Genomic DNA, 112,907 nt, shown 5'->3' on the forward strand with positions numbered 1-112,907 from the left:
GTCTGCGCCAGCACCGCGGGGTGCCGGCGGTTGGGGTCGGTGACCCCGATCGCGAGCCGGACCGGCCCGGCCTGCGGCGCGAAATTGCCGAGCACGGTGGCGAAGTCGAGACATCGGTCAGGTGTCGGCATGCCTGCCGCCATGTACGTGAAGTCGCTGTCCCACACCTGCCGGGGGAAGACGTTCATCAGGTGGTCGAAGACCAGGAAGGTGTCCAGGCCGGCGGCGCGCGCCACCTCCAGCAGCCCACGCCCGGCCTCGATCTCACCCACCGCGTCCCAGACCAGACCGACCTTGACGCTCATACCCCGCTCCTCACTGACCGTGCCTGTGCGATGAACTCGTCGGTGTTCTCCGGGCGGCAGATGCTGTGCCACATGTCATCCGGGCGATCGAGGTTGGCGATGAAGGCGTCCGCCACGCGCTGGTCGGCCGCCGCGGCGGCCAGCAGGGCGCCCATTTGCGGCGGGGGTTCACCGATGAACATGTTCGTCCAGTCGACGACGGGCCGGGCGGTCGCCCACATCCGCTCCGAGACCACACGGCAGAACTGCTCGCCGTACGCCCCGCCCCTGGCGCGCAGGGCGTCCGCGAGCTGAAAGGCCACCTTCGATCCGAGGTTGGCCCCTTGGGCGGTCAAGGGATCGTTGGCTATCCAGGCATCGCCGATGGCCAGCGCGAAGGTGCCGTCGGACAGCTCGGCCCAGCCGCTGCGCACCACCGGCAGGACGGCGCCCTGCAGCATGTCCACGGGCCGGGCGAGGGCGAACTCCCGCTCGTCCACCCGTTCCCGCAGTGCCGGCGCGTGCCGGGTGATCAGCGCGAGGACGTCCTTCGCGAACCGGTCGCTGTCCCCCCGGTAGTCGCCGCCGGTCACCGCGCTGAACGGGCCGTCCGGCAATGCCTCGATCAGGACGGCGGACAGCCGGCCGCCGAAGGAGTGATAGGCCGGTGCGTGGATCTCCCCCGCCCCAGGGACCATGTGCATGGTCATCCCCGGGGGGTCGGAGGGCCGCACACCGTGGAACAGGCCCCCCGCGAGCTGCCGCGGCGCCGAGACGTACGGCGAGCGGGCCGGGACGCGCGGGAATGTTTCCACCAGCGCGCCCCGGCCGGCCGCTACGACCAGGAGGGAGTGCCCGGCGCCCAGTTCGGTGAGCTGGGTCCGGTCGGCGACGGCACGATGCACCACTTTTCCGCCACGTTTTCCGTACTCCTCCAGCAGCGACGCGAGGTACATCCGGAAGTCCACCGAACTCGCCGGTCGCGGCAGCCTTCCGCCGAACGACAGGCCGCCAGGTCCTTCGATATGCATCTGCATCGATGCGTTGTCGTAGGCGCTGGATGCCCATTCGGTGATGCCGAGGGCTTTTTCCCGTTCCCTGGTGGAGTCGAAACGAGTGACAAAATTCAACGGCGGCCCCTGACGGATGCCGTCCGGCTCCTGAGCCGTGTACAGCGTGGCTTCGATCCCGAACTGTTGCAGCCGAAGCGCAAGGTGCAGACCGGAGATCCCGGTGCCCACAATGCCAATGCTCATCTTCTCGCTCCACCTGTGCTGGGAATGGCCCCTCCCGGGATTGACGGACGGTCAGATCACTTCGACCCGCTGCAGATGCCGGGTCGTCGGACCGGTGAACGCGTTACGGCCGTGCACCAGCGCGAAGTTGTCGGCGATCACCAGGTCGCCCGGCTGCCAGTCGTGCGCGTAGCAGTACTCGGGCCGGTGCAGCCGCTCGGCCATGGCGGTGAGGAAGTCCTCGACCTCGGATTCCTCGACACCGTCGACGGTGACGTGCACCGGGTTCTTGTAGACGGCCGGGTCCAGCGGCTCGGCGAACCGGAGAACGGGCACTCCGGTGCTGGGGTGCCGGGAGATGAGCCGCTCGGTGACCTGCCCGCCGTAGTGGGCGAGTTTCTCCGTCGAGTAGGTCACGCTGATGCGCTCCCACTCCTTGCGGAGTTCGGTGCCGGCATCCCGGTAGACCGCGGTGGTGTCGGAGAAGACAGTCTCTCCGCCGGAGTCCGGCGTGGCGTCCAGGCACTGGAAGAAGAAGAACCGCGGATCGGCCTCGACGAATGCCCCGTCCCAGTGGAACGGCACATCTCCGCTGGCGAACAGGTAGTTCCGCGGATTGTCCTCGACTATCAGGTCTATGACTTCCCCGGGCTCCCACTTGAGGACTTCTCCCCAGAGTCGACAGTAATCGGCGAACTCCTGCTTCTCCAGAGTGGAGAAACCGCGCAGCACCAGAACCCGTGACTCCTCGGTCCAGCGCGCGAGCACGTCCACCGGAATGTCGGTGATCTTGCTTCCGCCGGGCGCCTCGACGATACGGCCGAACGGCTGCAGCGGCACATGGTTCATCGAATCGATCGTCGTCGTCGAATTCGTCATCTCGGACACACCCTTCTAGGAATTGACGGCAAGATGCGGAGCGACGAAGTGACTGGGCCGGCCGTCCCGCCAGACGATGGAGGCCTGCAGTTTCTCGGCCTCCCACCGCTTGACCAGGGAACGGTTGACGCCGTCATCCAGCACCACCCCGTGCCACGGGGTCAGCCAGCCGTCCCTTGTCCGCATGAGCTGCAACCCGAACTTCTCCGAATGCGGGGCCTGCGGATGAATCGAGAGACGTATCGCCTCGGGGAACATCTCGGCGACCACCCGGCTCCACGCATTGCTGCGGAGAATGGTCTGATACGCCGTGTCCTTCGAGTCGTTCCGCAGCTTCGTCCTGGAGGACTCGCCGCCGCCCCGGGCCACCGCGTCCTCGAACATGAAGCGGTGTATTCCGTTGAACAGGGCGCGGGTGCTCTCGTTGCTGCGGACGTCCTCCTTCAGCTCCTGAAGAGTCGAGGAGTAGTCCTCCTCCAGCTTCTGCCGCATCTTCGGGTAGGCCATGCTGCCGAAGGCGTCGTCCAGCCCGACCATGTCCAGCGACGACAGGTGCGACGCGCTGATCATGCCCATCAGGGATTCCCGGTAGTCGGTCGCCGCGGTGTCGCTCACCCCGACCACATCGCCGAACACATGGCCGTCCGAGCAGATCGTGACCCGGGCTCCGGGGCTGTAGAAGTGGGCGACGTAGTCACACATCGACTGCAGGAAGCCCAGTGCCACCTGCTCCCCGAGATCCGGCAGCGCGCCGAGCACCTTGCTCTGGTTCGGCGACTTCGCGGGAAATGCCGGCACCACGAAGTGCAGCGGCTCTTCGCGTTCGATGAAACGCTCGATCCGTGCCTGATGTACTTCCGAACACGCCGGACAGTGTGCGCTCCCCGGTGTGTCATCGCCTTCGGTCTCACCGGCCTTGTCGGCCGCCAACGCCTCGTCCACCCGCTGATACCTGTAGAGCAGCTCAAGAACTCTGTGAGATACCTGCGTGGCGGTGGATTCCCCCGTCATTATGCCCATCAACGTTCCTCCATGATGCATGAATGTTTCCTGTATAACCAGGTCTTTCTTGCCCATGCGGGGCCGACTTGGACGGCATTTCAGGCGCGCCTGTGCAGGCGCCACCGAAACCGCGCCCGCCCGGTTCACGGGCAGCGCGCAGCCGTGCACGAGGGCCTTCCAAGTGGTTTTGCGATCGGTTACTGCCCGGTTGGCCCTATGCCGCAGTCGTGGCGATCGGGGGAAGCGGCCAATACCGCACCATCGTCCCTGGGTTGCTGCTGCAACATTTCCCCCTGCACTTGACTCCGGCAGCCACTTCCGGCTGATCGTGTTGGAGAGCGCTTCCGCATGGCGGGAGGGGCGGGACAGAGTTTATGTGGCGACAGATCAATTTCAGCCACCACCGTCGCTCAGCGTCAGAGCCCCCGCAAGCACGCCGAAGTGATGTCACCCTCTCCTGTGCATAATGGTCCGCGCAATAATGCATCGATAGATATGCGTGATGGATGACGGGCACGATCGATTGATCGATGGGAGGCACCGGCGATGGTTGGTGTTGATGATCCAACGGTTCATCAACTGCGCTCACTCCTGACGTTGGCCGAAGAGTTGCACTTCGGCCGTGCCGCGGCGCGGCTCTACCTCACCCAACCCGCGCTCAGCCAGCAGATCCGCAACCTCGAACACCGGCTGGGCGTCAAGCTGTTCACGCGGACGAGCCGCCGGGTGGAGGTGACGCCCATGGGCCACGCACTGCTGCCTCTGGTGAAGAACGCGGTGGGCGCGACGGACGAGCTGCGTGACGCGGCGCGTTCCTCCTTCGCCGGCAAGGACGGGCAGACGCTCCGGCTGGGCCTGACCGACTGCGCCGCCGCGCTGGCGTCGACGCGACGGGTGATCGCCGCCCTGACGACCCTGTACCCGGGCCTCGAACTGGACTTCCGGGTGGTGGACCTCGTCGAGCAGGCAACCGCCCTGGCGGCGGGGCAGATCGACGCCGCTTTCGTCTATCTGCCCGTTCCCGAAGGGTTCCACGTCCAGCCGCTGACCACGGAGCCACGCGTGGTGTGCATCTCCGCCTCGGACCCGCTCGCCCAGCGGTCCTCGGTGCAGCTCGCGGAGCTCGCCGATCATGCCGTGGCCGGACTGACGCCGGAGGTCTCCCTCGCCGGGCGCGAGTTCTGGGCCATCGACCCCCGGCCCGACGGGTCCCCCGTCCGCTACACGGACCACCACGTCAGCCGGGTCGAATCACTGCTGTCCGCCGTCTCGTTCGACGGGGCGATCGCCTTCCTCCCCGCCGCCGCCGCGGAGCTCTACCCCCGCCCGGATGTGCGCTACCTCCCCGTGGACGACCTCGCGCCGTGCACGTTCGGCGTCGTCTGGCCGGTGTCGGACCACGGAAATCCCTCCATCGTCGCCCTGGAGGACGTCTGCCGCCGCCTGCGCGACCAGAGCCCCCCGACGGACGCCGCCCCTGGCCCGGAACACCCCCCGGCCACCACGAGAACCGTCACGTAGCTCCCCGGGACACCGGACGCACACCCCGCCCCTGACGAGCCCCTGACGGCCCGTGACGGAACCCGCAGACGCCCCGGCCGACGGCAGCCCTTCCACCGCCGGCCGTGGGCCCGTTGGCACGCGGGCCCCCTGCGGGGGGGGGGACGGCTACCGCACCCCGGCCCCGCCTCTCCTCCTCTTTCTCCTTCTCCTCCTCTTTCTCCTGCTCCTTCTCTTTCTACTTCTCGCCGTCCGCTGCGGCCGTCGCGCTCCAGATGACCGGCTGGGAGCTGCCCTTGCCCTGGAAGACGACGGAGGCGGGCCGGTCGCCCTTGGCGATCATGTGGATGGAGCAGGAGGTGACCTTGGCGCCCGGCTTCAGCATGTCGTTCGGGACGGCGTCGGGGCACTGGCTGACCCCGGGGCCACCGATGTTGAGGAGGATCATCCGCTTCGACTCCTGCCCGCCGGCGGTCCGCACGAGCACGTTCTCGTTCAGGTCGGGGAGCAGGTCGTACTTGCCGGTGTTCCGGTACTCCATCGTCACGTAGTACGGGGTCAGCTTCTTCTCGTCCGCGTCCAGGTCGAAGTGGCTCAGGTCCGCCACGGAACCGGGCCGCACGCTCTTCGGCGTGATGTGCACCGTGACGGCATGGCTGGTGCTGTCCCGGGTGGGGGCGTCGGCGGCCTTGTCCGCGGGCAGCACCCCGGTGCCGCCGGCCTTGGCCCCGTCGACCTGCCAGATGAGCGTGTCACTGCCGTCGTCCCTGTACGAGACGGTCGCCGGCTGCTGGCCCTTCGGCAGCATGAAGATCTGGCAGATCGCCGTCGTGTCCCCGGCGGCAAGCTTGGCCTTGCCGGCTTCGCGGCACTCGGCCGGCAGCCCCGAGCCGGTGGCCAGCGGGTTGCTCTGGAACAGCGAGACCCCGTGGCCGGCCTGGCCGTCCACCGTGTTGACCGAGAGGTTCCGCGTCGGATCCGCGTCGCTCATCGTCTCCTTGCCGGTGTTGGTGAAGGAGAAGGTGAGGTAGTACGGCACCATTCCCTTGAGGTCGTCGTCCAGCTGGATGTGCGCCATGTCCGACTCCGCGCCACGGGCCAGCCGCGTGGGTGCGATCCGCAGCTGGTGCTTGGCTTCGCCGGTGTCGGTCCAGACGGCGGACTTGGGCGTGGACACCATCGACAGCGGCTTGGCGAGCGCGGCGGGCGCGGGCTTGTCCGCGGTCGTCGCCTTCTCGTTGGCGAATGTACCGCTGCATCCTGTGGCCAGCAGTACGAGCGCACTCGCACTCACGGCAGCGGCCAGGCGTCTCTGTACGCGCATGATTTCCCCGTTGTTTTCGTTGACCCGGGCGCGCGGAGCCCCCTGCCCGGGTGCCCCGCGTGCCCGAGCGCACCGAGCGCCCCGAGTGCTGGGGCACTCGGGCGCTCAGACGCGCGGACGTCGCAACCCGCGTACTGGGTGCGGGGTACGGAGAACGGGAGACGGGATACGGGGTGTCCTGCCACTGGTCGAGGCTTCCGGTCGGGCCTCGTGGCCGAACCGGTGCGACAGAGTAACCGGCCCCGCCGGGGCGGGCGGCACCACCCCGGGCTCCGGCGGGAAGCCGCCAACGGCCGTTGATCGCCGGCTGTGGGTGAGGGCCCGGCGCGCGGTCACCGGCCGGGCCGGGTCGCCTTCAGCGAGTACATGAGGGGGATGCGGGGGCGGTCCTCGGGGAGGCGGTAGTAGCCGTCGTCGTGGAGGCGCAGCGCGGTGAACCGCCGGAACACGGTCATGTCGTGTTCGTGCAGGAAGTCGATGCGCAGCCCGGCGCCGGCGAGGGCGCTGATGACGTCGCTGATCGGGTGCTGCCATTCGACGCTGCGGTTGTTGACGGTCGGTGCCGCGAAGTCCGTGTAGGTGCCGGGGGTTTCCTCCACCCAGGCCTCGCGGCTGAAGTAATCGTGGGTGACGCGCGAGCCGGTCTCATCGTCCAGCGCGTCGCACAGCGGGTGGAATTCGGCGAGGTAGAGGAAGCCGCCCGGGGTGATGAGCGAGGCGGCTGCCTGCGCCCAGCGGACCAGGTCGGGGAGCCAGTTCAGGGCGCCGATGCCGGTGTAGACGACGTCGTACGAGGTGTCGGGAACGGCCTCTGCGGCGTCGTAGACATCGGCGGCGACGAAGGACGCGCGGTCCGGGCCGTAACCGAGTTCGGCGGCCAGATCGCGTGCGGCCTCGACAGCCGGCGCGGAGAAGTCCAGGCCGACGACCCGGGACGCACCGCGATGCAGCCAGGAGAGGGTGTCCTGCCCGAAGTGGCACTGGAGGTGGAGGAGGGTCCGGCCGGTGACATCGCCGACCTCCGCGGTCTCGAAGTCGCGGATGGCGTCCTTGCCGCGGCGGAATCCGTCCTGGTCGTAATAGTCGCTCGTGGTGTGGATGGCGACGCGTTCGTCCCACCTCAGACGGTTGGCCTCACGCCAATCGGCGGGGCCGGTGTGAGCTCGCATACGACGAAGTTATCCACAGGCTGACGGCCTCGCCAACGTAATTTTCCGGCCGGGCGCAGAATGGGCCCATGACTGACGAGACCACAGCCGCCGACCGCCCCGCCGACCCGAATCACCCGCCCCGCTCCGCCGACCCCGCCGCCGGTGCCGCGGCCCCGTCCGGCCGGACCGGCGAGACGGGCGGGAGCGCGCCCAGCGGCCCGGCGGCGGGTCCGGGCGGCTCCGGGGCGGACATGCCGGACTGGGAGAAGCGGTTCCGCGCGCCGCGGATCGGGCTGCCGGAATGGGCCGAGGACGCCCCGGACCACTCCCTGTTCGTCTCGAACGCCACCGGCACCTTCGAGCTGTACGCCTGGGACCGCGCGACGGGCGGGCAGCGGCAGGCGACGGACCGGCCGAACGGCACGACGGACGGGACGCTGTCGCCGGACGGCGAGTGGATCTGGTGGTTCTCGGACACCGACGGGGACGAGTTCGGTGTGTGGATGCGGCAGCCCTTCGCGGGCGGCACCGATGAGCCGGCCGCCCCGGGGCTGGCGGCCTCGTATCCGGGCGGGCTGGCGATCGGCAGGGACGGGAGCGCCGTCATCGGGCGCTCCACGGACGACGAGGGCTCGACCGTGCACGTCATCCGGCCCGGGGAGGCGCCGGCCGAGATCTACCGGCACCGTGAGTCGGCGGGCGTCGGCGATCTGTCGCACGACGGTTCGCTGATCGCCATCGAGCACACCGAGCACGGTGACGCGATGCACTCCGCCATCCGCGTCGTGCGGGCGGACGGTTCGACGGTCGCCGAGCTGGACGACACCCACGGCGGGACCGAGGAGCTGGGTCTGTCGGTGATGGGCTTCGCGCCGGTGGACGGTGACGCCCGGCTGCTGGTGGGACATCAGCGGCGGGGCCGCTGGGAGCCGATGATCTGGGATCCGCTGGCGGGGACGGAAACGCCCCTGGCGATCGACCTGCCGGGCGATGTGGGCGCGGACTGGTATCCGGACGGCTCGGCGCTGCTGGTGGAGCACGAGTACCAGGCCCGGAGCGAGCTGTGGCGCTATGACCTCAGCGAGCCGGGGCAGGACCCCGAGCGACTGACCCGGGTCGACACCCCGGCGGGCTCGGTCTCGGGTGCCACGGCCCGGCCCGACGGGACGGTGGAATTCCTCTGGTCGTCGGCGGCACAGCCGCCGGAGGTGCGCTCGACGAGCGGCAAGGTCGTGCTGGACCCGCCGGGGATGAAGGCGCCCGGTTCGGTGCCGGTCACGGACACCTGGGTGGAGGGCCCCGGCGGCACCGTCCATGCGCTGGTGCAGCAGCCGGCGGGCAAGGGCCCCTTCCCGACGGTCTTCGACATCCACGGCGGCCCGACGTGGCACGACAGCGATGCCTTCGCCTCGTCGCCGGCCGCATGGGTGGACCACGGCTTCGCCGTCGTCCGCGTCAACTACCGCGGTTCGACCGGCTATGGACGCGCCTGGACGGACGCGCTCAAGCACCGTGTCGGGCTGATCGAGCTGGAGGACATCGCCGCGGTACGCGAGTGGGCGGTCTCCTCCGGGCTGGCCGACCCGGAGCGGCTGGTGCTGGCGGGCGGCTCATGGGGCGGCTACCTGACCCTGCTCGGACTCGGCATGCAGCCGGAGGCGTGGGCGGTGGGTCTTGCCGCGGTCCCGGTCGCGGACTATGTCACGGCGTACAACGACGAGATGGAAGCCCTGAAGGCCATGGACCGGACGCTGCTCGGCGGCACACCGGAAGAGGTCCCGGAGCGCTTCGAGGCCTCGTCACCGCTGACGTATGTGGACGCAGTGCGGGCGCCGGTCTACATCTCCGCCGGCGTCAATGACCCGCGCTGCCCGATCCAGCAGGTGGAGAACTACGTCCAGCGCCTGGAACAGCGCAGCCACCCGCACGAGGTCTACCGCTACGACGCCGGACACGGCTCGCTCGTCGTGGAGGAGCGCATCAAGCAGGTCCGCCTGGAACTCGACTTCGCCCAGCGGTACGTGAAGGCAGACGCGAGGGATGACGCGTGAGGGGTGAGGTCTGAGGGGTGAGGTGGGAGGGACAGGTGTGACGGGTGACCGCTGCGGCCTGGGCGTGGACGCGAGGCAGGCCCGAGGGACGGATAGGGCGGGCGACAGCTGCGGCCTAGGTGTGAGCGTGAGGCCCGAGGGACCGATATGGCGGGCGACAGCTGCTGCCTGGGGCTGAGCGTGAGGTATGAGAGGAGTGCCGGGGGGGCGGGCCGCGTCGTCTGAGGGGAGCTGAGGCGCGGCGCTGAGCGAGGCGGCTGGGCCGAGCGCGGGCGGGGCCGGAGCCGTTGGGCGGGGCGGGCCGGGTCCGGGTGCGCGGGTCCGGGTGCGGGGGGTCCGGGTTCGCGGGTCCGGGTTCGCCGGACCGGGTGCGCCGGACCGGGTTCGCGGGTCCAGGTCCGCGGGGGCCGGGTGCGCAGGTCGTGGGTGCGCCGGACCGGGTTCGCCGGTCCAGGTGCGCGGGTCCGGGGGCGCCGGTCCGGGGGCGCCGGTTCACGCTTGCCGGTCCTCGTGGCGGCTTCAGACGTCGTTCGGCGAGATGGGGGTGGGGTGGGGAGGGGGCGGGGGGGGAGCCCACCGGAGCCGCGGATCGGGCCCCGACGCTTCTGAGCCCCTAGGCTTGCTCAGCCGCGCAACGTGGCCCCAGGCCTGCTCAGCCGCGCAACGTGGCCCCAGGCCTGCTCAGCCCCGCGACGTGGCCCCCGGCCGGGCCTCGGCCCCAGCCACATCCCCCTCAGCCGCACCCTCCTCAGCCGCATCCCTCACAGCCGCGTCCCCTTCCACGGCGTCCCCCTCCGCCACCGTCCCTGCGGTCTCCGCCGCGTCCACGGCCTGCACCGCCTCCACCGCCTCCACCGCCTCCGCCGTCCCCAGCGTGTTCGGCGCCCCCAGCGTGTTCGCCGTCCCCAGCGAGTCCAGCGGCTCCAGTCCCAGTGCCGCGTCCTTGGCGGCTTCGGCCTCGCGGCGGAAGAGGCGGAACCACATGAAGACGACGAAGCCGGCGAAGACGAACCATTCGCCGGTGTAGCCGAGGTTCTGGAAGGCCTTCAGGTCCAGCCCGCTGCCTTCGGCGGCTGCCGGGGGGACGGCGCGCAGCGGTGCCTGGGCGTCGGTGAGCGTGATCCAGGCGTCGTGGACCGGGTACGGCACGATGTTCACCAGCGATGCCGCGCTGATCATGCCGAGCTGTCCGCGCGGCAGTCCGCCTTCGGCCTGTACTCCGTTGGTGCCCTGGTTCTCGGAGGCCTGCAGCGCCCCGGTGACCGTTACCTCGCCCTTCGGCGGCGCCGGCACCTTTGCCGCGTCGGCCTTGGTGTCCGCGTCGCCGGGCAGCCAGCCGCGTACGACGGGCAGGGCCTTGCCGTGGTCCGTCCGCAGCAGCGTCAGGACGTAGAAGCCCGGCTGTCCGCCCGGCTTTCCGCCCTGCTCTCCGCCTTGCTCGGCGTTCAACGTGCGGTCCGGTACGAGCAGTTGGTGGCGGGTGTCGTAGTGGCCGCGGGCGGTGGCCTGGCGGCCGGAGGAGACCGTGTCGACGGGCAGCAGGCTGTCCAGGGGGCGGGCGGCCGCGACCTTGGCGTCGGCGGAGCGGTCCTCTTGCTGATGGTGGGTGTCGACGCGGTCCTCGAAGCGGCTCAGTTGCCAACTGCCCATGAAAATGCAGAAGGGAATCGCCAGTACGGCGAACACGTTGATCCCCCACCACCGCGGGGTCAGCAGGAACCGGTACACCCCACCACGGTACGGGGCCCGAACGGCGGGGCCGCACCGCCCCCTCCACGGTGCGGCCCCGGCCGTGGGGACCTGGGCTGTCGCCCTGTACGCGCCGTCCGTGGCACGACACCGCCGGTCGGCCGGACGCGCCCGCACGTCCGCCCGCCCGCACGTCCGCCCGCCCCGCCCGCACGTCCGCCCGCCCCGCCGGCACGGTCGCCCCCCGCACAACGCGCCCGCGCGTCCGACGCGCCTATCCGGCCGACAGCGCCTCGGTGCGGTACACCGTTCCGGCGCACGCATCCGTGATCTTGGTATCCGCGACCGTGGGCTCGCCGGCCTCCGGCGTGTGGCTGAGCACGACGGCACCGGACCCGCCCCCGGATCCCCCACCGCCGTCGCCCGCGCCGCCGTCACCGCCCGCCTGGCCACCGCCGTCACCCGCGCCCGCGCCCGCGTCCGCGGAGTTGGCCGGGTCCTTGGGGGGCTCGGGCGAGGTCGAGGGGCCCGGCTTGACGCATCCCGTGGGGCCGCCGTCGCTGTCGGGGATCCAGGCGAACTTGACCTCGTATGCCTGGCCCGGTTTCAGAACCAGCTGGTCAGGGGTGGTGGCCGGATCGGGCAGGCCGGTGGCCTCATCGCCCGAGGTGTGGTCGACGACATGGATCCGGTCGGCGTGGGTGGTGCCCTGCGCGGTCAGTCCGACGGTGCCGCCGCCCTCGACGGAGCAGGCGGCGGCGGACGTGTTGACCACCCGGAACGCGCCGTAGACCCGCCCCTCGGAGTCCGGCCGGCCGACCGAGCCGACACCTTGCCCGAGCTGTTCGCGCCCGCAGACCGGCGAGGTGACATCCATCGTCGCGTCCGGGCCGGGCGAGCCGGCGCCCGCGTCCTGCCCGGCGCCGTCCTGCCCGCGTGCCTCGCCCTTGCCGGCCGGCGTGTCCTGGCCGGGGTGTGCGCCGTCCTTGCCGGTGGGCTGCGGTCCGGCGCTCTCGGTGCCCTCACCGTGTGTGCCCTGCGTACCGCCGTGGGCTCTCTGGCTGCTGGCGGCGTTGGCGGGCCGGTCGTCACCGCCGTCGTTGAGGTTCGCGACGTGGACCATCGCGGGGATCGACGTGCCGCCGAGCAGCAGCGCGGCGGCCGCGCCCACGACGACATGGCGGCGGCGCCGGCGGCGGGCCGGTACCGCGCGGCGCAGTTGTTCCAGTGCGTCCGGCGCGGGTTCGAGGTCGCTGACGCGGGACTGCAGGAGCTGCCTCAGTTCCGCCTCGCCGCCGAGTTCGCCGATGCCGTCGGGACCGCCCATGCCGGCGGGACCGCCGGGATCACCAGGATCGCCTGTGCCGTGGATACGCCCCAAATCGCCTGCGCCGCGGATCGCCCCGTCGTTGCCCGGGTCGGCGGTGTCGTGCCTGTCGTTCACGCCACCCGGGAGGCGGCCGGACTCCGGCCGCTGTCCGGTCTGCCCGGCGTCCGTCGCCCCGCGCGTCTCGTCACGCGGTGCTCCGCCGGAACCGGTCCCGGGCTCCTGGGCCTCACGCACCAGGTACAGCCCGAACGGCCTGCGGGGACCGGGCCCGCCCGACCCCGACCCGCCCGAACCGTACGACCCGCCGGATCCCTGCGCCTCGTACGCCCCGTGCAACCCGTAGGCCCCATGGGACCGGTGCGATCCGTGCGCCCCGTAAGAACCGAACTCCCCGCCGCTGCCACCACCGCGCCCGGCCCCGCGCCCCACTCCGGCACCGCGCCCGCTTCCGCTCCCGCTCATGCCGGAGCCTCCATCGCGACGCGCAGCGCCGCGATGCCACGCGACCCGTACGCCTTGACCGAGCCCAGCGATATGCCGAGCGTTTCGGCCACCTGCGCCTCGGTCATGTCGGCGAAGTAGCGCAGCACCAGCACTTCGCGCTGCCGGCGCTGCAGTCCGCGCATCGCCTGGATCAGCTGGTCGCGCTCCAGGAGGTCGTACGCGCCCTCCTCGGCGCTCGCCATGTCGGGCATCGGCTTGGAGAGCAGCTTCAGTCCGAGGATGCGGCGGCGCAGCGCGGAGCGCGAGAGGTTGACGACGGTCTGCCGTAGGTAGGCGAGGGTCTTTTCGGGTTCGCGCACCCGTCCGCGCGCGGAGTGCACGCGGATGAACGCCTCCTGGACGACGTCCTCGCAGGAGGCGGTGTCGTCGAGGAGCAGCGCGGCGAGCCCGAGGAGTGAGCGGTAGTGCGCGCGATAGGTCTCGGTCAGATGGTCGACTGTGGTGCCCGCTGCCATCGCGTCGTCAGTGTCCCCACGCTGAGAAGGAATCTGCGCGGGACGCGTCGTGGGCCAGGGGGCGATCACTGGCATGCCGCCTGACGCAAGGGAGCGGTGCGGGCGCACTGTTGCGCCTGCTGCGCCCCCTGGGGCGATGGTGAAACCGAATGCCTCTGCCACGCTTGTTGGACACGCTTCCCCCCATAAGGGTTGTACGCGTAAGGCGCCGTCTTGGACGGCGCATTAAATGCCCTCATGCGTACCAGCTCTTCCCCGATGCCCCATTTATCCCGACGCATTCGCCCCGATACCCGAGGGCCCCCGAGCGGCCCACGGACGTCCCGGGCCGCCAATGAGGGGCGGCCACAAAGACGCTCCCCGCCCAACTGCCGGTTGCAGTGTGGCGGGGAGCGAATGGTCGAACAGATCGTCAGCCCAGATCAAGTGGTTCGGACCAACAATTCGCTCACGGGATCTTCACACGTCCACCAAAGTATCTCCTGAGCGCCGGGGCCCGCGACGGCCAATCCCGCCAACAAGCCACCGCCTCACCGCAGCGGGCCACCCGCCGGGCCACCGCCCAGCTCCCCCGCCACCAACTCGCCGATCTGCGCGGTGTTCAGGGCCGCCCCCTTGCGCAGGTTGTCCCCGCACACGAAGAGCTCCAGCGACCGCGGATCGTCCAGCGACCGCCGGACCCGCCCCACCCAGGTGGGATCCGTCCCCACCACGTCGGACGGCGTGGGGAATTCGCCCTCCTCCGGGTCGTCGGTGAGGACGACCCCGGGCGCGGCGGCCAGGATCTCGTGCGCGCCGGCGACCGTGACCTCGTTCTCGAACCGTGCGTGGACGGCCAGCGAGTGGGTGGTGATCACCGGCACCCGGACGCAGGTGGCGGTGACCCGCAGGTCGGGCAGGCCGAGGATCTTGCGGGATTCGTTGCGTACCTTCAGCTCCTCGGAGGACCAGCCGCCCTCTTCGAGTGAGCCCGCCCAGGGCACCACATTGAGGGCGATGGGCGCCGCGAACGGCCCGAGGGTGTCGCCGACGGCCCGCCGTACGTCGCCCGGCGTCGTGCCCAGCTCCGTACCGGAGACGGCCGACAGCTGCGCGCGCAAGGTGTCGATACCGGCCTTGCCCGCCCCGGACACCGCTTGGTACGAGGAGACGATCAGTTCGCTCAGGCCGTATTCGGCGTGCAGCGCGCCCAGCGCGACGATCATCGAGAGCGTCGTGCAGTTCGGGTTGGCGACGATGCCGCGCGGGCGCAGCCGCGCCGCGTGCGCGTTGACCTCGGGCACGACGAGGGGCACGTCCGGGTCCATCCGGAACGCGCCCGAGTTGTCCACGACCACCGCGCCTTTGGACACCGCGACGGGCGCCCACTGCGCGGAGATCTCGTCCGGTACGTCGAACATCGCGACATCGACGCCCTCGAAGGCGTCCTCGCTCAGTGCGACGACCTCGACCTCCTCGCCCCGTACGGTCAGCTTGCGGCCGGCCGAACGGGGGGAGGCGATCAGCCGGATCTCGCCCCAGATGTCGGCCCGCTCGGACAGGATGCCGAGCAGGACCGTGCCGACGGCGCCGGTGGCACCGACGACGGCGAGATGCGGCTTACGGGCCGTGCGGGCGTCCGCCCCCGCTGTTACCACGTGGGACGGACGGCCCGCCTCGGCCGGAATCATCGTCCGGTGCCGCCATAGACCACGGCCTCGTCGCTCTCGGTGTCGAGACCGAAGGCGGTGTGCACGGCACGCACGGCTTCGTTGACGTCATCGGCGCGGGTGACGACCGAGATGCGGATCTCGGAGGTCGAGATGAGCTCGATGTTCACGCCCGCGTTCGACAGCGCCTCGAAGAACGTCGCGGTGACGCCGGGGTTGGTCTTCATGCCCGCGCCGACCAGCGAGATCTTGGCGATCTGGTCGTCGTAGCGCAGCGAGTCGAAGCCCACTGCCGCACGGGTCTTCTCCAGTGCGGCGACGGCCTTGCGGCCCTCGGCCTTCGGGAGGGTGAAGGAGATGTCCGTCAGTCCGGTCGAGGCGGCCGACACGTTCTGCACGACCATGTCGATGTTGACCTCGGAGTCCGCGATCGCACGGAAGATGCGTGCGGCCTCGCCCGGCTTGTCCGGCACTCCGACGACCGTGACCTTCGCCTCGGAGGTGTCATGTGCGACGCCCGAGATGATTGCCTGCTCCATCGGAAGGTCCCCTTGCGGTTCGTTACTGACCCACGTGCCCTTCAGCCCCGAGAAGGAGGAGCGGACGTGGATCGGGATGTTGTATCGGCGTGCGTACTCGACGCAACGGTGCAGCAGCACCTTGGATCCGGAGCTGGCGAGCTCCAGCATGTCCTCGAAGGAGATCCAGTCGATCTTGGAGGCCTTCTTGACGACCCGGGGGTCGGCGGTGAAGACACCGTCCACGTCGGTGTAGATCTCGCAGACATCGGCGTCCAGGGCAGCCGCCAGCGCGACGGCGGTGGTGTCCGAACCGCCACGCCCCAGCGTGGTGATGTCCTTCTTGTCCTGGGACACACCCTGGAATCCGGCGACGATGGCGATGTTGCCCTCGTCGACGGACGTCTTGATGCGGCCGGGCGTCACATCGATGATCCGTGCCTTGTTGTGCACGGAGTCGGTGATGACACCGGCCTGGCTTCCGGTGAAGGACTGCGCCTCGTGACCGAGGTTTTTGATCGCCATGGCCAGCAGAGCCATGGAGATCCGCTCTCCGGCGGTCAGCAGCATGTCGAACTCGCGCCCCGATGGAATCGGGGACACTTCCTGAGCGAGATCGATCAGCTCGTCCGTCGTGTCGCCCATCGCCGAAACCACTACGACAACCTGGTTGCCGTTCTTCTTGGCTTCGACGACTCGCTTGGCAACGCGCTTGATGCCCTCGGCATCCGCAACGGATGAGCCGCCGTACTTCTGCACGACAAGGCCCACGTGCGCTCCTCGCAACTGTCTCATCGGGAGTTTCCTCCCGGACCCCCGGAAATGGGGGTACTGCGGTCGACTCAGTCTAACGAGCAAGCGGAATCCGCCCCGCTGATATCGCATCGTGAGACACGGAATTCACACTGTGATCGTCGTGATCGCTGTGATCGCTGTGACCATGACGATCACTGTGCTCTCCGGGTCCGGATGCGGATCCGCGCGGCGCCACGTCGCGCCCGCTCGGCGAGCACATGCCCGCTCCCCGGCCGGGCACACAGGAACGTAACCCAGGTCACACACAAACGTCACAAGCGAAGGCGCCTCGCGAGTCCCCACGCGGCGCCCGCAGGACCCGCGCCGACCGCGCCCTCCCGGGCCCCGCGCCGGCTCTCCGCTCAGACTCCGCGCAGCCCCAGCGGCCCGGCGATCTCCGCCGCCATGACCTTGCCGGCCTCCTCGGCGAGCCGCTCCTCGTTGCTGTCGGCGTCGCTGTCGGTGTCCAGGCCGTCCAGCTCGACGAGCGGCTGGTCGAGGCGCACGTGGGCGACCAGCGACTGCAGCGCGCGCAGTGCGGCCGAGGCGGTCGGGCCCCAGTTCGTGAGGTAGGAGAACTGCCACCACCACAGCGCCTCGCTGACCCGGCCGGCGCGGTAGTGCGCCAGGCCGTGCCGCAGATCGGTGACGATGTCCGCGAGGTCGTCGGAGATCCGGCAGGGCACCGGCTCGCTGCGCGGTACGTACGGGTCGAAGACCTCGGAGTAGACGTCCACGGGGTCGAGCAGCACGGCGAAGCGCTCGCGCAGCTCGTCGACGTCCGGCTCCGGGCCGCTGTCCGGCTCGTACCGCTCGTCCGGGACGATGTCCTCGTGGGCGCCGAGCCGGCCGCCCGTGAGCAGCAGCTGGGAGATCTCCAGCAGCAGGAACGGCACCGCACTGTCCGGCTCATCGCCCTTGGCGACCTCCGTGACCGCGACGATGAAGCTCTCGATCGAGTCGGAGATCGATACGGCGAAGTCGTCCGGGTCCTGCGTCGCGTTGTGCAGCGTGGCATCAGACATCGAGAAGTCTCCTCCCTTCGAAGGCCCGCCCGAGCGTGACCTCGTCGGCATACTCCAGATCGCCTCCGACCGGCAGTCCGCTGGCCAGTCGCGTCACTCTCAGCCCCATGGGTTTGATCATGCGGGCCAGGTACGTGGCCGTGGCCTCGCCCTCCAGATTCGGGTCGGTGGCCAGGATCAGCTCGGTGACGGTGCCGTCCGCGAGCCTGGCCAGCAGTTCCCTGATCCGCAGGTCGTCGGGGCCGACGCCCTCGATCGGGCTGATCGCCCCACCGAGGACGTGATAGCGGCCGCGGAATTCCCGCGTCCGCTCGATCGCCACGACGTCCTTGGGCTCCTCCACGACACAGATGACCGCCCGATCGCGCCTGGGGTCCAGGCAGACCCGGCACTGCTCCTCCTGCGCGACATTGCCGCACACGCTGCAGAACCGGACCTTCGCCTTGACCTCCATCAGCGCGTTCGCAAGCCGGCGGACATCGGTCGGCTCGGCCTGAAGAATGTGGAAGGCGATCCGCTGCGCGCTCTTGGGACCGACGCCGGGCAGTCTGCCCAATTCGTCGATCAGTTCCTGAACCACGCCTTCATACACGGAACGTCTTCTTTCTCTTCTGCCGTGCTGCGTACGCTAGTTGGCTACTCCTCAGAAGGGGAGACCGGGGATTGATCAGAAAGGAAGGCCGGGGATTCCGCCGCCGCCCAGACCCTGGGCCAGCGGACCGAGCTTCTGCTGCTGCAGCTGCTGGGCGCTGGCGTTCGCGTCCCGTACGGCCGCGAGGACGAGGTCGGCGATCGTCTCGGCCGTCTCCTCGGGCGAACCGGCCTCCGGGTCGACCGCCTTGGGGTCGATGACCAGGCCCTGCAACTCGCCGGAGCCGGTCACCGTCGCCTTGACCAGACCGCCGCCCGCGGAACCCTCGACGGGCGTCTCGGCCAGCTCCTGCTGGGCGGCCGCGAGGTCCTGCTGCATCTTCTGAGCCTGCTGAAGCAGCTGCTGCATATTGGGCTGACCACCGGGGATCACGACGTGACTCCTGCCATACGACAACGATTGTGCGGTAGCCCGAGCCTACGTGTTTCACGGGCGACGCGCCCTACGCCGTACGAAGGAGCACGGATGTACGCCCGGTGTACGTCAGGCGCGCCTCACACACCCCGCAGTCCACCCGAAACGGCGAAAAACAGCCCGTACGAGACGCCTGCCCCGCGGCCCGCCCGGAGCCCGCCCGCCGGGGCCGCGCCCCGCACACGGGCCGTCCCCGCGGCCTTCCCCTCACTCACCGCTCGCGCCCGTCTCCCCCACCCGTCTCCCGCGCCCGCCCCCTCACTCGTTGTTGTTGAACTCCTCTACCACCGTCGCGCCCAGTTCGCGCATGATCAGGTCGTGTCCGCTGAGCGCGGAGTCGACGAGATCGGGGTCGTCCTCGGCCGGCATGTCGTACTCGATCGACATCGGCGGAGGCTCCGGCGGGGTGTACGAGGGCTCCGCTGCGGAAGCGCCCGAGCCACCCCCCGACGACGCCGACGGGGACACGGCCTCCCGCGCCATCCGCGCGCCCTGCCCGCCGCCGGTGGACCCGCCTCCGCCCTGCCCCTGGCCACCGGGGTCCTCGGGCGCCGGCGGGGCGCTCTGCCGGGGCGGGGGCGCAGGCGCGCCCTGCGGCGGAGCGGCGGGCGCCCCACCGCCGAAGCCACCGCCGCCTCCGGCGCCGTAGCCGCCACCACCGCTACGGGGGGCGCCGCCGGCCGGGGGGTTGGTGCCGCCCGACGGGTCGACGATCGCCTCCACCCGCCACTGCACCTGGAACTTCTCGGCGAGCACATCCTTGAGCACGTCCTCGCTGCCGCCGTTGGCGAAGCTGTCGCGCGCACCGGCGTTGGGGAAGCCGATCTGCAGGGTCGTGCCGTCGAACCCCGACACCTGGGCGTTCTGGCTCAGCAGAATCCAGGTGAACCGGCGGCGGCCCTTCACCGCGTCCAGGATGTCCGGCCACATCTGCCGCACCTGCGCGGCACCCTGCGCATCCCCGGCCTGCTGCGGCTGCGGCGGGGACGGCTGCCGGGTCTGCGGCTGCTGCTGGGTCGGCTGCTGTTGTACGGGCGCGGCGGGCGCCCCGCCGCCCTGCCCCGGCGCCACGGCCGACGGCCAGCCACCGGGCTGACGTCCGCCGCCGGCTCCGGCTCCTGCGCCGCCACCGGCGGCGGTGGGCCACCCGCCGGGCCGGGCAGCAGCACCCTCACCACTTGAAGCCCCGCTCTCGGCACCCGCACCGGCGCCGCCGGCACCACCTGCACCTGCACCGGCACCTGCACCGGCGCCGCCCGCGCTGCCCGGCCACGCGCCGGGCCGGGCAGCGGCACCCCCGCGCTCTCCCCCCGGAGCGCTCCCCTGCGCTCCGGACTGCGGTCCGGCCTGGGGCCCACCAGCCTGCGGCGCCACCGCGCCCTCACCACCGGGGGCACCGGGAACACCGGGAACACCGGCAGACGCCCCTTCGGGCGCCCCGGAAACCTCTTCACGCCCCGCAGTCGGCTGCGCACCCGCCGCGCCCCGCACCGCGGCACGCGCTGCCGCAGGCCCGGACGGGCCCGCCGGAGCCGCCACCGGATGGGCCTCCGGCCCCGGCACGTACCCGGCCGCCGGCCCGCCCCCGGAAGCAACCACCGGGCCACCGGGACCGACACCGCCCCCGGCACCGGCCATCGGTCCCATGGCCCCCGCGCCGCCCTGTCCCGCGCCGCCCGCGCCACGCTCCAGACGCTCGAGCCGCGCCTGGACCGACCGCTCGTCGTCGTACGCCGCGGGCAGCATCACCCGGGCGCAGATCAGCTCCAACTGCAGCCGCGGCGAAGTGGCGCCGCGCATTTCCGTCAGACCGGTGTTGACCAGATCGGCGGCCCGGCTCAGCTCCGCGGCGCCGAAGACGGACGCCTGCGCCGTCATCCGCTCCACGACATCCGCGGGGGCGTCGATCAGCCCCTTCTCCCCGGCATCCGGGACAGCGGCCAGGATCACCAGATCCCGCAGCCGCTCCAGCAGGTCGGCGACGAAGCGCCGCGGGTCGTTTCCGCCTTCGATCACCCGGTCCACGACCTCGAAGGCCGCGGCCCCGTCCCCCGAGGCGAACGCCTCGACGATCGAATCCAGCAGCGACCCGTCCGTGTACCCGAGCAGGGCCGTCGCCATGGCGTATGTCACACCGGCCTCACCGGCACCGGCGAGCAGCTGGTCCATCACGGACATCGAGTCACGCACCGACCCGGCACCGGCCCGCACCACCAGCGGCAGCACCCCGTCCTCGACCGCCGCGGCCTCCCGTCCGCACACCTCCGCGAGGTATTCGCGCAGCGTCCCGGGCGGCACCAGCCGGAAGGGGTAGTGATGCGTACGCGACCGGATCGTCCCGATGACCTTCTCGGGCTCCGTCGTCGCGAAGATGAACTTCAGGTGCTCCGGCGGCTCCTCCACCACCTTCAGCAGGGCGTTGAAGCCCGCCGAGGTGACCATGTGCGCCTCGTCGATGATGTAGATCTTGTAGCGGCTGGACGCCGGCCCGAAGAACGCCTTCTCCCGCAGCTCACGGGCGTCGTCCACGCCACCGTGCGAGGCCGCGTCGATCTCGATGACATCGATGGAGCCCCGGCCGTTGCGGGCCAGGTCGACGCACGACTGGCACTCCCCGCAGGGCGTCGGGGTGGGACCTTGCTCACAGTTCAGGCAGCGCGCCAGGATCCGCGCACTGGTCGTCTTGCCACAGCCACGGGGCCCGCTGAACAAATACGCATGGTTGACGCGGTTGTTCCGCAACGCCTGCTGCAGCGGATCGGTCACGTGCTCTTGCCCGATGACCTCGGCGAAGGTCTCGGGTCGGTAGCGGCGGTACAGCGCAAGGGACGACACGCATACGACGATATCGGCCCTCACTGACAACCGACCCGCCCCGCAAACGCAAGCGCCCCCCACGCACCCGCCAGAGCCAACCTACCCTTGCTGCCTTCCGGCCCTGGGGGAGTTCAGTCAGATAGCGCCACGTGAGGGGCTGCGCACCACAGTAGCGGATCCCCCACCCCGGAAACGACCCCGACCCCCGCCCGACCCCCTCGCCCTCCCCCGGCTCACCCCCGCCCCCGGATCATGTTCGCGAGCACTCCCCAACGTCTTGTATTGTTTGCGGCGGAGGATTCGCCTAGTGGCCTAGGGCGCACGCTTGGAAAGCGTGTTGGGGGCAACCCCTCACGAGTTCGAATCTCGTATCCTCCGCCCAGCCTCACCGGGCTGAACGAAGGCCCCGACCGGGAAACCGGCCGGGGCCTTCGTCGTTGTGTGGCTCTTTTTCCGTCTCAGCCGGCTTCTCCCGTACCGGCAACCGCCGGCGGACGGGGAACTCAGCCCCATCGCCTCGCGAACTCGGCTCCGCCCAGCAGGTCGCCGGGCCGCACGACGGGATCCTCGACCCCCATGGCCTCGATCACGTCCGTGACAGAGGCCACGTACTTTCCCTTCACCTTCGTGACGCGGCAAGGGAATCGGCCGGCTCGCACCAGCCCAGGTGCCTTCGACGCGTCAAGGCCCAGGAGATCTGCCACCTTCCGTAGCGGCATCGGCTCGGAGAGCCACTGCGACAACCGATGTGCGCGAGGGCTCACTCGACTTCCTCCTGAGGTCCGGAGAGTTTGTCGGGCTCGCCCTCGGCCGCCCGCCCCGCATCCGAGGCAAGGAACTCGTCCACGAGTCCAAGATGATGCAAGGTCGCGCCCAAGCGCTCACCGCTGATCCGTTCCCGCAACGAAGCGTCCACCTCGGTGACCACTTGGACGTCCGATTCCTTTCGGATGGGTGAGTAGTCCTCCCCATATCGCCCCTCTCGGTCAACGAGAATGTGCGGATCCGTGGTGCGCTCCGCCGTGTCCGCCCGATCCACTGCCCAACCGGCGGCGTTGGCGGCTCGCACGACCTCGTTGCGTACGTCGTCGTGGTCGGCCACCAGAGCAAGCCCGCACAACGCACCGAACACCATGGCGGACCTCACATCCGCCACGTCGACGCAGAGACTCCTCGATACCTTCGCGGCTGACTTCCGCAGGTAGGGGACGACGAAGTACAACGCGAGCAACTGGCTCTGGCGAGCCAAGTTCGGAACGTCGCTGTGGGCATCGCGCCCCACACACCGCCACAGGGCATTGCGCAGTGCACGGTCAGCAGCATCGCGTGCCGCTGCTTCCCTCGCCTCAGAGAGCGTCAGGTGCTCACTCGCGGAACATCTTTCCCCTGACGCATGCGGACAGATCAGCTGTCCACGAAGGAGCTGCGAAACCTGCAGCTCAATCGACCTCAAGACGTCTGCCGAAGGCAATAAGGACATGTGCTCGCCTCCTGTCGTTCCACCAACGAAGGGAGGCTCACCGCCATGGCGGGCGATATCCACACCAGCCCCTGCATGCGCTGGCAAGGGTGAACGGCACGGGAAGGACGAATGAAGCGGGATCACCCTGCCGTTCTGCCCAGAGAGCCTCGCCAACCGCCCCACGCACGATTGCCGGTCCTGACCAACCCGAACGTTCCTCAGTGCTCGCAGCGGTATCAGCGAGCGCTGTCAACGCCGCGTCAGGCCCGCGGGCCCCGCGCACTCAGGTTGACGGGACAGATGACCTGATAGTGCACCGCGATGAGCCGGACCCCGTGATTGATCCAGACGGCAGCCTGCTCGCCGAAATGGCCACGGCTCGCAGTACGAGCGCCAACCAGGAACGGTCGCCACAAGCCGCCTGCGGGTGTCGGGCTGGTGAACCGGAGGCCGGCGACGCAGCTGCGCGGTGCGGGCGCGGACGGCCTTGGATTCATTGGCCTCATCGCCCGGGAGAATCAGGACGTATCGGCCGTTGTCCCTGTTCAGGCGGTTGGCTATTCGTGGCTGATGATCAATAAGGTGACGACCGGCCCGTACCGCAGGGGCTCGGTGGTGCGGCCTTTGTGTTGTCCGCCGATGAGAGGTATCCCCACATGCGCCGATCGCGCATCCTTCGCACGCTGACCGTGGCCTGCACGGTCGCAGGTGCCACTTTCCTTGCCGCTCCTGCGGCGAACGCCGCGGCCTCGGCCTGCAGTCACAACTGGAGTGGCCCGCAGGTCTGCATCGCGATCTCGGGTCCGGACGGCTCCTCCTACCCTGGCACGATCACCGCCACCTGGACCAACCCGCCCAAGAGCCGTCACAAGGCCACCGCCTACATCAGCACCTACGCAGCCAGCGTCAAGGTCACGGCGAAGCGCTCCGGTGACGCCATCAAGGGCAGCTACAACTCCTACGGGACGAACTTCTCCAACGGGGCTCTCTGCGCCCGCTTCAAGGGATCAAGCGTGAAGGCGTGCGTCGACCTGCACAATCGTTGAGACCGGTCGGCCCCCTGCGTCGGGCACCGGGCACCATGTGAGGCCAGGGCCGGTTCGGGGCAGGCCGGTTGATGTCGACGACCCGCCCCCGCAGGGGGCCTGCCAGGGGGGCGGCGGGCACCGCGGAACTGCTCCCGCCGTCTGCGTATCCGTGGTGCGGGCGCGCTCTCAGGGGCGTGTCCGGGGAGTCACACCTCGTCGCGGAACAGTGGGCGGCCGTCGTCGGACAGGGGGAGGCGTAGTTCTCCGGTGTCCATGGTCGCGTTGTTCTGGGAGCGGTGGAGTCGGGAGTACGCGCCGCCCGCGCGGGACATCAGCGCCTCGTGGCGGCCGGTCTCGACGATGCGGCCGCCGTCCAGGACGAGGATGCGGTCGGCGTCCGGGGCGAGGTTGAGGTCGTGCGTGATCATGATGGTGGTGCGGCCGCGCATCAGTCTGCGCAGGGGTGTGACGATCCGGCGCGCGGCGAGCGCGTCCAGCCCGGTGGTCGGCTCGTCCAGGACGAGGACGGGGGCGTCACGCAGCATGGCGCGGGCGATGGCCAGCCGCTGGAGCTGGCCGCCGGACAGCCGGGACGAGTGGGGGTCGATCTCGGTCCCGTAGCCGTCGGGGAGTGCGCTGATGAACGCGTCCGCGTCGGCGGCCCGCGCGGCCTGGGCGATCTCGTCGTCACTCGCGCCGGGGCGTCCGCAGGCGATGTTCGCGCGGATGGTGTCGTGCAGGATGAGGGTCTCCTGCGGCAGCAGCGTCACCTGCTCCCGCAGTCGGGCCAGCGGGAGGTGCGTCAGGGGCACGCCGTCCAGCGCCACGGTGCCGGTATCCGGGTCGTAGAAGCGCAGCAGCAGTTTGGAGACGGTGGATTTGCCCGCGCCGCTGGGCCCGGTGACGATCAGCAGCTCACCGGGGCGGGCGGTGAACGACATCCGGGACAGGGCCGGCGCGTCGAGGGCTTCGGCGCCGGGGTAGCGGAAACCGACGTCGTGGAACTGCACCGTGCCACGGGGGTTGGGGCGCACAGGGCGCATGGGGCCGGTGAGTACGGACACGGTGGGCGCGGGACCTGGCGGGGCCGGCGGTCGAGTGGTTGACGGGTCGGCCGATGCCGGGGTGGGCGGGGAATTCTGGGGCGGTCCTGGCGGTGGGTCGTCCACCGACGGTCGCGCGTCGAGCAGTTCGATGAGGCGCTCGGCGCCCGCCGTCGCCGTGGTGACCGTCAGGCCGAGCTGGCCCAGGTCCCGGATCGGTGGGTAGAGGTAGCCCAGGAAGGCGGCGAACGCGAGCAGTTGGCCGAGTGTCATCCGGCCGGCGGAGATCTCCCACACGCCCAGTCCGATGACGCTCAGCACGCAGACCGTCTCGATGACCTCGACCAGCCGCTCGTACAACTCGCTCAGCCGGGCTCCGCGGACGGAGGCGGTGAACCAGGCGCGTGCCTCCCGGTCCAGCCGCGCCCGCTCGGCGTCCTCCCGGCCGTATGCCTGGGTCAGGACGATGTTGCCGAGCGATTCCTCGACGACGGAGGTGATCGCGCCGTCGGCCACCCGCTCGTCGCGCGCGACGGATCTGATGCTGCCGGCGAAGTGCTTGGCCGCCAGCCAGAACAGCGGCGCGAGGACGAAGGTGGCCACCGCCAGGTCCCAGCGCAGCCAGAACGCGGCAACGGCGTAGAAGACCGCGCTGAACGCCGACGAGACCGCGCCGATCACACCGGAGACGATCATCTGCTCGATGGCCTCGACATCGCCGGTGAGCCGGGAGAGCAGATCGCCCTGCCGGTGCCGCTGGAAAAAGTGCGGCGGCATGCGCTGCACGTGGTCGAAGACCCGGGCGCGCAGCCGCATCACGAACCGCTCCGAGGCCCCTACGGCAAGGGAGTTGCCGACGTATCCGACGGCCGCGCCGACCACGGCCACGCCCAGCCACTTCGCGGCCGGCCCCCAGAACGCGTCGAGCGAACCGCGCTGCAGTGCGTTGTCGGTGAGGTCGCTGAAGAGCAGGATCGCGGCGGTCTCGGCGAGCGCGGCGATGATGACGCAGAGGCAGACGAGTGCCAGCCGGGCGCGCAGCCCCTTGCTCAGCGGCCAGAAGCGGCGGAAGGCGGTGCGGGCCGGGATGGCGGGGGTGCCGTGGCCGTCGTCCTCCTCGTAGGGAGGTCTGTTGTAGGGAGGTTCGTCGTTGGGGGGCTCGCCGTATGGGGCCTCGTCGTACGGAGCCTCGTCGTATGGGGATTGCTCGTACGGGGGCTCGGCCCTGCCGCCGCGGCGGTGTCGCCCGTGGACGGCCCCGGGCGCGGGGCTCGCCTCGGCCGGGATCCGCCGCAGCCGCATCGTCGCGAAGTCGTTCTCGGGCAGGCCACGTCGGCTCCTTCCGTCACGCGTCAGCTTCGCCGTCACCGGCTTCTCCCTCTTTCCGCCGCGGCCCCGATGAGGAGCGGATCACGAAATGAATGCCGCTGGTGGCCGGCGAATACCGGCCCGGCGAAACCCTTGCGATCGCTAATATCCCGACATCCGACGCCCGACACTCGATATCCGGCATCCGGCATCCGGCATCCGGCATCCGGCATCCGGCATCCGGCATCTCAATTTTGCCGGATTCATATCCCTGGCAAAGGTCACGCATATGGTTTTCACAGGCGGATCATGCAGGCCGTCGCCGGGAATTCCCACAAGCGGACAACCCGTACGCGGACAAAGGAGAGGGCCGACGGCCACACGGCCGTCGGCCCTCACACCGCCCGGTCACCCAGGAGCGGCAGCCCTTACGTCATGCCTGGTCAGCGCTGGCCGTGCGTCAGCAGCGGCTTCTTCGGGGGCTTGGGGCCGTGGCCGTGACCGTGTCCGTGGCCGTGACCCTTCGGGGGCTTCGGGTGCTTCTTCTTGGGCTTGGGAAGCGGAACAATCTTCGTGAAGGACATGAGGCCTCCTCGCTCTGTTTGTGTGCCGCGAATGCCTGACCCGCGCCACCTGACGAGGAAAAAACTACCGGCCGGAAAGCCACGGGAGTGCCGAAACTCCTGAAGGTTCAATGAATACCGTCTGAGGTTTTCTCAGAAAACGGCGAGTAATCGGCACAATTCCCCCGCCGCATATTCCACGCACATTCCACGCACAGCTCACGCATATCCAAGAAACCCCCGGCAGCACGTGCGGCGGGGCCTCCCGGCCGACCACGCACGCACAGGCGCCCGGCCGGGAATCCCCGGCCGGGCGCCTGCATCGACCACTGCTCGCAGCCTGACCCGCACGCACGCACACGCGCATACACGCATACACGCATACACGCACGCACACGACCATGTGGCGGGTGTGACTGCGTCCCTACGCCCCCCGTTCCCTACGCCCCCCGTTCCCTACGTCCCGCGTATCGCCCCGTCCCCTGAGCCCCCGCGCCCCCTCTACGCCTTGCGGAGGCGGTCGATGATGCCGTCGAGGTCACGGGTGAACATCTCGGGGCGGATGAAGTGTCCGCCGGTCTCCTCGTGCGCCTCGTGCGGAATGCCGGCGTCGCTGAGGGCGGCGCGGAACTCCCGCTGTCCGGCGAGCACTTCGGACTCGTTGAGCAGATCGAAGGGGTCGACCGGGTTGGGGCTGGTGCCGGCGACCAGGAAGACCCGCTTGTTCCGGTAGCTCGCGAGGTGTTCCATCGGGTTGTCGGCGCTGACCTTGGCCTCGTCCCACAGCGGCGCGCCGTAGATCGTGCCGCCGGCCAGGTCCAGGGCGGCGGCGGACACATTGGCCCAGTTGGCGACCGCGCCGAAGTCGCGGCGCAGGCTGGGCGGGCCGGAATGGGCGCTCACCGAGGCGAAGCGGTCGTGGTACTTGGCCGCGTACTTCAGCGCGCCGAAGCCGCCCATCGAGAACCCGGCGACGGCCCGGCCGTCGTACTCGGCGTACGTCCGGAAGTTCGCCTCGACCCACGGGAGCAGCTGGGCGATGTGGAAGGTCTCCCAGTTCCGGGGGCCTGTGTGGGAGTTGACGGGGTTGGAGTACCAGCCCGCGTGCCCGCCGTCGGGCATCACGACGATGACCGGCTTGCCGGCGGTCAGGCCGCGGATGCCCGCACGGTCCCAGGTCATGAAGTCCTGGTCGGTACCGCCGCCGTGGAAGAGGTAGAGGACCGGGTAGGTGCGTCCGCTGGTGTGGTAGTCGTCGGGCAGCAGGACGTTGACGGACGGTTCCCAGCCGATCGCGTCGGTCGCGAACCGGTAGTACCACATGCGGGGGTCGTTCTCCTTGCGGTCCACGATGCGCAGCCCGGAGCCGTCGCCGGCCGCATGTGCCGCGGACGCCGTCGCAAGGGTGCCCGCGCCGCCGAGGGCCACCGCCGCGGAGACTCCGCCGAGGGCCTTCAGGACACTTCTGCGGGTGGAGTGGTGCTCGCTCAACATGACCTCCTGGTCGGGAAGTGGTACGAACGGTGCGCCTGCCGCAGCACATCCGGGTACGTCATCGGTGCCTGCTTGTGTCCTGCCACGCCGCGGCAGCGGGCCGCGGACGATCAGGAAAGCTCCCCGGGCGCGGGGCGCAGATCGGCCTCGGCGGGAGGAACGGCGCGACGCCCCGGCGTGCCGGGGGCTGAGGCTGTGCGCAGCGCCCGGTGCCCTCCTCCCGGGCCGTTCCCCGTGCGTCCCAGCGGTCCGCGGTGGTGACATGCCAACCATCGCGGGAGACGCTGAAATGCCGATGAAATCTCGATGAGTGCGCGGGAGCGGGGGGCTTCGGGATGGACGGGGGGTCTTCTTCGCGGCTGCGGATCGCAGTGCTGGGGCCGGTGTCGGCCTGGCGGGACGCGGCGCCGCTGGATCTGGGGCCGGTACGGCGGCAGGCGGTGCCGGCCGCGCTGGTGCTGCGTCCGGGGCCGCCGGTCAGCCATGAGCAGCTGCTCAACGGCGTATGGGGAGGCCAGCCGAGGCACTGCACCGCGCCCGGCGCCGCGCGGACCGGCGCGAAGGGGCGCGGGCGTGGGTGGGGCTGGGGGCCGCCGACCTGAATGCGGGCCGGTCCGGCAGCGCGGTCGTCCGCCTCACCACGGCGCTGGAACAGACCCGGCCGCTCGACGACAACTGGCTCGTCGCGATGGGGCTCGGCCTGCTGGGCCTGGTCCACCACGGCCAGGGACGGCACGACGACGCGCTGGCCTGCTTCACCACCGCCCGTGCCCACGCCGAGACGAACGGCCGGCCCGCGTGATCAGCAGGGCCTTGGTCTGCCTCGCCGACGTCCACCTCGAACTCGGCCGCTACGGCGAGGCGTGCCTTCGGAGGCACTGCTCCGCCCCGCCGCCGAGCTGATGCAGCGCGCCGGGGACGTCTTCCTGCACGCCCTCACCCGCCTGGGCACGGCGGAGCACGGCGAGGGAAACCTCACCGCCGCCACGGCCGTCCACCACCAGGCCCTCTCCCAGCACCGGAAGCTGTCCCCTGTCACCGCACCCCACTACGACCGGCTGGAGATGCACATCCGCTACCGGCTGGGCCGTACCTACTCCGCGGCGTGCCGCGTCGCCGAGGCCCGAGAAGAGTTCCGCACCGCACTCGCCCTCCCCGGAGCCGACGCACACCCCACCGAGCGCGCCCAGGCGCTGGCGGGCCTGGAGGAGTGCGCGGGCGGGTGAGGGGGTGGGGGGTGCGGGGATGTGGCGGGGCGGGGCAGGCCCGGTGACCGAGTTTTCCGTTTCCGCGCGTCCCCCTTCCGGCCCGGTGGCCCAGAGAGGTGCCGGGCCGGAACCCGCGCGTGTTTCGGTGAAGTTACGCCACCTGTGGAGTGCTGGTCGTAGGGCGTGAGCTGGGGGTTTCGGGTGGGCGGGTGAGGTTGCGCCACCTGTGGGCTTCGTGTGCGATTCCCGTATGTCGGAAGGCTTGTTCCGCTTGGTGGGTGGTTCTAGGGTCGGGCCACCCGGCGCGGCTGACCTCGTTCACGGGTGATTCGGGCTCCGCCGCGAGCGCAGCGCATCCGCTGCCGCTCGTGGGCGGAGGTCCACCTCATGACGGGCGCGTTGAGCCGGAGCAGGAAGCGGGCGAGTGACTTGACGGATGAGCGGCGGCAGCAGGGGCCGGAAGAGCGGGACGAGGCGCGGGGGCCGGAAGAGCGGCAGCAGCGGGAAGCGGTGTCCGGGCGAGAGTTGGGGCCTGGGCAGGAGCTGGGGCCTGGGCAGGAGCTGGGGCGGCAGGGAGACGGTGGGTCCGCCGGGGCGGGTGGGGTCGGGCGGCGCGGTTTTCTGGTCGGGGTGGGGGTGGCCGGGGCGGGAGGGCTGCTCGGGGCGTCGTCCGAGGCGCGCGCGAGTGCCAGTACGCGGATGAGTGCCGGTACGAGTGCCGGGACGAGTGTGGGGACGAGTGTGGGGAGTGGGGTTGCGGGGGTGGGTGCGGGGAGTGGCAAGCCGGGCGAGGCGGTGCGGCCGGGGCAGTTCAGCGGGAGCGGGAAGAAGCTGCTCGTGCCGGAGTGGTTGATGTTGCCCAAGGGGCCGGTGCGGGGGCAGGCCGTGCTCGTCGACGGGGGCAAGTTCCGGGAGGTCGGGCCGGCCCGCAAGCTCATCGCCGCGCACCGCGAGCTGGAACCGGTGCGGCTGGACGGGCACTTGATCATGCCGGGATTCGTCGACGCGCATCACCATCTGACGCAGAGCTTCGGGAAGGCCCAGTCGTTCGGGCAGCCGTCGGAGATCTTCAAGACGATATGGGAGCCGCTGGAGCACGCGCTCGACGGGGAGAGCGCCTATCTCTCGGCGAAGCTGGCCGCGCTGGAGGCGCTGCGGGGCGGCTTCACGACCGTCGCGGATGCCGGGACGCGGGCCCCGGTGGATGTGGCGGTGGTGGCGAAAGGGGCCGAGGAGGCCGGTGTTCGCTGCGTGCTCTCCAAGATCGTTTCCCAGGGGAAGGGCGGGGAGGAGCATCTCGGGCGGTGGGAGGCGCATCCGCTGATCCATCCGTCGCTGGCGATCGCCGTCCCCGAGGACGCGACCGGGAAGGTCATCAAGCGGACGGCGGATCTGTGCGGCGAGGCCGGCGCGGTGCTGCAGATCCACGTCAATGAGCATCTCGCGTCCGTGGAACGGTCGTTGAAGAGCGTGGGCCGGCGCCCGGTCGAGTATCTGCACCACCTCGGAGCCCTCGGTCCGCACACCCTGGGCTCACACGCCACACTGCTCACTCCCGGCGAGATGCGGATGCTGGCCGATTCCGGCGCGGCGATCAGCTACAACCCGGTGGCCAGCGCCTGGAAGGGCAATGCCGTCGCGCACGCCACCATGCTGGCCGCGATGGGGGTGCGGTTCGGTACGGGTACCGATGGCACCCGTGGCGACGGATTCCGGCTGGTCGACGCCGCGGAGACCGCGCAGCGGCTGGCGTACGGCATGGCGTCGGGCGACTCCTCGTGCGGCGCGGGCCGGATGTGGCTGGAGCATGCGACGTCGCTCAGTGCCGACGCGTTGGGGCTGGGCAAGGTGACCGGTGAGATCGCGGCCGGCAAGGCCGCCGACTTCCTCGTCGTGGACGTGAACGTCCCGGAGATGACGCCCTCCTGGGACCTGGAGTGGGAACTCGTCCGCCTGGCGAACCGCGATCAGATCACCGCGGTGGTGGTGGACGGCAAGCTCCGGCTGTGGAAGGGCTGGCCGCGGGACTGGGACGGCCCGGCCCTGGTGGCGCGGGCGGCCGAGGTCGGCCCGGAGGTCGTACGCCGGGCAGACCTTCAGCGGGTGGAGCCGACGACGGCCAGGTGACCCGGCCGCGTGCCGACCGCACGCCGACCGGTGGCCCGCCCGGGGGCACTCCCCCGGGCGGGCGCCCCACCGCCCTTGGCCGTCACTGCGGCAACGGGCCCTGGATCAGGGCGACGGCGAACAGGACACGCGCGGACGGCGTGGGCCCCGGGGCGGACGCGCACCCCGGGGCCCACCTCACCGCCCCGCCGGGATCCACCGCGCGACGGCCACCGCGACCAGGGCGATGGCGGCGGCCAGTGCGAGCGTCGCGGTGTGCAGGCCCGCGGTGAAGGCATCGATGACCGCGGCGTGCAGTTCCGCGTCGGTCGTCCGGGCCCAGGCCGCCGCGACCGTCGTCGGGTGGCCGGGCCCCGCCAGCGGTGCGGGCAGCCGGGCGGTGAAGACCGCGGTGGTGAGGGTGCCGGTCACGGCGATGCCGAGGGCGCTGCCCACCTCCCTCGCCAGGCTCTGGAGTCCGGATCCGGTGCCCGCCCGGTCCGGTGGCAGCGCGGCCATCATGGTGTGCGAGAGCAGCGGGGTGGCGATGCCGCAGCCGAGGGCGGTCAGCCCGGCGCCGAGGGCGTAGAGGGCGTACGGGGTGCGGGCGTCGGCGGCGGAGACCGTGCACAGTCCGCCGGCGAGGACCAGCATCCCGACGACGACCGTGCCCCGCCGGCCGCAGACCCGCTCCAGCAGCAGGCCGCAGCGTGGCCCGGCCAGCAGCGCGACGGCCATCGGCAGCAGCCGCACCCCGGCGCCGAACGGCCCGTATCCCTTGGCGTATTGGAGGTACTGGCCGTTGAGGTAGAAGAGCCCGAACATGCCCGTGAACAGGGCGGCCATGCCCAGCGCGCCCGCCCGTACGGCGGGCCGGGCGAAGAGCCGGGGGTCCAGCAAGGGGTGGGCGGCGCGCAGTTCGTGCCGGGCCCAGGCGGTCAGCAGCAGCGCCGCGGCGGCGAGCGGGCCGAGGACCGCGGGATCCGACCAGCCCGACTGCGGCGCGGAGACGATGCCGTACAGCAGGGCCAGGAATCCGGCGGTCAGCAGCAGGCTGCCGAGCGGCGCGGCGGGCCGCGGATGGCGGGCGGTGGCCGGGGCCGCGGCGGCCACCAGCAGCAGCGCGGCCAGCGCGAGCGGGATCAGGCAGAGGAACAGGGTGCGCCAGGTGCCGAATTGGAGGGCCGCGCCGCCCCCGACGTTCCCGAGGACGGCGGCGAGGCCGGTCATGGACGCCCAGACGGCGATGGCCCGGCGCCGCGGCCGGTCGCTCAGGCCGTCGACGAGCAGGGCGAGCGTGGTGGGCAGTACGGCGGCCGCGCCGATGCCGCTGATCATGCGTCCGGCGATCAGTACGGAGACGTGCGGGGCGGCGGCGCAGATCACGGCGCCGAGCGTGAAGACTCCCATGCCGCACATCAGTGTGCCCTTGCGGCCCCGCCGGTCGGCGAGCGCACCGGCGGGCACGAGCAGGCAGGCGAAGAGGACGACATAGCCGTCCACGACCCACACCACCGCTTCGGCGGACGGGTGCAGTTCGCCCGCCGACAGGTCGGGGATGGCCAGGTTCACGGCGGAGACCATGCCGACCACCAGGGTGACGCACAGGCACATGGCCAGCGTGGTGAGGAGCGGTGGACGGCCGTGGGCGGACGTGGTCACGGGAGGGGCGGATGGTGTGCCCGATGCGGATGCCGCGGCTGATGAGGGTGACGCTGCGGACCGTTCGGGGTCCGGGACAGGGGCGGGGACACGAACAGGGTCGGAGCGGGCCAAGGGAGAGACCTCCTTCAACGCCCGTGCCGGGGAGAGGAGTCAGGTGCGGCGGGCACGGTCTTCCGCACCCTCGGCGCCGGCCGCGCGCGGCGCTCCCTTGGCCCGGTCGAGCGTGGCGTGCAGGGTCAGACGGTCGCCCCGCAGGTGGATGAATTCCAGGTCGGCGGGGCGGCCGTCGGCGAGTCGGGTGAGGCGTTCGACGGCGAGGACCGCGCCGCCGGAGGGCATGTCGAGCACGGTGCAGGTCGCCGGGTCCGCGACCATGGCCTGTACGGAGATCTCGGCCCTGCCCAGAGGCATACCGGCCGCGGTCTCGATGAGGTCGAAGACGTCGTGGCGCTCCAGGGTGTCGGGAGCTTCCCGTACGAGTGCCAGGAGCGGGTCGCCCACCTCGGGGGTGAGGTAGGTGCAGTCCAGGGACAGGGCCGTGCCGTCGACCCGGCGCAGCCGCTCCAGGTAGACGGCCGGGCTCTTCTCGGGCAGCTCCAGCCGCCGGGCGACCGCGTGCGGTGGCTGCACGGTGCGGGCCGCGCGCACCTCGTTGACGACGGCGCCGTGCCGTTGGAGGACCTCGGCGAGGCCGGACAGCTCCCCGAGCGGATGCTCGTACGCGCGGCCGACGACCACGGTGCCCACGCCCCGGCGGCGCTCGACGAGCCCTTCGTCGCGCAGCAGGCCGAGAGCCTCCCGCACGGTGTTGCGGGTGGTGCCGAATTCGGCGATCAGGGCCCGTTCGTCGGGGAGTACACCCGCGGGGAAGGCGCCGCGCAGGACCTGCCGGCGCAGCACGTTCGCGACCGTACGGGCCCGGTCGGCCCGGGTCAGCGGCTCACCGGCCCCGCCGCCCGGCGTCGGCTCGTCCATGGCCCCTCCTCGCTCACACGGTCACGATCATGGGCACGAACGCACGGGCACAGGTACCCACACGGGTACCGACATCGGATGCGGCCCGGCCACGCGGGCTGTGTGCCCGCCGGACGGATACCGACGCTAGGCGAGCAATGTTGCCGCGACGTTACGCCACCGTCTTTGACCTGCGATGATGCCATGACCTGGAGGTTTGCCGACCGGTCGGCGGGATACGCCACCGGTCGGCCGACGCGGGACACTCCGCGGGGGAATGCTGTTGCTGCCCGTGCGACGAGTCGCGCCGATACCGCATGGCGGGAAGAGACAATCGCGGAACTCGCGCAGGATCAGGCACCGGAGGCGGCACCGGCCCCGGTGCAGGATCAGGCGACCACCCCGGCAACGGAGCAGACGGAGCAGGAGGCCCGCGCCGCATGAGTTACAGGCCCGCACCTTTCGACGACCTGGACCGCAAGATCGTTGCGGCGCTCATCGAGAACGCCCGGACGAGCTTCGCGGAGATCGGTACGGCCATCGGCCTGTCGGCCACCGCGGTCAAGAGGCGGGTGGACCGGATGCGGGAGAACAACGTGATCACGGGGTTCACCGCCACCGTCCAGCCGGCCGCGCTGGGCTGGCTCACCGAGGCGTATGTGGAGGTGTACTGCGACGGCGCGGCACCGCCCCGCCGTATCGCCGAGGTCGTGCGCAACCACCCGGAGATCGCCGCGGCCATGACGGTCACCGGCGGCGCGGACGCCCTGCTGCATGTGCGGGCCACCGACGTCGGGCACTTCGAGGAGGTGCTGGAGCGGATCCGGGCGGAGCCGTTCATCCGCAAGACGATCAGTTACATGGTGCTGTCGCACCTGCTGCCGGAGGCGCCGGAGGCCGGCGCCCGGCACTCCGCGCTGAACGGCGCAGCAAACCACTCCTGAGCAGGCTCTTCACGCAGCATTCCTGCGCCTGAAAGCAGCCTTTCCTCCTTGTCGTCCGCCTCCCTCGCTCCTTACCGTTGAGTGCACCCGAGGTCACTTCCGGTGACCGGCCGCCGCATAACGGCCGGCGTTCACCGGACAACGGTCACCACCCCCGGCCGACCCGGTCCGCGCCACCGACCCGGTCACCCGGTCACCCGTAGGAAGCGAAGGGATCCTTCTGTGCCGACGAATCCCGTACCGGCAGGGCCGGTATCGACGAATCCGGAGCCACCCCGTCCGGACCGCGCGCCGCGCCCCCGGCGCTATCTGGTCTGCGAGCCCCGGTTCTTCGACGTGCAGTACGCCATCAACCCCTGGATGCGCGAGGACGCGCAGGTCGACACGGAACTGGCCACCTCCCAGTGGGAGACCCTGATCCAGGCCTACCGCGCCCACGGCCACACGGTGGAGTCCGTGCCGCCGGCCGCCGGCCTGCCCGACATGGTGTTCGCGGCGAACGCCGCGCTCGTCGTGGAAGGCCGGGTCTTCGGGTCGAATTTCCACGCCCCGCAGCGCCGGCCGGAGTCGACCGAGTACGACACCTGGTTCAAGGCCACGGGGTACGAGGTCTACCGTCCGGAGTCGCTGTGCGAGGGCGAGGGCGATCTCGTCCCGGTCGGCCCGTACATCCTCGCGGGCACCGGCTACCGCACGACGCGCGCGGCGCACGACGAGGTGCAGGAGTTCTTCGGGGTGCCCACGATCGGGCTCCAGCTGATCGACCCGTACTTCTACCACCTGGACACCGCCCTGTTCGTCCTCGCGGACGGGAGTGAGGGCGCTGACGGGACCGGCGGCCGCACCGACGCGAACATCGCCTACTACCCCGAGGCCTTCTCGTACGGCAGTCGCGAGGTACTGCGACGACTGTTCCCCCGGGCGGTGATCGCCACCCGGCAGGACGCGATGGCCTTCGGCCTCAACTCCGTCTCCGACGGCCGCCATGTCTTCGTCGCACCCCGGGCGAGCGGCCTCATCGACCAGCTCACCCGCCGTGGTTACGTCCCCGTCCCCGTCGACCTGTCGGAGTTCCACAAGGCCGGCGGCGGCATCAAGTGCTGCACTCAGGAGATCCGTTCATGACTGCGCCCACCCGCATCAGCGCCCCCGCCACCGACTCCCCCGGTGCCCGCGCCCCGCGCTCGTCCGAGGACCTGATCCGCGCCGAGGGCCCGGTCCTCGCGCACAACTACCACCCGCTGCCCGTCGTGGTCGCCCGCGCCGAGGGCGTCTGGGTGGAGGACGTCGAGGGGCGCCGCTACCTCGACATGCTGGCGGGCTACTCCGCCCTCAACTTCGGCCACCGCCACCCGGCCCTGATCGAGGCCGCGCACCGCCAGCTCGACCAGCTCACCCTCACCTCCCGCGCCTTCCACAACGACAAGCTGGCCGGTTTCGCCGAGGGCCTGGCCGAGCTGACCGGCCTCGACATGGTGCTGCCGATGAACACCGGCGCCGAGGCGGTGGAGAGCGGCATCAAGGTCGCCCGCAAGTGGGCGTACGACGTGAAGGGCGTGCCGGCCGACCGGGCGACGATCGTGGTGGCCGCCGACAACTTCCACGGCCGGACGACCACGATCGTCGGCTTCTCCAACGACGAGACCGCCCGCGCCGGCTTCGGGCCGTTCGCCCCGGGCTTCCGCATCGTCCCCTACAACGACCTGGCCGCCCTCGAAGCGGCCGTGGACGAGACGACGGCCGCCGTCCTGATCGAACCGATCCAGGGCGAGGCGGGCGTCGTCATCCCGGACGACGGCTACCTCACCGGCGTACGCGAACTGACCCGCCGCGCCGGATGCCTCTTCATCGCCGACGAGATCCAGTCCGGCCTGGGCCGCACCGGCAGCACCCTGGCCGTCGACCACGAATCCGTCGTCCCGGACGTCCTGCTGCTCGGCAAGGCGCTCGGCGGCGGCATCGTCCCGGTCTCGGCCGTCGTCGCCCGGCGCGACGTGCTCGCGGTGCTCGGCCCCGGCCAGCACGGGTCGACGTTCGGCGGCAATCCGCTGTCGGCGGCGGTCGGTTCGGCCGTGATCGAGCTGCTCGCCACCGGTGAATTCCAGCGCCGGGCGGCCGAGTTGGGCGAGGTGCTGACGTCCGGGCTGGCGGCGCTGACCGGCAAGGGCGTCACGGGCTTCCGCGCCCGCGGCCTGTGGGCCGGCGTCGACATCGACCCGGCCCTCGGCACCGGCCGGGAGATCAGCGAACGCCTCATGAAGGAAGGCATCCTGGTCAAGGACACCCACGGCTCCACCATCCGGCTGGCCCCGCCCCTCACGATCACCCGCGAGGAGCTGGAGTCGGCACTGGGCGGCCTGGAGCGGGCGCTGGCGTAGCTCCCGGCGGCGGTGGCCGGGGCGGCGGACGACGGCAGGGTCAGCCGACTCCCGCCCCGGCCCTCCCGGCCGGCTCGGACACCGCCACCGGCGCCGCGTCGTTGCGCTGCGCGGCCCAGCCGTCCAGCGCGGTGCGGCAGGCGTGGTCCAGGTGGCGCAGCCGCGTCAGGTCCAGTTCGACGGCCCGGTCGTGCGGCAGCGCCTCCAGCGCGTCCAGGATCCTGGGCAGCCGCAGGAAGGTCGCGTTGCCGCTGAGGGCGACGACGGTACCCCGGCCGTCCGCCGGCTCCCGCACCTCGACCTGCACATGGGACGTCTCCCAGGCGGTCTTCACGACGGCGAGCAGCAGCCCGAGCAGCACACCCTCGAACATGTTGGTGAAGACGATCGCGCCCGCGGTCACCCCGAGGATCACCGCTTCGCCCCGGTGTTCCCGCCACAGCTGCGACACCTGCCGTACAGGCACCAGCTTCGCCCCGGCGTGCACCAGCACGGCCGCGAGCGCGGCCAGCGGGACGATGCCGAGCGCGGTGGGGAGCAGCGCGGCGAACAGCAGCAGCCAGGCGCCGTGCAGGATCCGGGAGAGCTTGGTGCGGGCGCCTGCCTGGACGTTGGCCGCGCTGCGTACGATCACCGCGGTCATCGGCAGCGCGCCGAGCATCCCGCACACGGCGTTGCCCGCGCCCTGTGCCATCAGCTCCTTGTCGTAGTCCGTACGCGCCCCGTCCTTCATCCGGTCGACCGCGGCGGCGCTGAAGAGGCTCTCCGCCGAGGCGATGAGGGCGAAGGCGAGAACCGTTCCGATGACGGACAGCTGCGCGAGCCCGCCGAGTGCGCCCGCGTCGGGCGGCTGGATGGACGCCAGCAGACCGTGCACCTCGACCTTGGCGACCGGCAGCTTGAACACGGCGGTGACGAGGGTGGCGACGGCGATGGCCGCGAGCGGTCCCGGCACCAGACGCACCTTGGCCGGCAGCCGCTTCCACAGGACGAGGAGGGCGAGGGTGCCCACGCCGATGCCGAACGCCGAGACGGCCTCGGGAGTGCTCACGAGGTGCGCGACCAGCCCCGGCAGCCCGGTGATCTTGGCGAGTCCGGTGCTCGGCTGGCTCGCGTCGGCCATCGCGTAGACCTGGCCGAGGACCAGGATCAGGCCGATACCGGCCAGCATTCCCTGGACCACGGCGACGGATATCGCCCGGAACCACCGTCCGCAGCGCAGCGCGCCGAGTGCCAGTTGCAGGACGCCGGCGGCGAGCACGATCGCACCGAGCGCCCCCAGCCCGTACTGCTGCACCGCCTCGTGCACCAGGACGGTCAGCCCGGCCGCCGGGCCGCTGACCTGGAACGAACTGCCCGGCAGGCAGCCGACGACGAGGCCGCCGACGATGCCGGTGAGCAGCCCGAGTTCGGCGGGCACGCCGGAGGCGACGGCGACACCGACGCACAGCGGGACGGCGACGAGGAAGACGACGAGCGAGGCGAGGACGTCACGCCGCACCGTGGTGGGACTCATCCGGGGGAGCCGGAACCTGGACGGCGGTGGGGGCGTGGGCGGGGAGGTGGTGGGGGTGGTGGCTGAGGACGGCATGGGTCTTCGATCCCTCCGGGAGGGGTGAGGAGTGAGGGGAGAGCGAGGGTGGGGGTGACGGTGCGGTGGGGTGGCCGGTGAGGCCGGTGAGGCTCGCGGCGGCTACAGCGGCTGGAAGGTCCCGCTGTCCGGGCGGTGACTGCGGACGGCGCCCGTGTGCACCTCGTAGAACCAGACGTCCAGGGAGAGCCGGCCGGCCTCCATCGCTTCCCGCACACACGGGTAGGCCCGCAGCCGCTCGCCCTGCACGAGCGCGTGCCGCTGAACGGCGTCCGCGAGGTCCGGCCCGGCCACGTCCACCGCTCCGGCGTCCCTGGCCGGCCCGTGCGGCCGCTCCGGGGCGGCGGCCTCCAGCCAGCCCCGGACCGCGGGCGCGCCGCTCAGGTCGTCGCCGCGCACCAGGGCACCGACCGCCCCGCAGTGCGAGTGCCCGCAGACGACGATGTGCCGTACGCCCAGCACCCGCACCGCGTACTCGATGGTCGCGGTTTCGCCCGCGGGGTGCGGATTTCCGTACGCCGGGACGATGTTGCCCGCGGTGCGCAGCTCGAACAGGTCGCCGGGGCCGGCGCCGGTGATCAGCGAGGGCACGACGCGGGAGTCGGAACACGTGATGAACAGGGCCTGCGGGGACTGCCCGGCGCCCAACCGGCGGAATTCCTCGGCGCGATCGGCGCACCGGCGCTCGAAGGTACGGGCGTGCGCGGTGAGTTGCTGCATGGAGTGGCCTGCCTCCTACTCGCCCTCGTGGGCGCGTGGTGTGGTCGGGTCATGACGGCGGTGACCCGGTGTGGTCGTGATGCCGCCGGGGGCGCTCGGTGAGCACCTGCGGCACACCATGGCGCAGTGATCCTGAAGCGGAGCTGAAGGCCGCCGGGAAGCCGGGGCGGAAAGCCGGCCGGAAGGGGGGTGCGCGGGCGGGATCCGGAAGAGGGATCCGTGCGGGGAGGGGGCCCACAATGGCCGTCCCAGCCCACGAGAGGAGCCCGGCATGACGACGCCGTCACGCCCACCGTTTCCGCCGTTCGACGAGGCCGGCGCGCTGCGGAAGGTGCAGGCCGCGGAGGACGCGTGGAACACCCGGGACCCCGAGCGCGTCGCGCTCGCCTATACCGAGGATTCCGTATGGCGTAACCGCGACACCTTCCTCACCGGCCGCGCCGCCATCGTGGCCTTCCTGCGCCAGAAGTGGGACCGCGAACGCGACTACGCGCTGCGCAAGGAGCTCTGGTCGTTCGGCGGCAACCGGATCGCGGTGCGGTTCCAGTACGAGTGCCATGACGCGGCCGGGCAGTGGTGGCGCAGCTACGGCAACGAGCTGTGGGAGTTCTCCGGCGACGGGCTGATGAGCCGCCGCGAGGCCGGTATCCACGACGTCGCGATCACGGAGTCCGAGCGGCGGATCTTCGGCCCGCGACCGGATTCCGAGAAGGGGGCTCCGCTCCCGGTCCGGTGAGCACGCCCGACGCACCGCTCGCCCCTGCCCGGCACGCTCAGCCCGGTCGTCGGACGAGGGCGCCGAGGGTGGCCACGCCCTCGGCGATCTCCGACGGGGAGCGCGCGGCGTAGCCGAGTACGAGGCCGGGGCGGGACGGGCGTTGGCCGCGCCAGGACAGCGGCTGCACCTTCACTCCCCCGGCCAGGGCCGCCGCGGCGACGGCCGCATCGGAGAGAGCGGCGGGGTGGGTGGGGCCGGCCCGGTCGCCGGGGTGGGTGAGGTCGGCCGGGTCTCGTACCAACTCCCTTGGCACGAACCGTGCTTGGCCCTGTCTTGGAATGAGCGTTCCAGGATTTCACCACCGAATGCGGTGACCGGCTCCCGCTCCGGCTCCGGGATCTCGCCCCGCCGCGCTCCCGCCCGGCAGCCGATCCCCCCGAAAAGACGGGTTCTTGCCCACCCGTTTATCCCCCCTTTGCCCTCCCCGCCAACCGGTACTTTTCCCACCGCCGCACGGCTTCCCAACTCGCCCTGTCCCGGCATAGGCCGCCGCTCGCCGGAGCGCTAAGGTCGTTTTTTCAGGGTCGGAACGGGGAGAGGCAGCCTTGATGGCGCAGGACGAAGCCGTGATCGGCTGTACCGGGGAGTTGCTGATCGGCACTCGCGGGGCGGCAGGCCCAGGTGAGGTTCTGGTGCGGATCAGGGGCGGCTCGGAGGCCTTCCTCGCCTGGTCCGCCGAGCCCCTCCCCGCAGGGGCGACCGTGCTCGTGATCGAGTCCCGTGGCAGCCGCCAGGTCGACGTCATCGAGTGGACTGATCCGTTGGACGCGTTGACCGGTGATGCCGGCAACGCAGGTTGAGGAGACGAAGGATGTTCGGTTACCGCGTTCCTGCCCCCGATGAAGCCATGCTGATCTCGGGAGGCAGGCGTGGTCAGGGGGGCGCTCCGTTCCGGGTGGTGACAGGGCACGGCAAGTTCGTGCTGCCGGTCTTCCGCAAGGTCCGCTTCCTGACCCTGTCGATGTGTGAGGCCGAGGTCGCCGAGACCTGCGTGACGAAGCAGGGCATCGCCTTGACGGTCCGCGCGGTGATCGCCTTCAAGGTCGGCAACGACACCGAGAGCGTGGTCAACGCCGGGCAGCGGTTCCTCTCCGACCAGGACCAGATGTCGGTGCTGACCGGCCGGATCTTCGCCGGTCATCTGCGGTCCATCATCGGGTCGATGACGGTCGAGGAGATCGTCACGGAGCGGCAGAAGCTGGCCACCGAGGTCCTGGAAACCTCCAAGACCGAGATGGCGAAGATCGGCCTGATCGTCGACTCGCTCCAGATCCAGTCCATCGACGACGGCGAGACCGGCTACATCGACGCGATGTCCGCCCCGCACAAGGCGGCCATCCAGCGGCAGGCCCAGATCGCCCAGGCCCAGGCCACCCAGGCATCGGTCGAGGCGCAGCAGGAGGCGGCGCGTAACCAGGCCGAGTACTCCCGGCAGACCGCCGTCGTCCAGGCCGAGTACTCCGCCCAGGTCGACCGCGCGCAGGCACAGGCCGCGCAGGCGGGCCCGCTGGCGCAGGCGCACGCCCAGCAGGAGGTGCTCGCCGCGCAGACCGAACTCGCCGAGCGTGCGGCCCGGTTGCGTCAGCAGGAGCTGGTCGCGGAGGTCGTCAAGCCGGCGGAGGCGGAGGCCGAGCGGATCCGGTTGCTGGCGATGGCCGAGGCCGAGCGGATGAAGATCCAGGCCGAGGCCGCCGCTTCGTACGACCGGGTGGCGCTGGACCGGATGATCATCGATCAGCTCCCGCAGATCGTCAAGGAAGCCTCCGCCGGCCTGGCGGGCGCCAATGTCAACGTCCTCAACGGCACGGACGGGCTCGGCGAGATCGCCGCGGGCCTGGTCGGCCAGGGTCTGACGATCCTCGACTCGGTCCGCCGGAATCTCGGTACCCCGGCCCCCGAGGGCGCGTCGGACAGGAACGGCGACGCCGGCCGGCCGAACTCCGGCAAGGCGGGCAACGGCCGCGTCGAGATCGAATAGCGGCACGATCCGGTGGTCAGTCAGCCCGAGGGGGCCGGCAGGAGGATGCCTCCTGCCGGCCCCCTCGGGCTGACCGGGGAGGCTGGGGTCTGTCGTTGGGATCACGCCGGACCCCGCGGGCCCGGCGTGATCCCAACGACAGACCCTAGGCCTGCTCCGGCCCCGCCCCCGCCTGCTCCGGGTCATGGGTGCCGACCGCTCGGGCCTTGTCCACGAGCCGGTTGAGCACGGTGACGGTGGTGGCGATATCGGCGTCGCCGACATCGTCCAGGGCCTGGTGGAGGATGGCCCGCCCGGCCTCTTGCAGGCGTTCGAGCACGGCCTTGCCGCGCGGGGTGATCGCCACCTGCCGGGCCCGGCGGTCCTGCGGGTCCGGGGTGCGCTCCACCAGATCCTGGGCCGCCAACTGGCCGATCTGGCGCGTGACATGCGAGGGCTCGACCATCAGCAGGGCGGCCAGATCGCCCACCCGGCTGCCGCCCCCCTTGCTGTCCAGGGCCATCAGCAAATAGAGGTCGGAGCGCCCCGCCTTGACCCCGGCAAGGGCCGCCTGGCGCTCGTGCGACTGCGACCGCGTGACGAGGTAGGACAGCGTGGCCAGCACTCTTTGCAGCGCGACGATGGGGTCCTGGGCTCTCGCGGGGTCCGGCATGGGGGCACTTTAGCGGCCCTCGCCGACGGGACGGTCACCGTGATCGTCGGTCGGGATTGAGCCAACCTCACGCATGCCCCGGCGGCCCCTTCCCCGCCCGCCGAGACGTGGGTTACCGTGTGAAACAACTTACTTGCTTAAGTTAGGTAATGAATTCTGAAGAGCCTCACCCTCCAGGTGACGGCCCGTCAAAGAGTGGCGTAACCCGCACCGTTCGGCACGGCAGCACCGTGTCCCGATCGTGGAAGGACCAGCCGAATGACGACCGCAGAACGTACCGAACCGAACCGAGCAGCGGCCCCGGGACAGGCCCCGGCCCCCCTCTCCGTCCCCGCCCCCCGAGCCGGCGGCTGCCCCTTCGATCCGGCACCCGCCGTCGAGCAGGCGCGACGGGAGGAGCCGGTCACCCGCGCGACCCTCTGGGACGGCTCGTCCTGCTGGCTGGTCACCCGCCACGAGGACGTACGGGCCGTACTCGGCGACCCGCGCTTCAGCGCCGACGCCACCCGCCCCGGATTCCCCTTCCTCACCGCCGGCCTGCGGGAACTCGTCGGCCGCAGCAGCCCCAGCTTCATCCGCATGGACGACCCGTCGCACGCCCGGCTGCGCCGCATGCTCACCGCCGACTTCATGGTCAAGAAGGTGGAGGCGATGCGCCCGGAGGTACAGCGCATCGCCGACGACCTGCTGGACCGGATGACCGACGGGCGGACCTCGGCCGACCTGGTCCCCGAGTTCGCGCTGCCGCTGCCGTCCCTGGTGATCTGCCTGCTGCTCGGCGTCCCGTACGAGGACCACGCCTTCTTCCAGGAGCGCAGCCGGATCCTGCTCAGCCTCCGCTCGACGGCCGAGGAAGTACGCGTCTCGCAGGACGAGTTGCTCGGCTATCTCGTCCGCCTCGCCGAGTCCAAGCAGCGCGACCCGGACGACGCCATCGTCAGCCGGCTGGTCGCCCGCGGCGAGCTCGACTTCGAGGAAATCGCCTCCATGGGGCGGCTGTTGCTGGTCGCGGGCCATGAGACGACGGCGAACATGACGGCCCTGTCGATCCTCGCGCTGCTGCGCAACCCCGCGCAGCTGACCAAGCTGCGTGACGACCCGACGCTCATCAAGGGCGCCGTCGAGGAGCTGCTGCGTTATCTCTCGATCGTCCACAACGGCGTCTCCCGGGTCGCCACGGAGGACGTCACCGTCGGCGGCCGCACCATCCCCGCCGGTGAGGGCGTGCTGTGCATGATCAACACGGCCAACCGCGACGAGGACGCCTTCCCCGCGGCGGACACGCTGGACGTGGGCCGCGACGCCCGCCGGCACGTCGCCTTCGGCTTCGGCGTCCACCAGTGCCTGGGCCAGCCGCTCGCCCGTATCGAGCTGCAGATCGCGCTGGAGACGCTGCTGCGCCGGCTGCCCGGCCTGCGGCTGGACGCCGCCTTCGAGGAGATCCCGTTCCGTCACGACATGGGCGTCTACGGCGTCCATGCCCTGCCGATCGCCTGGTGAGCGCCGCACCCGGGTCCCACCGGGGCCGCCGCCGCACACCGGCCTCCTCGCCCCTGCCCGTATCCCCTGCTCGCCCGGCCGCTGACGGCCGGCAAAACCATGGAGCGAACCATGCGCATCGTCATTGACCAGGACAAGTGCTGCGGCGCCGGAAGCTGTGTGCTGGCGGCGCCGGACGTCTTCGACCAGCGCGACGAGGACGGCATCGTCGTCCTCCTCGACGCGCAGCCGCCGGCCGATCTGCACGACGCGGTGCACGAGGCCGCGGCCATCTGTCCGGCCGCCGCGATAGCGGTGGAGCAGGCCGAACGGGTGTGAGCCCGGACGGCGCCCCACCGGCGCCCCGCCGTGCGGCCAAGGGGCTCTGACGCGGAAGTCCGGCATACGCGGCCCTATGGGGGTGCACATGCGTTTACCCTGGGAACTCGGGGTGAACGCATGTGCACCCCTGTCCGCGTTCCCGCCCGCCCGGCCCGCCCTCGGCCGTACGGAGAGCCATGCCCGGAGGAGTCATGACCGAAGGAGCCGCACCCGGAGCCATACCCGAGCCGCCCGAGACCCCCGAGACCCACCACCCCCGCGCACTCGTCGCCGTCCTGGCGTTCTGCGGCGTGGTCGTGGCCCTCATGCAGACGCTCGTCGTACCGCTCCTGCCGCACATCCCGGAACTCACCGGCGCCACCCCGGCCACCGCCAGCTGGCTGGTCACGATCACCCTGCTGACCGGCGCGATCTGCACCCCCGTGCTCGGCCGGGTGGGCGACATGTACGGCAAGCGCCGGGTGCTGCTGATCTCGCTGGGCGTGCTGGTGCTCGGCTCCGTGCTGTGTGCGGTCAGTTCGCAGATCGGGGTGCTGATCGCCGGTCGCGCGCTGCAGGGCGCGGCGCTCGCGGTGGTGCCGCTGGGCATCAGCATCATGCGCGACGAACTGCCGCCGGTACGCGTCCTGTCGTCGGTGGCGCTGATGAGCTCCACGCTGGGCATCGGCGCCGCCGTCGGCCTGCCGGTCGCCGCGCTGGTCATCGAGCACTTCAACTGGCACACCATGTTCTGGGTGTCGGGCGCGCTCGGGGTGCTGGACATCGTGCTGGTGCTGAGCTGCGTCCCCGAGTCGCCGCTGCGCTCGCGCGGCCGCTTCGACGTCCTGGGCACGCTCGGGCTGACCTGCGCCCTGGTCGCCCTGCTGCTCGCCGTGACGCAGGGCGCCGACTGGGGCTGGATGTCGGTGCGCACCGTGGGGCTGCTCGTCGCGGCCGTGGTGATCTCGCTGTTCTGGGGCGCGTACGAGCTGCGTACGGTCTCGCCGATGGTCGATCTGCGGGTCTCGGCACGTCCCGCGGTGCTGCTGGCGAACATCGCCGCGCTGCTGATCGGCTTCGCCTTCTACGCGAACTCGCTGGCCACCGCGCAAATGGTGCAGGAGCCGCGGAGCACCGGCTACGGGCTGGGCGCGTCGATCGTCGTCAGCGGGCTGTGCCTGCTGCCGGGCGGGCTGTCGATGGTGGCGCTGTCCCCGGTGTCGGCCCGGATCTCCGCGAAGCACGGCCCCAAGGTGACGCTGGCGCTGGCCTCCGCGCTGATGGCCGTGGGCTACGCCGTACGGTTCTTCACCAGCCACGAACTCTGGATGATCATCGCGGGTGCCACGGTCGTGGCGTCCGGCACGGCCCTCGGCTACTCCGCGCTGCCCGCGCTCGTGATGCGCGCCGTACCGGCCGGCGAGACGGGCGCGGCCAACGGCCTCAACACCCTGATGCGCTCGGTCGGCCAGGCGTTCTGCAGCGCGGCGGTCGCCGCCGTACTGGCCAACGTCACCTTCCGGGCGGGCGGCCGGACCGCGCCGACCCTGCACGCGTACCTGCTGGTCTTCCTCATCGCCGGGGGCGCCGCGCTGCTCGCCCTCGCCGTCACCCTGTGCCTGCCGGGCCGCCGGGCTCACCCCTCGGAGGGGGCGGACCGTACGGCCCTGGGCGCCGGGACAAAGACGGCGGGCGGTGGCGCCGTCGTGACCGGTACGGTACGGAAGCCGTGACCGGTATGGCCGGAAAAGGCCTGCGGCCGTGCCCCGTTGGGCGGACGGCGCTCACCCAGGAGGACGCATGACCGCTCAGGCCGCCCCCGGCCCCGACACGGCCCCGGGCCGCATCGCCATCCTGCGGGCCGCCCGCCGGGCCTTCGCGCTCCGCCCCTACGCCGAGGTCACGTTGCGCGCTATCGCGGCCGACGCGGGGGTCAGCGCCTCGCTGATCGTCAAACGGTTCGGCAGCAAGGAGCACCTGTTCACCGCCGTGGCCGACTTCGGCCCCGCCGCCGATGAGCTCTTCTCCGCGCCGCTCCCCGAACTCGGCCGCCATCTGGTGCTCACGCTCGTCGGCCGGCGCCGCGCCCAGCAGGGCGATCCGCTCCTGCGGGTCGTCTTCTCGCTGGGCATCAGCGATGAACGCTCGTTGTTGCGCGACCGCTTCCAGGAGCAGATCACCGACCGGCTCGCCACCCTGCTGACCGGCCCGGACACGGCCCTGCGGGCCGAACTGATCGCCGGCCAGCTGCTCGGCCTGGGCGCCACCCTCAGCATCCACCGCACCGGCGCCGCGTCGCTGGCCGCGCCCGACAGGCTGGCCGATCTCTACGCCCCGGCCCTGCAGCAGCTGCTCACCGGCTGAGCGGCGCACCGCACCACCCGGCCGCCCGCCCGGCGGCCCGGCGATACGGCTGCCCCCGCCTACCCCTGCGGGACGAGCCCGTCCGCGACCAGGCCCGACAGCACCGCCTCACCCAGCGCCTGCACCGCGGACTGCGGGCGCACCATCACGGTGAACTCCTTGATCAGGCCCGCCTCGTCGTACTGGAGCAGATCGATGCCGTGGATCTGCTTGCCGTTGACGGTGGCCCGGAAGATCAGGATCGTCGACGCGGCCTCCCCGCCGTCCGGCCCTGCCGCCGTCTGCGCCTCACCGGCCAGCTCGCCCACGTACCGGAAGTCCTCGAAGGTGCGCAGCAGCACGCCGAACAGGCCGAGCACCGTCGGACGGCCCTCGAAGGGGGTGAACTTCACCGGGCTGTAGAGGCGGATGTCCTCGGTGAACAGCTCGTCCAGCGCGCCGAGTTCGCCCGATTCCACCGCTGCCCTGAAGCGTTCCGCCGTCGCCGTCGCCATGATGACTCCTCACTGTTCGCCGCGCCCACAGGCACCTGCCCACCGACTCGCATAGTCACCACTATGATTAGTCATATTCTTGAGTAAGGGAAGGGGTCGCCGCGATGGCGCTCAAACACGCGGTACTGGCCGCGCTGCTGGACGGCGAGTACAGCGGCTACCAACTGGCCAAGGCCTTCGACGTCGGCGTCGCCAATTTCTGGCACGCCATGCCGCAGCAGCTCTACGCCGAGCTGGCCAAGCTGGAGACGGACGGGCTGGTCGCCGGACGCCAGGTGGTGCAGGAGACCCGGCCCAACAAGCGGCTCTTCCAGGTCACCGACGCGGGCCTCGCCGAGCTGGAGCGGTTCGCCGCCCACTCGTCCAAGCCGTCGTTCATCCGGGACGACCTGCTGGTGAAGGTGCAGGCGGTGGACCACATCGACGCCACCGCGGTGATCGGGCAGCTCGACGAGCGGGCCGCGCTCGCCGCCGCCAAGGCGGAACTCTTCACCAAGATCCTCGCGCGACTGCGCGGCGACCTGGACGAGGCCGCCTTCCTGGCGCACGGCACCCGGATCGGCCCGTATCTGACCTGCCTGCGCGGCCTCGGCTTCGAACAGGAGACGCGCGACTGGTGCGAACGGATCGCGGGGGTGCTGCGGGCGCGGAACGACCCCCCGGGGCAGCACGGCCGGGGTTGATCCGCACGGCGTCGCCCCGGGGCCGTCCCGCCGCCGGGACGGCCTCAGCGCTCGGCCGCGTCCGTCCCCTCCGGTGACACGCCCTGCGCCGCTCCCCGCGCCCCCTCCGGCGACTCCAGCGTCCACGACGCCAGCAGCCGCAGGGACTCGGCCGAGGAAGAGGACGGTTCGGCGTGGTAGGTGATCAGTTGCTGGTCGGGGTCGGCGGGGAGCGTCAGGGTCTCGTAGGCCAGGGTCAGCCGGCCGACCAGGGGGTGGTTGAGGGTCTTCACGCCGAAGCCCTTGTCCTGGACGTCGTGCGCGGCCCAGAGCTTCCTGAACTCGACGCTTTTCAGGGAGAGTTCGCCGATCAGCGAGGCGAGCTCCGGGTCGTCCGGATTGCGGCCCGCGTCGCGCCGCAGATAGCCGACCACATCGGCGGCCTTGGCGTCCCAGTTCTCGTACAGGTCACGCGCCGCGGGGTCGAGGAAGACATGCCAGGCCAGATTGCGGCGCTCGGGCGGCAGTGCCGCGAAGTCGCCGAGCAGCGCACAGGCGAGGCGGTTCCAGCCGATGACGTCCAGCCGCCGCCCGATGACGTAGGTCGGCATGCCGTCCATCGTGTCGATCATCTGCTGGAGCGCGGGGCGCACCCGCTGCGGCCGGCGGCCCGCGGCGGGGCGCCTCCGGCGGGAGACCGGCCGGGCGAGGTGGGTGAGGTGGTCGCGTTCGGCACCGGTCAGCCGCAGGACGTTGCCGATCGCGTCCAGCACGGCGGCGGAGACGTTCTGGCCGCGGCCCTGCTCCAGGCGGATGTAGTAGGCGACGCTGACCCCGGCCAGCTGCGCCAGCTCCTCCCGCCGCAGCCCGGGGACGCGGCGCCGGCCGTGGTCGGGGAGTCCGACGTCCTGCGGGCGCAGCCGGGCCCGCCGGGACCGCAGGAACTCGCTCAATTCGGTGCGCTGGTCCATGACCGCAGTATGCGTCCGGTCACGGTCGGGCTGGGTGGTCCCGCCAGTGGTAGGAAGGGCATGCATACGTACAAGGGTGCACTGGTTACGCGTATCGGAAGACCGCACGCTGGATGGCATGACACACACCTCTGTCGCCGCGTACGCCGCACCCGCACCGAAGGCCCCGCTGGAGCGGACCACGATTCCGCGCCGCGAACTGGGTGCCCACGACATCCTGATCGACATCAAGTACGCCGGCATCTGCCACTCCGACATCCACACCGTCCGCGCCGAGTGGGGCGAGGGCGGCACGTTCCCGATCGTCCCCGGCCACGAGATCGCCGGCCTGGTCGCCGAGGTCGGCTCCGAGGTCACCCGCTACCGCGCGGGCGACCGGGTCGGCGTCGGCTGCTTCGTCGACTCCTGCCGCGAATGCGAGAACTGCCGCAACGGCCTGGAGCAGTACTGCACCGGTGACCTCGGCAACGTCGGCACCTACGCCGCCACCGGCCGCGACGGCGAGCCCACCCACGGTGGCTACTCCACCCACATCGTCGTCGACGAGAACTACGCGCTCCGCATCCCGGAGACCATCCCGCTGGACGCCGCCGCCCCGCTGCTGTGCGCCGGCATCACCCTTTACTCCCCGCTCGCCCACTGGCAGGCAGGACCCGGCAAGAAGGTCGCGGTCGTCGGTCTCGGCGGCCTCGGGCACATGGGCGTGAAGATCGCGCACGCGATGGGCGCGGAGGTCACCGTGCTGAGCCAGTCGCTGCGCAAGAAGGACGACGGCCTGCGCCTCGGCGCGGACCACTACTACGCGACCTCCGACCCGGCCACGTTCCTGAACCTCGCGGGCACCTTCGACCTGATCGTCAACACGGTCTCCGCGAACCTGGACCTGAACGACTACCTGGGCCTGCTGCGCACCGACGGCACCCTGGTCCAGCTCGGCGTGCCGGAGAACCCGCTGCCCGTCACGCCGTTCGCGCTGATCCAGCGGCGCAAGTCGATAGCCGGCTCGCTGATCGGCGGCATCCAGGAGACGCAGGAGATGCTCGACTTCTGCGGTGAGCACGGACTGGCCGCGGACATCGAGGTGATCGACGCGGACCGCATCAACGAGGCGTACGAGCGGGTGCTCGCGAGCGATGTGCGCTACCGCTTCGTGATCGACACCTCCACGATCTGATCGACGCGTCGCCGATCCGGGTCGGTGATCCGGGTCGGTGATCCGGGTCGGTGATCCGGGTCGGCGCCTCGACCACGTGGACGCCCGGGACGGCCGTACGACGGCCGTCCCGGGCGTTCGCCGTGGCGGCGGAGGCAGCGACTCGTCTTATTGAAAACGGTACCCATATTCATATAGCCTGGCGCCTCCCGACGCCCGCACGTCTCCAGGAGGCCCCGGACCCATGGCCGTACCCAAGCGCAAGCTCTCCCGCAGCAACACCCGCCACCGCCGCGCCCAGTGGAAGGCGACCCCGCCCCCGCTGGTGCCCGTCACCGTCGACGGATCCGTCTACCAGGTGCCGCGCCGCCTGGTGAAGGCATACCGGCTGGGGCTGATCGACCCGACCGGCCCGACGGGCTGACCACCATGACGCAGCGACCGGCGGCCGTCCGCCCGCCCCTCCCCGTCACCGTGCTCTCCGGATTTCTCGGCGCCGGAAAAACCACCCTGCTCAACCACGTCCTGGGCAACCGGGAGGGCCTGCGGGTGGCCGTCATCGTCAACGACATGAGCGAGATCAACATCGACGCCGCGCTGGTGCGCGGGGGCGGCGCGGCACTGTCCCGCACCGAGGAACGGCTGGTCGAGATGACCAACGGGTGCATCTGCTGCACCCTGCGCGACGATCTGCTCGAAGAGGTCGCGCGGCTGGCCGACGCCGGCCGCTTCGACTACCTGCTGATCGAGTCCAGCGGCATCTCCGAGCCGATGCCGGTCGCCGCCACCTTCTCCTTCCCGCGCGACGACGGCGCCACCCTCGGCGACCTGGCACGGCTCGACACCATGGTCACCGTCGTCGACGCCGCCCACTTCCTGCCGGAACTCACCGGCGGCGACGGCCTCGCCGAGCGCGGCCTCGACCAGTACGAGGACGACGACCGCACGGTCAGCGACCTGCTCATGGACCAGATCGAGTTCGCCGACGTCATCGTGCTCAACAAGACCGACCTGGTCGACACCGGGACCGTCATACGCCTGCGGGCCACACTGACCCGGCTCAACCCGGCCGCCCGGATCCTCACCGCCCGGCAGGGCCGGGTGGCACCCGCCGAGGTGCTGGGCACCCGGCGGTTCGACCTGGAACGCGCCCAGCAGGCGCCCGGCTGGGTCCGGGAGATCAACGGCGACCATGTGCCGGAGACCGAGGAGTACGGCATCTCCAGCACCGTCTTCCGCGCCGACCGCGCCTTCCACCCGGCCCGCCTGTGGCACTTCGTCACCGAGCGGCTGGACAGCGGCGCGTACGGCCAGATCCTGCGCTCCAAGGGCTTCTTCCGGCTCGCCACCCGCCCCCGCGTCACCGGCCTGTGGTCCCAGGCCGGCGCGGTCGCCCGCTTCGAGCCGTCGGGCGTGGGCGCGGCGGACGCCGACGGGGCCGCGGGCGTCCTCGCCGGCGACGGCGGCAGCGGCGGGGCACACGGACAGGAACTGCCGGGACAGGAGCTGGTCTTCATCGGTGTCGGACTGCGCCCGGAACCCCTGCACACCGCCCTCACCGCCTGCCTCCTGGCACCCGGGGAGCCGGCCCCCGCACCCACCGACGACCCGTTCCCGGCATGGGACGTGACCGGCACCGAGGACGGGACCTGCGACCACGAAGGCGACCGGAGCGCCACCCCGGACCACGAACCCGCCGCCGCGGTCGCGTAGTTGGCACCCGGCCGCCGCTCCCGCCGCATTCCGTTCCTGCGCCCGTCGCCTCTCCCGTGACGGCCACCGGTCCGCCCAGCGGCGTCGGCGCCGACGGCGGGACCGGGACGCGGACACCGCGCCGCGGAGCGCGGGCCGAGGGCAGCGGGGGCGGGAGGGCAGCGGGGGCGGCGGGACGCTCCGCCGCGGTCCCGGGCCGGCCCGCGGCGCGAGCCCATCCGGCCCGCCCGCGGAAGTTTCTTGTACCTGGCGGCAACCCCGGCCCCCGCCGCACGTCGTCACAGGTGAAGGCGCCACCAGGCGCCGCCCCGTCGAACGTGGAGCAGTCACCGTGAACCTCTCCCGCACCGCCCCCAGTTGCCGTCCGTCGCTGCCGGGCTCCGCCCCGTCCCGGCCGGCCGTCCGCCGCCTGCGCGGCGCGGCCGGCGCCGGTCTGCTGGCGGCGCTCGCCCTCACCTCGCTGTCGGCGGCCGGCACCGCGTACGCCGACTCCCCGCAGCCCTCGGCGGAGCGCCCCACGCCCGCCCGCACGGCTCCGGCGCCCGCCCCCGCGACCCCGAGCCCGGCCCGCCCCACCGCGGCGCCCGAGCCCGGATCCAGCAGCACCCCCGCGCCCAGCGCCCCGTCCACCTCGCGCCCCGAGCCGAGCGCGGAGCCGTCCCGGCCCGGCTCCGGGCCGAGCGCCGCACCCAGCGCCGCACCCAGCGCCGCACCCGGTGGCGCCCGCGGCGGATCCGGCGAACTCGCCCGCACCGGTGCCTCCCCGGCCACCACCGTCGCGCTGAGCGGCGGCGCAGCCGTGCTGCTCGCCGTGGGCGGCGGTACCGTCTACGCGGTCCGCCGCCGGCGCGCCTGAGGGCCCGCGCCGCACCGGCCCCGAGGAATTGATGGAGTACTCCGCCAGCCCGCACAGCGCCCCGGTACGGTTCGCCGTACCGGGGCCGCGGCACGGACTGTGGCGGTGGCTGCTGCGCGCCACCCGCCCCGCGACGGCGCACCGCGAGACACCGCGCCCCGGATTCCCGTCCGCGCCGCCCCACCACCGCACCGAGCACCTCGGCATCCGCCCGGACCCCGGATACGGGCCCCCGCCCCCGGACCCCCGGCCGACGATCACCGAGCTCTACCACGCGCACCGGCTGACCATGGTCCGGCTGGCCGTCATGCTCGTCGACGACCGCGCCACCGCGGAGGACGTCGTCCAGGACGCGTTCGCCGCGCTCTACAAACGCCACGGCGAGCAGCTGGGCGACGTCGACAACGCCCTCGCCTATCTGCGTACCGCCGTCGTCAACGCCGCCCGCTCGGTGCTCAGACGCCGGCGTACGGCACGCGAGTACACCCCGCCGCACGAGGCGGACGCGCCGTCCGCCGAGGAGCGGATCGTGCTCGACGAGGAACACCGCGAGGTGTTCGCCGCGCTCAACGGGCTGACCGCCCGCCGCCGGGAGGTCCTCGTGCTGCGCTACTGGGGCGACCTGACGGAAGCGCAGATCGCGGCGACGCTCGGCATCAGCCGCGGTGCGGTGAAGTCCCTCGCCAGCCGCGCCCTGGACTCACTGGAGAAGATCTTGGAGGCGCGGTCATGACCAGCCACGGCAGCGGACACCGCAACGGCAGGCCGGCTGACGGCGTTCCCGGCGGCCGCGGCGCCGCCCCCGAGCGGCCCGTGGAGGACCGGCTGCGGCGCGCGTTCGCGGCCCGCGCCGCGTCGGTCGACCTCCGCGACCTCCGCCCCGCCGACCCACCCGGCCGCACGCCGCTGCGCCGCGGCGACCGGCACCAACAGCCCTTCACCGCTCGCTGGTTGCGGCAGATCCGGGCGCGCCGCTTCGCCCTGCCGCTGGCGGCCGCCGCCGCTGCCGCCGCGGTGGCCGTCGCTCTCACCCTCGTCCCGGACGGCGGCCCGGACCGCCCCTCCCCCGCCACGTCGCCCCGTCCCGTCGTCCCGTCCCCCACGCCCACCCCCGGTCCGAGCACCACGCGGCAACCGCCCGACGAGCCCCCGGCCGAGCCCCACCGCTCCGCCCAGCCCTCCCGTCCGGGCTCCCCGTCCCCCTCCACCGCGCCCGGAACGTCCCGGCGCACCCCGCCCGGCACCCCCGTCCCCACGCCCCCGCCCACGGAGCGGCCGGGCGGCGGGGCCACCGCCTCCGCCCCGGCGCCCTCCTCCGACCCGTCCGGCTCGGCCGCCCCCTCCCCCAAGAACGGCCCCGCGTCCCGTTAGCCGCGCGTTAGCCGATCGCCAGCGCCCCCACCGAAGATCGTGCTCGTGGCCGCCGCACGCGGCGTCGCCGATCGCACCGGCCCACGCCTCGCACCAGCCGCACGGACGCCCGGGGGACCCGCATGCCGCGCACCGAGAGCACCGCCAGATCCACGAACAGATCGACGGACAGACCCATGGACGGACCCCCCGCCAGGACCGGGTCCGATGCCTCCGGCCGCGCCAACCGGGTCGCCGTCGCCGTGCTGATCGGCGTCGCCCTGGCGGCCGCCGCGCCGGTGCTCAGCGGCTGCCGGAGCGACGGCGGCACGGCCGAGGCGGCCTCCCCCGCCCCCTCCCCGTCCGCTGCCGAGGCGTCTGCCGGTTCCCTCCGGCCGGACGTCCACCGCCCGGACGGTCTCGGCCACCGGTCCGGCGATCCGGTCCCCTGCACCCCGGAGATGCTCCGCTTCCACGCCGGTGCGGCCGGGCAGCCGGCCGGCCGGATGCTCCTGTCCGTCACCAACTACTCCGACCGGCCCTGCGACTTCGCCGCGCAGCCCTACCCGCTCCTGCACTTCGGCGACGGCAGGCGGCCCGCCATCGGGGCGATCGAGGCCAGCAGGCCCCGGGCCGCCGTCACCCTCGCGCCCGACCGGACCGCGTACGCAGGCATCACCACCTCCGCCGCCCCCGGCACTCCGGCCGCCACGCCCCGGACCCGCGGCAAGATCTCTCAGTTCGGTGTCGCCCTGGCCACCGGCACCGAACCGACCCAGGTCGGCCTGGACAGCGGCGCCCCGGTCCGCCTCGACCCGAGAGCCGCGAGGGTCACCCATTGGCAGTCCCGGCGCGCCGACGCCCTGAAGTGGTGACCCCGGCACCGCCGGAGCCGTACGCCGCGCCGGCGCCGCCCCCCCCTCACGCAGCCGCCTCATCCGGCTCGCGCCGTCCGCACAACGGCTCCGCCGGTCCGGTAGCTCATTCGTGTCGAATCCCGCCTCGGCGGAGAACCGGCCCGCGCCCACGGCCCGCGCCCGGCCCCGCACCGCGTTCGGCCCGAGCGCCTCGACATGTCGCGCAGTGATCGCTCCCGGTTTGCCGCCGTTCGTCACCTTCGCGCTCTTGAAGCATGGCTGCGCCCGGAGCCGCTCGCCCGGTAGGCTTTCCGTGTGATCTTCAAGCGCATCGGAAATGGGCGGCCGTACCCCGACCACGGCCGGGAGAGCACCCGCCAGTGGGCGGACGTCGCCCCGCGCCCGGTACGCCTCGACCAGTTGGTGACGACCAAGCAGCAGCTCGATCTCGAAACGCTGCTCGCCGAGGACTCGACGTTCTACGGCGACCTCTTCGCGCACGTCGTGAAGTGGGACGGCGACCTCTACCTCGAGGACGGGCTGCACCGCGCCGTGCGCGCGGCACTCCAGCAACGCCAGGTCCTGCACGCCCGCGTGCTCGAACTGGGCTGACGGCCCTCCGGACCTCGCCGGCACGGACACCCGCAAGTGGGCGGCCCACCGGTGGGCCGCCCGGCTCAGGGTCGAGATCCCCTCGCGAAGCCCTGCGTCACGGCATCCGGACGAAGGGGCTGCGCGGAATCACCTGGTGCGTGCTCCCCGCGCCGCGAAGCCGCGCCACCACGGTGTACCGGCCGCCGCGCTTCGGCCGGCAGGTGAACCCCTTAATGGTTCGGATTCCCCGCCATCGGTCTGCGGAGGCAGTCATTCCTGCCCCTGAAGTGGTCATGACACGCCTCCTGCCCGGTAACGATTCCCCACCATCCCTGCCCGAATTGATCCTTTCGGGTTGGCTCTCGCGCCACGCGTTGATCATTTAGTAGGCATGGCCCCTCCGCAGCATTACGCTGCGCCCATGAGCATGCTGACGCCCCCAGGCATGGGCGGTAAGAAGTACCGCATCACGGGCGACAGGTACCCGAGGATGCGCCGTCCCCGACACCGCCGCCGGATCGCCCTCACCCTCGTCGCCGCGGTCTGCGTCCTCGGCCTGATCGGCTGGGGATCCCTGCAGCTCATCGACGTCTTCGGTGGCAAGGGCAGTACGGCCCAGGCCGCCCAGGACAAGAAGAAATGCCGGGAGAGCGGCTCGTCCAGCCGGTCCGACGCCGAGCCCGCGGCCGACAAACCGCTGCCGAAGCCCGGCGCCCTCACGGTGAACGTCTACAACGCCACCCCGCGCGCCGGCCTCGCCAAACGCACCGCCGACGAGCTGCAGAAGCGCGGCTTCAAGATCGGCAAGGTGGGCAACGCCCCGGCCGCCTACGACAAGAAGGTCAAGGGCACCGGCATACTGCTCGGCCCCAAGGCGGCGGCCGCAGGCCCGCTCAAGGTGCTGGCCACCCAGCTCGCCGGAGCCGAGCAGAAGACCGACGGCCGCAAGGGCGCCGAGCTCGACCTGATCATCGGGACCACCTTCAAGGACCTGACCGCACCGAAGGACGCCGGCAAGTCCCTGGCCCTGCTGGCCCACCCGTCCCCGCCCCCGGGCGGCACCGGCAAATGCTGACCGCACCCGCCCGGCAGTCCTGAAACGCACTCGGGCCCCGCACCGTCCAACGGTGCGGGGCCCGAGTGCTCGGTAAGAAAGTGCGCCCCTGCCGGCCGGTCCGGGGGCTCGCTCAGCCCGCGGCCGTGCCGTACATCCGGTCGCCCGCGTCACCGAGCCCCGGCACGATGTAGCGGTCGGAGTTCAGCCGCTCGTCGACGGCCGCCGTGACGACCGTGACCGGCGCGCCGGCCAGCTCCTTCTCCATGACCTCGACGCCCTCCGGCGCGGCCAGCAGGCAGATCGCGGTGACATCGTCCGCGCCACGCTTGATCAGTTCGCGGATCGCCGCGACGAGCGTGCCGCCGGTGGCCAGCATCGGGTCGACGACGTAGACCTGGCGCCCCGACAGGTCGTCGGGCATCCGGGTGGCGTACGTCTGCGCCTCGTACGTCTCCTCGTTGCGCACCATGCCCATGAAGCCGACCTCGGCGGTGGGCAGCAGCCGGACCATGCCGTCGAGCATGCCGAGCCCGGCCCGCAGGATCGGGACGACCATCGGCCGCGGGTGCGACAGCCGCACTCCGGTGGTCGACGTCACCGGGGTCTCGATGTCGACCTGCTCGGTGCGCACATCACGGGTGGCCTCATAGGCGAGCAGGGTGACCAGCTCGTCGGCGAGCCGCCGGAAAGTGGGGGAATCGGTGCGCTTGTCGCGCAGCGTGGTGAGTTTGTGCGCCACCAGCGGGTGGTCGACGACGTGGATCCGCATGACATCGACAGTAACCGAGCCGGAGAGCCCCGGCGCCCGCCCCGCAGCCCCCGGTCCCGGCCGCGACGTTTCCGCGGCAGTACGGGCCTCGCTGGCATCAAACCCCCGAAACGAGGGAAAGTGGGCACGTACGCCCGATTCGTCGTCCCGGCATCGGGCCAGGCTCTCGCCCGAGGTGGTGTGCAGCGTGCCTGACCGCAAGCGGACCGACGGCGCCGAGGACGTCCCGACCGGCGCCCGGGGCATCGACGACGCCGCGGCGCGCCGAAGGCGTCGGGTGCAGTTCCTGCGGGAACTGCACGAGGCCAAGGAGCTGCGGGACCGCGTGCAGCCGCGTCGCGCGCGGGCCGCCAGGATGCGTCAGGCCATGCGAATGCGCACCTTCCGCTGGTAACCGCGCGCCTCCGCGCCCCCGCCCGCGCTCCGGCACGTGAGCGACATCTCGCACAACCTCCGCACGGCACAGCGCCGAAGACCCGGCGCGAGCGCGTTGTTTCTGCCACGATTCCGAAGGGGCGGGTCCCGCGGCGTGCAGCGCCGCCCCGCCCGGCCCGGCACGCCTATGACCAGTGGGAGAGTCACGGTGTATTTCGCCGCACTGCTCGCGCGCACCGAAGACGGGTGGGAAGCGAGCGATACGGAGCTCGACAATGTGGAGACCTTCGCCGATCTGGCCGACCTGGCCAGGGAAGCGGCGGTCGACGACGACACGGTGGTGGCGTTCATCGAGCAGGAGGACGCCTGGTTCGGCGTCATCCGGGTCGATGGCGAGGAGGATCCACGGGTCTTCCTCTCCAACGCGGCCGCCGCCGCCCGAAGCTCGTACGGCGCGATGATGACCGACGAGCTCCTCGGCCGCGATGAGGACGATGCAGCCGACCTCGACAGCCTCGACCTGGACGGCACGGAGGACGGCGAACCCGAATCGGACGCGGAACCCAGCGATGACGACAACGACGACAACGAAGCGGTGAACGGCTCCGACGGCCCGGCACCGCCACCCGGACCGCTCGGCGACCCCGAGCTGCTGGCCGACCTCGGCGTCAGCGAGAAGGAGCTGCTGGCCCTCGACGGCGAAGCGCTCTCCACCATCGCCGACTCCCTGGGCTGCACGGAAGTCCTGGAAGCCGTGCGCTGAGCCCTGGCGGGCCGCTGTCCTCGTGACGGGCCCTGCCCTCCGGTCACGTCCCCGACACTGGGGACATGACCGTCCCTCCATCCGCCCCCCTGCCCCCCTCCTCTCCGCCCGATCCGCTGCGCGATCCCTGGAACGCGTCGATGCGGCAGGCGCTGGAGGAGGCCGCGCGCGCCCCCGGGACCGGTGACGTCCCGGTGGGCGCCGTCGTGCTGTCCGCCGATGGCACGCTGCTCGGCGCCGGCCACAACGAACGCGAGGCGACCGGCGACCCGACCGCGCACGCCGAGGTCCTCGCCCTGCGGGCCGCGGCCCGCGCCGTCGGGGAGTGGCGGCTGACCGGCTGCACCCTGGTCGTCACCCTGGAGCCCTGCACGATGTGCGCGGGTGCGCTGGTCCTCTCCCGGGTGGACCGGGTCGTCTACGGCGCCCGCGATGCCAAGGCCGGCGCCGCGGGCTCCCTCTGGGACGTCGTCCGTGACCGTCGTCTCAACCACCGCCCCGAGGTCATCACCGGCGTGCTGGAAGCCGACTGCGCCGCCCTCCTCACCGGCTTCTTCCGCGCGCGCTGACCCCGCCGCCGCCCCGTCGGAAGGCCTTTGCGGGCCGCTCCCGTTAACCGATTTCGGAGCACGGCCCCACGTGGGCTAAGCTCTCTCTCGGTAGCGTGTCCGAGCGGCCGAAGGAGCGCGCCTCGAAAGCGCGTGAGGGGGCAACTCCTCCGTGGGTTCAAATCCCACCGCTACCGCTTGCAACACCCCTCCGGTCCGTGGAAACGCGGACCGGAGGGGTGTTTCTTTTGTCCGGCCCCGGTCCTCGCCCCGGGTTCGCCGCCGCGCGCCGGGCGTGAAGTCGCGGGCCGCGGGAAACCGGCCGACCCTGAAGGCATGAGCGAGCCGCGCCCGGGTCAGGGCCCCGAGTCCCGCCGATGGGGTCCCCGGCGGATCCCGAGGCCGTCCAAACCGCCCGGCGCCCCCTGGGGGCCGCGGGCGGCAGGCGCTCCGTACGGCACACCGCAGGCTCCGCCACCCGGGCGCAGGAAGTGGCCCTGGGTGGTGCTGGTCGTCTGCCTCTTGCTGGTCGGCGGGTGTGCGGCCGTCGTCGCGGTGTTCGTCGACGAGGTCTCGGACGACGTCTCGAAGACCTTCGGCGTCACCTACCAGGTCACCGGGGACGCGAAGGACGTCGCCATCGGGTACTCGACCTGGCGCGACGGCACTCTCTCCACCAGCCAGGCGACCGCCGCGGGCCTGCCGTGGGTCAAGAAGGTGGAGGCCAAGGGGCTCGTGCGGGGCGGCGCGCTCACCGTGACGCTCGGGGCGCGGGGCGGCAGTGCGACCTGCTCGGTGGCCGTGGACGGCAAAGAGGCGAAGACGGCCACGGCCACCGGGCCGCACGCGACGGCCACGTGCAGCTACTGAGTCCGATCAGGCGTTACGGCGCTTGCGGAAGAAGCTGACGATCAGCCAGATCACCAGGATCGCGAGGACCAGGAAGACCACGAAGATCACGATCGCGATGATGCCGAGCTTCTTGAAGAAGCTCTTGCCCTTCTTCTTGGCCTTCGACTTCCACTTCGACTTCTTGGACTTGAAGACCGACTTCGCCACGTGGGTGGAGGAGTGGTGGACGGAGTGCGAGCGGTACGGCGCGGCGGCGACGCGGCTCGCGCCCTCGGACGCCCCGCTGCCGGCGGCGGCCGTGCGCGTGTCCGCCGTGGTGTGACCGGCGGCGGCCACGGTGCGCGGCGCGGCCTCGGCGCCCGCGGCGACGGCGGGCGCGGCGGCCGCGGCCAGCAGGCCGACGAGCAGCGCCAGGACGACGGCCGGGCGGCGGCGCGGCGGCCGCGAAGCGGACTGCCGGTTCTCGGAGTTCATGGTGGGTGTCATGGGTGGTTTCCCCCTAGGGTTGGGATGATTCAGCTGTTCCGTGCGGGTTCGGGCACGCCCGCGGATGTCTCGACCTCCAGGAGCGAGGCGCTGTGCCGCTCCTCGTCGAAGGCCGTCCGGCCACCGCGCAGCCCGAACAGCCGCTTGGTGAGCGCGATATAGAGCACCGCGAGAATATTGACCAGCAGCGTGGCGATCTTGAGCCAGCTGACCTTTTCCGTCAGCTCGTAGATCTCCAGCGGCAGGAATGCCGCCGTCGCCACCACCGTCAGATACTCCGCCCACCGCTTGGCGCGCCACAGTCCCACGCCTTCGACGATTTCCACCAGGGCGTAGACGAGGAGCAGCCCGGCGACCAGCAGCAGTGTGGAGTGCCGGTAGCCGAATGCCTGCTGGATGGTGCCGACGACGGGCGAGTGGTCCAGGTCGTAGTGGAAGTGCCGGGCCACCGGGCGGATCAGGGCGAGCTTCTCGTCGAAGAAGCGGCGGACCGCGTCCTGGCGGTTGCTGAACTGCCATACGGCGAGGGCCGCCAGCACGATGAACACGCCGCGGATCGCCCGCTCGACGGCCAGGAACCGCAGGATGAACAGATCGCGCAGGACCTTGCCGCGCGGGACCAGCGGGGCGTCGGCGGCCGGCCCGGAGCCGTGCGGGTCGCCCAGGGCGAAGTCACCGCACCGCAGGCAGCGCCACGCTTCGCCGAGCGCGGTGTCGGCGCGCAGCTTCTCCCGTAGGTGCTCCTCCTGCGGGAGGTAGGTGATGTGCCCGCGGCGGGCGCAGGTACGCCGGTCCCAGTCGATCTTCACAGTGCCGCCTTGCGCCTTCCGTCATCCGCTCGCCGTCCCGTGCCGCCACCGCGCGCCCGGCCCCGCCCTCATTCTGTCGCGTACATGCCTAGGTGATCCTCCCCTGTGGAGTACGCGAACAGGGACGCGGGGCACCTGCCCACCGGTTGCGGAACGAAGCCGAACGCCAGGTGAACGCGGAAAGCCCCGGCTCCGGGCCCTGTCCAGTGGGCCCGGAGCCGGGGCTCCTGGTGTCGGTCGGGGGAAGCGGCGTCGGGGGGACAGGCCGCTTCCCCCGCTGAGGGCCGGACCTCCAAGTGCGCGCCGCAGTCGGGGGGACATGAGCGGCGTGCACCCCGCAGTGAGGTCACGGTCCCGGGCCCCGCGGATTCCTGCCAGATCCGCCGGGCACCTCCATCCTGCCTCTCCCCGCACACCCAACAGCCGGGCAAAGGGCCCCGCTTGGCGGGCCTTTGGTCCTTAAAGAGCAGATCAGCCCGGCGGCCGATGGGGCGGACACAGCTGCCGTGATCGAACACCTGTGGTTACACTCGCCCGACTGCATGCGGGAACTGCAGGTACTGCCGTAGGGAGACAGGACTGATGGTGCAAGCGAAGAAGATCGCGGTGTATCTGGTCATCGTCTTCGTGCTCTACACGATCATCACGTCCCCGCAGCGGGCCGCCGACCTCGTCCAGATAGGCTTCGAGGGCATCTCGTCCGCTGCTCAGGGAGTCGGCGAGTTCATGACCCAGCTGGTCAGCTAGGCCCTCGGACGTCCGCGGTCGGACAGGGCCGGCCCGTCCGGCGCCCCGGTCGGCCGCCGTGCCGGCCCCCATCGTTCGCCGCACGGAGGCCCCAGTGATCCGCCACCTGGTCCTGTTCAAGCTCAATGAAGGTGTCTCGCGCGACGAGGACCGGGTGCAGGCCGGCGCCCGTGCGTTCGCGGAACTGGAAAGCCAGATTCCGGAGCTGACGTTCTGGGAGTGCGCCTGGAACATCACGGACCGCCCGATCGCCCACGACTTCGCGATCAACTCCGCGGTTGCCGATGCCGACGCCCTCAAGCGCTACATCGAGCACCCGGCCCACCAGGCTGCCGCCAAGCAGTGGCGCGAATTCGCCACCTGGGTGATCGCCGACTACGAGTTCTGAGCCCTCCGCACCCCCGCCAAGGCCCACGGACCGCGGCACCACGGCCGCCCGTCGTCCACCGAACCCCCCGCCCTCCCGGCGGGGGGTTTCGTCGTGCGCCGCCCGCCCGGGTACGCGCCCCTCTGCGGCCCGTACGCGACCCCGTCCCCCACCTCTATCCACCCGGCCCGCGAACGCCCCCACAACGGCCGCTCGCAGCGCCCCGCGCTGCGCGGACTCTGTCCCCGAACCCATTCAACTCGCTACTCAACACGGCGTTATGGGGGTGCTTGCACACAGTGCACATGTCTTGTGATGCTATGACCGCTTTTGCCGGATACATGCACTGTGAAGGGTGGCGTGACCGTGACGGCCCGTACTGCGCCCAAGGCTCCATCCCGCGAGAGCCGAAGCGCGGACACGCGGGCGCTCACGCAGGTGCTGTTCGCGGAACTGACCGGCCTCGACCCCGGTACCCCGGAGCACACCCGGGTCCGTGCCGCCCTGATCGAGGCCAACCTGCCCCTGGTGCGGTACGCCGCCGCCCGCTTCCGCAGCCGCAACGAGCCGATGGAGGACGTCATCCAGGTCGGCACCATCGGGCTGATCAATGCGATCGACCGCTTCGACCCGGACCGCGGCGTCCAGTTCCCCACCTTCGCGATGCCCACCGTCGTCGGTGAGATCAAACGCTACTTTCGAGACAATGTCCGCACCGTCCATGTACCGCGCCGCCTCCACGAGCTGTGGGTGCAGGTCAACGGCGCGACCGAGGACCTGACGGTGCTTCACGGCAGATCCCCCACCACGGCGGAGATCGCCGAGCGGCTGCGGATCGGCGAGGACGAGGTGCTGGCCTGCCTGGAGGCCGGCCGGTCCTATCACGCGACCTCCCTGGAGGCCGCCCAGGAGGGCGACGGCCTGCCGGGCCTGCTGGACCGCCTCGGATACGAGGATCCCGAACTGGCGGGCGTCGAGCACCGCGACCTCGTGCGGCACCTCCTGGTCCAGCTCCCCGAGCGTGAGCAGCGGATCCTCCTCCTGCGTTACTACAGCAACTTGACGCAGTCACAGATCAGTGCGGAGCTGGGGGTGTCGCAGATGCATGTCTCGCGGCTACTGTCGCGGAGCTTCGCCCGCTTGAGATCCGCAAACAGGATCGAGGCCTAGCCGGGACGGGCGACGCGTACCCGTACAACCTGCGCAGATATGTCGACTTGGCGCTACAGCGTGTTGCCGACATGTGACATTCTGCAGGAACCGCGTTTGCCGTGGCCCTGCCTCCGGTATTCAGGTGGTGGCATAACTCCTCGGTCCGCCTCGGTCCGGGGTGGCTGCAGCGACCCGACCCGCGACCTCAAGGGGGTGGCATGTCCGTAGAACTGGGCAGCTCGAAGGTGCTTCCCGCGATTCCCGCGCCTGCACCGCACGTGCACGACGACGCCATCAACACCCGCACGCTCTCCCGCTCCCTCTTCCTGCGGCTGGCCACGCTCGACAAGGACTGCGCGGAGCGTACGTACGTCCGCGACACCCTGATCGAACTCAACCTCCCGCTGGTGCGCTACGCCGCCGCGCGTTTTCGCAGCCGCAACGAGCCGATGGAGGACATCGTCCAGGTCGGCACGATCGGCCTGATCAAGGCGATCGACCGTTTCGACTGCGAACGCGGCGTGGAATTCCCGACGTTCGCGATGCCGACCGTCGTCGGCGAGATCAAGCGCTTCTTCCGCGACACGTCGTGGTCGGTGCGGGTGCCGCGCCGGCTCCAGGAGCTGCGCCTCGCGCTCACCAAGACCAGCGACGAGCTCGCTCAGAAGCTGGACCGCTCCCCGACCGTCCCCGAACTGGCCCTGGCCCTCGGGGTATCGGAAGAGGACGTCGTCGACGGCCTGGCGGTCGGCAATGCCTACACCGCCTCCTCCCTCGACTCCCCCTCCCCCGAGGACGACGGCGGCGAGGGCTCCCTCGCGGACCGCCTCGGCTACGAGGACACCGCGCTGGAGGGCGTCGAGTACCGCGAGTCCCTCAAGCCCCTGCTGGCCAAACTCCCGCCCCGGGAACGCCAGATCATCATGCTCCGGTTCTTCGCCAACATGACGCAGTCGCAGATCGGCGAGGAGGTCGGCATCTCCCAGATGCACGTCTCCCGGCTGCTCACCCGCACCCTGGCGCAGCTGCGCGAGGGACTCATCGCCGACTGAGGAACGGTCCGCCGGGAGGCAGCGCACCACGCGTCGCTCGGCGGACAACCGTAAGGACCCGGCCTGACGGGTGATGATCTCGCCCCTCCGCCACCGGACCCCGCACGTCCCTGTACTCCTGACGCATCGTCAGTGACACTGACCCGATGCGACGGATGAGGACGATGAGGACGACGGTTGCCTCCACCTCGGCGGCCGTACTCTGCCTGGGCGCGCTGCTCGCCGGTTGCGGCAGCACGCCGGAGACGGGGTACGCCGCGGTCGGCGCGGCCGGCCCCGGTGACGCCCGCGCCCCCAAGAAGGCCGTACCACCGGACGGCGACGTCGAGCTGACGCCCCTGGACGGCGACCGTGACGATTCCGGCGCCCCCGGCCCGCCCGCCGGATCACCCCCGGGCACCGCCCCCGGCACCCCGGGCGACGACGCCCCCTCCGCCACTCCCGCCACATCCGGAAGCACCGCACCGGGCGGCGCCGCGCCGGGACGCTCCGGCCGACCTGGCGAGGACTCCGGCGGCGCCCCCGGGGCACCCTCCGGCGACCACTCCAACTCGCCCCCGCATCAGGGCGATTCGGGCCCCTCGGACTCTCCGGACTCCCCCGCCCCGAAGCCCCCTTCTCCGACCATCCCGGCCGGTCCCGGCGCCCCCGCCGGCCTCCTGATCGGCAAGCCGGACCTCGCCGACACCGACGTCCGCTGGTGCGAAAAGGTCACCCTCGACTTCCTCAACACCGGCGATCGCCCCGTCACCACCGGGACCGTCACCTTCGGCACCCACATCATCGGCGGCCTCGGCGTCGACTGGGCCACCCGCGAATCCACCCACGAGCTCCCGCTCCCGCTCGCCCCCGGCAAGAAGAAGACCGCCGGCTGGCGCGTCTGTGTGGACGCCTGGCGGGTGCCGCTGGGCATGCACCTCGACACCCAGGACGTGACCTTCGCCTGGAAGTGACGCCGGGCGGCGTTGCGGGGCGGCTGCCGGGCGGCATGCGGGCGGGACATCGGGGTGACGCGCGGGCCGGACACACCCGTTCGGCGAGCACCGATGAATTGCGCCCGCCGCCGCGGTCAATACACACAGTGGCCCATCCCGACCCGAGGCCGGCCCGCACACATGCCAGGAGAACGCCATGCCCACGATCACGCCCAACCTCTGGTTCGACACGCAGGGCAAGGAGGCCGCCGAGTTCTACTGCTCGGTCTTCCCGAACTCGCGGATCAAGGACGTCACCTACTACAACGAGGCGGTGCCGGACTCCGCCGGGCAAGTGCTGACCGTCGAGTTCGAGCTCGACGGCCAGGGCTACCTCGCGCTCAACGGCGGACCGCAGTTCACCTTCTCCGAAGCCATCTCGCTCATGGTCGAATGCGCCGACCAGGACGAGATCGACTATTACTGGGCCAAGCTGTCCGAGGGCGGCGAGGAGGGCCCCTGCGGCTGGCTGAAGGACAAGTACGGCCTGTCGTGGCAGGTGGCACCCGGCGGTATGGCGGAGATGCTCAACGACCCGGACCAGTCACGCGCGGCCCGCGCCATGACGGCCATGTTCGGCATGAAGAAGATCGACATCGCGGCGCTCCAGGCGGCGGCGGACGGGGCCTGACCGCCGTGCCCGCCGGTGGGGAGTCCCGGGTCGCCCTCACCCCCGGGACTCCCCACCGTCACGCGCGGGCGGCCCCGCCGGTGAGCGGAGGCTTCCAGCCCCAAGCGGTGATCATCCCGGGGGCGAGGGCGGCGCGCTCCGGCGACGCCAGATCGCGCAGGGCGCGGTCGATCCGCGCGTCGTCCACCTGCCCCGTCGCCAGCATCGCCGCCCGCGACCGCTGCCAGGTGTCGGCCCAGAAGCGGCTGACGGCGCTGCCGGGGACCAGCGGCGGAACGTGGATCTCGGCGGCCACGGAGCTCAGGCCCTCCTCCAGGAGCAGCCGGGGATAGTCCGGCACCCAGGAGACGTCCGTACCGATGGTCTCCCGCAGCCCCTGCCACATCGCCCGCATCACGTCGGCGTACGGGGACGCCGGTGCGTCGGCGGTCGTCAGGTCGACGGCGTCGCTGAGCACCAGCACACCACCGGGCACGAGCAGTGAGCCGAGCGTGGAGATCATGCGGCGCCAGGAGCGCAGGTGCATCAGCACGAACCGTGCGTGCACGAGATGGAACCGGCCCGGGTCGAAGTCCGGAGCCGTGATGTCGGCGGCTTGCGCCACCAGCCCCTTGAGATGATCGCCGGCGAGGAACTGGATGTCCCGGTCCACGGCGAGGACGGAGGTGACACCCGCCCCCTGCAGCAGCCATCGTGCGAGGGTGCCGGTGCCCGCGCCCACGTCCAGGCAGTGCCAGCCGGGGCCGGCGCCCAGCGCCGTCAGCCGCGCCGCGCTGATCTCGTCATAGGCGAGCGCCCCCAGGTCGATGCGGTCGGCCTCGCCGCTCTCGTCCGGACGGAACACGTCTTCGCCGTAGCGCCCGGAATCCGTACCTCGCACATCACCAGTATCCGCGCGACGGCCGGAACCGCGATCGCTCCGCGGTGCCAGGACGTGTCCTAGGCGGTGTCCGCGCCGCGACCGGCGTTCTTGAGGATCTCCACGGCGTTCTTCGCGACGAACGAGCCCATGCCGGGTTCGGTGTAGATGAGGTTCTCGGCGCGCAGGCCGCTGTTCACCTTCTGGCTTGTCGCCACGGCGATGCCGAACTCCTCCTGAAGCTGGATCACTGACGGGACGCGCGTACCGGGCGGGTACGTACCGTCGGCGATGCGCTGACGGATGACGTCAGCGACCTGGCGCCATCGAGGTCGGTCGGGAGCAAATTCGATCACTTGACCACGCTAGGCGCGGTATGGCACATCACGCGATTTGTCGAATACCTAGCGCACCATAGAATACCTCCCCTACACTCACGAAAGTCCCCGGCGGGTGCAGCAACACCCCCGGGGCATGGCCAACCTGAAGCCTCAAGAGAGCAGGTCGACATGCGCGAGCTTATGCGCCGCCTCACCACCCGGTTAAGGAAGCGCCGGATCCACCCCGCCCCCACCGTCGCTTACCGGCCACCGAGGCCGCCCCTCCACCGCCCGCTCCGCCTCGGCCCGCCCGAATCCCCTCTCGACGGCGATGCCTCCCCCCTCGTACGTCCCTACCTCCTCGCGTACGAGGACGCGGAGGCCCGGCGTGAGCAGGCGCTCCTTCGCGAGATGGCGGTGGCGTCGTGAGGGAGGAGGGGACCGGGATGCGGCTGCTGCCCTGGGCGGGGCCGGACGGACAGCGGTGCTATGTCTCCGCCGACGAGAGCGGGGGCTTCGTGTCGACGCTCGCCGACCAGATGGAGGAGGTGCAGCTCGACACGGGCGCGGAGCTTCTCGACCACGTCACGGAGCTGCTCACCGCGGACACCGCCCCCGCGTCCGCCGACGAACTCCGCTTCTGTGTCCACAGGTTGTGCGAGGCGCTGCGGGACGCGCTGCGGGTGGCCGAGAGCCGGGGAGGGCGCCCGGCATAGCGGGCGGCGGCAGACAGCGAAGGGGCCCGGCATGGCAGTGCCGGGCCCCGCAGACGGAACGAAAGATTGACGGGCGACGCGTCAGGACAGCGCCAGCCAGGCCGCGCCCGCGACGACCACGATGGCGACGATCACGCCGAGGATGAGGCCCACGCGCGGGCCGCCGGCGGCCTGCTGCGGGGCGGCGGCCCGGCGGCCCGCTCCGGCGCCGGCCTGGGGGGTGCCGCCCTCGTCCACGAAGGCGCGGAACATCTGGGTGTTGCCCGCCGGGTCGTAGTTGCCGTCGGGCTGGTTCTGCGGGTTGGTCGCCATGGGGAAGGACCCTAGCGAACCAAGGGCCGTCGGGCACCCCTGGGGCGCGCGCGGAGTGCACGGCGGGTGCGCGGCGGAGGGGTGCGGGTGCGTATGGCGTGGTTTAGGGGTGCGCACAGGGAGCGCTCAGCCCGCACACAGCGTGCACGGGCGGCTGACCTGTGGCTTTACGTGGCACGGCACGCGCTTTGACCGGCTCACGGTCCAGACTTTTCGCTCCCTTTACCCCCGATGGCCGGAAACAGTTTGCCTTCAGCAACCAACTTGCCTATGGTTGCCCTAAGCAACAAAAGATGTGTGATTGATGCGTGGAGGAGCCCGTGGCCGCTCAAAGTCAGTACGAAGAGCTGGCCAGGCAACTCAGCGCCATCGGCGCCGTCAAGCGCGAAATGGGGCGGATCCTGCCCCAGGACTGCCCGCCCGCCTCGGCCGGTGTGCTCACGCTTCTCGACCGGCACGGTGAGATGCGGATGAGCCAGCTCGCCGAGTTGCTCGCGATCGACATGTCGGTGACCAGCCGGCACGTCGCCCATGTCGCTGAGCGCGGCTGGATCGAGCGGAAGCCCGATCCGGCGGACAAGCGGTCGCGGCTGCTGCGCCTGACCCCGAGCGGCAAGGAGCTCCTGCTGGAGCTCTCCGAGCGCTACACCGAATCGCTCGCCCGGTATTTGGACGACTGGACCGACACCGACGTCGGGCACCTCATCGAGCTGCTCGCCAGGCTCCGTACGAGCTTCGGCGACTGCCGTACCCGGGCGCATCACGACTCCCCCACCCGTACACCCGCAGGATGAAAAGGAACTACATGGCTACGACCACACCAGCCGGTGTGCGGGGCGGCCACGCCAAGCACGGAGGCGGTCACGACCCCTCCGGCGCGGCCCCGATGACGCACCGTCAGATCATGGAGGCGCTGTCCGGGCTGCTGCTCGGCATGTTCGTCGCCATCTTGTCGTCGACCATCGTGTCGAACGCGCTGCCCGAGATCATTCATGACCTCGACGGCGGCCAGAGCGCCTACACCTGGGTCGTGACGGCGTCGCTGCTGGCGATGACCGCGACCACCCCGCTGTGGGGCAAGCTCTCCGACCTGTTCAGCAAGAAGCTGCTGGTGCAGTTCGCGCTGATCATTTACGTCGCGGGATCGGTCGTCGCCGGACTCTCGCAGAACACCAGCATGCTGATCGCATGCCGGGTCGTGCAGGGCATAGGCGTGGGCGGTCTCTCCGCCCTGGCCCAGATCGTGATGGCCGCGATGATCTCCCCGCGTGAGCGCGGGCGTTACAGCGGTTACCTCGGTGCCACCTTCGCCGTCGCCACCGTCGGCGGCCCGCTGCTCGGTGGCGTCATCACCGACACCAGCTGGCTCGGCTGGCGCTGGTGCTTCTACGTCGGCGTGCCCTTCGCGATCATCGCGCTGATCGTGCTGCAGAAGACCCTGAAGCTCCCCGTCGTCAAGCGCGAGGGCGTCAAGGTCGACTGGGCGGGCGCCTTCTTCATCAGCGCGGCGGTCTCGCTGCTGCTGGTGTGGGTGACCCTGGCCGGTGACAAGTACGACTGGATGTCGTGGCAGACGGCCGCGATGGTCGGCGGGGCGGTCGTGCTCGGCGCGATCTTCATCTTCGTCGAGTCCCGGGCGAAGGAACCGATCATCCCGTTGCGGCTGTTCCGCAACAAGACGATCACCCTCGCGTCGCTCGCCTCGCTGTTCGTCGGTATCGCGATGTTCTCCGGCACCGTCTTCTTCAGCCAGTACTTCCAGCTGGCGCGCGGCAAGTCGCCGACGATGTCCGGTGTGATGACGATCCCGATGATCGCGGGACTGTTCATCTCCTCGACCGTCTCGGGACAGGTCATCACCAAGACCGGACGCTGGAAGGCGTGGCTGGTCAGCGGTGGCGTGCTGGTGACCGCGGGCCTCGGCCTGCTGGGCACCATCCGCTACGACACCACCTACTGGCACATCGCGATCTTCATGGCGCTGATGGGCCTCGGCATCGGCATGATGATGCAGAACCTCGTGCTGGCCACCCAGAACCAGGTCGCCCCGCAGGACCTCGGCTCCGCCTCGTCCGTCGTGACCTTCTTCCGCTCCCTCGGCGGTGCGGTCGGCGTCTCGGCGCTGGGTGCGGTGCTGGCCAACCGCGTCACGCACTACGTCAACGACGGCGTGGCCGAACTCGGCCCCAAGGCCGCCAAGGCAGCCGCGAAGGCCGCCTCGGCCGGCGGTGGCGGCATCCCGGACCTGGACGCCCTCCCGGCACCCTTCCGGACCATCATGGAGAGCGCGTACGGTCACGGCGTCGCCGACGTCTTCCTCTACGCGGCGCCCTGCGCACTGCTCGCTTTCCTCTTCACCCTGTTCATCAAGGAGGTCGCGTTGAAGACCCGCGGCGGACTGTCCCAGAGCGCTGACGGCGCGGACTCCACGGCTCCCGTGGGCACCCCGGCCGACACCGCGACGGCGCCGGTCGAGGACCTGGAGCCCGCCCTGGTGGGCGCCCCTTCGGTCGACTCCGACAGCACCGAGCACACCCCGTCCTGGGCGCAGCCGGCCGCGGCGACGGCCACCCAGCCGCTGGCGGCATACGCGTCCGCCGGTGGCGGTGACGCCACCCCCGCCGGATCCGCGATCCACGGCTTCGTGCGCAACGCGGAGGGCAACCCCGTACCGCGCTCCGCCGTCACGCTGATCTCGCTCAGCGGGCGCCAGCTGGGCCGCTCGGTCGCCCAGGCCAACGGCTCGTACGTCCTCACCGCCCCCGGCGCCGGTTCGTACGTGCTGATCGCGGCCGCCGACGGTCACCAGCCGCAGGCGTCCACGGTCGTCGTGGGCGACCAGCCCTACGGCTACGACATCCTGCTCAGCGGCACCAGTGGCCTCGGCGGCCAGGTGCGCAGCGCGGTCAACGGCGAGCCGGTCGCCGGTGCGATGGTCGTCGTCACCGACGTCCGCGGTGAGGTGCTGGCCACCGGAAAGACCGGCGAGGACGGCTACTTCGCCTTCGCCGAGCTGGCCACCGGCACCTTCACGGTCGCGGTGAACGCGCAGAACTTCCGGCCGACCGCCCTGCCGGTCGAGGTCGGCGGCCAGGGCACGACCCGTATCGAGGTCGAGCTGCTGTCCGGTGCGCGGGTGCAGGGCATCGTGCGGGCCGGCGCCGACCGGCGGCCGCTGCCCGACGCCCGGGTGACGCTGGTGGACGCGGCGGGCAACGTCGTGGCCACCTCGACCACCGGCGACGACGGCGCGTACGCCTTCACCGACCTGGACGCCGGCGACTACACGGTCATCGCGAGCGGCTACCCGCCGGTCGCCACCGGCCTCGCGGTCGACGCGCGCGGGGTCGACGGTTACGACGTCGAGCTCGCACACCCCGGGGACGCGAGCTAGCCGGAGTGAGCACGGCAGGGGCCGTGGTCGGTCGCGCCTCGCGCGATCGGCCCCGCCCCTGACACAGAAACCCCGGACGGGGGCGCGCGTTGAGCGGAGACGCGTCCCGGTCCGGACCCCAGGGCTCCGGCGGCGGCTGTGCGCAAAGGCAGGGGACGGCCTGCACACCGCCGTCCGGGGCCCGACATTCCCCCAACCTCCCGGCTTCGCCGGAGCAGGGGGACCCCGATGAGCAATTTCAGGAGAGGCAATGACTTCGACGGGCGCGGGAGCTGCGGGACTACGTGCGCAGGTCCGCACACGGGACGGCTGGGCGGTCCAGCACGCCGTACTGACCGTCACCGACATGACGGGCGCGCAGGTGCTGCGCGCATCCGCCGATGAGGAAGGCGCCGTCCGCAGCCATGAGCCGCTGCCCGCGGGCCCGTACACGGTCATCGTGACGGCCGTCGGGTACGCCCCGGTCGCCTCCAGCTCGATCGTGACGGCGAGCGGCCGGATGGACGTCGGCACTGTGGTGCTGGCGCGGCAGGGCGGCGCGGAGCTGCCGCCGCCCGGCGCCTGGACCATCGACCCGATGCACTCGACGGTGGCAGCGGTCGCCCAGCACCTGGGCATCTCCAGCGTGCACGGCCGGTTCACCGAATTCAGCGGGCGCATCGACATCGCCGAGGACCTGGAGAAGTCCCGGGTCGAGGCGGTCATCAAGGCCGCGACGGTCGACACCGGCAACGGCATGCGGGACGGGCACCTGCGCTCCGAGGACTTCCTCAACGTCGAGCAGTACCCGGAGATCACCTACCGCAGCAACGGCCTGGAGCCGGCCGGTCCGGACCGCTGGACGGTGCACGGCGAGCTGTCGCTGCACGGCGTCGTACGGCCGGTGGACCTCCACCTGAGCTACCTCGGCAGCGGCCCGGACCCGTGGGGCGGGGTGCGCGCGGCCTTCAAGGCCACCGCCGAACTGCGGCGCGAGGACTTCAAGATGAACTACAACCAGGTCGTGGCCGCCGGTATCGCGGCGATCGGCACGACGCTGAAGGTCGAGCTGGACATCCAGGCGGTGCAGGGCGACAGCCTGCCGATGGGCTGACACCGGCCGCGGCAGCAACGGGAACAAGCGGAAGGGCGGGGCCGAATCGGCCCCGCCCTTCCGGCGTCCGTGCGTCGCGCTGTGGCGTCCGTGCGTCCAGCTCTTGGCGTCCGTGCGCGGCGGGCGGCCCCGGCCCGGCGTCAGCCGCCGGCGCCCCGGTCCCGCATCGCCTCGATCCCCGCGATCTGCAGGTCGAGGGCGACCGCGAAGTCCCGATCCAGCATCTCCAGGGCACCTCGATCGGCGCGGGCGTAGCCGGCCCGGGTGGACAGATCCATTGCCTCGGCGAACTCGGGGCGGTCCGAGAGGGCGGCGAAGACCTGGGCGAAGTAGTCGTCCAGGCTGATCCCGGCGGCCCGGCAGCGCTCTTCGTGCAGCGCCCGGATCGTCGAGAAGCCGTAGACGAAGTGGAAGACGGCGGCGAGCGCGCCGCCCATGGCATCCGGCGTCAGACCGCTGCGCCGCATCGCCCGCTGGGTGGCGTTGGAGAACTCCGTCGCATGCGGGCCGATGTTGATGTACTCGCCCAGCAGCCGGGCCGTCCAGGGGTGCCGCAGCAGCATGTCGCGGTAGGCGACGGCGAGCGCCCGCAGCTGGTCGCGCCAGTCGGACCGCGCGTCGGACGCGTCGGGAACCGGCATCTCGCCGGCCACCGAGTCCAGGGCCAGCTCCAGCAGGTCGTCCTTGGTGTCGACGTACCAGTAGACCGACATCGCGGTGACGCCCAGCTCGGCGGCGAGCCGGCGCATGGAGAACTTCGCGAGGCTCTCGGAGTCCAGCAGCCGGACCGTCGCATCGACGATCTTGTCGAGGTCCAGTCCGGCGGGCTGGTCCGCCTTCCGCTTCGGCTTCAGCGAAGGGTTCTCGGTCAGCCAGACGCTCTTCGGCCGCTTTTCGGCGCGGCCGTCGTTCGCTGCCATGGCGCCCCTCCCTTTCACCGTGCGTGCACTGCGCTGTCGATGCTATTCCGCCGCGGCGGGCGCCGGATCCGCCGCAGCTGACGCCCCGTCCGCCCGCTCGCTGCGCGCCGCGCGGCTCAGCAGCACCGCGGCGACCAGCCCGCCGAGGAACACCGCGGCGGCGCCGACCAGCTGGCTGGTGCCGATACCGCTCGCGAAGGCGTCATGGACGGCGGTGCGTTCGGCGTCCGTACGGGTCCTGGCGAGGGCCGCGGGGACCGACCCGGCGCCGGCCGCGACCAGCGGGAGCAGCGCCACGAAACGGGAGTTGAGGACGGCGCCGAGCACGGCGACGCCGAGGCCCTGGCCGAACTCCATCAGGGTGCCGTTGACGCCGGCGCCCACTCCGGCCTTGGCGGGCGGGATCGCCGACATGATGGCGTTGGCCATCGTCGGCATCGCGAACGCGACACCGACACCCATCACGATCAGGCCGGTGAGCATGCCGCCGTAGCTGTCGCCGCCGAGGGTGGCGATGGCGGCGAGGCCGGCGGCGAGCAGGGTCATCCCGGAGACGATCATTCCGGGGGTGCCGACCTTGGGCATCAGCCGGGCGCCCAGGCCGGTGAAGTTGATCAGGATGACGGTGACGGCGAGCGGCGCCATCCGCAGTCCGGCATCCAACGGGCCGTATCCGAGGACCAGTTGGAGATGCTGGGTCAGCAGGAACATCGAGCCGCCCATGCCGAAGGCGACGAGGATGCCGCCCGAGACGGCGCCGATGAAGCGGCGGTTGCGGAAGAAGTGCATGTCCAGCATCGGATGCGGGACGTGCAGCTCCCACAGGGCGAACAGCGCGAGCCCGACGATGCCGACGGCGGCCGAGATCAGCACCTTGCCCGACGACCAGCCGGAGACGGGCCCCGAGATGATCGCGAAGACCACGCCGACCATGCCGATCATGGACAGCAGCGCGCCCAGCAGGTCCGGACGCTCGCCGCCACGGCTCTTGGACTCCGGAACCAGGGCGAGGACCGCCAGCAGGGCGATCACCGCGACGGGGAGGTTGACCAGGAACAGCGAGCCCCACCAGAAGTGGTCGAGCAGGGTGCCGCCGATCAGCGGCCCGGCGGCGAAGCCGAGGGAGTTGACCGAGCTCCAGATACCGATGGCCTTGGGGCGCTCGGCGTCATCGAATATCTGCATGACGACGGCGAGGGTGGTGGTCACCAGCAGCGCGCCGCCGACGCCCATCCCCGCGCGGGCGGCGATCAGCTGGCCGGGCGACTGGGCGAGGGTGGCGCCGAGCGAGGCGATGCCGAACAGCACCAGGCCGACGGCGAGCATCTTCTTGCGGCCGTAGCGGTCGGCGGAGTTGCCGGCGGTGAGCAGCAGGCCGGACTGGACGAGCGAGTAGGCGTTGATCATCCACTGGACGTCGGCGGTGGTCGCGCCCATCTCCTCGGTGAGGGAGGGGACGGCGACGTTCAGCACGGTGTTGTCGAGGACGACCGTGAGCTGGGCGATGCAGATGACCGCGAGGATCAGCCAGCGGGTCGCATGCCGGCCGGGCGGCTGGAGGGTGGTGGCGTCTCTGGCCACGGCGGGCATACGGACTCCCTGTACGGTGCGGGCGAGCGGGGGCAGGCTTACACCGTACAGGGAGTGTTATACGTCGTACATTTCTTATCGGGCGGGGGGCGGGGGGCTCCCTCAGGCCCTGGCCCATGGGGCCTCGGGGGCCGTCAGGCCTTGGGGTCCGCTGGGCCTTGGGGTCCGGTGGGCCTAGGGCTCCCTCACGCCTTGGGGTCCGTCAGGTCGTAGAAGGTGGAGCTGCCCACGGTCACCTTCGTGAAGGTCTTCTCCACCCACGACGTGATCTTCGACGATCCGCCGCGGCCGCCACCGGGACCGCCCCGGCCGCCCTGCTCACCCGCGATGAAGTAGTGCACCTTGCCGTCCCGCACGTACTCCTGGAACCGGGCGAGGGTCGGCGACGGATCGCTCCCGTTGAAGCCGCCGATCGCCATCACCGGCTGCTCGGTGGCCAGTTGGTAGCTCGCCGCGTTCTGGGAGCCGATGGCGGCCGCGGCCCAGGTGTAGCGGTCCGCGTCCTTCTCGATCAGCGCCTTGGCCTTGGCGCTCACGGTGCTGCCGTTGAGCAGCCCGCCCATACCGCCACCCATACCGCCGCCCATGCCGCCACCCATACCGCCGGCCCGGCCACCGCGCTCGGCGAAGCCGCCGGGACCGCCCCGGCCGGGGAAGCCCCACTGGCCCGCCTGCCCCTGCGCCTTCCCTGCGGCCTGGCCGGGAGCCCGGCCGGCGGCCTGGCCCGCGCCCCGGCCGCCGCCCGGTGCGCCCTGGCCCGCACCCTGACCGCCCGGGGCGCCCGGCATGGCGCCGGCGCGGCCCTTGCCGCCGGGGGCGCCGCCCGGGCCGCCGCCGGGGAAGCCGCCGCCCGGACCGCCGCGACCGCCCTGGACGGACGGGCCCGCGGTGATGATCGAACCGCCCTTGGGGGTGTCGACCGTGGTGAGCGTGTACGCGAGCGGCCCGGCCAGCGCCGCGGCGACCCCGAGCCCCGCGGCGAGCACCGCGAGCCGGCGGGGCGTTCCGCCGCCAGCCGGCCGGTCCGTCGGACCCGCGGTCCGGCGGCCCGTCACGCCCGACCACACCAGGCCCAGCGCCGCCAGGAGACCGGCCGCCGCGACCGTCCAGCGCAGCCACGGCAGCCAGTCCGGCGAGCGGTTCAGCAGCACGTACGACCAGGCGGCGGTCGCGACGACCGTCACGGCGAGGACGATCGGCGCGAGGCGTCCGCCGCGCCGCCACAGGAGCGTGCCGCCCATGCCGACCAGTGCGGCGATATAGGGCGCCAGCGCGATGTTGTAGTACTGGTGGAAGATCCCGGACATGAAGCTGAAGGTCACGAAGGTCATCAGCAGCGCCCCGCCCCAGACCAGGAACTCCGCCCGCTGAACGGCCTGTTCGGCCTGTGCGGTCTCACGGTCCTGTTCGGCCTGTGCCGCCTCACGGTCCTGTTCGGCCGGGGAGATCTGCCCGACCGGCGAGGTCGGCACGGTCCGTGCGGCCTGTACTGCGGCGTCCGTGCGCCGCCGCGCCCGCCACAGCAGGCCCACGCACGCGACCAGCAGGATCAGCGCGGCCGGCAGCAGCCAGGAGATCTGGCCGCCCATGTCGGAGGAGAACAGCCGGGTGATGCCGGTCTCGCCCCAGCCGCCGCCACCGCCGCCCCGGCCACCGCCACCGCCTCCGACGCTGCCGGTCTCGTTGCCGGTGATCCGGCCGAAGCCGTTGTAGCCGAAGGTCAGCTCCAGGAAGCTGTTGTTCTGCGAACCGCCGATATACGGGCGCGAGGCCGCCGGCCACAGCTCGACGAGCGCCACCCACCAGCCGCCGGACACCACGATCGCCAGCCCGGCGAGCAGCAGCTGGCCGAAGCGGCGACGCAGCGCGACCGGGGCGCAGCAGGCGTGGACCACGGCGAGCGGCGGCAGGATCAGCCACGCCTGGAGGGTCTTGGTCAGGAAGCCCAGGCCGAAGCAGACACCGGCCAGCAGCAGCCACTTCGTCCGGCCGTCCTCAAGGGCGCGCAGTGCGGCGGCGATCGCGCCGACCATCAGCAGGCACAGCAGCGCGTCGGGGTTGTTGAAGCGGAACATCAGGGCGGCGACCGGCGTCAGTGCCAGCGCCCCGCCCGCGAGCAGCCCCGCCGCCGCACCGAACCGGCGCCGTACCGCCGCGTACAGCACACCGACCGTCGCGACGCCCATCAGCGCCTCGGGCGCCAGGATCGCCCAGGAGCCGAGCCCGAAGAGCCGTACGGAGAGCGCCATCGGCCACAGTCCGGCCGGCGGCTTGTCGACGGTGATGGAGTTGGCCGCGTCGGAGGAGCCGAAGAAGAAGGCCTTCCAGCTCTCGCCGCCGGCCTGCACGGCCGCCGAGTAGAACTGGTTGGCGTAGCCGGACGCGGACAGGTCCCAGAGGTAGAGCACGGCCGTCACGGCCAGCAGCGCGAGCAGCGCGGGGCGCGCCCAGCGCGGATCCTGCGGCCTGCCGCGCACGATCCGCTCGGGCAGCCCGCGCAGCCCGGGGCGGGGTGCGGGGCGCCGTACGGGACGGGCCGGCGGGGGTGGGGCGGGCGGCCCCAGGGGCCCCGTGGGGTACGCGGCGTCCGCCGGTGTCGGCGTGCCGGGGCGGGGCGGGGTCATCGGGCGCTCCTGGTGAGGTCGTTCGGTGTGCCGGGGTGGTGGTCCGGGCCGGTGGGGGCGGCGGGCTGCGGGGCGTCGAGGTCGGCCCGGCGTTCCGCGTCCGGGAAGACCCAGGCGCGGAAGAGCAGGAACCGCAGCACCGTCGCCGCCAGGTTGGCGGTCACGAGGACCGCGAGTTCGGTGCCGTGCGTCGGGGTGCCGGTGGCGATGTCGAGGGCGGCGAGCGAGCCGCTGGTCAGCGCGAGCCCAATGGCGAACACGACCAGTCCCTGGGCCTGATGGCGGACCGCCCTCTCCCGCCCCCGCACCCCGAAGGTCAGCCGGCGGTTGGCGGAGGTGTTGATGACGGCGGACACCAACAGCGCTGCCGCGTTGGCGAGTTGGGAGCCGACGCCGAGCCGGAAGAGGGAGTAGAGGGCGAGGTAGAACAGGGTGCTGAGCGCGCCGACCACGCAGAAGCCGACGAGCTGACGGGCCAGCCCGCCCGGCACACCGGACAGCTCGCGGTCGCGCGGGTCGTCCCCGAAGGGCCGGGCGAGCCGGTCCAGCGGCAGCCCGCCGGTCGCCAGGGCCCGCCCCACCCGCCAGACCCCCTTGAGGTCGTCGGTGGCGGTACGGACGAGGTGCACGGTGCTGTCGGGGTCGTCGATCCAGTCGACCGGCACCTCGTGGATGCGCAGCCCCGCCCGCTCGGCGAGCACCAGCAGCTCGGTGTCGAAGAACCAGCCGGAGTCCTCGACCATCGGCAGCAGCCGCTCGGCGACATCGCCGCGTACGGCCTTGAATCCGCACTGCGCGTCGGAGAACCGGGCGGCGAGCGAGCCGCGCAGGATGAGGTTGTAGGTGCGGGAGATGAACTCCCGCTTCGGTCCGCGCACCACCCGCGAACTGCGCGCCAGCCGCGAGCCGATCGCCAGGTCGGAGTGCCCGGAGATCAGCGGCGCGACCAGCGGCAGCAGCGCGTTGAGGTCGGTGGACAGGTCGACGTCCATGTAGGCGAGCACCGGCGCCTCGGAGAGCGTCCATACGGTGCGCAGCGCCCGCCCGCGCCCCTTCTGCTCCAGCCGTACGGCCGTGACCTCGTCGATCGCGTCATCGAGGCGGGCGGCGACCTCCGGTGTGCGGTCGGTGCTCGCGTTGTCGGCGATGGTGATCCGGAAGCCGTAGGGGAAGGTGCGGGCGAGGTGGTCGTGCAGCCGGCGCACACAGGGTTCGAGATCCCGCTCCTCGTTGTGGACGGGGATCACGACATCGAGAACGATCTCGGTCTGGCCGAGGCGCAGATGCTCCCGCGGCGGCAGGGCCCCCAAGGGCGTACGGGCCGGTGGAGTGCCCTGCGGTGGAGTGCCCTGCGGTGAGGTGCGGGCCGGCGGTGTCGTCGTCATACCGACGACACTCGCCAAGTGGCCTGTCACGCCTGTGTGCTGAGCCTGTGCCCTGGCTGTGAGTCGGGGGCGGGAGGGGTGGGCGGGGTCAGTGGGGCCGACGGCGGTCGGTCCGTGGCCGCGGTCGCGATCGCTGCCGCTGCCGCTGCCGGGAGGGTGACCGTGAAGACGGTGCGGCCGGGGACACTCTCCACGCCGACCGTCCCGCCATGCGCCGCGACCACCGCCTGGACGATGGCGAGGCCCAGTCCGGTGCTCCCGGCGGCGCGGGAGCGGGAGGCGTCGCCGCGGGCGAACCGCTCGAAGACGTGCGGCAGCAGGTCCGGCGGGATGCCGGGGCCGTCGTCCTGCACCTCCATCCGCACAGCGGTGCCGGCACCGGCGCCCCGCACCCGGGCGGTGACGGTGGTGCCCTCCGGCGTGTGGGTACGGGCGTTGGCCAGCAGGTTGACCAGGATCTGCTGCAACCGGCCGCTGTCGCCGTGCACCAGCGCCGGATCGTCGGGCAGCTCCAGCCGCCAGCGGTGGCCTGGACCGGCCGCCCGCGCGTCGCTCACCGCGTCCACGACCAGCGGCGAGAGATCGGTGCTCCCGTACGAGAGCGGGCGTCCGGAATCGAGCCGGGCGAGCAGCAGCAGATCCTCCACCAGCCCCGTCATCCGCTCCGCCTCGGACTCGATCCGCCCCAGCGCATGACGTGTCGCGGGCCCCGGCTGCTCCTGCCCGCGCCGGGTCAGCTCGGCATAGCCCCGGATCGACGCCAGCGGCGTCCGCAGCTCATGGCTGGCGTCGGCCACGAACCGCCGCACCCGCGTCTCGCTCTCCTGCCGCGCCGACAGCGCCGACCCGACATGCCCCAGCATCCGGTTCAGCGCCGCCCCGACCTGCCCCACCTCCGTCCGCGCGTCCGCCTCCGCCTCGGGCACCCGGACGTGCAGCGCCACCTCGCCCTGGTGGAGCGGGAGTTCGGAGACGCGGGTGGCGGTCGAGGCGACCCGGCGCAGCGGCCGCAGCGCTATCCCGACCATGGCGGCACCCGCGATACCGGCCGCGACCAGCCCGGCGCCCGTCACACACACCTCGACGAGCACCAGCGCGCCGACGGTCTCCTGGAGCCGCCCGAGCGGCATCCCGAGCACCAGCGAACCGTCCTCGGCCGACTGCACGCGGTAGTCGCCGAGGCCGGGCAGCTCGACGGTGTGCACGGCGCCGTCCCGCGGGACGGAGTTCAGCGCCGCGGTCTGCGCGCCGTTCAGGGGGTCGTGGCGGTCGGCGAGCAGCCGGCCGTTGGACTTGTTGCTCTTCGCCCCCTCCGTGATCTCCCCGCCGGGCCCGACCCGCCCGCCGACGGTGGCCGGCGGTGAGCCGCCCATCGCGACGAAGTCGAGCTCGCCGCCGGCCCCGGGCCGCCTCGGGTCGTGCGGCCCCGGCCCAGGCCCCTGCGAGCGGTGCACGAATTCGTGCAACTGCTGGTCCAGCTGGTTCTCCAGCTTGGACTGCAGCGCGATGGTGGTGACCGTGCCGATGACCGCTCCGACGACGGCGATCAGCGCCACCGCCGACAACACGAGCCGGGTCCGCAGCGTCCACCGGCGCCGGGAGGAACCACCACGGGCGGCGGCGGCACGGGGCCCCTTCGGGGCTCGGAACGCCATCGCCCCGCTACCCGCCCGGCTTGATCAGATACCCCGCACCACGCCGGGTGTGAATCATCGGCGCCCGCCCCGCGTCGATCTTCCGCCGCAGATACGAGATGTACAGCTCGACGACATTGGCCTGGCCCCCGAAGTCGTAACTCCACACCCGGTCCAGGATCTGCGTCTTGCTCAGCACCCGCCGCGGATTGCGCATCAGGTAGCGCAGCAACTCGAACTCGGTGGCCGTCAGATGGATCTCCGCGCCCTCCCGCCACACCTCGTGGCTGTCCTCGTCGAGGACCAGGTCACCGACCGTCAGCAGCGATTCGCTGCGCGCCGCTGCCGCACCGGCCCGGCGCAGCAGCCCGCGCAGCCGGGCCACCACCTCTTCCAGGCTGAACGGCTTGGTGACGTAGTCGTCGCCGCCCGCCGTCAGGCCCGCGATCCGGTCCTCGACGGCGTCCTTGGCCGTCAGGAACAGCACCGGCACCTCGGGCAGCTCCCGGCGCAGCCGCCCCAGCACCGTCAGCCCGTCCATGTCCGGCAGCATCACATCGAGCAGCACCGCGTCCGGCCGCCAGCTGCGCGCGCAGCGCAGCGCGCCCGCGCCGTCCCCCTCCGCCCGGATGTCCCAGCCCTCATAGCGCAGTGCCAGCGACAGCAGATCGGCGAGCGAGGACTCGTCGTCCACGACCAGCACCCGCACCGGGCTGCCGTCGGCCCGCAGCAACTCGGGCCGATGGCCCGGCGCGCGCGCCGCCGCGCCGCGGGAAGCAGCGGGCGCGGCCCCGGCGGAGGCGGCGCGGGCCGAAGTCACAACGGAGGACGACTCAGTCACGGTCATGCCGCCGAGCATGGGCCGCCACCGTGAGAGCGCCCTTTCCGGTTCCTGTGAATCTCCTGAGAAACCGTCGGCCCGCCGCGCCCCGCCGGTCCTTGGCGGCCCTGTCCCGACGCCGGCCCGTAACCTCGCCGCCATGAGACTCCTCGCGCTCTCCGGCAGCCTGCGGGCCCGCTCCTCCAACGGCGCCGTCCTGCGTTCCGTGCTCGACCTCCACCCCGGGCCTTCCGGCACCGCGGACATCGGCGCCCTCCCGCACTTCAACCCCGACCTGGACGGCGAGGGCGCCACACCCCCCGCACCGGTGGCCGCGCTGCGCACCGCGGTGGCCGAGGCCGACGCCGTCCTGATCGTCAGCCCCGAATACGCGCACGGCGTCCCCGGCGTCCTCAAGAACGCCCTGGACTGGCTGGTGAGCAGCGGTGAGTGCGTCGGCAAGCCGGTGGCGGTGATCACCGCCTCGCCCTTCCCCACCGGCGGCGATCACGCCAACGCCCAACTCCGCGAAACGCTGCGCATGATGACCGGAGACGTCATCACGGCCGCCTGCCGTGAACTCCCCGCCATCGGGCCGAAGACCGACCCCGCCACCCAGCGGGTCACGGACGAGGCCACCCTGGCCGACCTGCGGACGGCCGTCGGCCGTCTGACGGCCGCGGCGAACGAGCGCTCCGCCACGGCGTCCTGAGGCCCCGCAGGCCCCGGAAGCCCCGCAGGCCCTCGAAGCCGCGCAGGCGCCGGGAGCCGCCGCGCGTCACACCCCGAACAACCGCGCCCCGTTGCCGTAACACACCCCGCGCAGCCACTCCGTGCCCATTTCCAGCCGGGTCAGCGCCTCCAGCGCGTGCGCGTACCCGTAGGGGATGTTGGGGAAGTCGCTCCCGAACAGCACCCGGTCGCCCAGCTCCGCCAGCCGCCCGCGCTCGCCGCGCGGGAACGGCGCGGCCTGCTCGGCGAAGTCCGTGAAGGTCATCGTCGTATCGAGGTGCACCTCCCGGTACCGCGTCGCCAGGTCGAGGAAGTCGGTGTACTCCGGCATCCCCATATGGGCGATGACCAGCCGCAGCCGGGGGTGCCGTGCCAGCAGCCGCGCGATCGGCTCGGGCCCCGTGTGCTTGCCCGGCGCCGGGCCCGACCCGCAGTGGATGACCACCGGCGTCCCGGCCTCCGCGAGCACGCCCCACACCGCGTCCAGCCGCGCATCCGCCGGGTCGTAGCCGCCGACCTGCACATGCGCCTTGAACACCCGCGCCCCGTCCGCCACTTCGGCCCGCACATACTCCGCGGCGCCGTCCTCCGGGAAGAACGTCGCGGTCCGCAGGCAGTCGGGCGTACGGGCCGCGAAATCCGCCGCCCAGGCGTTCAGCCACCGCGCCATACCGGGCTTGTGCGGGTAGACCATCGACGTGAACGCCCGTACGCCGAAGCCGCGCAGCACCGCCAGCCGCTCGTCCTCCTCATAGCGGTACGCGATCGGCCACGGCCGCCCGACCAGCGGACCGGCCGCGTCGAAGTACGCCCAGACCTTCGCCATCACCCGCTCGGGCATGAAATGCGTATGCACGTCGATCAGCCCCGGCAGCTCCCACTCCCGCCAGAACGCCTCGACCCGCTCATCACCCTCCGCCATGCCCGCCCCTTCCGTCCCGCTCACCGCACAGGACGGGCGCCCTCACCACACCGGCCGACCCCAGCTACCTGCACAGGGCACCTACCTGCCCCGCCCACACCTACCAGACCCTCCCCCCGCACGGCACCCCCACCGGCGGACCGAATCCCGGCCCACACCCACCGCCCCCACCGCTCCCCGGGTCAGAACAACCCCGCCTGCCCGCCTCCGCCGCCCTCCCCCGCATCCCGTACGGGCCCGGCCTCCCGCACCGCCACGGTCGTCACCCGACCCGCGGCGGCCCCCAGCACCCACCCCGACAACACCCGGGCATCCAGCACCGCGACCGGCCCACCGCCGTCGGCCCCGGCCCCCGCGCCCTCCCCCGCCAGCCGCAGATACACATCGGACCCGGCCCCCGCCAGCACCGTCCCCACGATCTCCGCCCCGGCCGTCATCCCGCCCAGCGCCGCCACCCCTGCCGGAATCCGGTCGAGCCCGAACAGCTCCGCATGATCCCCACAGCGGAACCCCACCGGCTCCAACGTCTCCGGCCACCCCTCCAACGCACTTGCCGCCGCGTGCAGTTGACTCACTTCCGCGGCCCGCTCCGCCGCCGGCGGCAACGCCCCGCGAGCCGCCCGCTTCGCCGCCTTCCCGCACCTGTCGGGCACCCCCAGCGCGCTCCCCAGCAGCGCCTCCGCCCGCCGGGCAGCCATCAGCGGCCCGCGCCCCAGCCAGGCGTACGCCACCGCGCCCTGCTCCACCAGCCGCGCAGGCCCCCGCTCGGCCGCCGTGATCCCCACCTTGAGCAGCCCGGGGCCGAAGTACGCGAGATAGACCGCATATGGGCGCGGGTCGTCGGTCATGGTGTCGGCGGCCACCGAACGCGACCGGTCGAGCTGGGCGCACCGCGCGCACTGGTCCTTCGCCGCCGCCCCGTCGAGCACCGCCGCATAGGGGCACACGAGCCGGCCACCGGCCCGCCAGACGCCCAGGCAGCGCCGCTCCCCCTGCGCGGCGAACGCCAGCACCTTGCCCGCGGGAAGCATGCTCACCCGCGTCTCAGCGCGCTCGGCGCACCACCAGCCGAGCCGCTGCGCATACCCGCCGTCCGGCCCCGATCCGCCACCTGACCAGCGCGGTCCCGTACATCGCCACACGCCGTCAGCCTACGACCCGGGTATGACAACGCCCTCGGACCGCGGCAGCAGCCCCTTCACGGCCCCTCCTCGGCCACGGCCGCGAGGCGGTCCCCCGCCCGCGGCTCCGGCCCCCTGAACGTGCCGCGGTACGCGCGCGGCGAGACCCCCAGCGCCGACTGCAGATGCTGCCGCAGCGACGCCGCCGTCCCGAACCCCGCATCCGCCGCGATCCGGTCCACGGTCAGCTCCGTCTCCTCCAGCAACTGCCGCGCCCGCTCGATCCGTTGCTGGGTCAGCCACTGCAACGGCGAGATCCCGGCCTCCTCCCGGAAGCGCCGGGTGAAGGTGCGTACGCTCATCGACTCGCGCGCCGCCAGCTCCCGCAGGCTCAGCGGCCGGTCCAGATGCTCCAGCGCCCAGGCCCGCGCGGCACCCGTCGAGGAGAGCTGCGGCTCCGGCACCGGCCGCTGGATGTACTGCGCCTGGCCGCCCTCCCGGTGCGGCGGTACGACCGTCCGGCGGGCTACATCGTTGGCCACCGCCGCCCCGTGGTCCCGCCGGATCATGTGCAGGCACAGATCGATCCCGGAGGCGACGCCGGCCGCCGTCAGCACCTCGCCCTCGTCCGTGTAAAGCACGTCGGGATCCAGCCGGACCGCCGGGAACAACCGCCGGAAGTCGTCCACCGACCGCCAGTGCGTGGTCGCCCGCCGCCCGTCCAGCAGCCCCGCCGCCGCCAGCACGAACGCCCCCGTGCAGATCGACGCGACCCGCGCTCCGGGCCTGATCCGCCCCAGCGCCGCGGCCATCGCCGGACTCAGCCGCCCGGCGCTGCGCTCCGTCCCCGGGTCGTAGTCGATCCCGGACGCCGGCACGACGACGGTGTCGGCCTCCTCCAGCGCCTCCGGCCCGTGCGCCACATTCACCGTGAAGTCCGTGTCCGTACGCACCTCACCGGGCTCCAGCGCACAGGTCACCAGCTCGTACAGCCGCTCCCCCGCCGCCGAACGCGCCTCCCCGAAGACCCGGTGCACGATCCCCACCTCGATCGGCAGCATCCCGGCCCGCACCAGCACCACCACCCGATGCCGCCGCGCACCCCGCATCTCCCCGGCCTCTGCCCTACGTCCACTCATGGCCCGATCCTTGCACACTATGGCCATCCGGCCACTCGTCCGCCGCCGCCGAAGCTCCGAGAGTGGACGTCATGAAGGTCCTCTGGCTGTTCGCCCACCCCGACCCGCGCTCCCTGAGCGCCGCCCTCAAGGACGAGGGCCTGCGCACCCTCGAAGCCCACGGCCACCAGCACCGCGTCTCCGACCTGTACGCCATGAAGTGGAACCCGGTGGTCGACGCCGACGACTACGACCACGACCCCGCCGACCGCCTCCTCGTCGGCCCCGCCGCGGAACGCGCCTACGCCGACGGCCACTTGAGCCCCGACATCCGCGCCGAACAGCAGAAACTCGCCTGGGCCGACACCCTCGTCGTCCAGTTCCCCCTCTGGTGGTACGGCATGCCCGCCCTCCTCAAGGGCTGGTTCGACCGCGTCTTCGTCAAGGGCTTCGCCTTCGGCGTCACCGACCCCGCGACCGGCCGCCCCCGCCGCTACGGCGAGGGCAACCTCACCGGCAAGCGCGCCATGGTCCTCGTCACCGCCGGGGCCCGCGCCACCACCCTCGGCCCGCGCGGCGTCAACGGCGACCTCAACGACCTCCTCTTCCCCCTCCAGCACGGCACCCTCTGGTACACGGGGATGACCGTCGCCCCGCCCCTCCTCATCCCCGGCGCCGACCGCGCCACCCCCGCCGCCTACGAGACGGCCGCCGCCCGCCTGCGCGACCGCCTCCACACCCTCCCCACCACGCAGCCGCTCCCCTTCCGCCACCAGAACGCGGGCGACTACGACGACGAACTCCTCCTCCACCCCCACCTGTCCACCCCGACCCACCACGGCCCCGCCGCCCACTACACGACCCCACCCAGCACCACCCACACCTGACCACCGGAACGACGAACGGGAACGGGACGGGGCACCGGGTGAACCCGTGTGCCGGGTGAAACGGGGCGCGGGGAGAAACGGGACGCGGAGAGAAGCGGGGCGCGGGGCACGGATCGCTGGCAGAAACGGGGGGGCCGGGAACGGGGCGCCGGAAAGCGGACACCGGCCCGGAACAGGACACCGACCCGGGAACGGGACACCGACCCGGAACACAAAAAGCCGCAGGCCCAGCGGAATCAAGAAGACTCCACTGGGCCTGCGGCGTTCGTAGCGGGGACAGGATTTGAACCTGCGACCTCTGGGTTATGAGCCCAGCGAGCTACCGAGCTGCTCCACCCCGCGTCGGTAGGTCAGACACTACGCGACTCCCCACCCAACGCCTAATCCTTATCCGCACCGCCCCCACCGGAAGCCCCCAGACGCCGCCAACGGCTACAGATGCCGGGCGCCCCTAAGGACGCTCGGCCGGAACCGGCCCGATTCCGGGCCATCGGGCAAGCATCCGGCGGCGCATCTCCCTGCTGAGCGCGCCCAGCCCCTCCAGGGCCGGGTGGCCGGCCGCCATCCGACCGACGACACCGAGGCGGTGCGCGAGCCGCTGCCGGGCGCTCACCGTGCCCCACTCCCAGTCCTCATCCGGAATCCGCGCCAGATGGTCCCGCCCGTCCCGATGAGCCCGTTGGACCAGGGCATCACCCCTGATCAGCCAACCGGCACACGCCTCGACGAGCCCCTCGCGCACCGCCGCGCCATCCCACCCGTCCGAGCCGGTGGCCGCCCGCCAGGCCGCGAGGTAGGCCCCCTCCGCCCGGCTCAGCCGCGACGCGGAGGCGGCAGTGACACACCAGCACGTCGGGAAGCCGATCCGCAGATAGGCGAGTTCCATCAGCCCGCTGCCCCACGACGCCTGCTCGAAGTCGACGAACCGCACGCCGTCCGCGGTGTGCAGATCATTGCCGGGACACGGATCCCCGTGCAGAAGGGCCTGCCCGGAAGCCCGTCCGAGCCGCCCGGTCAGCGCATGAAGCTCCGCCTCCACACCGGAACCGACGGACGCCTCCAACGCCTCCGCCAGCCGCAGAAAGGCACCCACATCCCCCTCGTCCGGCCCCGCCCACCGCGGAAGCACGTCGACGACCTCCGGTCCGGCACAGGCATGCAGCCGGGCCAACGCCTCGGCATAGCCGACGATCCAGTCCCCGGAAGGACGCCGGTGCTCCAGATGCCGCAGGACAAGAACCCGCTCGCCGGCCTCGGTACCCAACACGGCGGGCACCACAGGCACTTCGGCCCGCGAGGCGATCCGCAGCGCGGCCACCTCCCGCGCATAACGCTCCCCCGCATCCGCACCGCCGACGATCTGCTTCACCACCACCGGCCCGCGGTCCAGCTCCACCCGCCACACCCGCGAACGCGGACTGCTGCTCAACCGCCGAAAACTCCGCGGCTCCCCCAGCACGGCCTGCAACCCATCCCCGAACGGCAGTCGCAACTCCATCCACGGATGCTCCCACGCCCCGCCCCTGCTGACCGCCCAGCCACCAAACCCCGACAGCGACCGAACGAGAGACACCACCCACCCACGACAAAGCCCCCGCCCGGAGAACCCGGCGGGGGCTTTGATCTGCTGTGCGCTCGGCAGGATTCGAACCTGCAACCTTCTGATCCGTAGGCGGGTGCCCTGCACGGATCTTCAGAGGACAGCCAGCAACTGCAAGGCACCTTAGGTGCCGTTCATGATGCCACCATGCGGCGGCGTTCGCTTGTGTTGATGTCAGCCACTGATGTCAGCCGACCGAATCGTGCCTAGCTTAGGCATCGCCTCGGTCGCGAAAGCTACTCTTCTTCCTCATCTCGGGAAAACACTTCGAGTAGGTCGGAGCCGCAGGGCTGGCGCTCCATCCAACCAGCCAACCAATTGCGCAAAACTACGGAAATCACTGCATTCTCCACCGACATCCGGTTCGCACTCTCCACCATAAGTGTCCGAATTTCCGGGATTTCGGCCTGCCGTGCCGGATCCCCTCCGGACCCGGTAACCAAATCAGCCACCCAAACATCTCGGTCATTTTTCACGAAATCGACAGAATGATCCCTAGCCCATTCCGTGTACGCCCAAAGGGCATCCGCAGAATCCGTCGAATCATCCAGCCCCAGCACTTCGGCGAGCAGGCGATTCGACTCTTCCGATTTTCCGCGTGGCCAACATTCTAGCGCAATTTCACCAACAGCGAGCAGCGCGGGTGAAGCGCCCTTTCGCGCTTCCTCCAGAAGCCTTCTCGCGTGGAAACCTGTCTCCGAAGTACTAGCCTTCAATTCAGTCAGCAACGCAAGGGCACAGACAGCGGAAACACCTGTCGAAGCTAGGGACTTTTCGATCTCTTGAAAAATTAGCTGCTTGCACCCAGGGTCCGAACGAATGGCATCAACTAGAGCACGGGCGAGCGTCGCTATGATCCGCACCTCAGGTGGAGAGTCGAGCAATTCTAGAGCTTGTAGAAGAAGGAGACGCCGGAATCGAGGAGTGGCGGCTGCCACATCATCGTCCAGAAGTTCTAACGCCAGAACAGATCCGGGCTTAACGAGAAACGAGGCATTCGAGACGTCATCGTCAGTCTGCAATTCACGCAGGAGACTCATCAGGTTGTGCCGTTGGCGCCCCTGATGGAAAAATACGTTTCCCGCAGCCAAAAGCCAAGTGTTACGCCAGTGAGCGGAACGAGCGATAACACTTAGGCGCTCAGAGATGTCTGCGGCTTGATCTCGCACGAGAGCCTGCGCTGCCATAAATTCCTGCAGGCTTCTAACGTCAAAACCTACACCCTCTCCGCGTGGGGAGAGGAGAACCAGACGAGTCGTCGCGGCCGTTACAAGCTTAGTGGCAAGCCTATTAGCACTCTTCGGATCGTCGTAGCCGGCATTCCCGAGAACCTTTAGAGTGATTTCTTCAAGCTGAGAAAAGGAGATCGAAGCGTCATGTTCTCCGACTCTTTCGGCGAGAACATGGAGATTCAATCCAACCAACTGATGGATTCTATCGATGGTGACCTTGTGTTGATCGAGAAGCCTGCCCGTGGATCCCGGTTTCCCAACCTCACGACCATAGATCGTCTCATAATAAGCATCGAACAAGCGGTATCGCTCTTGAGGCACACGTTCGCGTCGCTCAAGAAGCACGGACATGATTGTGACCTGCAAGGGCGATCTCATAAGGCGGGCTGTTAGGTCAAAGGAGCCCGCCATCTTCAGCCGCTCAAATACCTGACGAGCATTCTCAGGGTCTCCCGGAAAGCGCACCTCTGTCAGGCGCTCGGCGTAGGATATCGCCTCATTTGGCTCAAGAGGCAGCAGCGCTAGATGCTCGTACCTAGCCCCATCAAATTCTCTTCTATAACCTTGTGGCCGACTAGTAGCCACGACGAAGAGGTCGGCATCGAGTTGGTGTGCCTCCGTGTAAAACTCGTCAAGCTTTTCGATAACGGCCTGGCGTGAGTGATTCGACGGAACCTCATCGAGCCCATCCAGCACCAAAAGCCAAGGCCACTTTCTCAACCAAGATCGCAATTGATTGGCGTTTACTTCTGGGGCACTTTTGTTAACTTGCTGTGCCAGATATTGCAGGATACTTACACTCTCGCCGCCGGCAATCATGTCACTGTACGCCGCCAAGTCGATACGGGCAGGCCACCGGTGATTGCTGGGGATGGGTAGCCCAATCTGAATAAGATGCTTTTGCATCTTATTCAGATACGCTTGCTGTGCAGCAGAAAGCAATTCTGGACTATCTGACAGAAAAGCAACACGGTATGCCTGGCAAATCAACTGGCTGAGCGTAGTTTTCCCCTGGCCGGGTCCGCCGAGAATTACACAATGCGGTTTGCCGACATCTTCGAGTCGACTTGGCCGGAGGATTCTATCTCCTTTACCAAGAGCGACAGCCGCTGCGCCAACAGATGACTGAGTGCTGGGAAGGTCTTCAAGAACCACCTTCAGGTCAATTGCGATATCGGCGAGATCCAACCGTTGGTTGTCACCCTCGCCTGCTTGATGCAAACGCACCCGTCGATCCGCAGCTAGCTGCATGACGGCGTAGGTAGTTGCGCGCTCAGCTACATCCGCGTGGCCACTACCTTCCATAAGTCGACGGAGATGAGCCAGGACGTCGCCTGCCGTGACGAGCGCCTCGTACGGTTGGCGGATTTCCGGATAGAGGTCCAAAAAGGCACAGAGTTGATCAAAATGCCAAACTTTGAATCCCTCGATTGGGAGCTTCAGCTCCGTGATGAGATTTTCGATCTCACGTTTCACAGTATCGATGCCACCAGACCCGGCGACGGGCGACAGTACTACGTTGGTGGCAAACAATAGATACTGGGGAAGTTCACGTTCCTTGGCGCGCTTCGATCGCGGATTCGCCCAGTGGTTGAGTTCTCGCTTTGCTTCTGACAGGAACCATGCCGTATCCATCTCAGTTCCCATAGGCCGGGCCCGGAACTTCGACTGAAGGACACCGTATCCATCCCACGGCTCTTCAGGATCTGGGGCGGGATACCGTGTGCGTCCGCGGAAGGCTGCCTCCCGCCCTCCATCGGGGCCGTCACCGAAGACTTCGACGCCCGCGCCGAACACGCGTAACGCAAGGGCTTGGGTGAGGTGTTCGAACTCTCGTGTGCCGAGACGGGTAAGGTCGTAGTCCACCCACATCATCATCCAGGTACACCGTGGGGGAGTTCAATGCTACGGACGTAGTTCTCCGGTACTGCAAGTTTGTGGCAGAACGAGCGAAGGTTTGCCCACCAGGGTGCCCCTCATCAGGTTGTCGATGAGTCCGCTGCCAGCAACCGACGTCCGTCGTGAGCACGAACTCGCGGCTCCCTGGTATCGAGGGCGTCAAGAACCCGCACCGCGTACGCCTCCACCATGTGGCTCTCGACTTCTTCGCGGGTGAACCAGCGCACGTCAACGGACTCGTCTGATGTGCGCTCCTCGCCAGTGACGGGCCGGCAGCGGAAGACCAGGGCTACGACGCCGCGTTTCATGTTCTTGTAGACGCCGGTCAGGCGCTCCGTCTCGACCTTGATTCCGGTCTCTTCCAAGACCTCTCGGCAGGCGCCGTCCTCGGGGCGTTCGTCCAGTTCGAGGACGCCGCCCGGGGCTTCCCAGGCGCCGTTGTCAGCACGCTTGATCACGAGAACGCGGCCGTCCTCGCGGACCACCACGCCGGCCACCGAAACCGAGTGAAGCGACATTGACCGGCCCTCCCGGTTAGCGTTACTCATGTACAGGAGCATAGGAGGACTGAAGGACATGGGCACAGCAGCCTCTAGAGACTCAGGTCAGCCACGGTACCTACAGATCGCGGAAGACCTGGCTCAGCAGATCAGGTCCGGAGTCCTCCCCGCAGGAGCCAAGGTTCCCAGCGAGTCGGAGCTCATGGCCCGCTACTCCGTGTCGCAGGGCACGGCGCGCAAGGCCGTGGCGGAGCTCCGGCCCACCGGCTTGATCGACACCCACCACGGCAAGGGCTCGTTCGTGAAGAGCCAGCCGCCGGTACGCCGTAAGTCGTCCGACCGCTTCCGCCGGTCCCACCGCAAGGCCGGCAAGGCCGCCTACCTCGCGGAGTCCGAGCAGGCCGGGAAGACCGCTGGCGTCACCGTGCTGTACGTCGGCCCCACCGAGGCGCCGCAGGAGATCGCGGAACGGCTGGGCGTCATCACCGGCACGAAGGTGCTGGCGCGTCGGCGCCTGTACTTCAGCAACGGGACGCCGACGGAGGAGGCAACGTCGTACCTTCCGTGGGACATCGCCGAGGACATCCCCGAGCTGCTCGCGGAGAACCCTGGGGGAGGCGGCATCTACGCCCGCCTGGAAGAGAACGGGCACATGCTGAAGGAGTTCACAGAGACCGTTCGGGCCCGGCTCGCGACGAAGCAGGAGACCAGCGCCCTGAGCCTGAGCCCCGGCTCGCCCGTGATCCACCTGGTCCGGAACGCGGAGAGCGAGGACGGCCGGGTGGTCGAGGTCTGCGACACCGTCATGGCCGCTGACCAGTTCGTTCTCGACTACCGCATCCCCGCCGGAGACTGACGAAGCCTCACCTCCCCCAGCCCGTCGCGAAGAAAGCTCTCGCGGCGGGTTGACTCATGTACAGGAGTTGGGCATTCTCATGGCAGCAACTCCTGCACATAAGTACATGAGTGAAGGAGTTCAGGGGCCACTGGTCCCGTGCATTGCCTGCCTGGACGCCTTCACCGGCGCCCAAGTGCACCACCCAGGAGCCCCGCAGCGGACGGGGGGAGGCGACCCGGCGCCTTGTCATTCACCGGAGGGCTTAGACCGAAAGGTCATGTCTCCATACGCCTTCGCCAGGCACAACGGCTCTACCTCGTAAGGGAGTTGCTGGCCTGAAGGAGACACGCACCACCACACTCACCCGCCGCGCTCCAGTGCGGCGGCCGGTTGCCTCCTCCGCCCGAGCGGCTCACTGCCGTACGGACGGGGTTGAGGGGAGCCGGACAGTCCGGATCTATCTCCCAAGGAGCCTCGATGTCCGCTACCGCGTTCGCTGCCGTGTTCATTGCCCTGTACGTCGCTCACAGCGTGGGCGACCACTGGGTGCAGACCTCCTGCCAGTCCGCCGACAAGGGCAAGCCGGGATGGATCGGCCGCCTGGCCGGCGCCCGGCACGTAGCCACCCTGACCGCTACCAAGCTCGCCTTACTCCTCCCCGCCGCCGCCCTGTTGGGCCTGAACCTCTCGGTTCTTGGACTGACCGTCGGTATGGGCGTGGACGCGGTGACGCACTGGTGGGCCGACCGCCGCAGCACGTTGGCGTGGCTGGCCAAGGTCACCGGCAAGGCCGAGTTCTACAGCCTCGGCACCGCCGCCCACCCCGCGCACCCCGTCACCGCCAAGGGCGGCCCGGCCGCTCACCTCGGCACCGGCGCCTACGCGCTGGACCAGTCCTTCCACCACCTGTGGCTGCTGGTCGCCGCACTCATCATCGCCACCGTCTGAATCCACCCCACACGACGGCGCGGCTCCGGTGCTGGAACACCGGAGCCGCTGTTGGGCCGTCACTTCGAGAGGAACCACGACCCATGAAGCTCATTCTCCCCGCCCAGGACCACTTCACCGCCACCGCGATCGACCTGGAGCCGACCGCCGCCGAACTCGACGCGATCGAGCAGGAGATGCCGGTCATCTCCGCCGAGGTCGAGTTGCTGGACGCGCAGATCATGACGCTCGACCGGCTCCCGAACGAGCTGGACGCCCGCCGCCTCCGCCGGGCCCGGCGCAAGGTGCTCGCCACCCGCCGTGAGCTGGCCAACCAGGCCGAGGCGGGGGGCGCGGCATGAACGCCAAGACCACCAAGACCGTCCTGCCCGCCGTCGCGATGACGGCGGTGTCCATGGTCCTGACCCTGGCCGTCGTCGTGATGTGGCTCGGCACCTCGGTGCCCTGGCCCGTGGCCCTGGTCGTCGGCCTCGGCATCGACGGAGGGTGGCTGGCCACCCTCGCCTACGAACGCCGCCTGGCAGCCCAAGGCGACCACAACGGCGCGGTCACCGCCGTCGGCTGGTGCTTCGGCCTGCTCGCCGCCGGCGTCCTGGTCGCCCACGCGCTCACCGCCGAGAATTCCGCCGGCGCGTGGCTGGCAGTGACATGGCTGCCGATCGCCGCCAAGGCCCTTTGGCTGGTGCACAGCCTGTGGGAGCGCACCGCGCTCACCCCCGGCGCGCTCGGAGCGATCCGGGGCATCCAGCAAGAGGCCCGCGACGAAGCGGCCGTGGCACGCGCCCGACTGCGGGCCGAGGCGGTCACCGAGGAGACGCGGCTGACGGCCGTGACGGCGGCCGGGGCGCGTGTCGCACACGTCCAGGCCAAGACCGCCCAGACCCTCTCGCGCGCATGGTCGACGCTGAAGACGGCACGGGACGGTGAGGACACCGGACCGGCGCTGACCAGCGTGACGGCCCCCGTCACGCCCGGCGTCACGGCCCGCTGGGAACTCCCCGTCTGGGGCCCCACTGAGGCGGTCGCCGCACTCCCGGAGGCGGCGCCCGGCCTCACTGACGAAGCGCTGGACGCGTTGGTCGACGAGATCCGGTACAGCGAGGCGCCGCCGCTGTCGTACCGCGAGATGGCCGTTCGCTTCCGCGCCGCCGGCCACTCCGCTTCCGAGGTCCGCTTGCGGGCCGCATGGAAGCGCGTCGCCGCGTGACGCGGCTTGGCCTGGCCGTCTACCTCGACCCATCGCACTCCCCGAGGAGCACCTGACATGGGCAACTCCGACATCCGCCGCATGGACCGCGAGATCCGGGCCACCGAGAAGAAGCTGGAAGCGGTCCGCCGGGGCGAGTCGTGGCCGATGAACGGCAGCGAGCGCCGGGCCATGGCCCGCGCCCTGGCCGGCGGCTCCTACCGCGCCGCCCGGGGCCGCAGCACCGGCCGCGCTGAAGAGCAGATCGACTCCCTCGGCAGCGCTGCCGAGACGCGGCTGAACGCGGAACTGACCGCCCTGTACAGCGAGCGTCAACGCCTCATCACCGAGGCTGCCCGCGACAAGGCCCAGAAGAAGTCCTCCGGCTGGTTCTGACCAGCCCCTTTCGGTGCCGGGGCGGCCGCCTCTTTCCACGGACACGGCCACCCCGGCTCTCCCGCTCACTCTCGCCCCCCGAGGGGGCAGTCAGGAGCACTTCCAGCATGTCTGAGAACATCGTCCACCTCCACAAGCCCGCCACCCCCCCCCGACTCCCGACACCGCCCCCACCGTGCTCACGGTCGTGCCCGAGGCGCCGCCGGCCCGGCCCGTGCCGCTGTGGGTCCGCTCCGGACGCGCCGTGAAGACCGCCGCCACACACGAGTCGACCCGGGCCACGGTCCGGGCGGCGGCCCGCCACAGCCTCTACACCCTCAACGGCGGCCGGATTGCCGCCCGTCGGGCCTGGGACGGCCGTACCGGGTCCCGCTACGAGCGGATGATCCGGGCGGCGGAAGCCGCGGGGAACCTGGAAGCGGCGGAAGAGTGGGAGGAGCGGTTGCAGCGCTTCCGCGCCGCCCGCCACCACCGCCGCATGGACCTCCTGCACTCGCCCGTGGAGGCCGCCAAGGGCGTGGCCGTCGGCGCCGGCATGAGCATCGGCGTCCTGGTCGCCCTCGGCGTCGTCATGGCCATCAACACCGGGCACGTCGGCGACGTGATCACGCCGCTGTCGGCGACGGTCGACTTCATCGCCCTGCTCATCCGGATCGTGCAGGTCGTATGGGGCCCGGCGCTCTCCATCGGCCCCTTCCTGGCCCTGCTGGCCCTGTGGTCGGTGGGCCGCAAGCAGCACGCCGCCCCCTCCTGGGCACTGCCCGCCAACGTTCGATCGGATGAGGGGGAGCCGATCACGCCGTCCATCGTGGTCAAGGCCCTGCGCGACCTCGGAGTACCCGCCTTGGCACGAGCCATCAAGGAAATGGGCGACGCCGGCGCGAGCATGCTCGGTCCCATCCGGATCGCCGGATGCGGTGTCGAGGTCGACGTGACCCTGCCTTCCGGGGTGTCGACCAACGAGGTGCAGGGCAAGCGCCGCAAGCTCGCCGAGAACCTGACCCGGCACGAGCACGAAGTGTTCATCACCATCCCCCAGGCGGCGCGCACGGTCCGGCTGTGGGTGGCCGACTCGGGTGCGCTGGACGAGCCGATCGGCCCGTCTCCGCTGGTCACCGACGAGTCGATGACCGCCGACTACGCCAAGGGACGCGCCCCTTGGGGGCAGGACCTGCGCGGGGATGCGGCGGCGCTGAGCCTGTATCAGCGCCACCTGCTGATCACGGGTCTGTCGAACCAGGGCAAGACCGTGGCCCTGCGCTCCCTGGCCCTGTGGCTCGCGCTGGACAAGTCGGTGCAGTTCCTCATGGGTGACCTCAAGGGTGTGGGCGACTGGGCCATGTTCGACGGTCTCGCCACGACCCTGATCCAGGGGCCGACGGATGAGCACGTGATCCAGGTGACCGAGATGGTCGAGGGGGCGGTGGACGAGATGAACCGCCGTATCCAGGCGCCGCCCGGCACGGTGTTCCCGCCGCTGATCGTGCTGGTCGACGAAGCGCAGGTGGCGTTCATGTGCCCGGCCAAGGACGACGAGAAGCGCCCGTACGGCGGGTCGAAGGCGAACTCCCGGTACTTCATGGCCGTCCGGAAGATCCACAACCAGGGGCGGGCCGTGAACGTGCTGATGTGGCAGGGCACCCAGGACCCGACGAACGAGAACCTTCCCAAGCTGGTCCGCGAGGGCGCCCACACACGCGCCTCCCTCGCTCTGGGCACCGAGTCGCAGGCCCGCATGGCCCTGGGGGACAAGGCCGTTGACGGCGGGGCGGCTCCGAACCTGCTGCGTCCGGGCCTGGACCGGGGAACCCTGGTCGTCGCTTCCGACGGCATCACCATCCCGGCCGGACAGTCGTCCATCACGGTGCGCACGCACTACATCGACGACGATGCAGCCGAAGCGATCACCAACCGGGCCAAGGCCCTGCGCGACGGCGTCACCACCCTGCACGCCATCGAACGAGAAGAGGAGCACGACCCGCTCGCCGACATCGCCGCCGTCGTCGGCGACGCGTCCCGCGTGCGGACCAAGGACGTGCTGGCGCGGCTCGCCGCGCGGAACGCGGACGCTTACGGCGACTGGTCGTTCATCGACCTCAAGCGGGTCCTGGACGACGCCGGCGCCGAGCCGTACAAGTCCGACGGCGTCATGGTCGTCGCCCGCGACCGCGTCGCCCGCGCCCTCGCCAACCGCGACAACGAGGGTTCCGTTTCCGCCGACGGATGACAGGGAGACGACGCGCGACGGGTCAGGGAGGCAGGGAGAACTCCCTGACCGCCTCCCTGACCCGCATCCATGGTCCTGACCTGCACAAATGATCGTGCAGGGAGTCAGGGAGGCCCGCAGGTCAGACCCTCCGAACCCCCCTCCACAACGCCCCCGGAAGGGGGGTGTCTGTGCCTCCCTGGCCACGCGCCGGAAGGGATTCCGCATGCACCCCGACACCACCCCCCAAACGGCCGCCGCGGGCGCCGGACTGAGCGAGGCTCAGGCCGAGTACGAAGCCCGGCGGATCATCGCCGACGCCTACCGGCCCACCGCCTACCGCGACGACACCCCGGTACCCGCCCACGGCGACACCCCGCCCGTCGCCCAGCCCGGACGGCCCCCGATGAGCCAGGGCGCCACCGATGCCAGCGTGCTCATGCTCGCCGGCGGAACCGCCACCGCCATGGTCGGCGGCACGGCAGCCGTCCTGATGTACGTGTCCCAGTTCGCCGACCCGGTCGTGTGCGGCCTCGTGCTCGGCGCCCCCACGGCCCTCGTGCTCGCCCTCGCCCGGCTTGCCAAGCGCGCCAAGCCCGCCCCGGACATCCACCACCACTACCAAGGCCCCGTCTACCAGGACCGGCGCACCGTCCACAGCCGCACGACCGGCGTGTGGGCCAAGACCAACAACCAGCAGTAACACCAAGGGCGGCCCCTCTCACGCCAATGAACCGGGCCGCCCTTGCCCAACCGTCCTCAACAGACCTGTTGGAGGTCTCCAGCATGACCCAAACCACCGACATCCGGCGAGACGACCACCGGCCCTTGCTGCTGGACCTGTTCTCCTGCGCCGGCGGTGCCGCCACGGGCTACGCCCGCGCCGGGTTTCGCGTCCACGGCTGCGACATCGCCGAACGCCCCAACTACCCGTTCATCTGCCATCAGGGCGACGCCCTCGAATACCTCGCCCGCCTCATCGCCACCGGCGAGATCCGACGGTACGGGTTCGTGCACGCCTCCCCGCCCTGCCAGCACGGATGCGCACTCACTGTCGGCACTAACGCCTCGCAGGGCTGGGGACGCGCGCACGTCGACCTCGTCGCGCCCACCCGTGAGCTGTTGGACGCCACCGGCCTGCCGTACGTGATCGAGCAGCCCAACGGCCGCGCGAAGATCCGCAAAGACCTCACCCTGTGCGGCGAGATGTTCGGCCTCGGAGTGATCCGGCACCGCAACTTCGAGGCCGGCGGCTGGAGCATCGAGCAGCCCGCCCACCGCCCGCACCGAGGCCGCGTGCGCGGCTACCGACACGGCCAGTACTTCGACGGCCCGTATGTCGCCGCCTACGGCAACGGCGGCGGCAAACCGTCCATCTCGGAGCTACAAGCCGCGATGGGCATCGACTGGACCGACGTGCGCGAGGAACTGACCGAGGCCATCCCCCCGGCCTACACCGAGCACATCGGCGCCGCGTTCCTCGCCACGGCCACGCTGGGGGTGGCGGCATGAGCGAGACGCCGCATTCCCTGCACACCGCGTTGAGCCTCGCGTCGTCCGGCGTGCCGGTGTTGCCCCTGCGGCGGGGCAAGGTGCCGTTCGGCAACTGCCGCTCCTGCGCCAAGAACGCGTGCGGCGGCCGGCCGAACATGAAGTCTGCGGGTCCCTGCCGGTGCCCCGGCGTATGCCACGCGTGGGCCGCCGCCACCACCGACCCGGCCGTCATTACCTCGGCCCCGTGGGCAGCGGCGTGGCGGCAGGCGGTGTGCGTCGGCTACCACCCCGGCGGCGCCGGCCTGACCGTGGTCGACCTGGACAACGCGGACGCCATCGCATGGGCCCGTACGGCTCTGCCCGCCACGCGAACCGTGTCGACGACACGCGGTGAGCACTGGATCTACCGAGGCAACATGGGATCGTCCAACGCGGTGCGTCCCGGTGTCGACATCAAGTCGACCATGTCCTACGCCCGGTGGCTCGGTCCCGGCACTGGCACCATGACCGCCCTGCCCGACGCCGTACGCGCCCTGATCGTCAAGGAGCCGTCGTCGGTCCGGCCCGCGAGGGGCGCCGTCGCCGTGCCCGTGCCGGTCGGGGGCGTGGAATGCCACCACCGCACGCCCACCTATCTGGCCCGGGGCATCGCGATGGCTGAGCAGCGCATCTCCGAGGCGAGCAGCGCGGTGCACACCACCGTCTACCGGACCTTCCTCGCCGTGCTCTCCACCCATGGCCGGTGCGGCTGCCTCACCGACGCGCACGTCACGCGGCTGTTCACCGCCGCGCAGGCTAAGGGTGAATCGCCCCGGCACTGCGCCGACGCGTGGACCAACGCCCGCACTGCCCTGGGGATGTGAGCCATGTCCGAGGACGACAAGACGCCGGCCCGCCAGATCATCACCGACTACGCACAAGCGCACTTCCGGTACTTCCGCACCATCGACGGCACCGTGTACGCGCAGAAGAACGGCCACCCTGTGGCCCGGCCCATCCGCTCCCAGGGCACCACTGGAAGCCACCGCCAGGAACTCATGGTCGGCCTGTACAGGGACGGGGTCGGCGTGTTCAACGGAACGGCACTCAAGGAGGCGTTGGACTTGATCGAAGCACTCGCACTGACCGAGGACGTACAGCCCACCCACATCCGCGTGGCGCCCGGGTTCGACGGGGCGACCTGGCTCGACCTGGGCCGCGACGACGGCAAGTCCGTCCGCATCCACCCCACCGGCTGGGACGTCCTCACCCCTGACCCGCAGGAAGTCTGCTGGCGGCGCACCCAGCTCACCGGCGAACTCCCCCTGCCCGCCGCGGACACCAACGGCAAGGGCATCGATCTCCTGCTCCGCTTGTGCAACTTCGCCAGCGCCGAGACCGAGTGCCTGGCCATCGCCTGGCTGATCGGCTGCCTGGAGCCGTCCGTGCCCGTGCCCGCCCCGTTCCTCACCGGCCCCCAAGGGGCGGGAAAGTCCACCGGCGGCCGGATGCTGGTGCGGATCATCGAGGGGATGAGCGGTGACCTGCGCCGGGCGCCGAAGGACGAGGAGAACATGATCACGGCCGTCGCTGCCGGATGGGTCACCGCTTTGGACAACCTCTCTCACCTGCCCCCGGACCTGTCCGACCTCATGTGCTGCATCGTGACCGGCGCCGAGAGCATCAAGCGCGCCCTGTTCACCGACGGCGATGTCGTCCGCTCCCGTTACCGGCGCCCCATGCTCCTGACCGGTATCGATGTCGGCGTCATCCGCCCGGACCTCGCCGAACGCCTCCTCCCGCTCCGTCTCGTGCGGCCCCGGGTGCGGCGCACTGAGGCAGAGCTGTGGACGGAGTACGCGGAGATCCTGCCGGCCGTGCTCGGTTCCCTGCTGGACCTGACGGTCAAGGTGCGTGCCGCCCAGGCGGACACCCCCACCGACCTGCGGATGGCCGACTTCGCCCACCTGTGCGCGCAGCTCGACGCGGCTACCGGCTTCGGCTCGCTGGCCGCGTACCGGGCCAGCCTCGATGACCTCAACGACGACGTCATCGAAGGTGACCTACTGGCGCAGACGGTTTTGAACCACGCGGCCGGCCTCGACGCGGGTACGGAAGTCCGTATGACGTCCTCGGAGTGGCTGCACTGCCTCACAAGCCTCTACAGCGGCGAGGAGTGCCGTCCCCTGCCCAAGGGCTGGCCCACCACCGGCAAGGTCCTCTCCGACCGCCTCAAGCGCCTGCAGCCGACCCTTGCCGCACGCGGCGTCCTCATCGACTGGGGCCGCACCAGCGCCGCCCGCTACATCGAGATGACCCGCCCCGCGACACTGCCCCCGCAGCAGCAGGAAGCGGCGTTCTGACCCGCGCCGTCACGGCGCCGCACTGAACAAGCAAGAGGAGCACCCCCATCGCGATGGGCGTGCTCCTCTTGCTGTTCCGGCGGCTTGCCGCCGCTGCGCAAGACGTGCCGCGCAGCGGCTCCTTCTTCACGTCCTGAGCCGCGCCGCACCACCACAGACACCACCCTCTTTTTCCTAAGAGAAGAGATCTTGCGTCACCCACGTCACCAGCCAGCTCAACCCGGCCCCTGACCAGCGGTGACAGCGGTGACGCAGACGGCAAAACCTGCGTCAGCCCACGTCACCCGCGTCACCGGTGACAGAACTCCGCCCCGCCCCGTGACACGCCCCGAGCTGACCGCGTCACCGCATAACCACAGGTCAGAGCCACAAATGACGTGCCTGACGCGATGACGCAGAAATCCACATCTCGGACAGGCGCGGGCCCCAAGAAGCCCCCGAACCAACTCCATTCGCAGTTCCAGCCCTCTTCCGGAGGTCTCAACGTGCTGACCGTCGTCGCGAGCGACCCGCAAGCCCTCACCGTCCCGGAGGTCATGACCGCTCTGAGGTTCAGCCGCAGCAAGGTCTACGACCTGATCCGCTCCGGCACCCTGCCGAGCTTCACCGAGGGCCGCGCCCGTCGCATCCCCCTCGACGCACTCCGCACCTACATCGACAACAAGCTTGAGGAGGCTGCCTGATGGCCAAGAGGCGTGCCAACGGAGAAGGCACCATCACGAAGCGCACCGACGGCCGCTATCACGCAGCCGCGTACGTCTACCGGCCCGACGGCACCCGCGTCCGCAAGTTCGTCTACGGCAAGACGCGCGAGGAGGTGGGCAACAAACTCATCGAACTGCAGGAGAAGACCCGGCAGGGCATCCCGGCCGCCACCTCGGCCATGCCGTTCGGCGACTTCCTCACCTACTGGCTCGCAGCGATCGCCCCCACCCGCCTCAAGCCCGCGACGCTCAACAGTTACGAGGGCCTGTCCCGGCTCTACATCAAGCCCGCCCTCGGCAAGAAGAAGCTCAACCGCCTCTCCCCCACCGACATCCGGCTGTTCCTCGCGGAGTTCAAGGGCGGCTGTCTCTGCTGCCTCCGTGGAGTCGACGCAGCGCGCGCCAAGGAAGACCGGACGTGCTGCGCCGTGAACAAGTGCTGCAAGCGCCGGCCGTCGGCCCGCACCGTCCAGTACGTCCACGCCGTGCTCCGCTCCGCGCTGCAGCAGGCCGTCCGGGAAGAACTCATCGCACGCAACGTCGCCCGCATCGTCGAGACACCCACCGTCGAACGCCAGGAGGTATGTCCGTTGGACGCTGCGGAGGCCAGAATCCTGCTCAGGACGACCCGCAACCACCGGCTCTACGCCCTATGGCTGCTGCTCCTCTCCACCGGCCTGCGGCGCGGAGAAGCCCTCGGACTCACCTGGTCGGACATCGACCTGGAGGCCGGCCAGCTCCGGGTTCGTCGCAACCTCCAGCGCATCAAGCGCGAGCTGCTCTTCGGCACGCCGAAAACGGCACGCTCGCTCCGGACGGTGTCGCTCCCTCGGAAGTGTGTGACGGCCCTCATCGCCCACCAGGCGCAGCAGGAGAAGGAACGAACGGTGGCCGGCGCCAAATGGCAGCCAGTCCCCGGCCACCCGAGCGGCCTGGTCTTCACCACGGCCACCGGCCGGGCCACCGACCCTCGCAGCCTCAACCGGATGCTCACGATCCTGTGCCGGGACGCCAAGGTGCGCCGGGTCCGCGTGCACGACCTCCGGCACACCTGCGCCTCACTGCTGCTGGCCCAGGGCGTCGACCCGCGCACGATCATGGAGACGCTCGGCCACAGCACCATCACCATGACGCTCGACACCTACGCACACGTGATGCAGACCACTCTCAAGGCGGCGGCCGACCGGATGGACGACGCCCTTGGGGTTGACGACCTGGAGGACGACGAGGAGGGGGAGCCGGGCTCTGCGCCGGCCGCGTGACGGGCGTCAGCGTCAGCGTTGATGTCACCTGCTGATGTCAAAGGCCCCCTGGACGATGTCCAGGGGGCCTTTGACCTGTGTGCGCTCGGCAGGATTCGAACCTGCAACCTTCTGATCCGTAGTCAGATGCTCTATCCGTTAAGCTACGAGCGCTTGGCTTTCCGGCGGTTTTTCTTGGCCGGTCGGCGTTGCGAGAACAACATTACATGACCTGCGCCGTGAGGTGAAATCCATTCGCCGGACCGCCTCTGACCTGGGGAAATGGCTCCTCAGGGGGTTCTGGGGAGCTACTCGGGCCAGGCGGAGTCCTCGATGATCCGGACGAAGTTCGGGCGGGTGTAGCCCTCTTCGAAGCGGTCCAGGACGTCGGCCTTCACGTTGCCGAATGTGGTCTGGGGGCGGTGGGCCAGTCCGGCGTGGAAGGCGTGCAGGATGCGCCGCTTGAAGTCGGGGCGGGGGTGGGCGGCGACGATCGCCTCGCGGGTCTTCGGCGGGAGGGTGTCGTAGCCGATGCCCAGGACGTCCAGTTCGACGCCGGCTGTCACGAGCGCCACTTCGGGGGCCATGTGGTGCGGGATCTCCGGGGTGGTGTGCAGGGCGATGCCCTCCCAGACGAGGCGGGCGCGGTCCTCGGGGATGCCGCGGGAGGTCAGGAAGGCCCGCGCCTCGTCGGCGCCGTCGAGCTCGAAGCGTTGCTGGGAGCTGCGGAACTTCCCGGTCAGGCCGAGGTCGTGGAAGAGCGCGCCGACGTAGAGCAGCTCCGGGTCGAAGTCGAGGCGGTGGTGCAGGCCGTGGCGGGCGCCGAAGAGGTAGACGCGGCGGGAGTGGTGGTAGATCAGGTCGTCGGTGACGTCGCGGATGAGTTCGGTGGCCTCCCGGGCGAGCGTGCTGTCCGGGACGGGGATGCCGGGGATATCTGGAATGTCGGAGATGTGAGGGATGTCGGGAGTGATGGGCTCGGGGCGGGGTTGGTGTGTCATGGGTTCAGCGTCGCGCGGGGCGGCGAGCCGCGCCCGGTGTGATCGGGACGGGTGGCCCACAGATGTGGACAAGGCCGAGGGGCGTGGCGCGCGGCGGTCGGTCAGCGGGCCGTGGTGTGGAAGCGGGCGCGGTAGGCGGACGGGGTGACGCCGAAGCGGCGGAGGAAGAGGCGGCGCAGGGATTCGTCGCTGCCGATGCCGGTGCGGCGGGCGGTGGCGGTGACCGATTCGCCGTTCGCGAGGAAGGTCTGGGCGGCCTCCAGGCGTACGGCTTCGACGTAGCCGGCCGGGGTGGTGCCGGTGTGCTCGCGGAAGAGGCGGCTGAGGTGGCGGGTGCTGAGGCCCGCTCGCGCGGCCAGCGGGGCGAGGGAGTGGTCGGCTGCCGGGTCGGCGGCGATCGCGTCCAGGAGGGCGCGCAGGGCGTCGTGGCGGGGCCGCGGGGTGCGGGCGGGCACCGAGAACTGTGACTGGCCGCCCGGCCGCTGCATGAAGACGACCAGGTCGCGGGCCACCTCGCGGGCCAGATCCGGGCCCTCGTCCGCCTCGACCAGGGCCAGCGCGAGGTCGATGCCGGCCGAGACGCCGGCGGAGGTGAAGACGGTGCCGTCCTGGACGTAGAGGGCGTCCGGGTCCACGGAGACGGACGGGTAGCGGGCGGCGAGGGTGCCGGTGTGGCGCCAGTGGGTGGTGGCGCGGCGCCCGTCGAGGAGTCCCGCGTCCGCCAGCGCGAACGCCCCGGCGCAGACCGAGGCGGTCCGGCGGGAGCGGGCGGCGAGGGTGCGTACGGCGTCCGGCAGGCCGGGCGGGAAGCGTCCCTCGGTGAGTTCCTCGGCGCCGGGGACCAGGACGGTGTCGGCCGGAGGGGAGAGGTGGGCGGCGGCGTCGACCGCGAGGCGGGTGCCGGAGGCGGCGGTGATGTCGCGGCCGTCCGGTGAGCAGATGCGGATCTCGTAGTGCCCGCCGAGCCGTGCCGCGGCGCTGAAGACCTCCAACGGGCCCGTCACGTCCAGCAGTCGGGCGCCTTCGAAGGCCAGCATGAGGATGCGGCGGGCGGCCCCGGGAGCGTGAGCGGGCGCGGGGGTGGTCTCGGGCATGGCCCGGAGCGTAGTGCGCGGGGCGGCGGGCCGGCGCGTGCGCGGTGCGCACGGAACGCGTCAGGCCCCGGTCGCGGACGACCGGGGCCTGACAAGAGGAGCGGAGGCGGAGGGATTTGAACCCTCGATGGGGGGTAAACCCCAAACCGCATTAGCAGTGCGGCGCCATAGACCGGACTAGGCGACGCCTCCACACACCCCACGCGCGCAAACGCGCTGTGGTGTGTCCAGATGATGGCACAGCTCTGCGGGCTGTCACCAATCGCCCCCTACCGTACTAGGCGCGCGCACCGGCCCGCAAAGACGTTCCTGCGGCGCAACGTCGGGCCTGTCGGCGCGTTAGGGGTGTCGGGAACGTACGGCAGGACGGCCGTGCGCCCCGGCGTGTACGCACCGCGTACCGCCCCGCACTCGTCTCACTGGAGTCTGTGATGCCGCACCGCCGCCGGACCCCCTTCGCGCCCCGCACCTCCCGCAGGTCCCGCAGGTCCTTCTACGCCGCGGCCGCCACCGCCGCCGTGTCCGTCGTTTCCGCCGTGTCCGCGCTCGCCCTGACGACGCCCGCCGCCACCGCCGCCCCGATCCCGCTGCCCGAGCACCGGACGTTCGCGGCCGGTTCCCTGCTGCCCGTGGGCGACCGGGTCATCGGCGACCGGGTGATCGGCGACCGGGTGATCGGCGTCCTGGCCCCCACCGACCACCTCACGGTCACCGTCACCGACTCCGGTTCGGCGCGGACCGACGGCACGTACGAGCTGTACTGCCACCCCGACGGCGGGAGCCATCGCGCCGCGACCGCCGCCTGCGACGCGGTCGACCGGCAGACGAAGTGGGGAAAGGACCCGTTCGCCCCGGTTCGGCAGGGGGCGCGCTGCACGATGATGTACGGCGGTCCGGCCACCGCGCATGTCACCGGGACCTGGGCCGGACGCCCGGTGAACGCCGACTTCCGGCGCACCAACGGATGTGAGATCAGCCGCTGGGGACGCTTCGAACCTCTGCTCCCGGTGACCACTTCCTGACCCGGTTCGTGGCGGAGTAGCGGGCCAGGTCAGGACGCGGGGCACATGTCCGGCGTGCGGTGAGTCGCACCGGACCGTGGCATTACCTCCTCGTCATCCGCCTCCACGCCTGGGGCAAGTGCCCGTAGACTCCAGACCAGCGATCCGCCACGGTGGGTCGGCAAGGTGCGGTAACAGGGAGGAAGCGTCGTCGTGAGCAGCAGGCCATCCCGAGGCGCTGCTCGCCTCGCAGCCATACTCGACGCCCTCCCGGACGCGCTGTTGCTCGTCAACTGCAACGGCACGGTCGTCAACGCCAACACCATCGCGCTGGAGACCTTCGAGGCGCCGGGCACGGCCCTGGTGGGGCGCGGCCTCCTCGATCTGCTGCCGTCCTTCGACTCCAAGCGCATTCCCGGCTCCATGCGGCGCCGGGACGAGGAGACCGAGGGCCCGCGTACCAAGCCGACCCGCATGGTCGCGCGGCGCACCGACGGCACGGAGCTGCTGGTCGAGGTGACCAGCGCGAATCTTGAGGACGGCCGCACCCCGTACGAGTCCGCCTTCGAGGCCGCGTACGCCGACCACCGGACCGGCTACACCGGCGATGAGCTGCTGATGCTCGTGGTGCGCGACCTGACGGGAACGCTGGACACCGAGACCGAGCTGGCCCGCCAGCAGCGGCAGACCGAGATGATTCTGCGGGCCGCTGCCGAGGGTGTGGTCGGGGTCGACGCGGACGGCAAGGTCGTCCTGGTCAATCCGTCCGCCGCGCAGATCCTGGGCTTCCGGGCGAGCGAGCTGGGCGGCAAGGAGCTGCATCCGCTGATCCACCACTCGCGGGCGGACGGTTCGCCGCTGCCGTGGGAGGACACCCCGCTCGCCGACACCCTCAAGTCCGGGCGCAAGCACCGGGTGCGCGGGCAGGCGCTGTGGGCGAAGGACGGCCGGGCGGTGGCCGTTGACCTGACGACGGCGCCGGTGCGGGACGGCGATCAGCTCGTCGGCGCGGTGATGACCTTCACCGACCGGCGCCCGTATGACGCGCTGGCGGCCCGGCACGCCCAGCTGCTCGCCGTGCTCGACCAGGCGCTGCGCGGCCCGCTGGAGGAGCTGAACGGCGAGCTGAGCACGCTCGCCTCCGACCCCGCCGGGCAGCTGTGGCCCGAGGCCAACCAGATCCTGCACCACCTCGCCGCCGGGCACGCCCGGATGACGACGCTGGTGGACAACGTCCTGAGCTATCAGCGGCTGGACTCCGGCACGGACCGGCTGCATCGCACCAAGGTCTCGCTGGACACCGTCGTCGCCGCGGGTGTGGAGGGCGCGATCGAGCTGATCGGCCCGGGGCGCGCGCAGTTCGCGGTGCACGCGCCGCCGATCGAGGCCACGGTGGACGCCGACCGGATCGCTCAGGCGCTGTCGCATCTGATCGCCGATGTCGCGGGCGTGGACTCGACGGGCCGGATGCCGGTGGGTGACGGCGGCGCGGGAGCCGGCCAGGACGGGCGGGCGGGCGTTGCCCGGATGGGGCCGATTCCCGGTGACTCGACGATCGTGGTGGCGGCGGCGCAGCGCGGCGACGTCGTACGGATCGAGGTGCGCGGGCCGTACGGCGGCGGCGATCCGGTGCACGAGCCGATCGTGCGCGGGATCGTGCGGCAGCACGGCGGCCTGATGCAGACCCACGAGGTGCCTGGCGCGCCGGGCGCGGGCGGCAGCGCGTATGTGCTGGAACTGCCGGTGGCGGCGAAGGGCTCGACGCCGTCCGGGACGGATGAGGGGGCGCAGGCGCCCGGGGCGGACGGGGCTGCCGGGTCGGACGGCTCGGACGGTGCCGGCGAGCGGGTTGACCGGACCGCCGGCGCGGACCGGGCCGACGGGTCGTTCGAGATCACGGGCAATGAGACGACGGTGATGCCGGTACCGGCCGCCCTCGTGCGCGGAACGCAGCACGGTGCGGCCGGGGCGGCGGTCGACCCCGCGGCTTCGGCCGGGGCCGTTCCCCGGAGCGGGCCGGCGTCCGGGGCGACGGGCGACGGGCCGGACGAGGGCCGTGGCGAAGGCGGCGCGAGCACGGAAACGGGCGACGGAGCCGACGGTGGCGCGGGGGTGCCGGCCCAGGCCGGTGGTCCGCAGCCGACCGGGCGGCGGCGTGCCCGGCACTCGGGAGCCGGTGGCGGCGCCGAGCAGGACGCGGGCACGGACGGTACGGCTCCGCACGGCGTGGCCGGTGACGGCCCGCAGGGCGGGACGGGTTCCGGCGCGTCGGACGATGGCCGGGGTGCGCAGCCGCAGCAGGGCGGCGGGCGGCCCGGCGCGGACGGTGCGGGGCTGCCGCCGGGCATGGCGGGCGCCGAGGCCGTACCGCCGAGCGGTCGGCGGCGGGCGCGGCAGGGATCTGCGGAGGGCGGCGCGCTGCCCGCACTGCCTGCCGGTACGTCGGGTACGTCCGGCGCGGGAGATTCCGCGGCCGGGCGGCAGGCGGGGCACGTCCCCGCCGGAGCACAGGCTTCCGTTGCGCAGGCTTCCGTTGCGCGGGCCTCCGGGACGCAGATGTCCGGGACGCGGACCGCCGAGCCGCAGGCTCCGGGCACGGCCCAGCACCCGGGCCAGGGTCAGGATTCAGGGTCGGGTCCGGCGGCCGGTCCCTGGCCGGGCGGGGGTCAGGCGACGGCGCAGCCGAGCGGCCGGCGGGCGCGACGCGCGCTGGCCGAGGCGCCCGAGCGGTCCGCCCAGAACGGCGGGCGTACGCAGGGCTCCGCGGCGACCCCGCCGAACGGGACGAACGATCCGGCAGGCACCCAGCAGTCCGGCGCGCACGGGCTGCGCCCCGGAGCGCAGCAGCAGCCGGCCGGCCCGCGTACCCCCTTCGCGCTGCCGCCCGCCGCCGCCGATCAGACACCGCAGCCGCTCCCGGCGCTGCCCGCGATCGCCGGGCAGGTGCCCGCGCAGACGGCCGGTCCGCAGGACGGCGGCGGTACGGGCCGGCGCCGTGCGCGCCGGCAGGTGGCCGGCGGGACCGCGGAGATGCCCGGCGGTGCGACCGGCTTCGAGTTGGAGGCGGCCGGCAACTCCGGTGCGCCGCAAGGCGATTGGGGCATGGAGCCGACCGGTCAGCGGCGCGCCCGGCGGGCCGCCGCCGAGGAGCGCGCGGCGGCCGCGATGGCCGATTCGGAGGCGTCCGGCACCTTCGTCGCGGGCCCGGAGGGTCTTGTGGCGCAGCCGACGGAGCCGTCCGATGAGACCGGTACGGCGACGGGCACGGCGCCGGGCATCGCCCCCGCTGCGGACTCCGCGACGGCCGCCGCACCCACGGCTGCCGCCCCCGCACCGACGGGCCGGCGGCGCGGCCGCCCCAGCCCGGCCGAGGAGCCCGCTGACCAGCACGCGGCCCGGACCCCGGAGCTCCCCGCCGCCTCCGAGCACTCCGCAGCACAGGACCCGGCAGCACCGGGCGCCACCGCCGTACCCCCGCAGGGCACCGCCCCGGTGCCGCCGCAACGCCAGGCCCCGGCCCGTGCGGCCGCCGCCCGGCAGCCGCTGCCGCCCACCGAGGACGACGGCGGCCCGGCGCAGGACGGCGGGCACGACGCGGGGCACTCGCAGGGGCGGGCGTTCAGCGTGCGCACGCTCGGGCAGGGTGTGCCGTTCGCGCAGCAGATCGCCGACCAGCGGCGTCCGGCGGCGCCCCCCGGCAGCACTCCCCCCGGCGGTACGTCCGCCGGTTCCGGCCGGCGGCGCAAGCTCGCCGCGCCCCCGCAGGAGGGCGAGCGCGGCGCGGCCGCCGACGGCACATCGGGGCCGCACCAGCAGGCGCAGCCGCTGCCGCACCAGGTCCCGCCGCACACCCCGCCCAAGCCGCAGCACCAGCCGCCGGCACAGCCTGCGCCGCAGCCCCACCTGATGGACGCCGGCGAGGGCCGCGCCTTCGCGATCTCCGCGCCCGACGAGGGCAGCGAGGGTCCGGAGCCGCTGGACGGGCCGAATGGCGCCATAGAGGTGATGCACCGTCAACAACCGCCCATGGATGACGAGTTGCCGCCGGAGCCGCTGGACAATCCGCGGCGGCTGCTGGTCTGGCCGGCCCCGGACGTCTCCACCCAGCAGGCGCTGAGCGACCGCGGCTACCGCCCCGTGATCGTCAACTCCCGGGAGGAGGTCGACGCGCAGATCGCGGCGTACCCCGCCGCGCTCTTCGTCGACCCACTGACCGGGCCGATCACCCGCACCGCCCTCCAGTCGCTGCGCCAGGCGGCCGGCGCCGCCGAGGTCCCGGTGCTGGTGACCGCCGGTCTGGGACAGGCCACCCGGGAGGCCGCATACGGCGCCGATCCGGCCGTGCTCCTCAAGGCGCTCGCGCCGCGGGACAGCGAACAGCACCCGCCGCGGGTGCTGTTGATCGAGCAGAACGACGCCATCGCGGGCGCCCTGACCACGTCGCTGGAGCGGCGCGGCATGCAGGTCGCACGGGCCGGTGCCGACACGGACGCGGTCACCCTCGCGACGCAGATGCGGCCGAATCTGGTCGTGATGGACCTGATGCAGGTACGCCGCCGCCGGGCCGGAATCGTCGACTGGCTGCGTGCGAACGGGCTGCTCGACCACACCCCGCTGGTCGTCTACACCTCCGCCGACATGGACCCGGCCCAGCTGCCGCGGCTCGCGGCGGGCGAGACCGTGCTCTTCCTCGCGGAGCGCTCCACGAGCGCCGAGGTCCAGGCCCGGATCGTCGACCTGCTCGCCAAGATCGGCACGAACTGACGGAGGGGCGGGCCGGCCACCCGGCCGCGCCCACCCCTCTTCGTGCCGTGCCCCACAGGGCCGCGCCTCACCCCAGGCGCGTCACGTCCAGCTCCCCGTCCGCGTACTGCCGGCGCAGCACCTTCTTGTCGAACTTGCCCACGCTGGTCTTCGGCACCGCCGGGATCACCGCCCACCGCTCCGGAACCTGCCAGCGCGCGATCCGCTCCCCGAGGAAGGCCTTCAGCTCCTCGTAGCCGAGGGTGACGCCCTCGCGCAGGACCACCGTTGCCAGCGGCCGCTCGCCCCACTTGTCGTCCGGTACGGCGACGACCGCGGCCTCCGCGACATCCGGGTGGGCCATCAGGTGGTTCTCCAGATCGACCGACGAGATCCATTCGCCGCCCGACTTGATGACGTCCTTGGCACGGTCGGTCAGGGTCAGGTAGCCGTTGGGGGTGATGGTGCCGACGTCACCGGTGCGCAGCCAGCCGTCCGGGCTGAACTTGTCCTCGGGGCGCTGTGGTTCGCCCTGCGCCCCGCCGTAGTAGGCGCCCGCGATCCACGGCCCGCGGACCTCCAGCTCGCCGGCCGACTCGCCGTCCCAGGGGAGGTGGTCACCGCCGGGGCCGACCAGCCGCGCCTCGACGGAGGCGGGGAAGCGGCCCTGCGTGGCGCGGTAGGCCCACTCCTCCTCGCCACTCACACCGGCGGGCGGGTGCCCGACGGTGCCCAGCGGTGAGGTCTCGGTCATGCCCCAGGCGTGCACGACGCGGATGCCGTGGCGCTCCTGAAAGCCGCGCATCAGGACGGGCGGACAGGCGGAGCCGCCGATGATGACCGTATGCAGGCTGGCGACATCGCGCTTGGTGCCGTCCAGTTCGGCCAGCAGGCCCTGCCAGATGGTGGGCACGGCGGCGCCGATGGTGGGACGCAGGGTCTCGATCATTTCGGCCAGCGGCCCCGGCTGCAGGAAGCGGTCCGGCATCAGCAGCGACGCGCCGGCCATGAACGCGGCGTGCGGCAGGCCCCAGGCGTTGACGTGGAACATCGGCACGACGGGCAGCGCGATATCGGCGGCGCTGAGTGCGAAGGCCTCGGCGCTGTTGACCTGGAGCGAGTGCAGGAACAGCGAACGGTGGCTGTAGAGAACGCCCTTGGGGTCGCCGGTCGTCCCGGAGGTGTAGCAGAGCGCCGCGGACTGCCGTTCGTCGATCTGAGGCCAGTCGTAGCTCTCCGCCCGGCCGTCGAGCAGCTCTTCGTAGTCGTGCACCCGCGCCGGGGTGTCCGCGAGGAGGGAGCGGTCGCCGGGGCCCACGACGACCAGGTGCTCGACCGTGGCGAGCTGCGGCAGCAGCGGGGCGAGCAGCGGGATCAGGGTGCCGTTGACGAGGAGGACGCGGTCCTCGGCGTGGTTGATGATCCATGACAACTGCTCGGCGGGCAGCCGCAGGTTGAGGGTGTGCAGCACGGCCCCCATGGAGGGGATCGCG

103 protein-coding genes, 5 tRNA genes, 1 other RNA gene and 1 pseudogene (2 of these 110 running past the window's edge) are annotated in these 112,907 nt (G+C 71.3%); 58 read left to right on the plus strand and 52 right to left on the minus strand.

The genetic code is table 11. From position 1 onward, the window contains the following. The 4 genes in view from ACIRQ7_RS17125 to ACIRQ7_RS17140 are tightly spaced (at most 51 nt apart) and all read right to left on the minus strand, a layout consistent with a single transcriptional unit that may run on beyond the window. Positions 1-305, minus strand: the beginning of a protein-coding gene (locus ACIRQ7_RS17125) for an LLM class flavin-dependent oxidoreductase (RefSeq protein WP_404263229.1). It extends 835 nt beyond the left edge of the window; only the first 305 of its 1,140 coding nucleotides appear in the window; its start codon is at positions 303-305; its stop codon lies beyond the left edge, outside the window. Next, positions 302-1,540, minus strand: a complete 1,239-nt coding sequence (locus tag ACIRQ7_RS17130; RefSeq protein WP_404263231.1) for a styrene monooxygenase/indole monooxygenase family protein — start codon at positions 1,538-1,540, stop codon at positions 302-304. The genes ACIRQ7_RS17125 and ACIRQ7_RS17130 overlap by 4 nt, the downstream gene beginning before the upstream one ends. Positions 1,541-1,591: 51 nt before the next feature. Beyond that, positions 1,592-2,398, minus strand: coding sequence for a TauD/TfdA dioxygenase family protein (locus ACIRQ7_RS17135; protein WP_401465005.1), 807 nt, complete (start codon positions 2,396-2,398; stop codon positions 1,592-1,594). 15 nt (positions 2,399-2,413) lie between these two features. Then, positions 2,414-3,418 (minus strand): L-tyrosine/L-tryptophan isonitrile synthase family protein, encoded by a 1,005-nt coding sequence (locus ACIRQ7_RS17140; protein ID WP_401465002.1) that lies wholly within the window; start codon positions 3,416-3,418, stop codon positions 2,414-2,416. Positions 3,419-3,946: 528 nt separating this feature from the next. Between ACIRQ7_RS17140 and ACIRQ7_RS17145 the strand changes: the two genes are divergently transcribed. Continuing rightward, the gene (locus ACIRQ7_RS17145) at positions 3,947-4,921 is read left to right on the plus strand and encodes a LysR family transcriptional regulator (RefSeq protein ID WP_404263233.1); all 975 of its coding nucleotides are present in this window, start codon (positions 3,947-3,949) and stop codon (positions 4,919-4,921) included. 217 nt (positions 4,922-5,138) lie between these two features. On the opposite strand, the gene ACIRQ7_RS17150 is transcribed toward ACIRQ7_RS17145, so the two are convergent. Together ACIRQ7_RS17150 and ACIRQ7_RS17155 are read right to left on the minus strand one after the other, a co-directional pair. Then, positions 5,139-6,224, minus strand: coding sequence for a hypothetical protein (locus ACIRQ7_RS17150; protein WP_404263235.1), 1,086 nt, complete (start codon positions 6,222-6,224; stop codon positions 5,139-5,141). 332 nt (positions 6,225-6,556) lie between these two features. Then, positions 6,557-7,393 carry a class I SAM-dependent methyltransferase gene (locus ACIRQ7_RS17155; RefSeq protein WP_404263236.1) on the minus strand — a complete coding sequence of 279 codons (837 nt, stop codon included), beginning with the start codon at positions 7,391-7,393 and terminating at the stop codon, positions 6,557-6,559. Between the two features lie 233 nt (positions 7,394-7,626). Between ACIRQ7_RS17155 and ACIRQ7_RS17160 the strand changes: the two genes are divergently transcribed. Beyond that, positions 7,627-9,426: a prolyl oligopeptidase family serine peptidase gene (locus ACIRQ7_RS17160; protein ID WP_404263900.1), complete on the plus strand. Its 1,800-nt coding sequence runs from the start codon at positions 7,627-7,629 to the stop codon at positions 9,424-9,426. 681 nt (positions 9,427-10,107) lie between these two features. Here the strand turns inward: ACIRQ7_RS17160 and ACIRQ7_RS17165 are convergent. The 10 genes from ACIRQ7_RS17165 to ffs all read right to left on the minus strand — a co-directional run bounded on the left by ACIRQ7_RS17165 (position 10,108) and on the right by ffs (position 21,436). Further along, a complete protein-coding gene (locus ACIRQ7_RS17165) occupies positions 10,108-11,154 on the minus strand; it encodes an SURF1 family protein (protein ID WP_404263238.1) in 1,047 nt (348 codons plus the stop codon). Positions 11,155-11,389: 235 nt separating this feature from the next. Beyond that, positions 11,390-12,559, minus strand: a complete 1,170-nt coding sequence (locus ACIRQ7_RS17170; protein ID WP_404263239.1) for a hypothetical protein — start codon at positions 12,557-12,559, stop codon at positions 11,390-11,392. Positions 12,560-12,903: 344 nt separating this feature from the next. Next, a complete protein-coding gene (locus ACIRQ7_RS17175) occupies positions 12,904-13,479 on the minus strand; it encodes a SigE family RNA polymerase sigma factor (protein WP_404263241.1) in 576 nt (191 codons plus the stop codon). Between the two features lie 455 nt (positions 13,480-13,934). Further along, entirely contained in the window at positions 13,935-15,074 is a 1,140-nt protein-coding gene (locus tag ACIRQ7_RS17180; protein ID WP_404263243.1) for an aspartate-semialdehyde dehydrogenase, read from the minus strand. After that, positions 15,071-16,342 (minus strand): aspartate kinase, encoded by a 1,272-nt coding sequence (locus ACIRQ7_RS17185; protein ID WP_401464978.1) that lies wholly within the window; start codon positions 16,340-16,342, stop codon positions 15,071-15,073. Before ACIRQ7_RS17185 ends, ACIRQ7_RS17180 begins: the two co-directional genes overlap by 4 nt. A 386-nt stretch (positions 16,343-16,728) precedes the next feature. Next, on the minus strand, positions 16,729-17,391 hold the full coding sequence (locus ACIRQ7_RS17190; protein ID WP_401464975.1) for a DUF5063 domain-containing protein: 663 nt from the start codon (positions 17,389-17,391) through the stop codon (positions 16,729-16,731). Further along, positions 17,384-17,983, minus strand: coding sequence for a recombination mediator RecR (gene recR, locus ACIRQ7_RS17195; RefSeq protein WP_401464972.1), 600 nt, complete (start codon positions 17,981-17,983; stop codon positions 17,384-17,386). The genes ACIRQ7_RS17190 and recR overlap by 8 nt, the downstream gene beginning before the upstream one ends. Positions 17,984-18,058: 75 nt before the next feature. Beyond that, positions 18,059-18,415 carry a YbaB/EbfC family nucleoid-associated protein gene (locus ACIRQ7_RS17200; protein WP_401464969.1) on the minus strand — a complete coding sequence of 119 codons (357 nt, stop codon included), beginning with the start codon at positions 18,413-18,415 and terminating at the stop codon, positions 18,059-18,061. 300 nt (positions 18,416-18,715) lie between these two features. Beyond that, on the minus strand, positions 18,716-21,292 hold the full coding sequence (locus ACIRQ7_RS17205) for a DNA polymerase III subunit gamma and tau (protein WP_404263245.1): 2,577 nt from the start codon (positions 21,290-21,292) through the stop codon (positions 18,716-18,718). 45 nt (positions 21,293-21,337) lie between these two features. Continuing rightward, positions 21,338-21,436: signal recognition particle sRNA small type (gene ffs / locus ACIRQ7_RS17210), an RNA gene on the minus strand. A gap of 131 nt (positions 21,437-21,567) precedes the next feature. Between ffs and ACIRQ7_RS17215 the strand changes: the two genes are divergently transcribed. Continuing rightward, a tRNA-Ser gene (locus ACIRQ7_RS17215) sits at positions 21,568-21,652 on the plus strand. 382 nt (positions 21,653-22,034) lie between these two features. Here ACIRQ7_RS17215 and ACIRQ7_RS17220 read toward each other — a convergent pair. Then, complete coding sequence (locus ACIRQ7_RS17220) at positions 22,035-22,523, minus strand: hypothetical protein (RefSeq protein WP_404263247.1); 489 nt, start codon at positions 22,521-22,523, stop codon at positions 22,035-22,037. A gap of 869 nt (positions 22,524-23,392) precedes the next feature. Between ACIRQ7_RS17220 and ACIRQ7_RS17225 the strand changes: the two genes are divergently transcribed. After that, positions 23,393-23,782 (plus strand): hypothetical protein, encoded by a 390-nt coding sequence (locus ACIRQ7_RS17225; protein WP_404263249.1) that lies wholly within the window; start codon positions 23,393-23,395, stop codon positions 23,780-23,782. A gap of 188 nt (positions 23,783-23,970) precedes the next feature. On the opposite strand, the gene ACIRQ7_RS17230 is transcribed toward ACIRQ7_RS17225, so the two are convergent. From ACIRQ7_RS17230 to ACIRQ7_RS17240, 3 genes are all read right to left on the minus strand, one after another. Further along, positions 23,971-26,109, minus strand: a complete 2,139-nt coding sequence (locus ACIRQ7_RS17230) for an ABC transporter transmembrane domain-containing protein (RefSeq protein ID WP_404263902.1) — start codon at positions 26,107-26,109, stop codon at positions 23,971-23,973. A gap of 449 nt (positions 26,110-26,558) precedes the next feature. Next, complete coding sequence (locus ACIRQ7_RS17235) at positions 26,559-26,699, minus strand: hypothetical protein (RefSeq protein ID WP_404263250.1); 141 nt, start codon at positions 26,697-26,699, stop codon at positions 26,559-26,561. Positions 26,700-27,179: 480 nt separating this feature from the next. After that, a complete protein-coding gene (locus tag ACIRQ7_RS17240; RefSeq protein WP_404263251.1) occupies positions 27,180-28,172 on the minus strand; it encodes an alpha/beta hydrolase in 993 nt (330 codons plus the stop codon). Between the two features lie 505 nt (positions 28,173-28,677). Between ACIRQ7_RS17240 and ACIRQ7_RS17245 the strand changes: the two genes are divergently transcribed. The 3 genes from ACIRQ7_RS17245 (at position 28,678) to ACIRQ7_RS17255 (ending at position 31,507) form a co-directional block, all read left to right on the plus strand. Beyond that, positions 28,678-28,974, plus strand: coding sequence for a tetratricopeptide repeat protein (locus tag ACIRQ7_RS17245; protein ID WP_404263253.1), 297 nt, complete (start codon positions 28,678-28,680; stop codon positions 28,972-28,974). A 61-nt stretch (positions 28,975-29,035) separates the two neighbouring features. After that, positions 29,036-29,398: a hypothetical protein gene (locus tag ACIRQ7_RS17250; RefSeq protein ID WP_404263255.1), complete on the plus strand. Its 363-nt coding sequence runs from the start codon at positions 29,036-29,038 to the stop codon at positions 29,396-29,398. Positions 29,399-30,142: 744 nt separating this feature from the next. Then, complete coding sequence (locus tag ACIRQ7_RS17255; protein ID WP_404263256.1) at positions 30,143-31,507, plus strand: amidohydrolase family protein; 1,365 nt, start codon at positions 30,143-30,145, stop codon at positions 31,505-31,507. Positions 31,508-31,684: 177 nt separating this feature from the next. On the opposite strand, the gene ACIRQ7_RS17260 is transcribed toward ACIRQ7_RS17255, so the two are convergent. Together ACIRQ7_RS17260 and ACIRQ7_RS17265 are read right to left on the minus strand one after the other, a co-directional pair. Further along, the gene (locus ACIRQ7_RS17260; RefSeq protein ID WP_404263258.1) at positions 31,685-33,148 is read right to left on the minus strand and encodes an MFS transporter; all 1,464 of its coding nucleotides are present in this window, start codon (positions 33,146-33,148) and stop codon (positions 31,685-31,687) included. Positions 33,149-33,301: 153 nt separating this feature from the next. Continuing rightward, positions 33,302-34,126 (minus strand): GntR family transcriptional regulator, encoded by an 825-nt coding sequence (locus ACIRQ7_RS17265; RefSeq protein WP_404263260.1) that lies wholly within the window; start codon positions 34,124-34,126, stop codon positions 33,302-33,304. A gap of 419 nt (positions 34,127-34,545) precedes the next feature. Between ACIRQ7_RS17265 and ACIRQ7_RS17270 the strand changes: the two genes are divergently transcribed. From ACIRQ7_RS17270 to rocD, 3 genes are all read left to right on the plus strand, one after another. After that, entirely contained in the window at positions 34,546-35,049 is a 504-nt protein-coding gene (locus ACIRQ7_RS17270) for an Lrp/AsnC family transcriptional regulator (RefSeq protein WP_401464948.1), read from the plus strand. Between the two features lie 222 nt (positions 35,050-35,271). After that, positions 35,272-36,174 carry a dimethylargininase gene (gene ddaH / locus ACIRQ7_RS17275; RefSeq protein ID WP_404263262.1) on the plus strand — a complete coding sequence of 301 codons (903 nt, stop codon included), beginning with the start codon at positions 35,272-35,274 and terminating at the stop codon, positions 36,172-36,174. After that, entirely contained in the window at positions 36,171-37,427 is a 1,257-nt protein-coding gene (gene rocD, locus ACIRQ7_RS17280; RefSeq protein WP_404263263.1) for an ornithine--oxo-acid transaminase, read from the plus strand. The genes ddaH and rocD overlap by 4 nt, the downstream gene beginning before the upstream one ends. 40 nt (positions 37,428-37,467) lie before the next feature. Here rocD and ACIRQ7_RS17285 read toward each other — a convergent pair whose 3' ends face one another. Both ACIRQ7_RS17285 and ACIRQ7_RS17290 read right to left on the minus strand, forming a co-directional pair. Next, on the minus strand, positions 37,468-38,943 hold the full coding sequence (locus ACIRQ7_RS17285) for a SulP family inorganic anion transporter (protein WP_404263264.1): 1,476 nt from the start codon (positions 38,941-38,943) through the stop codon (positions 37,468-37,470). A gap of 177 nt (positions 38,944-39,120) precedes the next feature. Then, positions 39,121-39,738 carry a carbonic anhydrase gene (locus ACIRQ7_RS17290; RefSeq protein ID WP_404263266.1) on the minus strand — a complete coding sequence of 206 codons (618 nt, stop codon included), beginning with the start codon at positions 39,736-39,738 and terminating at the stop codon, positions 39,121-39,123. 271 nt (positions 39,739-40,009) lie between these two features. Here ACIRQ7_RS17290 and ACIRQ7_RS17295 point away from each other — a divergent pair, with 271 nt between their 5' ends. After that, positions 40,010-40,474, plus strand: a complete 465-nt coding sequence (locus ACIRQ7_RS17295) for a nuclear transport factor 2 family protein (RefSeq protein ID WP_404263268.1) — start codon at positions 40,010-40,012, stop codon at positions 40,472-40,474. 37 nt (positions 40,475-40,511) lie between these two features. Here the strand turns inward: ACIRQ7_RS17295 and ACIRQ7_RS17300 are convergent, their stop codons facing one another. After that, positions 40,512-40,769, minus strand: coding sequence for a hypothetical protein (locus tag ACIRQ7_RS17300; protein WP_404263270.1), 258 nt, complete (start codon positions 40,767-40,769; stop codon positions 40,512-40,514). A gap of 295 nt (positions 40,770-41,064) precedes the next feature. Between ACIRQ7_RS17300 and ACIRQ7_RS17305 the strand changes: the two genes are divergently transcribed. Both ACIRQ7_RS17305 and ACIRQ7_RS17310 read left to right on the plus strand, forming a co-directional pair. Continuing rightward, on the plus strand, positions 41,065-41,316 hold the full coding sequence (locus ACIRQ7_RS17305) for a hypothetical protein (protein WP_401464924.1): 252 nt from the start codon (positions 41,065-41,067) through the stop codon (positions 41,314-41,316). Positions 41,317-41,327: 11 nt separating this feature from the next. After that, positions 41,328-42,494 carry an SPFH domain-containing protein gene (locus tag ACIRQ7_RS17310; protein WP_404263272.1) on the plus strand — a complete coding sequence of 389 codons (1,167 nt, stop codon included), beginning with the start codon at positions 41,328-41,330 and terminating at the stop codon, positions 42,492-42,494. Between the two features lie 145 nt (positions 42,495-42,639). Here ACIRQ7_RS17310 and ACIRQ7_RS17315 read toward each other — a convergent pair whose 3' ends face one another. Then, positions 42,640-43,146 carry a MarR family winged helix-turn-helix transcriptional regulator gene (locus ACIRQ7_RS17315; RefSeq protein WP_404263274.1) on the minus strand — a complete coding sequence of 169 codons (507 nt, stop codon included), beginning with the start codon at positions 43,144-43,146 and terminating at the stop codon, positions 42,640-42,642. Between the two features lie 258 nt (positions 43,147-43,404). On the opposite strand from ACIRQ7_RS17315, the gene ACIRQ7_RS17320 reads away from it, so the two are divergent. From ACIRQ7_RS17320 to ACIRQ7_RS17335, 4 genes are all read left to right on the plus strand, one after another. Next, complete coding sequence (locus ACIRQ7_RS17320; protein WP_404263275.1) at positions 43,405-44,646, plus strand: cytochrome P450; 1,242 nt, start codon at positions 43,405-43,407, stop codon at positions 44,644-44,646. A 111-nt stretch (positions 44,647-44,757) separates the two neighbouring features. Beyond that, positions 44,758-44,964 carry a ferredoxin gene (locus ACIRQ7_RS17325; protein WP_401464912.1) on the plus strand — a complete coding sequence of 69 codons (207 nt, stop codon included), beginning with the start codon at positions 44,758-44,760 and terminating at the stop codon, positions 44,962-44,964. 194 nt (positions 44,965-45,158) lie between these two features. Continuing rightward, positions 45,159-46,679: an MFS transporter gene (locus ACIRQ7_RS17330; protein ID WP_404263276.1), complete on the plus strand. Its 1,521-nt coding sequence runs from the start codon at positions 45,159-45,161 to the stop codon at positions 46,677-46,679. 67 nt (positions 46,680-46,746) lie between these two features. Continuing rightward, positions 46,747-47,310 (plus strand): TetR family transcriptional regulator, encoded by a 564-nt coding sequence (locus ACIRQ7_RS17335; RefSeq protein WP_404263278.1) that lies wholly within the window; start codon positions 46,747-46,749, stop codon positions 47,308-47,310. Between the two features lie 59 nt (positions 47,311-47,369). On the opposite strand, the gene ACIRQ7_RS17340 is transcribed toward ACIRQ7_RS17335, so the two are convergent. Continuing rightward, positions 47,370-47,804 carry a nuclear transport factor 2 family protein gene (locus ACIRQ7_RS17340; protein ID WP_404263280.1) on the minus strand — a complete coding sequence of 145 codons (435 nt, stop codon included), beginning with the start codon at positions 47,802-47,804 and terminating at the stop codon, positions 47,370-47,372. Positions 47,805-47,908: 104 nt separating this feature from the next. Here ACIRQ7_RS17340 and ACIRQ7_RS17345 point away from each other — a divergent pair, with 104 nt between their 5' ends. Next, a complete protein-coding gene (locus ACIRQ7_RS17345; RefSeq protein ID WP_404263281.1) occupies positions 47,909-48,487 on the plus strand; it encodes a PadR family transcriptional regulator in 579 nt (192 codons plus the stop codon). A gap of 44 nt (positions 48,488-48,531) precedes the next feature. Here the strand turns inward: ACIRQ7_RS17345 and ACIRQ7_RS17350 are convergent, their stop codons facing one another. Next, a complete protein-coding gene (locus tag ACIRQ7_RS17350; protein WP_403673576.1) occupies positions 48,532-49,437 on the minus strand; it encodes a helix-turn-helix transcriptional regulator in 906 nt (301 codons plus the stop codon). 118 nt (positions 49,438-49,555) lie between these two features. On the opposite strand from ACIRQ7_RS17350, the gene ACIRQ7_RS17355 reads away from it, so the two are divergent. The 9 genes from ACIRQ7_RS17355 (at position 49,556) to ACIRQ7_RS17395 (ending at position 57,035) form a co-directional block, all read left to right on the plus strand. Further along, on the plus strand, positions 49,556-50,611 hold the full coding sequence (locus ACIRQ7_RS17355) for an NAD(P)-dependent alcohol dehydrogenase (RefSeq protein WP_404263283.1): 1,056 nt from the start codon (positions 49,556-49,558) through the stop codon (positions 50,609-50,611). A 223-nt stretch (positions 50,612-50,834) separates the two neighbouring features. Continuing rightward, positions 50,835-51,014 carry a 50S ribosomal protein L32 gene (gene rpmF / locus ACIRQ7_RS17360; RefSeq protein WP_401464892.1) on the plus strand — a complete coding sequence of 60 codons (180 nt, stop codon included), beginning with the start codon at positions 50,835-50,837 and terminating at the stop codon, positions 51,012-51,014. A 5-nt stretch (positions 51,015-51,019) separates the two neighbouring features. Next, on the plus strand, positions 51,020-52,303 hold the full coding sequence (locus ACIRQ7_RS17365; protein WP_404263285.1) for a GTP-binding protein: 1,284 nt from the start codon (positions 51,020-51,022) through the stop codon (positions 52,301-52,303). A gap of 331 nt (positions 52,304-52,634) precedes the next feature. Next, on the plus strand, positions 52,635-53,159 hold the full coding sequence (locus ACIRQ7_RS17370; protein ID WP_404263286.1) for an LAETG motif-containing sortase-dependent surface protein: 525 nt from the start codon (positions 52,635-52,637) through the stop codon (positions 53,157-53,159). Between the two features lie 31 nt (positions 53,160-53,190). Next, positions 53,191-53,892, plus strand: coding sequence for an RNA polymerase sigma factor (locus ACIRQ7_RS17375; protein ID WP_404263288.1), 702 nt, complete (start codon positions 53,191-53,193; stop codon positions 53,890-53,892). Continuing rightward, on the plus strand, positions 53,889-54,530 hold the full coding sequence (locus ACIRQ7_RS17380; protein WP_404263290.1) for a hypothetical protein: 642 nt from the start codon (positions 53,889-53,891) through the stop codon (positions 54,528-54,530). The genes ACIRQ7_RS17375 and ACIRQ7_RS17380 overlap by 4 nt, the downstream gene beginning before the upstream one ends. A 176-nt stretch (positions 54,531-54,706) precedes the next feature. Further along, complete coding sequence (locus ACIRQ7_RS17385; RefSeq protein WP_404263291.1) at positions 54,707-55,384, plus strand: DUF4232 domain-containing protein; 678 nt, start codon at positions 54,707-54,709, stop codon at positions 55,382-55,384. A 297-nt stretch (positions 55,385-55,681) separates the two neighbouring features. Further along, positions 55,682-55,978: a type II toxin-antitoxin system VapB family antitoxin gene (locus tag ACIRQ7_RS17390; RefSeq protein ID WP_136742157.1), complete on the plus strand. Its 297-nt coding sequence runs from the start codon at positions 55,682-55,684 to the stop codon at positions 55,976-55,978. Positions 55,979-56,381: 403 nt separating this feature from the next. Next, complete coding sequence (locus ACIRQ7_RS17395) at positions 56,382-57,035, plus strand: LytR C-terminal domain-containing protein (protein WP_404263293.1); 654 nt, start codon at positions 56,382-56,384, stop codon at positions 57,033-57,035. Positions 57,036-57,147: 112 nt separating this feature from the next. Here the strand turns inward: ACIRQ7_RS17395 and upp are convergent, their stop codons facing one another. Continuing rightward, entirely contained in the window at positions 57,148-57,786 is a 639-nt protein-coding gene (gene upp, locus ACIRQ7_RS17400) for a uracil phosphoribosyltransferase (protein ID WP_401464874.1), read from the minus strand. Between the two features lie 187 nt (positions 57,787-57,973). Here upp and ACIRQ7_RS17405 point away from each other — a divergent pair, with 187 nt between their 5' ends. From ACIRQ7_RS17405 to ACIRQ7_RS17425, 5 genes are all read left to right on the plus strand, one after another. Further along, positions 57,974-58,180 carry a hypothetical protein gene (locus ACIRQ7_RS17405; RefSeq protein ID WP_404263943.1) on the plus strand — a complete coding sequence of 69 codons (207 nt, stop codon included), beginning with the start codon at positions 57,974-57,976 and terminating at the stop codon, positions 58,178-58,180. 189 nt (positions 58,181-58,369) lie between these two features. Next, positions 58,370-58,924, plus strand: a complete 555-nt coding sequence (locus ACIRQ7_RS17410) for a hypothetical protein (RefSeq protein ID WP_401464869.1) — start codon at positions 58,370-58,372, stop codon at positions 58,922-58,924. A gap of 65 nt (positions 58,925-58,989) precedes the next feature. After that, positions 58,990-59,493, plus strand: coding sequence for a tRNA adenosine(34) deaminase TadA (tadA, locus tag ACIRQ7_RS17415; protein ID WP_404263295.1), 504 nt, complete (start codon positions 58,990-58,992; stop codon positions 59,491-59,493). Positions 59,494-59,582: 89 nt separating this feature from the next. Beyond that, positions 59,583-59,669, plus strand: a tRNA-Ser gene (locus ACIRQ7_RS17420). 304 nt (positions 59,670-59,973) lie between these two features. Next, positions 59,974-60,342 (plus strand): hypothetical protein, encoded by a 369-nt coding sequence (locus tag ACIRQ7_RS17425; protein ID WP_404263296.1) that lies wholly within the window; start codon positions 59,974-59,976, stop codon positions 60,340-60,342. A gap of 6 nt (positions 60,343-60,348) precedes the next feature. On the opposite strand, the gene ACIRQ7_RS17430 is transcribed toward ACIRQ7_RS17425, so the two are convergent. Next, positions 60,349-60,810 carry a hypothetical protein gene (locus ACIRQ7_RS17430; RefSeq protein ID WP_404263298.1) on the minus strand — a complete coding sequence of 154 codons (462 nt, stop codon included), beginning with the start codon at positions 60,808-60,810 and terminating at the stop codon, positions 60,349-60,351. A gap of 29 nt (positions 60,811-60,839) precedes the next feature. Continuing rightward, the gene (locus tag ACIRQ7_RS17435; protein WP_401464857.1) at positions 60,840-61,619 is read right to left on the minus strand and encodes a DUF2127 domain-containing protein; all 780 of its coding nucleotides are present in this window, start codon (positions 61,617-61,619) and stop codon (positions 60,840-60,842) included. Positions 61,620-62,201: 582 nt separating this feature from the next. Here ACIRQ7_RS17435 and ACIRQ7_RS17440 point away from each other — a divergent pair. The 6 genes from ACIRQ7_RS17440 to ACIRQ7_RS17465 all read left to right on the plus strand — a co-directional run bounded on the left by ACIRQ7_RS17440 (position 62,202) and on the right by ACIRQ7_RS17465 (position 66,542). Further along, entirely contained in the window at positions 62,202-62,366 is a 165-nt protein-coding gene (locus tag ACIRQ7_RS17440) for a hypothetical protein (RefSeq protein ID WP_401464854.1), read from the plus strand. A gap of 94 nt (positions 62,367-62,460) precedes the next feature. Then, positions 62,461-62,754 (plus strand): Dabb family protein, encoded by a 294-nt coding sequence (locus ACIRQ7_RS17445; protein ID WP_404263299.1) that lies wholly within the window; start codon positions 62,461-62,463, stop codon positions 62,752-62,754. 339 nt (positions 62,755-63,093) lie between these two features. Further along, positions 63,094-63,903, plus strand: a complete 810-nt coding sequence (locus ACIRQ7_RS17450) for an RNA polymerase sigma factor SigF (protein ID WP_404263301.1) — start codon at positions 63,094-63,096, stop codon at positions 63,901-63,903. Positions 63,904-64,103: 200 nt separating this feature from the next. Further along, a complete protein-coding gene (locus ACIRQ7_RS17455; RefSeq protein WP_401464845.1) occupies positions 64,104-64,937 on the plus strand; it encodes an RNA polymerase sigma factor SigF in 834 nt (277 codons plus the stop codon). Between the two features lie 164 nt (positions 64,938-65,101). Continuing rightward, complete coding sequence (locus ACIRQ7_RS17460) at positions 65,102-65,890, plus strand: hypothetical protein (RefSeq protein WP_404263303.1); 789 nt, start codon at positions 65,102-65,104, stop codon at positions 65,888-65,890. Between the two features lie 178 nt (positions 65,891-66,068). Beyond that, positions 66,069-66,542 (plus strand): VOC family protein, encoded by a 474-nt coding sequence (locus tag ACIRQ7_RS17465; RefSeq protein ID WP_404263305.1) that lies wholly within the window; start codon positions 66,069-66,071, stop codon positions 66,540-66,542. Between the two features lie 58 nt (positions 66,543-66,600). Here ACIRQ7_RS17465 and ACIRQ7_RS17470 read toward each other — a convergent pair whose 3' ends face one another. After that, positions 66,601-67,422 (minus strand): class I SAM-dependent methyltransferase, encoded by an 822-nt coding sequence (locus tag ACIRQ7_RS17470; protein WP_404263307.1) that lies wholly within the window; start codon positions 67,420-67,422, stop codon positions 66,601-66,603. Between the two features lie 59 nt (positions 67,423-67,481). Beyond that, the gene (locus tag ACIRQ7_RS17475) at positions 67,482-67,757 is read right to left on the minus strand and encodes a GntR family transcriptional regulator (protein ID WP_404263309.1); all 276 of its coding nucleotides are present in this window, start codon (positions 67,755-67,757) and stop codon (positions 67,482-67,484) included. A 410-nt stretch (positions 67,758-68,167) separates the two neighbouring features. Between ACIRQ7_RS17475 and ACIRQ7_RS17480 the strand changes: the two genes are divergently transcribed. Further along, positions 68,168-68,437, plus strand: coding sequence for a hypothetical protein (locus ACIRQ7_RS17480; RefSeq protein ID WP_404263310.1), 270 nt, complete (start codon positions 68,168-68,170; stop codon positions 68,435-68,437). Between the two features lie 81 nt (positions 68,438-68,518). Here ACIRQ7_RS17480 and ACIRQ7_RS17485 read toward each other — a convergent pair whose 3' ends face one another. Continuing rightward, a complete protein-coding gene (locus tag ACIRQ7_RS17485; protein WP_401464828.1) occupies positions 68,519-68,749 on the minus strand; it encodes a hypothetical protein in 231 nt (76 codons plus the stop codon). Between the two features lie 320 nt (positions 68,750-69,069). On the opposite strand from ACIRQ7_RS17485, the gene ACIRQ7_RS17490 reads away from it, so the two are divergent. The 3 genes from ACIRQ7_RS17490 (at position 69,070) to ACIRQ7_RS17500 (ending at position 73,236) form a co-directional block, all read left to right on the plus strand. Continuing rightward, entirely contained in the window at positions 69,070-69,543 is a 474-nt protein-coding gene (locus ACIRQ7_RS17490; RefSeq protein WP_404263311.1) for a MarR family winged helix-turn-helix transcriptional regulator, read from the plus strand. Between the two features lie 11 nt (positions 69,544-69,554). After that, on the plus strand, positions 69,555-72,143 hold the full coding sequence (locus ACIRQ7_RS17495; RefSeq protein ID WP_404263313.1) for an MFS transporter: 2,589 nt from the start codon (positions 69,555-69,557) through the stop codon (positions 72,141-72,143). Positions 72,144-72,393: 250 nt separating this feature from the next. Continuing rightward, complete coding sequence (locus tag ACIRQ7_RS17500; RefSeq protein ID WP_404263315.1) at positions 72,394-73,236, plus strand: YceI family protein; 843 nt, start codon at positions 72,394-72,396, stop codon at positions 73,234-73,236. 140 nt (positions 73,237-73,376) lie between these two features. Here the strand turns inward: ACIRQ7_RS17500 and ACIRQ7_RS17505 are convergent, their stop codons facing one another. The 6 genes from ACIRQ7_RS17505 to ACIRQ7_RS17530 form a co-directional block, all read right to left on the minus strand. Next, positions 73,377-74,156 carry a TetR/AcrR family transcriptional regulator gene (locus ACIRQ7_RS17505; RefSeq protein WP_404263316.1) on the minus strand — a complete coding sequence of 260 codons (780 nt, stop codon included), beginning with the start codon at positions 74,154-74,156 and terminating at the stop codon, positions 73,377-73,379. A 42-nt stretch (positions 74,157-74,198) separates the two neighbouring features. Continuing rightward, a complete protein-coding gene (locus ACIRQ7_RS17510) occupies positions 74,199-75,746 on the minus strand; it encodes an MFS transporter (protein WP_404263317.1) in 1,548 nt (515 codons plus the stop codon). A gap of 185 nt (positions 75,747-75,931) precedes the next feature. Next, a complete protein-coding gene (locus ACIRQ7_RS17515; protein WP_404263318.1) occupies positions 75,932-78,370 on the minus strand; it encodes an ArnT family glycosyltransferase in 2,439 nt (812 codons plus the stop codon). Next, the gene (locus ACIRQ7_RS17520; protein WP_404263319.1) at positions 78,367-79,755 is read right to left on the minus strand and encodes a glycosyltransferase; all 1,389 of its coding nucleotides are present in this window, start codon (positions 79,753-79,755) and stop codon (positions 78,367-78,369) included. The genes ACIRQ7_RS17515 and ACIRQ7_RS17520 overlap by 4 nt, the downstream gene beginning before the upstream one ends. A gap of 26 nt (positions 79,756-79,781) precedes the next feature. Beyond that, positions 79,782-81,410: a sensor histidine kinase gene (locus tag ACIRQ7_RS17525; protein WP_404263321.1), complete on the minus strand. Its 1,629-nt coding sequence runs from the start codon at positions 81,408-81,410 to the stop codon at positions 79,782-79,784. A gap of 7 nt (positions 81,411-81,417) precedes the next feature. Beyond that, positions 81,418-82,119 (minus strand): response regulator transcription factor, encoded by a 702-nt coding sequence (locus ACIRQ7_RS17530; RefSeq protein ID WP_404263904.1) that lies wholly within the window; start codon positions 82,117-82,119, stop codon positions 81,418-81,420. Positions 82,120-82,369: 250 nt separating this feature from the next. On the opposite strand from ACIRQ7_RS17530, the gene ACIRQ7_RS17535 reads away from it, so the two are divergent. Continuing rightward, positions 82,370-82,921 (plus strand): NADPH-dependent FMN reductase, encoded by a 552-nt coding sequence (locus ACIRQ7_RS17535; protein WP_404263322.1) that lies wholly within the window; start codon positions 82,370-82,372, stop codon positions 82,919-82,921. A 66-nt stretch (positions 82,922-82,987) separates the two neighbouring features. On the opposite strand, the gene ACIRQ7_RS17540 is transcribed toward ACIRQ7_RS17535, so the two are convergent. From ACIRQ7_RS17540 to ACIRQ7_RS17550, 3 genes are all read right to left on the minus strand, one after another. Next, entirely contained in the window at positions 82,988-83,863 is an 876-nt protein-coding gene (locus tag ACIRQ7_RS17540; RefSeq protein ID WP_404263324.1) for an amidohydrolase family protein, read from the minus strand. 182 nt (positions 83,864-84,045) lie between these two features. Next, complete coding sequence (locus ACIRQ7_RS17545) at positions 84,046-84,900, minus strand: DUF2797 domain-containing protein (protein ID WP_404263326.1); 855 nt, start codon at positions 84,898-84,900, stop codon at positions 84,046-84,048. Positions 84,901-85,061: 161 nt separating this feature from the next. Beyond that, entirely contained in the window at positions 85,062-86,123 is a 1,062-nt protein-coding gene (locus ACIRQ7_RS17550) for a GlxA family transcriptional regulator (RefSeq protein WP_404263328.1), read from the minus strand. Between the two features lie 71 nt (positions 86,124-86,194). On the opposite strand from ACIRQ7_RS17550, the gene ACIRQ7_RS17555 reads away from it, so the two are divergent. Then, positions 86,195-86,989, plus strand: a complete 795-nt coding sequence (locus ACIRQ7_RS17555) for an NAD(P)H-dependent oxidoreductase (protein ID WP_404263906.1) — start codon at positions 86,195-86,197, stop codon at positions 86,987-86,989. A 268-nt stretch (positions 86,990-87,257) separates the two neighbouring features. Here ACIRQ7_RS17555 and ACIRQ7_RS17560 read toward each other — a convergent pair. From ACIRQ7_RS17560 to ACIRQ7_RS17575, 4 genes are all read right to left on the minus strand, one after another. Continuing rightward, positions 87,258-87,331: transfer RNA gene (locus ACIRQ7_RS17560), tRNA-Met, on the minus strand. A gap of 109 nt (positions 87,332-87,440) precedes the next feature. Next, positions 87,441-88,487, minus strand: coding sequence for an aminoglycoside phosphotransferase family protein (locus ACIRQ7_RS17565; protein WP_404263330.1), 1,047 nt, complete (start codon positions 88,485-88,487; stop codon positions 87,441-87,443). A gap of 338 nt (positions 88,488-88,825) precedes the next feature. Next, complete coding sequence (locus ACIRQ7_RS17570; protein WP_404263331.1) at positions 88,826-91,687, minus strand: NACHT domain-containing protein; 2,862 nt, start codon at positions 91,685-91,687, stop codon at positions 88,826-88,828. Between the two features lie 113 nt (positions 91,688-91,800). Further along, the gene (locus tag ACIRQ7_RS17575; RefSeq protein WP_404263332.1) at positions 91,801-92,280 is read right to left on the minus strand and encodes an NUDIX hydrolase; all 480 of its coding nucleotides are present in this window, start codon (positions 92,278-92,280) and stop codon (positions 91,801-91,803) included. 16 nt (positions 92,281-92,296) lie between these two features. Between ACIRQ7_RS17575 and ACIRQ7_RS17580 the strand changes: the two genes are divergently transcribed. The 12 genes and pseudogenes from ACIRQ7_RS17580 (at position 92,297) to ACIRQ7_RS17635 (ending at position 103,596) form a co-directional block, all read left to right on the plus strand. Continuing rightward, a complete protein-coding gene (locus ACIRQ7_RS17580; protein WP_404263334.1) occupies positions 92,297-93,076 on the plus strand; it encodes a GntR family transcriptional regulator in 780 nt (259 codons plus the stop codon). Between the two features lie 459 nt (positions 93,077-93,535). Next, a complete protein-coding gene (locus ACIRQ7_RS17585) occupies positions 93,536-94,006 on the plus strand; it encodes a transcriptional regulator (protein ID WP_404263336.1) in 471 nt (156 codons plus the stop codon). Positions 94,007-94,089: 83 nt separating this feature from the next. Further along, positions 94,090-94,347, plus strand: a complete 258-nt coding sequence (locus ACIRQ7_RS17590) for a DUF6284 family protein (protein ID WP_404263338.1) — start codon at positions 94,090-94,092, stop codon at positions 94,345-94,347. Continuing rightward, positions 94,344-95,213, plus strand: a complete 870-nt coding sequence (locus tag ACIRQ7_RS17595) for a protein spdB (protein ID WP_404263339.1) — start codon at positions 94,344-94,346, stop codon at positions 95,211-95,213. The genes ACIRQ7_RS17590 and ACIRQ7_RS17595 overlap by 4 nt, the downstream gene beginning before the upstream one ends. Positions 95,214-95,270: 57 nt before the next feature. Continuing rightward, positions 95,271-95,588, plus strand: a complete 318-nt coding sequence (locus ACIRQ7_RS17600) for a hypothetical protein (protein ID WP_404263341.1) — start codon at positions 95,271-95,273, stop codon at positions 95,586-95,588. A 107-nt stretch (positions 95,589-95,695) separates the two neighbouring features. Next, positions 95,696-97,815, plus strand: a pseudogene (locus ACIRQ7_RS17605) (FtsK/SpoIIIE domain-containing protein). Positions 97,816-98,020: 205 nt separating this feature from the next. Beyond that, a complete protein-coding gene (locus tag ACIRQ7_RS17610) occupies positions 98,021-98,497 on the plus strand; it encodes a hypothetical protein (RefSeq protein ID WP_404263343.1) in 477 nt (158 codons plus the stop codon). Between the two features lie 83 nt (positions 98,498-98,580). Further along, positions 98,581-99,306, plus strand: coding sequence for a DNA methylase (locus tag ACIRQ7_RS17615; RefSeq protein ID WP_404263344.1), 726 nt, complete (start codon positions 98,581-98,583; stop codon positions 99,304-99,306). After that, the gene (locus ACIRQ7_RS17620) at positions 99,303-100,151 is read left to right on the plus strand and encodes a bifunctional DNA primase/polymerase (RefSeq protein ID WP_404263345.1); all 849 of its coding nucleotides are present in this window, start codon (positions 99,303-99,305) and stop codon (positions 100,149-100,151) included. The genes ACIRQ7_RS17615 and ACIRQ7_RS17620 overlap by 4 nt, the downstream gene beginning before the upstream one ends. Before the next feature lie 3 nt (positions 100,152-100,154). Beyond that, on the plus strand, positions 100,155-101,630 hold the full coding sequence (locus ACIRQ7_RS17625) for an ATP-binding protein (RefSeq protein WP_404263347.1): 1,476 nt from the start codon (positions 100,155-100,157) through the stop codon (positions 101,628-101,630). 389 nt (positions 101,631-102,019) lie between these two features. Next, positions 102,020-102,313, plus strand: a complete 294-nt coding sequence (locus tag ACIRQ7_RS17630) for a helix-turn-helix domain-containing protein (protein WP_404263349.1) — start codon at positions 102,020-102,022, stop codon at positions 102,311-102,313. Beyond that, positions 102,313-103,596 (plus strand): tyrosine-type recombinase/integrase, encoded by a 1,284-nt coding sequence (locus ACIRQ7_RS17635; RefSeq protein WP_404263351.1) that lies wholly within the window; start codon positions 102,313-102,315, stop codon positions 103,594-103,596. The genes ACIRQ7_RS17630 and ACIRQ7_RS17635 overlap by 1 nt, the downstream gene beginning before the upstream one ends. 80 nt (positions 103,597-103,676) lie before the next feature. Here the strand turns inward: ACIRQ7_RS17635 and ACIRQ7_RS17640 are convergent. From ACIRQ7_RS17640 to ACIRQ7_RS17655, 4 genes are all read right to left on the minus strand, one after another. After that, positions 103,677-103,749, minus strand: a tRNA-Arg gene (locus tag ACIRQ7_RS17640). A 134-nt stretch (positions 103,750-103,883) separates the two neighbouring features. Further along, a complete protein-coding gene (locus ACIRQ7_RS17645; RefSeq protein ID WP_404263352.1) occupies positions 103,884-104,576 on the minus strand; it encodes an HD domain-containing protein in 693 nt (230 codons plus the stop codon). Between the two features lie 101 nt (positions 104,577-104,677). Further along, positions 104,678-105,670 carry a GlxA family transcriptional regulator gene (locus ACIRQ7_RS17650; RefSeq protein WP_404263353.1) on the minus strand — a complete coding sequence of 331 codons (993 nt, stop codon included), beginning with the start codon at positions 105,668-105,670 and terminating at the stop codon, positions 104,678-104,680. A 101-nt stretch (positions 105,671-105,771) separates the two neighbouring features. Next, positions 105,772-105,862, minus strand: a tRNA-Ser gene (locus ACIRQ7_RS17655). Between the two features lie 239 nt (positions 105,863-106,101). Here ACIRQ7_RS17655 and ACIRQ7_RS17660 point away from each other — a divergent pair. After that, the gene (locus ACIRQ7_RS17660) at positions 106,102-106,692 is read left to right on the plus strand and encodes an SSI family serine proteinase inhibitor (protein ID WP_404263355.1); all 591 of its coding nucleotides are present in this window, start codon (positions 106,102-106,104) and stop codon (positions 106,690-106,692) included. 192 nt (positions 106,693-106,884) lie between these two features. Next, positions 106,885-111,435: a PAS domain-containing protein gene (locus ACIRQ7_RS17665; RefSeq protein WP_404263357.1), complete on the plus strand. Its 4,551-nt coding sequence runs from the start codon at positions 106,885-106,887 to the stop codon at positions 111,433-111,435. Between the two features lie 67 nt (positions 111,436-111,502). Here the strand turns inward: ACIRQ7_RS17665 and ACIRQ7_RS17670 are convergent, their stop codons facing one another. Next, positions 111,503-112,907: the 3' portion of a long-chain fatty acid--CoA ligase gene (locus ACIRQ7_RS17670; RefSeq protein ID WP_404263359.1), read on the minus strand. The gene runs 245 nt beyond the window's last position; 1,405 of the gene's 1,650 nt are visible here — the last part of the coding sequence; the start codon falls outside the window, past its right edge — the gene reads right to left on this strand; the stop codon is at positions 111,503-111,505.

Origin of the sequence: Streptomyces sp. NPDC101393, assembly GCF_044767385.1 — a bacterium.
In the GTDB taxonomy this organism is placed as follows: Bacteria; Actinomycetota; Actinomycetes; order Streptomycetales; family Streptomycetaceae; genus Streptomyces.

Bases quoted from the DNA above. Each gene is read 5' to 3' on its own strand.
- ACIRQ7_RS17130 (WP_404263231.1), bottom strand. From the start codon at position 1,540: ATGAGCATTGGCATTGTGGGCACCGGGATCTCCGGTCTGCACCTTGCG.
- ACIRQ7_RS17135 (WP_401465005.1), bottom strand. From the start codon at position 2,398: ATGACGAATTCGACGACGACGATCGATTCGATGAACCATGTGCCGCTG.
- ACIRQ7_RS17140 (WP_401465002.1), bottom strand. From the start codon at position 3,418: ATGGGCATAATGACGGGGGAATCCACCGCCACGCAGGTATCTCACAGA.
- ACIRQ7_RS17145 (WP_404263233.1), top strand. From the start codon at position 3,947: ATGGTTGGTGTTGATGATCCAACGGTTCATCAACTGCGCTCACTCCTG.
- ACIRQ7_RS17150 (WP_404263235.1), bottom strand. From the start codon at position 6,224: ATGCGCGTACAGAGACGCCTGGCCGCTGCCGTGAGTGCGAGTGCGCTC.
- ACIRQ7_RS17155 (WP_404263236.1), bottom strand. From the start codon at position 7,393: ATGCGAGCTCACACCGGCCCCGCCGATTGGCGTGAGGCCAACCGTCTG.
- ACIRQ7_RS17160 (WP_404263900.1), top strand. From the start codon at position 7,627: ATGCCGGACTGGGAGAAGCGGTTCCGCGCGCCGCGGATCGGGCTGCCG.
- ACIRQ7_RS17175 (WP_404263241.1), bottom strand. From the start codon at position 13,479: ATGCCAGTGATCGCCCCCTGGCCCACGACGCGTCCCGCGCAGATTCCT.
- ACIRQ7_RS17180 (WP_404263243.1), bottom strand. From the start codon at position 15,074: ATGATTCCGGCCGAGGCGGGCCGTCCGTCCCACGTGGTAACAGCGGGG.
- ACIRQ7_RS17190 (WP_401464975.1), bottom strand. From the start codon at position 17,391: ATGTCTGATGCCACGCTGCACAACGCGACGCAGGACCCGGACGACTTC.
- ACIRQ7_RS17225 (WP_404263249.1), top strand. From the start codon at position 23,393: ATGCGCCGATCGCGCATCCTTCGCACGCTGACCGTGGCCTGCACGGTC.
- ACIRQ7_RS17230 (WP_404263902.1), bottom strand. From the start codon at position 26,109: ATGCGGCTGCGGCGGATCCCGGCCGAGGCGAGCCCCGCGCCCGGGGCC.
- ACIRQ7_RS17235 (WP_404263250.1), bottom strand. From the start codon at position 26,699: ATGTCCTTCACGAAGATTGTTCCGCTTCCCAAGCCCAAGAAGAAGCAC.
- ACIRQ7_RS17240 (WP_404263251.1), bottom strand. From the start codon at position 28,172: ATGTTGAGCGAGCACCACTCCACCCGCAGAAGTGTCCTGAAGGCCCTC.
- ACIRQ7_RS17245 (WP_404263253.1), top strand. From the start codon at position 28,678: ATGGGGAGGCCAGCCGAGGCACTGCACCGCGCCCGGCGCCGCGCGGAC.
- ACIRQ7_RS17265 (WP_404263260.1), bottom strand. From the start codon at position 34,126: ATGGACGAGCCGACGCCGGGCGGCGGGGCCGGTGAGCCGCTGACCCGG.
- ACIRQ7_RS17270 (WP_401464948.1), top strand. From the start codon at position 34,546: ATGAGTTACAGGCCCGCACCTTTCGACGACCTGGACCGCAAGATCGTT.
- rocD (WP_404263263.1), top strand. From the start codon at position 36,171: ATGACTGCGCCCACCCGCATCAGCGCCCCCGCCACCGACTCCCCCGGT.
- ACIRQ7_RS17285 (WP_404263264.1), bottom strand. From the start codon at position 38,943: ATGAGTCCCACCACGGTGCGGCGTGACGTCCTCGCCTCGCTCGTCGTC.
- ACIRQ7_RS17290 (WP_404263266.1), bottom strand. From the start codon at position 39,738: ATGCAGCAACTCACCGCGCACGCCCGTACCTTCGAGCGCCGGTGCGCC.
- ACIRQ7_RS17295 (WP_404263268.1), top strand. From the start codon at position 40,010: ATGACGACGCCGTCACGCCCACCGTTTCCGCCGTTCGACGAGGCCGGC.
- ACIRQ7_RS17305 (WP_401464924.1), top strand. From the start codon at position 41,065: ATGGCGCAGGACGAAGCCGTGATCGGCTGTACCGGGGAGTTGCTGATC.
- ACIRQ7_RS17310 (WP_404263272.1), top strand. From the start codon at position 41,328: ATGTTCGGTTACCGCGTTCCTGCCCCCGATGAAGCCATGCTGATCTCG.
- ACIRQ7_RS17315 (WP_404263274.1), bottom strand. From the start codon at position 43,146: ATGCCGGACCCCGCGAGAGCCCAGGACCCCATCGTCGCGCTGCAAAGA.
- ACIRQ7_RS17320 (WP_404263275.1), top strand. From the start codon at position 43,405: ATGACGACCGCAGAACGTACCGAACCGAACCGAGCAGCGGCCCCGGGA.
- ACIRQ7_RS17325 (WP_401464912.1), top strand. From the start codon at position 44,758: ATGCGCATCGTCATTGACCAGGACAAGTGCTGCGGCGCCGGAAGCTGT.
- ACIRQ7_RS17330 (WP_404263276.1), top strand. From the start codon at position 45,159: ATGACCGAAGGAGCCGCACCCGGAGCCATACCCGAGCCGCCCGAGACC.
- ACIRQ7_RS17335 (WP_404263278.1), top strand. From the start codon at position 46,747: ATGACCGCTCAGGCCGCCCCCGGCCCCGACACGGCCCCGGGCCGCATC.
- ACIRQ7_RS17340 (WP_404263280.1), bottom strand. From the start codon at position 47,804: ATGGCGACGGCGACGGCGGAACGCTTCAGGGCAGCGGTGGAATCGGGC.
- ACIRQ7_RS17345 (WP_404263281.1), top strand. From the start codon at position 47,909: ATGGCGCTCAAACACGCGGTACTGGCCGCGCTGCTGGACGGCGAGTAC.
- ACIRQ7_RS17350 (WP_403673576.1), bottom strand. From the start codon at position 49,437: ATGGACCAGCGCACCGAATTGAGCGAGTTCCTGCGGTCCCGGCGGGCC.
- ACIRQ7_RS17355 (WP_404263283.1), top strand. From the start codon at position 49,556: ATGACACACACCTCTGTCGCCGCGTACGCCGCACCCGCACCGAAGGCC.
- rpmF (WP_401464892.1), top strand. From the start codon at position 50,835: ATGGCCGTACCCAAGCGCAAGCTCTCCCGCAGCAACACCCGCCACCGC.
- ACIRQ7_RS17365 (WP_404263285.1), top strand. From the start codon at position 51,020: ATGACGCAGCGACCGGCGGCCGTCCGCCCGCCCCTCCCCGTCACCGTG.
- ACIRQ7_RS17375 (WP_404263288.1), top strand. From the start codon at position 53,191: ATGGAGTACTCCGCCAGCCCGCACAGCGCCCCGGTACGGTTCGCCGTA.
- ACIRQ7_RS17380 (WP_404263290.1), top strand. From the start codon at position 53,889: ATGACCAGCCACGGCAGCGGACACCGCAACGGCAGGCCGGCTGACGGC.
- ACIRQ7_RS17385 (WP_404263291.1), top strand. From the start codon at position 54,707: ATGGACGGACCCCCCGCCAGGACCGGGTCCGATGCCTCCGGCCGCGCC.
- ACIRQ7_RS17395 (WP_404263293.1), top strand. From the start codon at position 56,382: ATGAGCATGCTGACGCCCCCAGGCATGGGCGGTAAGAAGTACCGCATC.
- upp (WP_401464874.1), bottom strand. From the start codon at position 57,786: ATGCGGATCCACGTCGTCGACCACCCGCTGGTGGCGCACAAACTCACC.
- tadA (WP_404263295.1), top strand. From the start codon at position 58,990: ATGACCGTCCCTCCATCCGCCCCCCTGCCCCCCTCCTCTCCGCCCGAT.
- ACIRQ7_RS17430 (WP_404263298.1), bottom strand. From the start codon at position 60,810: ATGACACCCACCATGAACTCCGAGAACCGGCAGTCCGCTTCGCGGCCG.
- ACIRQ7_RS17440 (WP_401464854.1), top strand. From the start codon at position 62,202: ATGGTGCAAGCGAAGAAGATCGCGGTGTATCTGGTCATCGTCTTCGTG.
- ACIRQ7_RS17455 (WP_401464845.1), top strand. From the start codon at position 64,104: ATGTCCGTAGAACTGGGCAGCTCGAAGGTGCTTCCCGCGATTCCCGCG.
- ACIRQ7_RS17460 (WP_404263303.1), top strand. From the start codon at position 65,102: ATGAGGACGACGGTTGCCTCCACCTCGGCGGCCGTACTCTGCCTGGGC.
- ACIRQ7_RS17465 (WP_404263305.1), top strand. From the start codon at position 66,069: ATGCCCACGATCACGCCCAACCTCTGGTTCGACACGCAGGGCAAGGAG.
- ACIRQ7_RS17480 (WP_404263310.1), top strand. From the start codon at position 68,168: ATGCGGCTGCTGCCCTGGGCGGGGCCGGACGGACAGCGGTGCTATGTC.
- ACIRQ7_RS17485 (WP_401464828.1), bottom strand. From the start codon at position 68,749: ATGGCGACCAACCCGCAGAACCAGCCCGACGGCAACTACGACCCGGCG.
- ACIRQ7_RS17495 (WP_404263313.1), top strand. From the start codon at position 69,555: ATGGCTACGACCACACCAGCCGGTGTGCGGGGCGGCCACGCCAAGCAC.
- ACIRQ7_RS17500 (WP_404263315.1), top strand. From the start codon at position 72,394: ATGACTTCGACGGGCGCGGGAGCTGCGGGACTACGTGCGCAGGTCCGC.
- ACIRQ7_RS17505 (WP_404263316.1), bottom strand. From the start codon at position 74,156: ATGGCAGCGAACGACGGCCGCGCCGAAAAGCGGCCGAAGAGCGTCTGG.
- ACIRQ7_RS17510 (WP_404263317.1), bottom strand. From the start codon at position 75,746: ATGCCCGCCGTGGCCAGAGACGCCACCACCCTCCAGCCGCCCGGCCGG.
- ACIRQ7_RS17515 (WP_404263318.1), bottom strand. From the start codon at position 78,370: ATGACCCCGCCCCGCCCCGGCACGCCGACACCGGCGGACGCCGCGTAC.
- ACIRQ7_RS17520 (WP_404263319.1), bottom strand. From the start codon at position 79,755: ATGACGACGACACCGCCGGCCCGCACCTCACCGCAGGGCACTCCACCG.
- ACIRQ7_RS17525 (WP_404263321.1), bottom strand. From the start codon at position 81,410: ATGGCGTTCCGAGCCCCGAAGGGGCCCCGTGCCGCCGCCGCCCGTGGT.
- ACIRQ7_RS17535 (WP_404263322.1), top strand. From the start codon at position 82,370: ATGAGACTCCTCGCGCTCTCCGGCAGCCTGCGGGCCCGCTCCTCCAAC.
- ACIRQ7_RS17540 (WP_404263324.1), bottom strand. From the start codon at position 83,863: ATGGCGGAGGGTGATGAGCGGGTCGAGGCGTTCTGGCGGGAGTGGGAG.
- ACIRQ7_RS17550 (WP_404263328.1), bottom strand. From the start codon at position 86,123: ATGAGTGGACGTAGGGCAGAGGCCGGGGAGATGCGGGGTGCGCGGCGG.
- ACIRQ7_RS17555 (WP_404263906.1), top strand. From the start codon at position 86,195: ATGAAGGTCCTCTGGCTGTTCGCCCACCCCGACCCGCGCTCCCTGAGC.
- ACIRQ7_RS17565 (WP_404263330.1), bottom strand. From the start codon at position 88,487: ATGGAGTTGCGACTGCCGTTCGGGGATGGGTTGCAGGCCGTGCTGGGG.
- ACIRQ7_RS17575 (WP_404263332.1), bottom strand. From the start codon at position 92,280: ATGCTCCTGTACATGAGTAACGCTAACCGGGAGGGCCGGTCAATGTCG.
- ACIRQ7_RS17580 (WP_404263334.1), top strand. From the start codon at position 92,297: ATGGGCACAGCAGCCTCTAGAGACTCAGGTCAGCCACGGTACCTACAG.
- ACIRQ7_RS17585 (WP_404263336.1), top strand. From the start codon at position 93,536: ATGTCCGCTACCGCGTTCGCTGCCGTGTTCATTGCCCTGTACGTCGCT.
- ACIRQ7_RS17590 (WP_404263338.1), top strand. From the start codon at position 94,090: ATGAAGCTCATTCTCCCCGCCCAGGACCACTTCACCGCCACCGCGATC.
- ACIRQ7_RS17595 (WP_404263339.1), top strand. From the start codon at position 94,344: ATGAACGCCAAGACCACCAAGACCGTCCTGCCCGCCGTCGCGATGACG.
- ACIRQ7_RS17600 (WP_404263341.1), top strand. From the start codon at position 95,271: ATGGGCAACTCCGACATCCGCCGCATGGACCGCGAGATCCGGGCCACC.
- ACIRQ7_RS17610 (WP_404263343.1), top strand. From the start codon at position 98,021: ATGCACCCCGACACCACCCCCCAAACGGCCGCCGCGGGCGCCGGACTG.
- ACIRQ7_RS17615 (WP_404263344.1), top strand. From the start codon at position 98,581: ATGACCCAAACCACCGACATCCGGCGAGACGACCACCGGCCCTTGCTG.
- ACIRQ7_RS17620 (WP_404263345.1), top strand. From the start codon at position 99,303: ATGAGCGAGACGCCGCATTCCCTGCACACCGCGTTGAGCCTCGCGTCG.
- ACIRQ7_RS17625 (WP_404263347.1), top strand. From the start codon at position 100,155: ATGTCCGAGGACGACAAGACGCCGGCCCGCCAGATCATCACCGACTAC.
- ACIRQ7_RS17630 (WP_404263349.1), top strand. From the start codon at position 102,020: ATGACGCAGAAATCCACATCTCGGACAGGCGCGGGCCCCAAGAAGCCC.
- ACIRQ7_RS17635 (WP_404263351.1), top strand. From the start codon at position 102,313: ATGGCCAAGAGGCGTGCCAACGGAGAAGGCACCATCACGAAGCGCACC.
- ACIRQ7_RS17645 (WP_404263352.1), bottom strand. From the start codon at position 104,576: ATGACACACCAACCCCGCCCCGAGCCCATCACTCCCGACATCCCTCAC.
- ACIRQ7_RS17650 (WP_404263353.1), bottom strand. From the start codon at position 105,670: ATGCCCGAGACCACCCCCGCGCCCGCTCACGCTCCCGGGGCCGCCCGC.
- ACIRQ7_RS17660 (WP_404263355.1), top strand. From the start codon at position 106,102: ATGCCGCACCGCCGCCGGACCCCCTTCGCGCCCCGCACCTCCCGCAGG.